103 protein-coding genes and 3 pseudogenes (1 of these 106 cut by a window edge) are annotated in these 113152 nt (G+C 73.3%); 39 read left to right on the forward strand and 67 right to left on the reverse strand.

Going from position 1 to position 113152, the window contains the following annotated elements; genetic code table 11:
* Nucleotides 1–464: 464 nt before the first annotated feature.
* From ACWEFJ_RS20090 to ACWEFJ_RS20100, 3 genes are all read right to left on the reverse strand, one after another.
* The gene (locus ACWEFJ_RS20090) at nucleotides 465–1094 is read right to left on the reverse strand and encodes a hypothetical protein (RefSeq protein ID WP_378096185.1); all 630 of its coding nucleotides are present in this window, start codon (nucleotides 1092–1094) and stop codon (nucleotides 465–467) included.
* Nucleotides 1091–2326, reverse strand: a complete 1236-nt coding sequence (hisS, locus tag ACWEFJ_RS20095) for a histidine--tRNA ligase (RefSeq protein ID WP_449714649.1) — start codon at nucleotides 2324–2326, stop codon at nucleotides 1091–1093. The genes ACWEFJ_RS20090 and hisS overlap by 4 nt, the downstream gene beginning before the upstream one ends.
* 105 nt (nucleotides 2327–2431) lie before the next feature.
* The gene (locus tag ACWEFJ_RS20100; RefSeq protein ID WP_449714650.1) at nucleotides 2432–3133 is read right to left on the reverse strand and encodes an MBL fold metallo-hydrolase; all 702 of its coding nucleotides are present in this window, start codon (nucleotides 3131–3133) and stop codon (nucleotides 2432–2434) included.
* Nucleotides 3134–3279: 146 nt separating this feature from the next.
* Between ACWEFJ_RS20100 and ACWEFJ_RS20105 the strand changes: the two genes are divergently transcribed.
* Nucleotides 3280–4143: a peptidylprolyl isomerase gene (locus ACWEFJ_RS20105; protein ID WP_378096194.1), complete on the forward strand. Its 864-nt coding sequence runs from the start codon at nucleotides 3280–3282 to the stop codon at nucleotides 4141–4143.
* Between the two features lie 343 nt (nucleotides 4144–4486).
* Here the strand turns inward: ACWEFJ_RS20105 and ACWEFJ_RS20110 are convergent, their stop codons facing one another.
* Nucleotides 4487–6787 (reverse strand): RelA/SpoT family protein, encoded by a 2301-nt coding sequence (locus tag ACWEFJ_RS20110; RefSeq protein ID WP_378096197.1) that lies wholly within the window; start codon nucleotides 6785–6787, stop codon nucleotides 4487–4489.
* Between the two features lie 445 nt (nucleotides 6788–7232).
* Here ACWEFJ_RS20110 and ACWEFJ_RS20115 point away from each other — a divergent pair, with 445 nt between their 5' ends.
* The gene (locus ACWEFJ_RS20115; protein ID WP_378096200.1) at nucleotides 7233–7820 is read left to right on the forward strand and encodes a TMEM165/GDT1 family protein; all 588 of its coding nucleotides are present in this window, start codon (nucleotides 7233–7235) and stop codon (nucleotides 7818–7820) included.
* An 85-nt stretch (nucleotides 7821–7905) separates the two neighbouring features.
* Here ACWEFJ_RS20115 and ACWEFJ_RS20120 read toward each other — a convergent pair whose 3' ends face one another.
* The 7 genes and pseudogenes from ACWEFJ_RS20120 to ruvC all read right to left on the reverse strand — a co-directional run.
* The gene (locus tag ACWEFJ_RS20120; RefSeq protein WP_449714651.1) at nucleotides 7906–8424 is read right to left on the reverse strand and encodes an adenine phosphoribosyltransferase; all 519 of its coding nucleotides are present in this window, start codon (nucleotides 8422–8424) and stop codon (nucleotides 7906–7908) included.
* Nucleotides 8421–9620: a protein translocase subunit SecF gene (gene secF, locus ACWEFJ_RS20125; RefSeq protein WP_449714652.1), complete on the reverse strand. Its 1200-nt coding sequence runs from the start codon at nucleotides 9618–9620 to the stop codon at nucleotides 8421–8423. The genes ACWEFJ_RS20120 and secF overlap by 4 nt, the downstream gene beginning before the upstream one ends.
* A gap of 1 nt (nucleotide 9621) precedes the next feature.
* Entirely contained in the window at nucleotides 9622–11454 is a 1833-nt protein-coding gene (secD, locus tag ACWEFJ_RS20130; RefSeq protein ID WP_378096209.1) for a protein translocase subunit SecD, read from the reverse strand.
* Nucleotides 11455–11594: 140 nt separating this feature from the next.
* Nucleotides 11595–11957 (reverse strand): preprotein translocase subunit YajC, encoded by a 363-nt coding sequence (gene yajC / locus ACWEFJ_RS20135; protein ID WP_378096212.1) that lies wholly within the window; start codon nucleotides 11955–11957, stop codon nucleotides 11595–11597.
* A gap of 98 nt (nucleotides 11958–12055) precedes the next feature.
* A complete protein-coding gene (gene ruvB, locus ACWEFJ_RS20140) occupies nucleotides 12056–13105 on the reverse strand; it encodes a Holliday junction branch migration DNA helicase RuvB (RefSeq protein ID WP_449714653.1) in 1050 nt (349 codons plus the stop codon).
* Complete coding sequence (gene ruvA, locus ACWEFJ_RS20145; RefSeq protein ID WP_378096219.1) at nucleotides 13102–13692, reverse strand: Holliday junction branch migration protein RuvA; 591 nt, start codon at nucleotides 13690–13692, stop codon at nucleotides 13102–13104. The genes ruvB and ruvA overlap by 4 nt, the downstream gene beginning before the upstream one ends.
* 509 nt (nucleotides 13693–14201) lie before the next feature.
* A pseudogene (gene ruvC, locus ACWEFJ_RS20150) lies at nucleotides 14202–14783 on the reverse strand (crossover junction endodeoxyribonuclease RuvC); the annotation flags it as partial.
* Between the two features lie 172 nt (nucleotides 14784–14955).
* On the opposite strand from ruvC, the gene ACWEFJ_RS20155 reads away from it, so the two are divergent.
* On the forward strand, nucleotides 14956–16479 hold the full coding sequence (locus tag ACWEFJ_RS20155) for a diguanylate cyclase domain-containing protein (RefSeq protein WP_378097201.1): 1524 nt from the start codon (nucleotides 14956–14958) through the stop codon (nucleotides 16477–16479).
* The gene (locus tag ACWEFJ_RS20160; RefSeq protein ID WP_378097198.1) at nucleotides 16476–16928 is read left to right on the forward strand and encodes a cupin domain-containing protein; all 453 of its coding nucleotides are present in this window, start codon (nucleotides 16476–16478) and stop codon (nucleotides 16926–16928) included. The genes ACWEFJ_RS20155 and ACWEFJ_RS20160 overlap by 4 nt, the downstream gene beginning before the upstream one ends.
* 161 nt (nucleotides 16929–17089) lie before the next feature.
* On the opposite strand, the gene ACWEFJ_RS20165 is transcribed toward ACWEFJ_RS20160, so the two are convergent.
* A complete protein-coding gene (locus tag ACWEFJ_RS20165) occupies nucleotides 17090–17593 on the reverse strand; it encodes a DinB family protein (protein ID WP_378097196.1) in 504 nt (167 codons plus the stop codon).
* A 115-nt stretch (nucleotides 17594–17708) separates the two neighbouring features.
* On the opposite strand from ACWEFJ_RS20165, the gene ACWEFJ_RS20170 reads away from it, so the two are divergent.
* Complete coding sequence (locus ACWEFJ_RS20170) at nucleotides 17709–18761, forward strand: ATP-dependent DNA ligase (RefSeq protein ID WP_449714654.1); 1053 nt, start codon at nucleotides 17709–17711, stop codon at nucleotides 18759–18761.
* A 362-nt stretch (nucleotides 18762–19123) separates the two neighbouring features.
* On the opposite strand, the gene ACWEFJ_RS20175 is transcribed toward ACWEFJ_RS20170, so the two are convergent.
* From ACWEFJ_RS20175 to ACWEFJ_RS20190, 4 genes are all read right to left on the reverse strand, one after another.
* On the reverse strand, nucleotides 19124–19726 hold the full coding sequence (locus ACWEFJ_RS20175) for a uracil-DNA glycosylase (RefSeq protein ID WP_449714655.1): 603 nt from the start codon (nucleotides 19724–19726) through the stop codon (nucleotides 19124–19126).
* 90 nt (nucleotides 19727–19816) lie between these two features.
* On the reverse strand, nucleotides 19817–20569 hold the full coding sequence (locus ACWEFJ_RS20180) for a DUF427 domain-containing protein (RefSeq protein WP_378097188.1): 753 nt from the start codon (nucleotides 20567–20569) through the stop codon (nucleotides 19817–19819).
* A gap of 210 nt (nucleotides 20570–20779) precedes the next feature.
* Entirely contained in the window at nucleotides 20780–21322 is a 543-nt protein-coding gene (locus ACWEFJ_RS20185) for a DUF305 domain-containing protein (RefSeq protein ID WP_449714656.1), read from the reverse strand.
* On the reverse strand, nucleotides 21319–22230 hold the full coding sequence (locus tag ACWEFJ_RS20190; RefSeq protein ID WP_449714657.1) for a DUF1996 domain-containing protein: 912 nt from the start codon (nucleotides 22228–22230) through the stop codon (nucleotides 21319–21321). The genes ACWEFJ_RS20185 and ACWEFJ_RS20190 overlap by 4 nt, the downstream gene beginning before the upstream one ends.
* 189 nt (nucleotides 22231–22419) lie before the next feature.
* Here ACWEFJ_RS20190 and ACWEFJ_RS20195 point away from each other — a divergent pair, with 189 nt between their 5' ends.
* Nucleotides 22420–24546, forward strand: a complete 2127-nt coding sequence (locus ACWEFJ_RS20195) for a discoidin domain-containing protein (RefSeq protein ID WP_449714658.1) — start codon at nucleotides 22420–22422, stop codon at nucleotides 24544–24546.
* Nucleotides 24547–24671: 125 nt separating this feature from the next.
* Here the strand turns inward: ACWEFJ_RS20195 and ACWEFJ_RS20200 are convergent, their stop codons facing one another.
* The 6 genes from ACWEFJ_RS20200 to ACWEFJ_RS20225 are packed head-to-tail and all read right to left on the reverse strand — an operon-like array spanning nucleotide 24672 to nucleotide 31825.
* Nucleotides 24672–26072 carry a GH1 family beta-glucosidase gene (locus ACWEFJ_RS20200; RefSeq protein ID WP_449714659.1) on the reverse strand — a complete coding sequence of 467 codons (1401 nt, stop codon included), beginning with the start codon at nucleotides 26070–26072 and terminating at the stop codon, nucleotides 24672–24674.
* Between the two features lie 41 nt (nucleotides 26073–26113).
* Nucleotides 26114–27124, reverse strand: coding sequence for an ABC transporter ATP-binding protein (locus ACWEFJ_RS20205; protein WP_378097508.1), 1011 nt, complete (start codon nucleotides 27122–27124; stop codon nucleotides 26114–26116).
* Nucleotides 27121–28107, reverse strand: a complete 987-nt coding sequence (locus tag ACWEFJ_RS20210; RefSeq protein WP_378097505.1) for an ABC transporter permease — start codon at nucleotides 28105–28107, stop codon at nucleotides 27121–27123. Before ACWEFJ_RS20210 ends, ACWEFJ_RS20205 begins: the two co-directional genes overlap by 4 nt.
* 3 nt (nucleotides 28108–28110) lie before the next feature.
* Nucleotides 28111–29091, reverse strand: a complete 981-nt coding sequence (locus tag ACWEFJ_RS20215) for an ABC transporter permease (RefSeq protein ID WP_449714660.1) — start codon at nucleotides 29089–29091, stop codon at nucleotides 28111–28113.
* Complete coding sequence (locus tag ACWEFJ_RS20220) at nucleotides 29088–30170, reverse strand: ABC transporter ATP-binding protein (protein ID WP_449714661.1); 1083 nt, start codon at nucleotides 30168–30170, stop codon at nucleotides 29088–29090. The genes ACWEFJ_RS20215 and ACWEFJ_RS20220 overlap by 4 nt, the downstream gene beginning before the upstream one ends.
* Nucleotides 30167–31825 (reverse strand): ABC transporter substrate-binding protein, encoded by a 1659-nt coding sequence (locus tag ACWEFJ_RS20225; RefSeq protein WP_378097496.1) that lies wholly within the window; start codon nucleotides 31823–31825, stop codon nucleotides 30167–30169. Before ACWEFJ_RS20225 ends, ACWEFJ_RS20220 begins: the two co-directional genes overlap by 4 nt.
* 188 nt (nucleotides 31826–32013) lie before the next feature.
* Here ACWEFJ_RS20225 and ACWEFJ_RS20230 point away from each other — a divergent pair, with 188 nt between their 5' ends.
* The 4 genes from ACWEFJ_RS20230 (at nucleotide 32014) to ACWEFJ_RS20245 (ending at nucleotide 39221) form a co-directional block, all read left to right on the forward strand.
* Nucleotides 32014–33240: an ROK family transcriptional regulator gene (locus tag ACWEFJ_RS20230; RefSeq protein WP_378097493.1), complete on the forward strand. Its 1227-nt coding sequence runs from the start codon at nucleotides 32014–32016 to the stop codon at nucleotides 33238–33240.
* Between the two features lie 226 nt (nucleotides 33241–33466).
* The gene (locus tag ACWEFJ_RS20235; RefSeq protein ID WP_449714662.1) at nucleotides 33467–35848 is read left to right on the forward strand and encodes a glycoside hydrolase family 3 C-terminal domain-containing protein; all 2382 of its coding nucleotides are present in this window, start codon (nucleotides 33467–33469) and stop codon (nucleotides 35846–35848) included.
* A gap of 4 nt (nucleotides 35849–35852) precedes the next feature.
* A complete protein-coding gene (locus ACWEFJ_RS20240) occupies nucleotides 35853–36896 on the forward strand; it encodes a LacI family DNA-binding transcriptional regulator (RefSeq protein ID WP_378088583.1) in 1044 nt (347 codons plus the stop codon).
* A 123-nt stretch (nucleotides 36897–37019) separates the two neighbouring features.
* Entirely contained in the window at nucleotides 37020–39221 is a 2202-nt protein-coding gene (locus ACWEFJ_RS20245) for a discoidin domain-containing protein (RefSeq protein WP_449714663.1), read from the forward strand.
* 158 nt (nucleotides 39222–39379) lie between these two features.
* On the opposite strand, the gene ACWEFJ_RS20250 is transcribed toward ACWEFJ_RS20245, so the two are convergent.
* The 3 genes from ACWEFJ_RS20250 to ACWEFJ_RS20260 all read right to left on the reverse strand — a co-directional run bounded on the left by ACWEFJ_RS20250 (nucleotide 39380) and on the right by ACWEFJ_RS20260 (nucleotide 42432).
* Nucleotides 39380–40240: a maleylpyruvate isomerase family mycothiol-dependent enzyme gene (locus ACWEFJ_RS20250; protein WP_378088587.1), complete on the reverse strand. Its 861-nt coding sequence runs from the start codon at nucleotides 40238–40240 to the stop codon at nucleotides 39380–39382.
* Nucleotides 40241–40322: 82 nt separating this feature from the next.
* The gene (locus tag ACWEFJ_RS20255) at nucleotides 40323–41207 is read right to left on the reverse strand and encodes a LysR family transcriptional regulator (protein ID WP_449714664.1); all 885 of its coding nucleotides are present in this window, start codon (nucleotides 41205–41207) and stop codon (nucleotides 40323–40325) included.
* Between the two features lie 64 nt (nucleotides 41208–41271).
* Complete coding sequence (locus ACWEFJ_RS20260; RefSeq protein ID WP_449714665.1) at nucleotides 41272–42432, reverse strand: DUF418 domain-containing protein; 1161 nt, start codon at nucleotides 42430–42432, stop codon at nucleotides 41272–41274.
* Between the two features lie 259 nt (nucleotides 42433–42691).
* On the opposite strand from ACWEFJ_RS20260, the gene urtA reads away from it, so the two are divergent.
* The 5 genes from urtA to urtE are packed head-to-tail and all read left to right on the forward strand — an operon-like array spanning nucleotide 42692 to nucleotide 47271.
* A complete protein-coding gene (gene urtA, locus ACWEFJ_RS20265) occupies nucleotides 42692–43909 on the forward strand; it encodes an urea ABC transporter substrate-binding protein (protein ID WP_449714666.1) in 1218 nt (405 codons plus the stop codon).
* Entirely contained in the window at nucleotides 43909–44784 is an 876-nt protein-coding gene (urtB, locus tag ACWEFJ_RS20270) for an urea ABC transporter permease subunit UrtB (protein WP_378088597.1), read from the forward strand. Before urtA ends, urtB begins: the two co-directional genes overlap by 1 nt.
* Complete coding sequence (gene urtC, locus ACWEFJ_RS20275) at nucleotides 44781–45830, forward strand: urea ABC transporter permease subunit UrtC (protein WP_449714667.1); 1050 nt, start codon at nucleotides 44781–44783, stop codon at nucleotides 45828–45830. Before urtB ends, urtC begins: the two co-directional genes overlap by 4 nt.
* Complete coding sequence (urtD, locus tag ACWEFJ_RS20280) at nucleotides 45827–46576, forward strand: urea ABC transporter ATP-binding protein UrtD (RefSeq protein WP_378088601.1); 750 nt, start codon at nucleotides 45827–45829, stop codon at nucleotides 46574–46576. The genes urtC and urtD overlap by 4 nt, the downstream gene beginning before the upstream one ends.
* Complete coding sequence (gene urtE, locus ACWEFJ_RS20285; protein WP_378088675.1) at nucleotides 46576–47271, forward strand: urea ABC transporter ATP-binding subunit UrtE; 696 nt, start codon at nucleotides 46576–46578, stop codon at nucleotides 47269–47271. Before urtD ends, urtE begins: the two co-directional genes overlap by 1 nt.
* A 6-nt stretch (nucleotides 47272–47277) precedes the next feature.
* Here urtE and ACWEFJ_RS20290 read toward each other — a convergent pair whose 3' ends face one another.
* The 6 genes and pseudogenes from ACWEFJ_RS20290 to ACWEFJ_RS20315 form a co-directional block, all read right to left on the reverse strand.
* Nucleotides 47278–48513, reverse strand: a complete 1236-nt coding sequence (locus ACWEFJ_RS20290) for a hypothetical protein (protein WP_449714668.1) — start codon at nucleotides 48511–48513, stop codon at nucleotides 47278–47280.
* Nucleotides 48510–49268: a bestrophin-like domain gene (locus tag ACWEFJ_RS20295; protein WP_449714669.1), complete on the reverse strand. Its 759-nt coding sequence runs from the start codon at nucleotides 49266–49268 to the stop codon at nucleotides 48510–48512. The genes ACWEFJ_RS20290 and ACWEFJ_RS20295 overlap by 4 nt, the downstream gene beginning before the upstream one ends.
* Before the next feature lie 306 nt (nucleotides 49269–49574).
* Nucleotides 49575–50873 (reverse strand): FAD-dependent oxidoreductase, encoded by a 1299-nt coding sequence (locus ACWEFJ_RS20300; protein ID WP_449714670.1) that lies wholly within the window; start codon nucleotides 50871–50873, stop codon nucleotides 49575–49577.
* A gap of 156 nt (nucleotides 50874–51029) precedes the next feature.
* Nucleotides 51030–51368, reverse strand: coding sequence for a proprotein convertase P-domain-containing protein (locus ACWEFJ_RS20305; protein WP_378088677.1), 339 nt, complete (start codon nucleotides 51366–51368; stop codon nucleotides 51030–51032).
* A 27-nt stretch (nucleotides 51369–51395) separates the two neighbouring features.
* Nucleotides 51396–52196, reverse strand: a pseudogene (locus tag ACWEFJ_RS20310) (S1 family peptidase); the annotation flags it as partial.
* A 190-nt stretch (nucleotides 52197–52386) separates the two neighbouring features.
* Entirely contained in the window at nucleotides 52387–53517 is a 1131-nt protein-coding gene (locus ACWEFJ_RS20315; RefSeq protein ID WP_449714671.1) for a hypothetical protein, read from the reverse strand.
* A 73-nt stretch (nucleotides 53518–53590) separates the two neighbouring features.
* Here ACWEFJ_RS20315 and ACWEFJ_RS20320 point away from each other — a divergent pair, with 73 nt between their 5' ends.
* Entirely contained in the window at nucleotides 53591–54160 is a 570-nt protein-coding gene (locus ACWEFJ_RS20320; protein WP_378088610.1) for a TetR/AcrR family transcriptional regulator, read from the forward strand.
* A 10-nt stretch (nucleotides 54161–54170) separates the two neighbouring features.
* Here the strand turns inward: ACWEFJ_RS20320 and ACWEFJ_RS20325 are convergent, their stop codons facing one another.
* The 11 genes from ACWEFJ_RS20325 to ACWEFJ_RS20375 form a co-directional block, all read right to left on the reverse strand.
* Entirely contained in the window at nucleotides 54171–54635 is a 465-nt protein-coding gene (locus ACWEFJ_RS20325; RefSeq protein WP_449714672.1) for a hypothetical protein, read from the reverse strand.
* Nucleotides 54636–54778: 143 nt separating this feature from the next.
* Nucleotides 54779–55711 carry a hypothetical protein gene (locus ACWEFJ_RS20330; protein WP_449714673.1) on the reverse strand — a complete coding sequence of 311 codons (933 nt, stop codon included), beginning with the start codon at nucleotides 55709–55711 and terminating at the stop codon, nucleotides 54779–54781.
* Complete coding sequence (locus tag ACWEFJ_RS20335) at nucleotides 55708–56256, reverse strand: hypothetical protein (protein WP_449714674.1); 549 nt, start codon at nucleotides 56254–56256, stop codon at nucleotides 55708–55710. The genes ACWEFJ_RS20330 and ACWEFJ_RS20335 overlap by 4 nt, the downstream gene beginning before the upstream one ends.
* 119 nt (nucleotides 56257–56375) lie before the next feature.
* On the reverse strand, nucleotides 56376–57839 hold the full coding sequence (locus ACWEFJ_RS20340) for a trypsin-like serine protease (RefSeq protein ID WP_449714675.1): 1464 nt from the start codon (nucleotides 57837–57839) through the stop codon (nucleotides 56376–56378).
* Between the two features lie 143 nt (nucleotides 57840–57982).
* Nucleotides 57983–58795 carry a nitroreductase/quinone reductase family protein gene (locus ACWEFJ_RS20345; RefSeq protein ID WP_449714676.1) on the reverse strand — a complete coding sequence of 271 codons (813 nt, stop codon included), beginning with the start codon at nucleotides 58793–58795 and terminating at the stop codon, nucleotides 57983–57985.
* A gap of 441 nt (nucleotides 58796–59236) precedes the next feature.
* A complete protein-coding gene (locus tag ACWEFJ_RS20350) occupies nucleotides 59237–60541 on the reverse strand; it encodes an ABC transporter permease (protein ID WP_378088679.1) in 1305 nt (434 codons plus the stop codon).
* Nucleotides 60541–61263 (reverse strand): ABC transporter ATP-binding protein, encoded by a 723-nt coding sequence (locus ACWEFJ_RS20355; RefSeq protein ID WP_378088621.1) that lies wholly within the window; start codon nucleotides 61261–61263, stop codon nucleotides 60541–60543. Before ACWEFJ_RS20355 ends, ACWEFJ_RS20350 begins: the two co-directional genes overlap by 1 nt.
* Entirely contained in the window at nucleotides 61260–62261 is a 1002-nt protein-coding gene (locus tag ACWEFJ_RS20360; RefSeq protein ID WP_378088623.1) for an efflux RND transporter periplasmic adaptor subunit, read from the reverse strand. The genes ACWEFJ_RS20355 and ACWEFJ_RS20360 overlap by 4 nt, the downstream gene beginning before the upstream one ends.
* A gap of 94 nt (nucleotides 62262–62355) precedes the next feature.
* A complete protein-coding gene (locus tag ACWEFJ_RS20365) occupies nucleotides 62356–63414 on the reverse strand; it encodes a GDSL-type esterase/lipase family protein (protein ID WP_449714677.1) in 1059 nt (352 codons plus the stop codon).
* A gap of 774 nt (nucleotides 63415–64188) precedes the next feature.
* Nucleotides 64189–64437 carry an RNA recognition motif domain-containing protein gene (locus ACWEFJ_RS20370; protein WP_449714678.1) on the reverse strand — a complete coding sequence of 83 codons (249 nt, stop codon included), beginning with the start codon at nucleotides 64435–64437 and terminating at the stop codon, nucleotides 64189–64191.
* Between the two features lie 358 nt (nucleotides 64438–64795).
* Complete coding sequence (locus ACWEFJ_RS20375) at nucleotides 64796–65749, reverse strand: cation diffusion facilitator family transporter (RefSeq protein WP_449714679.1); 954 nt, start codon at nucleotides 65747–65749, stop codon at nucleotides 64796–64798.
* 58 nt (nucleotides 65750–65807) lie between these two features.
* On the opposite strand from ACWEFJ_RS20375, the gene ACWEFJ_RS20380 reads away from it, so the two are divergent.
* The 3 genes from ACWEFJ_RS20380 (at nucleotide 65808) to ACWEFJ_RS20390 (ending at nucleotide 67642) form a co-directional block, all read left to right on the forward strand.
* Nucleotides 65808–66197 carry an ArsR/SmtB family transcription factor gene (locus tag ACWEFJ_RS20380; RefSeq protein ID WP_378088631.1) on the forward strand — a complete coding sequence of 130 codons (390 nt, stop codon included), beginning with the start codon at nucleotides 65808–65810 and terminating at the stop codon, nucleotides 66195–66197.
* A gap of 147 nt (nucleotides 66198–66344) precedes the next feature.
* On the forward strand, nucleotides 66345–66524 hold the full coding sequence (locus ACWEFJ_RS20385; RefSeq protein WP_053717557.1) for a hypothetical protein: 180 nt from the start codon (nucleotides 66345–66347) through the stop codon (nucleotides 66522–66524).
* A 113-nt stretch (nucleotides 66525–66637) separates the two neighbouring features.
* The gene (locus tag ACWEFJ_RS20390; RefSeq protein WP_449714680.1) at nucleotides 66638–67642 is read left to right on the forward strand and encodes a GNAT family N-acetyltransferase; all 1005 of its coding nucleotides are present in this window, start codon (nucleotides 66638–66640) and stop codon (nucleotides 67640–67642) included.
* 30 nt (nucleotides 67643–67672) lie between these two features.
* On the opposite strand, the gene ACWEFJ_RS20395 is transcribed toward ACWEFJ_RS20390, so the two are convergent.
* The 6 genes from ACWEFJ_RS20395 to ACWEFJ_RS20420 all read right to left on the reverse strand — a co-directional run bounded on the left by ACWEFJ_RS20395 (nucleotide 67673) and on the right by ACWEFJ_RS20420 (nucleotide 73119).
* Nucleotides 67673–68029: a DUF6292 family protein gene (locus tag ACWEFJ_RS20395; RefSeq protein WP_378088636.1), complete on the reverse strand. Its 357-nt coding sequence runs from the start codon at nucleotides 68027–68029 to the stop codon at nucleotides 67673–67675.
* A 98-nt stretch (nucleotides 68030–68127) separates the two neighbouring features.
* A complete protein-coding gene (locus ACWEFJ_RS20400) occupies nucleotides 68128–69735 on the reverse strand; it encodes a tannase/feruloyl esterase family alpha/beta hydrolase (RefSeq protein ID WP_449714681.1) in 1608 nt (535 codons plus the stop codon).
* 67 nt (nucleotides 69736–69802) lie between these two features.
* Entirely contained in the window at nucleotides 69803–70333 is a 531-nt protein-coding gene (locus ACWEFJ_RS20405; protein ID WP_449714682.1) for a hypothetical protein, read from the reverse strand.
* A 146-nt stretch (nucleotides 70334–70479) separates the two neighbouring features.
* Nucleotides 70480–71334 (reverse strand): NAD(P)-dependent oxidoreductase, encoded by an 855-nt coding sequence (locus ACWEFJ_RS20410; protein WP_378088642.1) that lies wholly within the window; start codon nucleotides 71332–71334, stop codon nucleotides 70480–70482.
* A gap of 34 nt (nucleotides 71335–71368) precedes the next feature.
* Nucleotides 71369–72859, reverse strand: coding sequence for an amidase (locus tag ACWEFJ_RS20415; RefSeq protein ID WP_449714683.1), 1491 nt, complete (start codon nucleotides 72857–72859; stop codon nucleotides 71369–71371).
* 101 nt (nucleotides 72860–72960) lie between these two features.
* Nucleotides 72961–73119 (reverse strand): hypothetical protein, encoded by a 159-nt coding sequence (locus ACWEFJ_RS20420; protein ID WP_378088644.1) that lies wholly within the window; start codon nucleotides 73117–73119, stop codon nucleotides 72961–72963.
* A gap of 17 nt (nucleotides 73120–73136) precedes the next feature.
* On the opposite strand from ACWEFJ_RS20420, the gene ACWEFJ_RS20425 reads away from it, so the two are divergent.
* Nucleotides 73137–73778, forward strand: coding sequence for a hypothetical protein (locus tag ACWEFJ_RS20425; RefSeq protein WP_449714684.1), 642 nt, complete (start codon nucleotides 73137–73139; stop codon nucleotides 73776–73778).
* A 41-nt stretch (nucleotides 73779–73819) separates the two neighbouring features.
* On the forward strand, nucleotides 73820–74752 hold the full coding sequence (locus ACWEFJ_RS20430) for a hypothetical protein (RefSeq protein ID WP_449714685.1): 933 nt from the start codon (nucleotides 73820–73822) through the stop codon (nucleotides 74750–74752).
* A gap of 89 nt (nucleotides 74753–74841) precedes the next feature.
* Here ACWEFJ_RS20430 and ACWEFJ_RS20435 read toward each other — a convergent pair.
* A pseudogene (locus tag ACWEFJ_RS20435) lies at nucleotides 74842–75497 on the reverse strand (ATP-binding cassette domain-containing protein).
* 171 nt (nucleotides 75498–75668) lie between these two features.
* Here ACWEFJ_RS20435 and ACWEFJ_RS20440 point away from each other — a divergent pair.
* On the forward strand, nucleotides 75669–76364 hold the full coding sequence (locus ACWEFJ_RS20440) for a MerR family transcriptional regulator (protein ID WP_449714686.1): 696 nt from the start codon (nucleotides 75669–75671) through the stop codon (nucleotides 76362–76364).
* On the opposite strand, the gene ACWEFJ_RS20445 is transcribed toward ACWEFJ_RS20440, so the two are convergent.
* From ACWEFJ_RS20445 to ACWEFJ_RS20455, 3 genes are read right to left on the reverse strand one after another with little or no spacing between them, the layout of a single operon-like run.
* Nucleotides 76340–76990 carry a response regulator gene (locus ACWEFJ_RS20445; RefSeq protein ID WP_378088655.1) on the reverse strand — a complete coding sequence of 217 codons (651 nt, stop codon included), beginning with the start codon at nucleotides 76988–76990 and terminating at the stop codon, nucleotides 76340–76342. The genes ACWEFJ_RS20440 and ACWEFJ_RS20445 overlap by 25 nt on opposite strands.
* Nucleotides 76987–78114 (reverse strand): sensor histidine kinase, encoded by a 1128-nt coding sequence (locus tag ACWEFJ_RS20450; protein WP_449714687.1) that lies wholly within the window; start codon nucleotides 78112–78114, stop codon nucleotides 76987–76989. Before ACWEFJ_RS20450 ends, ACWEFJ_RS20445 begins: the two co-directional genes overlap by 4 nt.
* Nucleotides 78115–78124: 10 nt before the next feature.
* The gene (locus tag ACWEFJ_RS20455; RefSeq protein WP_449714688.1) at nucleotides 78125–79549 is read right to left on the reverse strand and encodes a serine hydrolase domain-containing protein; all 1425 of its coding nucleotides are present in this window, start codon (nucleotides 79547–79549) and stop codon (nucleotides 78125–78127) included.
* A gap of 153 nt (nucleotides 79550–79702) precedes the next feature.
* On the opposite strand from ACWEFJ_RS20455, the gene ACWEFJ_RS20460 reads away from it, so the two are divergent.
* From ACWEFJ_RS20460 to ACWEFJ_RS20490, 7 genes are all read left to right on the forward strand, one after another.
* A complete protein-coding gene (locus ACWEFJ_RS20460; protein ID WP_378088661.1) occupies nucleotides 79703–80770 on the forward strand; it encodes a sensor histidine kinase in 1068 nt (355 codons plus the stop codon).
* The gene (locus ACWEFJ_RS20465; RefSeq protein WP_449714689.1) at nucleotides 80763–81857 is read left to right on the forward strand and encodes a hypothetical protein; all 1095 of its coding nucleotides are present in this window, start codon (nucleotides 80763–80765) and stop codon (nucleotides 81855–81857) included. Before ACWEFJ_RS20460 ends, ACWEFJ_RS20465 begins: the two co-directional genes overlap by 8 nt.
* Entirely contained in the window at nucleotides 81842–82492 is a 651-nt protein-coding gene (locus ACWEFJ_RS20470) for a response regulator (protein WP_378088665.1), read from the forward strand. Before ACWEFJ_RS20465 ends, ACWEFJ_RS20470 begins: the two co-directional genes overlap by 16 nt.
* 141 nt (nucleotides 82493–82633) lie before the next feature.
* The gene (locus tag ACWEFJ_RS20475) at nucleotides 82634–83995 is read left to right on the forward strand and encodes a glycoside hydrolase family 6 protein (RefSeq protein WP_449714690.1); all 1362 of its coding nucleotides are present in this window, start codon (nucleotides 82634–82636) and stop codon (nucleotides 83993–83995) included.
* A gap of 33 nt (nucleotides 83996–84028) precedes the next feature.
* Complete coding sequence (locus ACWEFJ_RS20480; protein WP_449714691.1) at nucleotides 84029–84517, forward strand: MarR family winged helix-turn-helix transcriptional regulator; 489 nt, start codon at nucleotides 84029–84031, stop codon at nucleotides 84515–84517.
* Nucleotides 84518–84590: 73 nt separating this feature from the next.
* Complete coding sequence (locus ACWEFJ_RS20485; protein WP_449714692.1) at nucleotides 84591–86012, forward strand: MFS transporter; 1422 nt, start codon at nucleotides 84591–84593, stop codon at nucleotides 86010–86012.
* A 191-nt stretch (nucleotides 86013–86203) separates the two neighbouring features.
* Complete coding sequence (locus tag ACWEFJ_RS20490) at nucleotides 86204–87406, forward strand: MFS transporter (RefSeq protein ID WP_449714693.1); 1203 nt, start codon at nucleotides 86204–86206, stop codon at nucleotides 87404–87406.
* Nucleotides 87407–87631: 225 nt separating this feature from the next.
* Here the strand turns inward: ACWEFJ_RS20490 and ACWEFJ_RS20495 are convergent, their stop codons facing one another.
* Entirely contained in the window at nucleotides 87632–88444 is an 813-nt protein-coding gene (locus ACWEFJ_RS20495) for an alpha/beta fold hydrolase (RefSeq protein ID WP_449714694.1), read from the reverse strand.
* A 73-nt stretch (nucleotides 88445–88517) separates the two neighbouring features.
* On the opposite strand from ACWEFJ_RS20495, the gene ACWEFJ_RS20500 reads away from it, so the two are divergent.
* The 4 genes from ACWEFJ_RS20500 (at nucleotide 88518) to ACWEFJ_RS20515 (ending at nucleotide 93000) form a co-directional block, all read left to right on the forward strand.
* Nucleotides 88518–89555 carry a sigma-70 family RNA polymerase sigma factor gene (locus tag ACWEFJ_RS20500; protein ID WP_449714695.1) on the forward strand — a complete coding sequence of 346 codons (1038 nt, stop codon included), beginning with the start codon at nucleotides 88518–88520 and terminating at the stop codon, nucleotides 89553–89555.
* Nucleotides 89556–89642: 87 nt separating this feature from the next.
* Nucleotides 89643–90095 carry a helix-turn-helix transcriptional regulator gene (locus tag ACWEFJ_RS20505; protein ID WP_378094877.1) on the forward strand — a complete coding sequence of 151 codons (453 nt, stop codon included), beginning with the start codon at nucleotides 89643–89645 and terminating at the stop codon, nucleotides 90093–90095.
* Nucleotides 90096–90100: 5 nt separating this feature from the next.
* On the forward strand, nucleotides 90101–90511 hold the full coding sequence (locus tag ACWEFJ_RS20510; protein ID WP_378094879.1) for a VOC family protein: 411 nt from the start codon (nucleotides 90101–90103) through the stop codon (nucleotides 90509–90511).
* 107 nt (nucleotides 90512–90618) lie between these two features.
* Nucleotides 90619–93000: an ATP-binding cassette domain-containing protein gene (locus ACWEFJ_RS20515; RefSeq protein WP_449714696.1), complete on the forward strand. Its 2382-nt coding sequence runs from the start codon at nucleotides 90619–90621 to the stop codon at nucleotides 92998–93000.
* A gap of 231 nt (nucleotides 93001–93231) precedes the next feature.
* Here the strand turns inward: ACWEFJ_RS20515 and arfA are convergent, their stop codons facing one another.
* Genes arfA through ACWEFJ_RS20535 form a run of 4 tightly spaced genes read right to left on the reverse strand, consistent with a single transcriptional unit; the run spans nucleotide 93232 to nucleotide 97910 of the window.
* Nucleotides 93232–94737 carry an arabinosylfuranosidase ArfA gene (gene arfA, locus ACWEFJ_RS20520; protein WP_449714697.1) on the reverse strand — a complete coding sequence of 502 codons (1506 nt, stop codon included), beginning with the start codon at nucleotides 94735–94737 and terminating at the stop codon, nucleotides 93232–93234.
* A 7-nt stretch (nucleotides 94738–94744) separates the two neighbouring features.
* Complete coding sequence (locus ACWEFJ_RS20525; protein WP_378094907.1) at nucleotides 94745–95551, reverse strand: carbohydrate ABC transporter permease; 807 nt, start codon at nucleotides 95549–95551, stop codon at nucleotides 94745–94747.
* Nucleotides 95552–95580: 29 nt separating this feature from the next.
* Complete coding sequence (locus ACWEFJ_RS20530; protein ID WP_449714698.1) at nucleotides 95581–96543, reverse strand: carbohydrate ABC transporter permease; 963 nt, start codon at nucleotides 96541–96543, stop codon at nucleotides 95581–95583.
* Between the two features lie 53 nt (nucleotides 96544–96596).
* Entirely contained in the window at nucleotides 96597–97910 is a 1314-nt protein-coding gene (locus ACWEFJ_RS20535; RefSeq protein ID WP_449714699.1) for an ABC transporter substrate-binding protein, read from the reverse strand.
* Between the two features lie 383 nt (nucleotides 97911–98293).
* On the opposite strand from ACWEFJ_RS20535, the gene ACWEFJ_RS20540 reads away from it, so the two are divergent.
* A complete protein-coding gene (locus ACWEFJ_RS20540) occupies nucleotides 98294–99322 on the forward strand; it encodes a LacI family DNA-binding transcriptional regulator (RefSeq protein WP_378094889.1) in 1029 nt (342 codons plus the stop codon).
* A gap of 18 nt (nucleotides 99323–99340) precedes the next feature.
* On the opposite strand, the gene ACWEFJ_RS20545 is transcribed toward ACWEFJ_RS20540, so the two are convergent.
* Complete coding sequence (locus ACWEFJ_RS20545; RefSeq protein WP_449714700.1) at nucleotides 99341–99715, reverse strand: hypothetical protein; 375 nt, start codon at nucleotides 99713–99715, stop codon at nucleotides 99341–99343.
* A gap of 80 nt (nucleotides 99716–99795) precedes the next feature.
* On the opposite strand from ACWEFJ_RS20545, the gene ACWEFJ_RS20550 reads away from it, so the two are divergent.
* The 4 genes from ACWEFJ_RS20550 to ACWEFJ_RS20565 all read left to right on the forward strand — a co-directional run bounded on the left by ACWEFJ_RS20550 (nucleotide 99796) and on the right by ACWEFJ_RS20565 (nucleotide 103817).
* On the forward strand, nucleotides 99796–100125 hold the full coding sequence (locus tag ACWEFJ_RS20550; RefSeq protein WP_449714701.1) for a hypothetical protein: 330 nt from the start codon (nucleotides 99796–99798) through the stop codon (nucleotides 100123–100125).
* 356 nt (nucleotides 100126–100481) lie between these two features.
* The gene (locus tag ACWEFJ_RS20555; RefSeq protein ID WP_449714702.1) at nucleotides 100482–101648 is read left to right on the forward strand and encodes a glycosyltransferase; all 1167 of its coding nucleotides are present in this window, start codon (nucleotides 100482–100484) and stop codon (nucleotides 101646–101648) included.
* 8 nt (nucleotides 101649–101656) lie between these two features.
* The gene (locus tag ACWEFJ_RS20560) at nucleotides 101657–102028 is read left to right on the forward strand and encodes an RNA-binding S4 domain-containing protein (protein ID WP_449714703.1); all 372 of its coding nucleotides are present in this window, start codon (nucleotides 101657–101659) and stop codon (nucleotides 102026–102028) included.
* A 517-nt stretch (nucleotides 102029–102545) separates the two neighbouring features.
* On the forward strand, nucleotides 102546–103817 hold the full coding sequence (locus tag ACWEFJ_RS20565; RefSeq protein ID WP_449714704.1) for an acyl-CoA dehydrogenase family protein: 1272 nt from the start codon (nucleotides 102546–102548) through the stop codon (nucleotides 103815–103817).
* A gap of 157 nt (nucleotides 103818–103974) precedes the next feature.
* On the opposite strand, the gene ACWEFJ_RS20570 is transcribed toward ACWEFJ_RS20565, so the two are convergent.
* A complete protein-coding gene (locus tag ACWEFJ_RS20570; RefSeq protein WP_449714705.1) occupies nucleotides 103975–104919 on the reverse strand; it encodes an EamA family transporter in 945 nt (314 codons plus the stop codon).
* Nucleotides 104920–104958: 39 nt separating this feature from the next.
* Here ACWEFJ_RS20570 and ACWEFJ_RS20575 point away from each other — a divergent pair, with 39 nt between their 5' ends.
* Complete coding sequence (locus ACWEFJ_RS20575) at nucleotides 104959–105489, forward strand: CGNR zinc finger domain-containing protein (RefSeq protein ID WP_378094903.1); 531 nt, start codon at nucleotides 104959–104961, stop codon at nucleotides 105487–105489.
* 13 nt (nucleotides 105490–105502) lie between these two features.
* On the opposite strand, the gene ACWEFJ_RS20580 is transcribed toward ACWEFJ_RS20575, so the two are convergent.
* From ACWEFJ_RS20580 to ACWEFJ_RS20615, 8 genes are all read right to left on the reverse strand, one after another.
* Nucleotides 105503–106372: an SDR family oxidoreductase gene (locus ACWEFJ_RS20580; RefSeq protein ID WP_449714706.1), complete on the reverse strand. Its 870-nt coding sequence runs from the start codon at nucleotides 106370–106372 to the stop codon at nucleotides 105503–105505.
* Nucleotides 106373–106661: 289 nt separating this feature from the next.
* A complete protein-coding gene (locus ACWEFJ_RS20585) occupies nucleotides 106662–107879 on the reverse strand; it encodes a hypothetical protein (RefSeq protein ID WP_449714707.1) in 1218 nt (405 codons plus the stop codon).
* Nucleotides 107880–107896: 17 nt separating this feature from the next.
* Entirely contained in the window at nucleotides 107897–108403 is a 507-nt protein-coding gene (locus ACWEFJ_RS20590) for a SigE family RNA polymerase sigma factor (protein WP_449714708.1), read from the reverse strand.
* Between the two features lie 150 nt (nucleotides 108404–108553).
* The gene (locus ACWEFJ_RS20595; RefSeq protein WP_378090612.1) at nucleotides 108554–109660 is read right to left on the reverse strand and encodes an ABC transporter permease; all 1107 of its coding nucleotides are present in this window, start codon (nucleotides 109658–109660) and stop codon (nucleotides 108554–108556) included.
* Nucleotides 109660–110544: an ABC transporter ATP-binding protein gene (locus tag ACWEFJ_RS20600; RefSeq protein WP_378090610.1), complete on the reverse strand. Its 885-nt coding sequence runs from the start codon at nucleotides 110542–110544 to the stop codon at nucleotides 109660–109662. Before ACWEFJ_RS20600 ends, ACWEFJ_RS20595 begins: the two co-directional genes overlap by 1 nt.
* Before the next feature lie 201 nt (nucleotides 110545–110745).
* Nucleotides 110746–111417, reverse strand: coding sequence for a response regulator (locus tag ACWEFJ_RS20605; RefSeq protein ID WP_378090608.1), 672 nt, complete (start codon nucleotides 111415–111417; stop codon nucleotides 110746–110748).
* Entirely contained in the window at nucleotides 111414–112712 is a 1299-nt protein-coding gene (locus ACWEFJ_RS20610; protein WP_449714709.1) for a sensor histidine kinase, read from the reverse strand. The genes ACWEFJ_RS20605 and ACWEFJ_RS20610 overlap by 4 nt, the downstream gene beginning before the upstream one ends.
* 45 nt (nucleotides 112713–112757) lie before the next feature.
* Nucleotides 112758–113152, reverse strand: partial view of a class I SAM-dependent methyltransferase gene (locus tag ACWEFJ_RS20615; RefSeq protein WP_449714710.1) — the 3' portion only. Its footprint extends 388 nt past the window's final position; the window shows 395 of its 783 coding nt (coding positions 389–783); its start codon lies off the right edge, out of view; the stop codon is at nucleotides 112758–112760.

Raw genomic sequence — 113152 nt, forward strand, 5'->3', positions numbered from 1 at the left:
CGTGTCATCCCGCCGACCTGGCGCAGCCCTACCGCGCGTGTCAAGGGGGCACTCCCGGCCCTACCGCACCTGACGCTGGAACGGCCCCCTTGACGCGTGCGGTAGCCCTTGTGGAGGTCGGCGGGATGACACGAAACCCGACCAACAACGCAACCGGGGCTTCACCACCCACCCCCGTCATCCTGCTGATCTGCCCGTCCGGCGAGGACGCTTTTAATCTTTTGCCCTCCACGCCCGCCCCTGAACGTTGAATTCGGGGTACCCGAACGTAGGACTCACGCGCTCTGAACGTACGACTCACGCGTCCCGAACGTAGGACTCTCGCGCTCTGAACGTACGACTCACGCGTTCTGAACGTAGGACACACCCGACGCGAACGTACGACTCACGCGTTCTGAACGTAGGACACGCGCGTTCTCAACGTAGGACACGCGCGACGCGAACGTAGGGCACGCGCGAGGTGGTCAGGCTTCGTCGAGGGTCGAGACGAAGCGGGAGATGGCCTCCGGGGTCAGCTTCTGGGCCAGCCGCCCGGCCGGCGCCATGGACCCGAGCCGGTACAGCGGCCGGTCGGCCGCCGCCAACCCCCGCGCCTCTGCCCGCAACTGCGCCACCAACAGCTCCGAGAACACCAACCCCGGCGCGTCCCCACGTCCGGCCAGCACGTCGGCCAGCTTGCGCAACGGCAGCACGCCCTGCTCCCGGCCACCCGTCCCCGCGTAGATGGCCAACGCGAGGTTGATCGCCTTCCCCCCGCCGCGCACGAACAGACCGACGGTCCGCGTCCCGCGCACGTCCGTCACCAGCAGGTCCAACTGGTCGGCCGCGCGCAGGTCCACCGACCGCGTCCCGAACGCCCGGACGGACAGCACGTGCCCGTCCAACCACACCCGCCGCCGCGCCTCCGACCACGCCAGCAGCAACAACGGCACCGCGAACACCGCCGCCGCCACCAACCCGGCCGTCCGGCCCGCGAGCAGCCCCAACAGCCCGCCGAACGCCGCCGCGACGATCAACGCGCCGATCGCGACCGTCCGCGCGCGCTTGCGCACCGCCTTCGGGTCGAGCAGGTCAAGGGGGATCCGCTCGCTCACCGGCCCAACGCCTCCAGCACCGAGGTCACCACGTCGTCCAGCGGCACCTCGCGCTGGTCGCCCGACGACAGCTCCTTCACCTGCACGACCCCGGCCTCGATGTCGCGCTCGCCCAGGACCAGGGCGAACCGCGCGCCCGACCGGTCGGCGCCCTTCATCGCGCCCTTGAGGCCCTTGCCGCCGTACGACAGGTCGAACCGCACCCCGGCCGCCCGCAGCGGCGCGGACAACGCGACCAGCCGCGACTTCGCCGCCTCGCCCAGCGGCACGCCGTACACGTCGCACCGCGCCGCGTCACCCGGCGACACGCCCTCGACCTGGCACGCGAGCAGCGCCCGGTCCACGCCGAGGCCGAACCCGACCCCCGACAGGGGCTGCCCGCCGAGCTGCTCCATCAGCCCGTCGTAACGCCCGCCGCCGCCGATGCCGGACTGCGCGCCCAACCCGTCGTGCACGAACTCGAACGTCGTCTTCGTGTAGTAGTCGAGCCCGCGCACCATCCGCGGGTTCTCCACGAACTTCACGCCCAGGTCGTTCAGGTAGCCCTTGACCTGCTCGTAGTGCGCCAGCGACTCGGCGGACAGGTTGTCCACCATCAGCGGCGCGTCGGCGACCAGCTCCCGCACCTCGGGCCGCTTGTCGTCCAGCACGCGCAGCGGGTTCAGCTCCGCCCGCCGCCGCGTCTCGGCGTCCAGCGGCAACCCGGCCAGGAACGCTTGCAGCTTCTCCCGGTACTGCGGGCGGCACGTCGAGTCGCCCAGCGAGGTCAGCTCCAGCCGGAACCCGGTGAGCCCGAGCGCCCGGAACCCGGCGTCGGCGATCGCGATGACCTCGGCGTCCAGCGCCGGGTCGTCCACGCCGACCGCCTCCACCCCGACCTGGTGGAACTGCCGGTAGCGCCCGGCCTGGGGCTGCTCGGCGCGGAAGAACTGGCCCGCGTACGCGAGCTTGACCGGCAGCTGGCCGCGGTCGAGGCCGTGCTCGATGACGGCGCGCATCACGCCCGCCGTGCCCTCGGGCCGCAGCGTGATGGACCGGCCGCCGCGGTCGGTGAACGTGTACATCTCCTTGCTGACCACGTCCGTCGACTCGCCGACGCCGCGCGCGAACAACGCGGTGTCCTCGAAGACGGGCAGCTCGATGTACCCGTAGCCCGCCCGGCGGGCGGACTCCACGAGGGTGTCCCGGACCGCGAGGAACGAGGCGGAGGTCGGCGGGAAGTAGTCGGGCACGCCCTTGGGAGCCTGGAACGGGGTGCCGGAGGACGGGCTGCAGGCAGACGGGCTGCCGGCAGACGAGGTGCCGGAAGAAGGAGCGGAAGGCGTGGTCACTGTTCTCTACAGTCCTCGGTGCGGTGCGGCCGGCGCGTCCGGTGAGCCCAGCTCCAGCAGGAACGGGTTGCTCACGCGCTCACGGCCGATGGTCGTCGTGGGCCCGTGGCCGGGCAGCACCACCGTGTCGTCGGCCAACGTCAGCACCTTCGTGCGCAGCGACGTCAGCATGGCGCGGTGGTTGCCGCCCGGCAGGTCGGTGCGCCCGATGGAGCCGGCGAAGAGGGTGTCCCCGGACAGCACGAGCCGCCCGCCCTCCTCCGTCCCGGCGCGGAACATCACCGACCCGCCGGTATGGCCCGGTGTGTGGTCGACGGTCAGCCGCAGGCCGGCCAGGTCGAGGTCGACGCCGTCGGCCAGCTCGCGCACCTCCCGCGGCTCCCTCATCTCCAGGTTGCCGCCGAAGAAGGCCCGCGACTCGGCGCTGATGCCCTTGAGCGGGTCGGCCAGCATCTCCCGGTCGTCGGGGTGGATCCACGCCGGGATGTCGTTGCCGTCGCACACCGGCGCGACGGAGAACGTGTGGTCGAAGTGCCCGTGGGTCAGCAGCACGGCGACCGGGGAGAGCCGGTGCTCGCGCAGCGCGTCGGCGATCGGCTCGGCCGCGTCCTGGCCGGGGTCGACCACGACGCACGGCCCGCCCGCGCCCGTGGCCAGGACGAAGCAGTTGGCCTGGAGGGCGCCGGTCGGGAACCCGATCACCAGCACGGGATCACCTCTCGAACGGCAACGGATCGACAACGGATCCCTGTGGACCCCGGTCAGCAGCCTATCCGGCATACACCAGTCACATGCGCGCCCCCTAGACTGCTGACCGATCGTCGCCGTCGACGTTGAGATCAGGGAGGTTGCAGGTGCCGACCAACGTGCAGCGCCGCGAGCAGGCCAAGCGGAAGCTGGAACGCCAGCTCGTCCGCAGGGCGGAGCGCGCGAAGCGGCGCCGGATCATCGCCGTGGTCGCGACGGCGGTCACCGTCGTCGTCGTGGCGGGCGGCGTGTACTTCCTGGCCACGGCCGACTTCGGCAGCACCGGTGACGACGCGGCGGGGGCCAGCTCGACCACCCCGGCCCCGATCCAGATCCCGACCGAGGTCAAGGCGCTGCCGACGCGGCCGACGCCGATCGCGGACCCGGCGACCTGCGAGTACCGGCCGTCGAAGGAGCCCGCGTCGAAGGAGGGCACGAAGGCCCCCGAGGGCAGCGCCCCGGCGACCGGCACCGCGACCGCCACCATCAAGGCCAACATCGGCGAGCTGAAGCTGACCCTGGACCGCGCGCTCGCGCCGTGCGCCGTGAACAGCTTCATCAACCTGGCGAAGCAGGGCTACTACGACGGCAGCACCTGCCACCGGATCGGCACCGAGGGCCTGCAGATGCTGCAGTGCGGCGACCCGACCGGCACCGGCACCGGCGGCCCCGGCTACACGTTCGACAACGAGACGTGGCCCGAGCTGACCTACGGCCGCGGCTACCTGGCCATGGCGAACGCCGGTCTCGACCAGGAGACCCAGAAGGGCACCAACGGCAGCCAGTTCTTCATCGTCTACGGCGACGCGCAGCTCTCCCCGGACTACACGGTCTTCGGCAGCATCGACGAGGCCGGGCTGAAGCTGATCGACGACGTGGCGCGCGCCGGCCACGACGGCTCGTTCGACCCGTCGCCCGGTGGCGGCAAGCCGAACAAGGAAGTCAAGTTCGAGTCGGTGACGGTGGCCTGACCGACTCCCCTGACCGGAAGGACGCGCAGGGGCCCGGCTCTCGACGGAGCCGGGCCCCTGCGTCTTCCCCGTCGGCCCGGACGAGGCCGACAGCCGGATGGTCGCACCCGCCGATGACGTTTCGCTGACGCGGACGGTCCTCGCGGCAGCCCGCGAACCCACCGGCGCTCTATCGAGGAACGACAATTTCCACGCGATACTCGATACCTACTTCCCAGGCGATACCCGATACCTACCGAGCACCGCGGGAACCGCAGCGCCGAACACCGACCAACACCCACGCCGCCACGCCACGGCCCACGACGTCAACGCCACGGCGGTCCGACGCCCATGACGCCACCGCTCACGACGCCGACGTCACCCGGTACACGTCGTACACGCCCTCGACGCTGCGGACCGCCTTCAACACGTGCCCGAGGTGCTTCGGGTCGCCCATCTCGAACGAGAACCGGCTCACCGCGACCCGGTCCCGCGACGTCGTCACCGACGCCGACAGGATGTTGACCTTCTCGTCGGCCAGCACCTTCGTCACGTCCGACAGCAGCCGGTGCCGGTCCAGCGCCTCGACCTGGATCGCCACCAGGAACACCGACGAGGACGACGGGGCCCACTCCACGTCCAGCAACCGCTCGGGCGTCTTGAGCAGCTCGTCGGCGTTGGTGCAGTCGGTCCGGTGCACCGACACCCCGCCGCCCCGCGTCACGAAGCCGAGGATGTCGTCACCGGGCACCGGCGTGCAGCAGCGCGCCAGCTTGACCCACACGTCCGCCGCGTCCTTGACGATGACGCCCGCGTCGCCGGTGACGCGACGCCGCGTCACGGTCGACGGCGTGGACCGCTCCGCCAGCTCGTCCTCGGCGTGCTCCACGCCGCCGAGCTGCGCGACCAGCCGCTGCACCACGTGCCGGGCGGAGGTGTGCCCCTCGCCCACGGCCGCGTACAGCGCCGACACGTCCGGGTAGTGCAGCTCCTTCGACAGCGCGCCCATCGAGTCGGCCGACACCAGCCGCTGCAGCGGGAGCCCGACCCGCCGCACCTCCTTGGCGATGGCCTCCTTGCCGACCTCGATGGCCTCTTCCTTGCGCTCCTTCGCGAACCACTGCTTGATCTTCGCCTTGGCGCGCGGCGAGGCGGCGAACGACAGCCAGTCGCGGGACGGGCCCGCGCCCTCGGCCTTCGAGGTGAAGATCTCGACGACCTCGCCGTTCTCGAGCTTGCGCTCCAGCGCGACGAGCCGGCCGTTGACCCGGGCCCCGATGCACCGGTGCCCGACCTCGGTGTGCACGGCGTAGGCGAAGTCCACCGGCGTGGACCCGGTCGGCAGCGTCACCACGTCGCCCTTGGGCGTGAAGACGAAGATCTCCCGCGCGGCCAGGTCGAACCGCAGCGACTCCAGGAACTCGCCGGGGTCGGCGGCCTCCCGCTGCCAGTCGAGGAGCTGCCGCATCCAGGCCATCTCGTCGACCTCGACGCCCTTCCCGCTGTGCGTGCCCCGCGTCTCCTTGTACCGCCAGTGCGCCGCGATGCCGTACTCGGCGGTCCGGTGCATGTCGTACGTGCGGATCTGCACTTCCAGCGGCTTGCCGTCCGGGCCGATGACCGTGGTGTGCAGCGACTGGTAGACCCCGAACCGGGGCTGGGCGATGTAGTCCTTGAACCGGCCGGGCATGGGCTGCCACAGCGCGTGCACCACGCCCATGGCCGCGTAGCAGTCGCGCACCTCGTCCACCTGGATGCGCACGCCGACCAGGTCGTGGATGTCGTCGAAGTCCCGGCCGCGGACGATCATCTTCTGGTGGATCGAGTAGTAGTGCTTGGGCCTGCCCTCGACCTTGGCCGTGATCCGGGCCGCCTCGAGCTGCTGGTACAGCTCCTTGATGACCCCGCCCAGGTAGGTGTCCCGGGACGGCGCGCGGTTCGCGACCAGGCGCACGATCTCGTCGTACTTCTTCGGCTGGAGGATGGCGAACGCCAGGTCCTCCAGCTCCCACTTCACCGTCGCCATGCCGAGCCGGTGCGCGAGCGGGGCCAGGACCTCCAGCGTCTCACGGGCCTTGCGGGCCTGCTTCTCCGGCGGCAGGAACCGCATGGTGCGCATGTTGTGCAGCCGGTCGGCCAGCTTGATGACCAGCACCCGGGGGTCCTTGGCCATGGCGATGACCATCTTGCGGATGGTCTCGGCCTCGGCCGCCGCGCCCAGCTTGACCTTGTCGAGCTTGGTGACGCCGTCCACCAGCAGCGCGACCTCGGTGCCGAAGTCGACCCGGAGCTGGTCCAGCGAGTAGTCGGTGTCCTCCACCGTGTCGTGCAGCAGGGCCGCGACCAGCGTGGTCGTGTCCATGCCCAGCTCGGCGAGGATCGTCGCCACCGCGAGCGGGTGCGTGATGTAGGGGTCGCCGGACTTGCGCCGCTGCGGCCGGTGCTTCTCCTCCGCCACGTCGTAGGCGTGCTGGAGCAGCGCCAGGTCGGCCTTGGGGTGCAGGTCGCGGTGGACCGCCGCCAGCGGCTCCAACACCTGCTTGACCGGCGCGGCGCGCTGGGCCGTGATCCTCCTGGCGAGCCGGGCGCGGACGCGCCTGGTCGCCGACGGCGGCCGCGCGGGCACGGGCTGCGTCGTCTGCGCTGGTTCGGTGTCCTGGCTCAACCACGCTCCTCGGGTCTAGGAACCGAGGATAACTCCGTTGGGTGGTCCGCCTCGCCGACGAGCCGACGAGCGGTGCGGTTCACACGACGAGCAGCACCGGCCGTTCGGTCCGACCAGTCGCCCGGCGAGCACGTCCGACCAGCCCGAACCCGTCCGGAACCGCGGCCACGCGCGCTCCTCGGCCACGCCCGCGCGCCGCGGTGGCGACGAACACACCCGGTTGGGTCAACGGCCCCCGACCGGCTAGTATTCCGTGCGTAACGCGAAGGGGAGTAGCCCCCAACGTCCCGGTCGACACACTGATCCGCTCGCGGATCCGGTCGGACGGCCTCGCCTCGGCGGGGCGGGCGAGACCTTCGATCCAGGCACAGCACAGTGCCGGGTCGAGGTCGCCCGCAGTTCGCGCCCACGGTCCGGCGCGCGGAGCACAAGGACCGGTTTCGAGATGGACGCAGTCCTGGTCGGCACACTGGTGTCGTTCTGGGTGATCTTCGTGGCCGAGCTGGGCGACAAGTCGCAGCTCATGGCCCTGACCTTCGCCACCCGCTTCAAGGTGTGGCCGGTGCTGCTGGGCATCACCCTGGCCACCGCGCTGGTGCACCTGGCCTCGGTGGCCATCGGCGCGGGGTTGGGCGCGGCCCTGCCCACCGGGTGGATCAACCTGATCGCGGCGCTCGCGTTCATCGGCTTCGGCTTCTGGACCCTGCGCGGCGACACGCTCACCGACGAGGAGAAGGCCAAGGCCCAACGCGTCACCCGGTCGGCGGTGATCGCGGTCGGCACGGCGTTCTTCCTGGCCGAACTGGGTGACAAGACCATGCTGGCCACCATCACGCTGGCCACCGACCACGGCTGGTTCGGCGTGTGGGTCGGCTCGACCCTGGGCATGGTCGCCGCCGACGCCCTGGCGATCGTGATCGGCCGCGCCCTGGGCCGCAACCTGCCGGAGAAGGCCATCCGCTACGGCGCGGCGGCCCTGTTCTTCCTGTTCGGCATCTGGCTGGCGATCGACGCCGTGCGCGAGCTGGTCTGACACCGGTGCGCGGGGCTCCGACCGAGCCCCGCGCACCGCCGGCAGTCACCACCCGATGCGGGCGAACCTCCGAGAACGGCCGCCCTCAGACCGTGAGCAGCGCGTTGACCTCGTGCCCCGCGAGCCGGCTGCGCCCGCCGAGCCCCGGGATCTCCAGCACCACCGACACCCCGGTGACCACGCCGCCGGCGCGTTCCACCAGCTCGCACGCGGCCGCGGCGGTGCCGCCGGTCGCCAGCACGTCGTCCACCACGACCACGTGCTGACCGGGCGTGATGGACTCGGCGGGCAGTTCGAGCGTGGCCGTCCCGTACTCCAGGTCGTACGACACCCGGTGCGCGACGGCGGGCAGCTTGCCCGGCTTGCGCAGCGGCACGACGCCGTAGTGCCAGCCGTACCCGAGGGCCGCGCCCAGCAGGAAGCCGCGCGACTCGATCGCCGCCACCACCTGCGTGTCGGGGCGGATCTTGTCCTGGAGGGCGTCGACCACGGCGCGCAACGCGTCCGGGTCCGCCAAGACCGGCGTGAGGTCCCGGAACACCACCCCCGGCAGGGGGAAGTCCGGGACCTCACGCAGCAGCCCTAGGGCGCGGTCCAGCTTCAACGGTGCTTCTTGCCCGTCGGACGACGACGGGCGTCGGCGGCCTTGCCGGTCCGCGAGGGCACGCCCGCCGCGGCCGCCATGGCCTTCTCCTTGCGCAGTTCGGCCTGCAGCGACTCGTCGTCGGTCGACTCCACGATGTCGCCGCCGCCCTCGACCTGACCGGCCGCGACCTCGCCGGCCGCCGCCTTGCGGGCCAGGTTCTCCCGGCGCGCGTGCACGCGCGCGGCCTGCGCCTTGTAGCGGGGGTCGCGCATCTTCAGGTCGACCGCCACCGGGGTGGCGATGTAGATCGACGACAGCGCGCCGATCGCGATACCGGTCAGCTGCACGAGCGCCAGGTCCTGGAGCGTGCCCACGCCGAGCAGGCCCACGCCGATCGCCAGCAGGCCCAGCACCGGCAGCAGCGCGATCAACGACGTGTTGATCGACCGCATCAGGGTCTGGTTCACGGCCAGGTTCGCGGCCTCGCCGTAGGTGCGGCGGGTCAGGCCGAGCAGGCCGCGGGTGTTCTCCCGGACCTTGTCGAACACGACCACCGTGTCGTACAGCGAGAAGCCGAGGATGGTGAGCAGGCCGATGACCGTCGCCGGCGAGACCTCGAAGCCGACCAGCGAGTACACGCCGGCCGTGATCAGCACGTCGTGGAGCACCGCGACGAGCGCGGCGATCGCCATCGACAGCTCGAAGTACAGCGCCAGGAAGATCATCACGGCGACGAAGAACACCAGGAGCGCGATCAACGCCTGGCTGGTGATCTCACCACCCCAGGACGCCGAGACCGCGCTGTCGCTGATGGCGTCGACGCCGCCCTCGGGCTTGAGGTCGTCGTTCAGCGCGGTCTTGAGCTTGGCGACCTCCTCGGCGTTCAGCGTCTCCGACCGGATCTGGATGGTCGCCGACGCGCCGGTGCCCACGGACTGCACCGCGGCGGGCTCGTGGCCGATGGCCCGCTCGTAGGAGTCCCGGACCGGCTCGACGCCGATGATGCCCGCCGAGCTGGCCGCCGGGAGCTGGATCCGCGTGCCGCCGGTGAAGTCGATGCCCAGGTTGAAGCCCCGGAACACGATCGACCCGATGCAGATCAGCAGGATCAGGCCGAACACCACGTACCAGCGCTTGCGCTTGCCGACGATGTCGAACGCGCCGTTGCCGACGTAGAGCCGATGGAAAACGTTGCCCTTCTTCGCCTCGGCCACGTCAGACCTCCTTCACAGCGGTGCTCTTCGCACCCGACAGCGCGCGGTCGTCGACCGCCGCCTGGATGGCGCCGCCGAGACCCGAGAGCTTCGGGTTCGACAGGGTCTTCGACTTGGAGACCATGGCGACCAGCGGGTGCGTGACGAGGAAGACCACGACCAGGTCGAGCACGGTGGACATGCCGAGGGTGAAGGCGAAGCCCTTCACCTGGCCGACGGCGATCACGTACAGGATGGCCGAGGCGAGGAAGCTGACCGCGTCCGCGGACAGGATCGTGCGCCGCGACCGGACCCAGGCGCGCGGCACCGCGGACCGGAAGGACCGGCCCTCGCGCACTTCGTCTTTCAGGCGTTCGAAGAACACCACGAACGAGTCCGCCGTGATACCGATCGACACGATGAAGCCGGCGATGCCCGCGAGGTCGAGGGTGAACCCGATCCAGCGGCCCAGCAGCACCAGCACCGCGTAGACGACGACACCCGACAGGATCAGCGACAGGATCGTCAGCACGCCGAGCAGGCGGTAGTAGAACAGGCAGTAGAGGAACACCAGCGCGAGGCCGATGCCGCCGGCGATGAGGCCCGCGCGCAGCGACGCGAGGCCCAGCGTGGCGGACACGGTCTCGGCCTCGGACGCCTCGAACGACAGCGGCAGCGAGCCGTACTTGAGCACGTTCGCGAGGCTGTTGGCCTCGGCCTGGGTGAACCGGCCGCTGATCTGCGTCGACCCGCCCAGGATGGGCTCGTTGATGTTCGGCGCGGACACGACCTGGCTGTCCAGCACGACCGCGACCTGCTGCGAGACGTTGGCCGAGGTGAACTTGCCCCACTTGGCGCCGCCCTCGCCCTTGAAGGTCAGGTCGACCACGAAGCCCGCGCCCTGCGGGTCGGTGCCGGACACCGCGTTGTCGATGTCCTCACCGGTCAGGCGCGAGTACAGGGTGAAGTCGTCGTCCTTGACGCTGCCGTCGTTCGGCGGGGTCACGGGGGCCAGGACGTACTTCTCGGTGAGGTCCTGGTTGCAGGTCAGCAGCGGCAGCGCCGGGTCGTCGTTGCCGATCAGCGGGTCCTTGGTCGGGCAGGTGAAGGCGGCCAGCGCCTGGGACACGGTCTGCGCGTCCAGCGTGGTCAGCTGCGGGTCCTGCCGGCAGGTGCGGGACTCCTCGATGGCCTTGGTCGGGTCCTCGGAGTACTGGCCCTGGAACACCGCGCGGCAGTCGACCTGCGGCTCGGCCGGCGGCGCGGACGGGTCGGCGGGCGGCGTCGTGGTCGCGGCCGGCGGGGTCGTGGTCTCCTGCAGGCCCTCGACCGCCGGGGCCGGGCGGCCCTGGGCGGTGGTGGTCGGCGCGCCGGAGCCCGCGGTCTCGGTCGGCGCGGCCGAGCCGGTCGTGGTCGGCGCGGCCGAGCCCGACGTGGACGGCGGCGCGCTCGACTCGGAGGCGGGCGGCGTGTTCGGCACCGGCGAGCCGATGACCTTGCGGAAGTTCAGCTTCGCCGTCTGACCGAGCCGCTTCGCGCCCTCGCTGTCCGAGCCGGGCACCGTGATCACCAGGTTGGTACCGTCGCGGATGACCTCGGGACCGGCGACGCCCAGGCCGTTGACCCGCGTCTCGATGAGCGCGCGGGCCTGGTTGAGCGACTCCTCCGACGGCGTTTTCCCATCAGGAGCCCGGGCGGTCAACGTGACACGCGTGCCACCCTGGAGGTCGATACCGAGCTTGGGTGTCGCCTTGCCGTTCCCGGTGAAGAACACCAGGGAGTACAGCGCGACCACGATGAGGACAAATGCGCCCAGGTACTTCGCGGGGCGGATTTGCCCGGCCGGAGGTGCCACGGTCCGTCCGTCTCCTGATAGTTGACAAGGTCAGCGAAGCCGGAGCGTACCCCTGATGATGTGAGCTGCGCGTCACTGCCTGGAGTCGGCACGTTGACAGTTGCCGGCTCCAGGCCCGGGGGTCCGCTCGTTACTGCGGGTTACTTCTTGCTCTCCTGCTGTGCGTGCTGGACCTCCGGGGTCTCGTCGGCGACGTCGTCGTCCACGTCGTCCACGACCGCGTCGGTCTCGGTGTCCACCGCGACCTTCTCGCGGATCGCCTGGCGCAGCCACGTGGTGACCACGCCGTCCGCGATCTCGAGGTCGATGGTGTTGTCTTCGTCGTTCACGCCGGCCACCGTCGCGAACAGCCCGGAGGTGGTCATGACCCGGTCACCCGGCTCCAGGGAGTTCAGCAGCGCCTGCTGTTCGGCGACGGCCCGCTTCTGCTTGCGGGCGCTGAGGAACAGCGGCACCGCGAGCAGCACGAGCAGCAGCGGGAACATCAAGGAGGACAGGTCCATCATTCTCCGATCAACCGGACGGTCGGAACGCGGTCAGCGCCCGGTACGTCCGGATTTCTGGGGTGCCGCTGCCGATTGTGCCAGGTCAGTAATCCCGATCACCCGGTGGCGTCGTCGAACAGGGATCGCGTCGCCTCGCCCGGCGCCTGCGGGGGCGGCTGGAGGCCGAGGTGCAGCCACGCGGCGGCGGTCGCGACCCGGCCGCGCGGCGTGCGCGCCAGCATCCCGGCGCGCACGAGGTAGGGCTCGCAGACCTCCTCCACCGTGGTCGGCTCCTCACCCACCGCGACGGCGAGGGTGGAGACGCCGACGGGCCCGCCGCCGAACGAACGGACCAGCGCGCCCAGGACCGCCCGGTCCAACCGGTCCAGGCCCAGTTCGTCCACGTCGTAGACCGTCAGGGCGTCCCGGGCGACCTCCAGCGTCACCGCGCCGTCCGCGCGCACCTCTGCGTAGTCCCGAACCCGGCGGAGCAGGCGGTTCGCGATGCGGGGCGTGCCGCGGGAGCGGCCGGCGATCTCCCGGCCGCCGTCCTCGCGCAGGTCGACGCCGAGGATCTTGGCCGACCGCCGGATGATCAGCTCCAGCTCGTCGGGGCTGTAGAACTCCATGTGCCCGGTGAAGCCGAACCGGTCGCGCAGCGGGCCGGTGAGCGCGCCGGACCGGGTGGTCGCGCCGACCAGGGTGAACGGGGCGATGTCGAGCGGGATGCTGGTCGCGCCGGGGCCCTTGCCGACGACCACGTCGACCCGGAAGTCCTCCATCGCGAGGTACAGCATCTCCTCGGCCGGGCGGGCCATGCGGTGGATCTCGTCGATGAACAGCACGTCGCCCTCGACCAGGTTCGACAGCATCGCGGCGAGGTCGCCGGCGCGTTCGAGGGCGGGGCCGGAGGTGATGCGCAGGGACGCGCCCAGCTCGGCGGCGATGATCATGGCGAGGCTGGTCTTGCCCAGGCCGGGCGGCCCGGACAGCAGCACGTGGTCCGGCGGCGTGCCGCGCTGCATCGCGCCGCGCAGGACCAGTTCCAGCTGCTCGCGGACCTTGGGCTGGCCGACGAACTCGTCCAGGTCCTTCGGCCGCAGCGTCGACTCGACGTCCCGCTCGGTCGGGTCGGGCAGCGGGTTGAGGGTGTCGTCGTGGTTCATCGCTTGCGGCCCAGGGCGGCCAGGGAGCGGCGGAGGACCTCGGACGTGCCGAGCGCGCCGTCGGCGGCCAGCACCGCGTCCACGGCCTGCTCGGCCTGCTTGGCGGGGAAGCCGAGGCCCAGCAGCGCCTCGGTGACCTGGGTGCGGACCTGGCCGGTGTCGCCGGAGGCGGTCGGGGCGGGCGCGAGGTGGCCGACCTTGTCGCGCAGCTCGATGATGAGCCGTTCGGCCCCCTTGCGCCCGATGCCGGGGACCTGGGTGAGCACGGTGATGTTGCCCTCGGCGAGGGCGGCGCGCAGCTTGTCCGGTTCGAGCACGGCCAGGGTGGCGAGCGCGAGCCGCGGCCCGATCCCGGAGACGGTCTGGAGCAGGCCGAACAGCTCGCGGGCCTCGGCGTCGGCGAAGCCGAAGAGGGTCAGCGAGTCCTCGCGGACCACCAGGGAGGTGGCCAGCTGGGTCTCCTCGCCGCGGCGGAGCGTGGCCAGCGTGGCGGGGGTCGCCTGCACCGCGTAGCCGACGCCGCCGACCTCGACGACGACGTGGTCGAGCCCGATGGACAGCACCTGCCCGCGCAGTGACGAGATCACTTGCCCCTACCTCCGGTCTTCGCACCCTGCTCCGCGCCGCCCGCATCCGCCGCCGCGACCGGCCCCGATCCTGCCCGCCCCGCCCCGCCCCCGGCCGCGGGGGTCCCACCCGACCGGCCCGCGACGGGTCCGCCGCCGCCCGAGCCGCCGTCCGCCGGCCCGGCCGACCCGATCACCGCCGTCCCGCCGCCGCCCGTCCCGCCGGCGTCCGAGCCGCCGGCGTCCGAGCCGCCGGCGTCCGAGGCGGCTCCGGCCGGGCCCACCGGTGCCGACTCGCTCGCGGGCCGTCCGGCGCGGCGCTTCGCCGCGCCGCGGTCGGCCGCGGTGGCGGCGCGGGCGGTCGCGGCGGTGGGGGCGGTCGCGGCGGTGGGGGCGGTCGCGGCGGTGGGAGCGGTCGCGGCGGCGCGGGTCGCGGCGGTAGGGGCGGTAGGGGCGGTCGCGGCGGCGCGGGTCGCTGCGGCGGGGGCCGGCGTGGCGGTGCGGGTGGGGGTGGGGGTGGTCGTGGTGGGGCGTGGGGTGCGGGTGGCCGATGCCCGTGCGCCGGCCTGGGCGAGGCGGGCGCGGTGGGTGCGGGCCAGTTCGGCGGCTCGAGCCTGGGCCTCCTCCAGGCGCGAGCGCATCGGCGCGCGCCACAGGTGGCAGATGGCCAGGGCCAGGGCGTCCGCCGCGTCGGCGGGCTTCGGCGCGGTCTTCAGGCCGAGCAGCTTGGTCACCATGGCGGTGACCTGGGCCTTGTCCGCACGTCCCGAGCCGGTGACGGCGGCCTTCACCTCGCTCGGCGTGTGGAACACGACCGGCAGGCCCCGGCGCGCGGCCGACAGCGCGACCACGCCGCCCGCCTGCGCGGTGCCCATCGCGGTCCGGACGTTGTGCTGGCTGAACACCCGTTCGATCGCCACCACCTGCGGCTCGTAGCGGTCCAGCCAGCGCTCCACCTCGTCGGACAGCTGGAGCAGCCGCACGGCCAGGTCCGCGTCGGCCGGCGTGCGCACCACGTCCACGGCCACCGGCCGCACGGTGCGGCCCGCGCCGCCGTCGACCACGCCGAACCCGCACCGGGTCAACCCGGGGTCGACCCCGAACACGCGCACACTGGCCCCTTCACCCGCCGACGAACACCAGTTCGAAACCTTAGTGGTCACCTCCGCCGCGGGCCGTCGTGACACGCGCGGGGCGCGCCGACACCCCCGATCGACACAGTGTCACGAGGTCACTACAGTGACTCGGTCAACTGATCGGCTCCAGTGGCGTGAGCGGGGTGCCATGTCCCTGAGGCGGTTCGGCGTCGTCTCCGGTGCCGTCTGCGCCCTGGTCGTGGGCCTCGTCTGGCTCGTCGTCTCCGGTGTGCTCGACCGGCCCGCGTCGGTGGCCGTGGACAAGTTCACCCAGTTGCTCGCCTCGTCCGCCGCGATGGTGTCCTACTGGCGGGCGGCGCAGCGGCGGCAGGGGACGGCGCGACGGTGGCGGCTGTGGATGGCCGCGTCGATGGCGAGCCTGGTCGTCGGCCTGGCCGCGTGGATCTGGGGCCAGGTGTTCCTCGGGGTGTCGCTGCCCTCGTCCACGCTGGCGCAGCTCGCGTTCATGCTGGTGCCGGCGCTGGGGCTGTGCGCGATCCTGGTTCTCGCGCACGGCGGACCGGGCACGCTGCCCGGCCACCGCAACAGGCTCGTGGTGGTGCTCGACTGCCTGATCGTGGTCGGCTCGCTGTTCGTGCTGACGTGGGTCTCGGCGCTGGAGTCGATGGTCCGCGCGTGGGCCACGTCCGGGCCCGGGTTCGCGTCCGTGGTGGCGCACCCGGCGGCCTACCTGGTGCTGGTGGTCGTGCTGCTGGTGTCGTCGTGGACGCACCGGTCGGTGCGGCAGCTCCCGGTGCTGTTCATCGCGCTGGCGGCGCTGGCCCAGTCGGCGTCGGGCTGGATCTTCGCGTACCTGGTGAGCCAGGGCGCGACCGCGATCCCGACGGCCGCCGACATCGGGTTCATGGTGTGCCCGGCGCTGTTCCTCCTCGGCGCGATCGCGCCGGCCGACACCGCCCCGGAACGGGTCGGCTCCACCCGGCTGCGCGCGGGCGAGCTGCTGCACCTGCTGGTGCCGTACCTGCCGATGCTGGTCACGGGCCTGTTCATCGTGGTCGGCACGGCGACCGGCGTGCGGCTGAACCCGGTGGAGATCTACGTCGGGCTCGGCGTGGTGCTGCTGGTGATCGCGCGGCAGCTCATCACGCTGATCGACAACGTCAAGCTGCTGGAGCAGTTGCGGGAGAGCCGCGAGCGGCTGCGGCACCAGGCGTACCACGACCCGCTGACCGGGGTGGCGAACCGGGTGCTGTTCCGGGAGCGGCTGGAGGCGGCGCTGGCCGGGCCGTCGCCGCTGGTGCTGCTGTTCATCGACGTGGACGGCTTCAAGGACGTCAACGACAACTACGGCCACGCCGAGGGCGACGCGGTGCTGCGGGTCGTGGCGTCGCGGCTCCAGTCGTGCGTGCGGCCGCAGGACGTGGTGGCCCGGCTGGGCGGCGACGAGTTCGGGGTGCTGGTCGACGGCTACCCGCACCCGCCGGAGGAGATCGGGCGGCGCGTGCTGGCCGCGCTGGACGGGCCCCACCGGACCGCGAACGGATCCCACCTGATCCGCGCGTCGATCGGGATCTCGCACCGCCCGGGGTTCGACCCGTCGCTGACCGCCGACGACCTGCTCGGCACGGCGGACGCCGCGATGTACACGGCGAAGCGGCTGGGCAAGGGCATGGTCGTGGTGCACGAGCCGGTGGAGGCGGAGCTGCCGTGACGGTGGGCGCGGACGATGTCATCGCGGCGCTGGGCCTGGCCGAGCTGCCGGTGGAGGGCGGCTGGTTCGGGCAGTCGTGGCGCTCCCCCGAGGTGTCCGCGATCTACTACCTGCTGCGGGAGGGCGAGTTCTCCGCGCTGCACCGGCTGGACCACGTGGAGATCTACGCCCACCACCGCGGCGCGCCGCTGCGGATGCTCCTGCTGCACCCGGACGGCGCGGTGACCACGCCCGTGCTCGGGCCGGACCTGGCCGCCGGGCAGCGGCCGCAGGTCGTCGTGCCCGCCGGGGTGTGGCAGGGCAGCGAGCCGGACGGCGGGTGGTCGCTGGTCGGCACGGTGGTGGTGCCGCCCTACACCGACGACGTGGTCGCCTTCGGCGAGGCGGACACCCTGGTCCCCCGCTACCCCTCGCACGCCGATGCCGTGCGCCGGCTCTGCCGGCGTTAGCGCGCGACCGTCAGACCGTCGTCTCCCTCCGCCGACGTGGCGCGCCGGCTCCGGCACCGGCCGCCAGCCCGTCGTCTCCCCGCCCGCCGACGTGGCGCGCCGGCTCCGGCACCGGCCGCCAGCCCGTCGTCTTCCCACCCGCCGACGTGGTGCGCCGGCCGTCAGCCCATCGTCTTCTGGCCGTCGATCGTCTCGCGGATGATGTCGGCGTGCCCCGCGTGCTGCGAGGTCTCGGCGATCAGGTGCAGCACCACGCGGCGGACGGTCCAGGACACGCCCGGCTCGAACCACGGCGCGACCGGCAGCGGGTGGGCGGTGTCCAGGTCGAGCCCGCGCAGCAGCCGCTCGGTCTTCGCCGCGGTCTCCTCGTAGTCGGCCAGCAGGCCGTCCAGGGTCTCGTCGGGGAGCATGCGGAAGCCGTTCTCCCAGTCCTGGGGCTCGCTCTCCATCAGCTCCGCGCCGCCGACGGCGAACCGCATCCAGCCCTCCTCCACGGCCCGGACGTGCTTGATCAGCCCGCCGAGGGACAGCCGGCTCGCGGTCGGGGTGAGCCGCGCCTGCTCGTCGTCGAGCCCGCGCACGGTGAAGCGGAGGAACCCGCGGTGCCTGTCCAGGGTCGACAGCAGGTCGGTCAGCTCGGTCGTGGCGGTGGTCGTGGCGTTCATGGTGGTCCTGCCTCCCGTTTCGGCGATGACCTCACGCTAGGCCCCCATGCGGTCAACTACTGTCCTCAATTCGCTTCCACGGTGAAATCCGCCGCCGCGACCTACGCTCGGCGGCGTGGACCTCCCGGTGATGCCGCCCGTGCGGCCGATGCTCGCCAAGGCCGTGCACTCGGTGCCGCGCGAGCCGGGGCTCGTCTACGAGCCGAAGTGGGACGGGTTCCGGTGCCTGGTGTTCCGCGACGGCGACGAGCTGGAGCTGGGCTCGCGCAACGACCGGCCGCTGACCAGGTACTTCCCCGAGGTGGTCGAGCTGCTGCGGTCCGGGCTGCCGCCGCGGTGCGTGGTCGACGGCGAAATCGTCATCGTCACCCCGGACGGGCTGAGCTTCGACCTGCTCCAGCTCCGGCTGCACCCGGCCGCGTCCCGGGTCCGCAGGCTGGCCGCGGACACGCCCGCCGCGTTCGTCGCGTTCGACCTGCTCGCGCTGGCGGACCGCGACCTGACGGCCACGCCGTTCGGCGAGCGGCGGCGGCTGCTGGAAGGCGTGCTGCGGGACGTGCCGGGCCTGTACCTGACACCCGCGACGGACGACCCGGACCAGGCCCAGGACTGGTTCACCCGGTTCGAGGGCGCGGGGTTCGACGGGGTCGTGGCCAAGCGCACGGACCTGCCGTACGAGCAGGACAAGCGGGTGATGTGGAAGGTCAAGCACGAGCGCACGGCCGACTGCGTGGTGGCCGGGTTCCGGCCGCACAAGGACGGCGAGGGCGTCGGCTCGCTGCTGCTCGGGCTGTTCGACGACGCGGGCGTGCTGCACCACGTCGGCGTGGCCAGCAGCTTCACCGCCGCGCGCCGCCGGGAGCTGCTGGACGAGCTGGCCCCGTACCGCGAGGGCGCGCGGGCGGACCACCCGTGGGCGGAGTGGGCCGGGCTGGACGCGACCACGCCGGGCGCGCAGAGCCGGTGGAACCCGGCGAAGACCCTGTCGTGGGAGCCCCTGCGGCCGGAGCTGGTGGCGGAGGTGCGGTACGAGCACCTGCAGGCCCGGCGGTTCCGGCACACGAGCAGGCTGGTCCGCTTCCGCCCGGACCGCACGCCCGAGTCGTGCACGTACGCGCAGCTCGAAGAGGTCCCGCCGGCGGAGCTGCTGGAGCTGTTCGGCGGGTAGGCCGTGCTCTCGGCCGTGCTGGTCGGTGCGCGGCTCGGGGACGGCTCAGTTCAGGATGCGAGCCCGCACCCAGCCGCTCCGCCCAGCCCAAGCCAAGCCAAGCCAAGCCACGCCACGTTACGCCGCGCCGCCCCGCGCCACGCAACGCCGCGCCGCCTCGCGCAACGTCGCCCCGCCCCGCCCCGCGCAACGCCGCGCCCCGCCCCGCGCAACACCGCCCCGCCCCGCGCAACGCCACGCAACGCAACGCCACGCCGCCCGGCACCGACGCGAGCGCGCCCAGCACTGCCGAAGCGAGCCCTCGCGTCATCACAGGCGCGGGCCGGCCGCGGCTGATCCGGCCGCGCCCCTCCCGGTCGAGGTCAGCCGGCGGCTTCGGCGGCCTGGCGGAAGGCGGTCACCAGTTGGGGCCAGCGGGAGGCACGGTCGCGGTTGATCGACAGCGGCGACGGGTGGGGGGCGTTGATCACCTTCAGCTTGTGGCCGCGGCCCGACAGGTTCCACCCCGTGCCCGCGGGCCTGCCGAGCACCACGACCACCTTCAGCGCGGTCAGCATCCGCAGCAGCTCCACCAGGTACGGCACCGCCGCCCGCAGCTCCGCCGGGCTCGGCTCGCGGTTGGCCAGGTGCCACGGCACCACGTTCCAGTTCAGGCACACCTTCCGCGACAGGCCGGCCTCCGCCATCGCGGTGAACAGGTTCGCCGCCGTGGGGTCGTCGTTGTCCAGCGAGTTGAGCCCCGAGCCCGCCGACGCGGGCCCCGGCGACTCCAGCAGCAGGAGCACCTTCGAGTCCACGCCGCCGCTCGCCGGGTCGAACAGCGGCACGTCGACCTTGCGCTCGGTGGCGATGCGCTGGGCGAACTCCGTCAACTTCGCCAGGTGGGGCGCTTTGAGCAGAGCCATCTTCCGAGCGACGACCACGGGGTTGCGGTGGGCCCTCGGGGTGGAGGGGAAGACGTTCATGGTTCGCAAGCGTCCCCGGAGTGATCAGGCCCGACCATCCGCCGTACGGGCGGCGCGTGCGGCCGGGTCGTCGCACCGCGTGCGCCCCGGCTAGCGGACGTGCCGGCGGGGCTGCTCCTCCAGCACGCCGTCGACGTAGGTGTCGACCTTCTCGTTGTAGAACGCGACCAGGCCGGCGATCCGCCCGCTCTCGGGCAGCGGGGTGCGGTAGCCCCAGACCACGTTCTCGTGCGTCCGGTCGCCGACCACCACCGACCAGTACTCGGCGGTGCCCTTGTACGGGCAGCTCGTGCGCAGGTCGGTGGGCCGCAGCAGGTCCAGCCGGACGTCGGTCATCGGCAGGTAGTAGCGGGCCGGGAGGCCGGTCTCGAAGAGGATCACCGGGCGGTGCGAGTTCGCCACCTCGACGCCGTCCACCTCGACCCGGATGTGCCGGCTGCTCGGCAACGCGTCGACGCGGGTGTACGGGTCGCGCGGGTGGACGTAGACCGGCTCGTCCTCCTCGAACCACTCGTCCATCGCGTCCCAGTCCAGCCGGACCAGGTCGCGCAGCGGCTCCAGCGGCGAGTCCGGGTAGCGCAGCCCCGCGCCCGCCGCGGTGGCGGCGGACGTCTTCACGTCGAACAGCTCGCCGTCGCCCCGGCTCGGCGAGCGCCTCACCTCGCCGGTGGGCACCAGGGTCGCCCGGACGTCCTCCGCCGGGAAGTAGTACGTGGGGTAGTACGGCTTCTCCCACACCAGCGCCGGCCGCGTGGTGTCCACGACCAGCTCGCCCGCCAGGTAGGCCCGGACCCGCTTGGTCCCGGTCTCCACCCGCACCCGTCCGCGCTCCGCAGCACTCATGGTTCCGACGCTACGCCGGAGCCGACCGGCCGCGACGACACCGCACTTCTCGGATGTTGCCCAACGCCGGGAGCACGGCCCGACCGGCACGACGGATCGACGCCGGTGGGGCCGGGCCGCGGCCCTGTGCCACCCGGCCACCGATCGCGCCAACCGGTCGGGCACCGCTTCCCCGCACGCGCGATTTCCCGGCCGCCCACGCCGACCCGGTCAGGGCGACACCTCCTCCAGACGCGCGAGCTGCCCGGCCCGCGCCGCCGCGATCGACGCGGCCAGCTCCCGCGTCTCCGGGTCGGCCCCGCTCTCCTGCTCGCCCCTCGCCAGCGACGCCGACTGGTCCAGGTGCTCGCGCAGCTTCGCGGGCAGCCCGGACGGGTCCATCCGCAGCCCCGCCAGGTCGGCCTCGGACACCAGGCCGGGCATCTGGTGGCCGGCGTGCACGTTGTCCTCCGGCAGCCCCGCCCGTTCCCGCAACCGCTTGAGCCGCCCCAACTCCGCCCGGTGCGACGCGTCCAGCTCCGCCGCGAACGCGGCCAGCGGGGGCGGCGCGAGGGCGAGCGCGGGCAGGAGCTGCTCGTTCATCGGGATCATGAGCTGGATCCACGCGGAGTCGGTGGGGTTGAACGGCGAGGCCGACGCCGAGGACGGCGGCGCGGCCGGCGGCGGCACGGTGGCGCACGCGGCCAGGAGCGCGAGCAGGGCCGCGCCCCAGAGCGCCCGCAGGCGCCCCGGGGTGGTTCGGAGCCCGGTCACCGCGGCAGCCGGTAGTCCGGCCCGAGGGCGGCGCCCCGGTGCGGCTTGTACTGGTCGTACCCGCGCGGGTCGCACTGGAGACCGCCGTTGACGCAGTGGCTGACCAACGCCTGCAACGTCGGCCCGTCCCACGCGTTCATGAAGTCGTAGTGCCAGGTGTACCCGCGCCCGCTGGACAGCCGCACGCGGGACATGTCGCCCGAGACCGGGAACGCCATCTTGAACTCCAGCATCGGCACGGGCACCGGGTGCGTGGCCGGGCAGACCAGCGTGGCCCGGTCCGGGTAGGCCATGTGGGACTTGTGGTCCGGCGAGTCGAGGTCGCGGCCGTTCCAGCAGCTCGGGGCCTGGTAGCGGACGTTGAGCTGGCTGCCGGGCGGGCACCACGCCGGGAAGTCCCAGTTGTGGGCGCTGTCGCCGCACTCCCAGCCCTCGACCGCGCCGGGCGCGGTGCGGAACTGCTCCTGCGTCGCCGTGGGGCTGCCCACCACGAACCGGATCCCGGCCGGGAACGACCGGACCTCCTGGTACCGCAGGATGCCCGACTTGTAGTAGATCACCTGCGGGAAGTTCGGCACGACGAGCTGGTCGCCGTTGTAGAGCGACGGGAACCAGTACGCCGACTTGTCGTCGGGCGTCCGGCAGTTCGTCTGCCCCGCCTTCAGCGAGTCGGTGGTGCTGCCCGCGTTGGTGGAGCCGTTGCCCAGGAACGTGTGCATGTGGGACGCGCCGGGCAGCCCGGGGAAGACGATCGGGTCGTCGGGGCGGTGGACGGTGGGCGAGCAGTTGGCCTGGAACTCGTGGTGCGTGACCAGGTCGTCGGCCCGGGCCGGTGGGGCGGCGGCCAGGACGGCCGCGAGGAGGCCGGCCGCGGTGGTCGCGACCAGCGAGCGGAGTGTTCGGGACATCGTTGTCCTCCTGCCGACGTGCGGGACGTGGCGGCTGGGAGAGCGCTCTCCCAGTTGAGGTTGCCGGTCGGCCGTCGCGGTGTCAAGAGTCATGCTCATTGACAGTCGCGCCGTCCGTTCGCAACACTGCGAGCCGGGTTGAGAGAGCGCTCTCCCGCACCTCGACCCGACAATCCGGCAGGAGACGCCATGTACCGCCTCCGATCCGCCAGCACGGCGCTCGTGGGGTTCGCGCTGCTCGTGGGACTCGCAGTGGTCCCCGGCACGGCGAGCGCCGCACCCGTGCTGCTCTCCCAGGGCAAGCCGGCCACGGCGTCCTCGACCGAGGGCGCGGGCACCCCCGCGTCGGCGGCCGTGGACGGCGACGCCGGCACCCGGTGGGCCAGCGCGTGGAGCGACCCGCAGTGGCTGCGGGTGGACCTCGGCGCCACCTCGGCGCTCAGCCGCGTCGAGCTGGACTGGGAAGCCGCCTACGCCACCTCGTTCCAGCTCCAGGTCTCCGCCGACGGCAACGCCTGGACCACCGTCCACACCACCACCTCCGGCACGGGCGGGAGGCAGGGCTTCGACGTCACCGGCTCCGGCCGCTACGTGCGCGTGTACGGCACCCAGCGCGCCAACGGCTACGGCTACTCGCTGTGGGAGTTCCGCGTCTACGGCACCCAGGGCACGAACCCCCAGCCCGGCACGGGCGTGCGCGTCACCGGCTCGCAGGGCAACTGGCAGCTCACCGTGGACGGTCAGCCGTGGACGGTGAAGGGCCTGACCTGGGGTCCGCCCGCGGCCGACGCCGCCCGGTACATGCCGGAGCTGAAGTCCATGGGCGTCAACACGTTGCGCACGTGGGGCACGGACGCCTCGACGCGGCCCCTGCTCGACGCCGCCGCGGCCAACGGCATCAGGGTGATGAACGGCTTCTGGTTGCAGCCCGGCGGCGGCCCCGGCTCCGGCGGCTGCGTCAACTACGTCACCGACACCACCTACAAGAACGACATGCTGAACACGATCCGGCAGTGGGTGACCGCCTACAAGGACCACCCCGGCGTGCTGATGTGGAACGTGGGCAACGAGTCCATCCTGGGCCTGCAGAACTGCTACTCCGGCGCGGAGCTGGAGAACCAGCGCGTCGCGTACGCGAAGTACGTCAACGAGGCGGCCCGCGCCATCCACGCCATCGACGCCAACCACCCGGTCACCAACACCGACGCGTGGACCGGGGCGTGGGTCTACCTCAAGGCGCACGCGCCCGACCTCGACCTGTACTCGGTGAACTCCTACGGCAACGTGTGCCAGGTCCGGCAGGACTGGATCAACGGCGGCCACACCAAGCCGTACCTGCTCACCGAGGCCGGGCCCGCGGGTGAGTGGGAGGTGCCCAACGACGTCAACGGCGTGCCGAGCGAGCCCACGGACGTGCAGAAGCGGGACGGCTACACGCGGGCGTGGAACTGCATCACCGGGCACCCCGGGGTGTCGTTCGGCGGCACGCTGTTCCACTACGGCACGGAGTACGACTTCGGCGCGGTGTGGTTCAACCTGACCCCGGCGGGCAAGAAGCGGCTGTCGTTCTACGCGGTGCAGCGGGCGTTCGGCGGCGCGACGCCCGCCAACACCCCGCCCGTGATCACCGCGATGAACCTGCCCACCAGCGTCCCGGCGGGCGCGCGGCTGGACGTCGACGTGGCCGCGAGCGACCCGAACGGCGACCCGATCACCTGGTCGGCCGCGTTCAACAGCAAGTACATCGACAACAGCGGGGCCCTGGCCGGCACGCCCGTGCAGGTCAACGGCAACCGGCTCACGCTCACCGCGCCCGACCGGCTCGGGGTGTGGAAGGTGTACGTGATGGCCGAGGACGGCCGCGGCAACATCGGCATCGAGACGAGGTCGGTGCGGGTCGTCGCGCCGCAGCCGGCGGGCGTGGACGTGGCGCGGGGCAAGCCGACCACGGCGTCGTCCCACCAGCAGGTGGGCGACGGCGCGCCGTTCCCGCCGGCCAACGCCACCGACGGCAACGCGGCCACCCGCTGGGCGAGCGACTGGTCCGACCCGCAGTGGGTGCGGGTGGACCTCGGCGCGGTGACCACGTTCCAGCACGTGCAGCTGGTGTGGGAGGGCGCGTACGGCCGGGCGTACGAGATCCAGGTGTCCGACGACGGCAACACCTGGCGCGCGGTGTACGGCACCACGACCGGCAACGGCGGCGTCGACTCGATCGACGTCACGGCCACCGGCCGGTACGTGCGGCTGCACGCCACGCAGCGCGGCACCGGCTGGGGCTACTCGCTGTACGAGTTCGGCGTCTACCGGCGCTGACCGCCAGGACGGCCGGTGGGTCGGGGCGCTCCCCGGCCCACCGGCCTCGTGCGCGTCGAGGTGGTGCGCGCGCACGGAGGAGGGGCGTCCCGCGTCACGACCGCAGGACGCCCCTCCCGACGCGGTCAGCTGCCCCGGACGCGCCGGATCGTGTCCCGATACCACAGCGCGCTGCTCTTCGGGGTGCGGACCTGCGTGTCGTAGTCCACGTGCACCAGGCCGAACCGCTTGTCGTAGCCGTAGGACCACTCGAAGTTGTCCATCAGCGACCACGCGAAGTAGCCGCGGACGTCCGCGCCGGCCGTGCGGGCCTTGGCGACCGCCGCGATGTGCGCGTCGAGGTACGCGGTGCGGTCGTCGTCCCGGACGAACCCGGTCTCGTCGGCGTGGTCGTCGAACGCCGCGCCGTTCTCGGTGATGACCATGGGCACGCCCGGGTACTCCTCGCCGATCTGGACGAGCAGGTTGGTGAAGCCCTCGGGCACGATCTCCCAGTCCATCGCGGTGACCGGGCGGCCGTAGCGCACCTCCCGGCACACCGGCACGCCGTCGGCGTCCGCGGTGTTGCCGTCCTCGTCCACGCCGGAGAACTTCGAGCTGGAGTAGTAGTTCACGCCCAGCACGTCGATGGGCTGGTTGATGATCTCCAGGTCGCCGGGCTCCCGGGGGATCTCCACCCCGCGGGCGGCCAGGTCGTCCACCACGTCGGCCGGGTAGTGGCCGCGCACGAGCGGGTCGAGGTAGATGCGGCGGGACAGGCCGTCGGCGCGGCGGGCCGCGTCGCGGTCGGCGTCGCTGTCGGTGGCCGGGCTCGCGTGGCTCATGTTGAGCGTGATGCCGAACTCCATCGGCTCGGTGGCCGCCTCGCGCATCCGCCGGGTGGCGAGGCCGTGGCCGAGCAGCAGGTGGTGCACGGCGTGGATGGCCGCCTCGAAGTCCTGCCTGCCGGGGGCCTGGCGGCCCTCGTAGTAGCCGAGCATCGCCGAGCACCACGGCTCGTTGAGCGTGGTCCAGTGCCGCACCCGGTCGGACAGGGCGTCGAACACCAGCATCGAGTAGTCGGCGAACCGGTGCGCGGTGTCGCGGACCGGCCAGCCGCCCGCGTCCTCCAGCTCCTGCGGCAGGTCCCAGTGGTAGAGCGTGACCCACGGGGTGATGCCGCGGCCCAGCAGCTCGTCCACCAGGCGGTCGTAGAACGCCATGCCGGGCGCGTTGACCGGGCCCTTGCCGCCGGGCTGCACGCGCGGCCAGGCCACGGAGAACCGGTAGGTGTCCACGCCGAGCGAGCCGATCAGCGCGACGTCCTCGGGCATCCGGTGGTAGTGGTCGCACGCGACGTCGCCGTTGTCGCCGTTGTGCACCATGCCGGGCGTCCGGCAGTAGGTGTCCCAGATGGACGGTCCGCGACCGTCCTCGTCGTGCGCCCCCTCGATCTGGTACGCGGAGGTCGCCACGCCCCAGCGGAACGAGGCGGGCAGGGTGTCGATCGCGGGGTCGAGCCCGACGGTCGGCGCCGTGGTGTCCATTGATCTCCTCTGGAGGTCGGATCCCGTTGTCGTGAACGGGGTCAGAGCCCGTTGTCGGGCACGGGGTGCAGCCAGCAGGCCACGGTGCGGTCGCCGGGACCCGCCTTCGGGGCGGGCACGCCGAGCACCGGGACCTCCACACCGCAGCGCTCCATCGCGTGCGGACAACGTGGGTGGAAGGAACAGCCCGAGGGCATCGACCGCAGGTCGGGCGGCGAGCCGGGGATGCCGGTCAGCTCGCGCTTCGGCCCGCGCAGCGCCGGGAACGAGTTGAGCAGGCCGTGGCTGTAGGGGTGCAGCGGGTCGCGGTAGAGGTCGGCCGAGGCGGCCTCCTCCACGATCCGCCCGCCGTACATGATCGCGATCCGGTCGGAGAACTCGACCAGGAGCGACAGGTCGTGGGTGATGAACACGACCGAGAACCCGAGCCGTTCGCGCAGCTCGACGAGCTGGCGCAGGATCTGCCGCTGCACCACCACGTCCAGCGCGGTGGTCGGCTCGTCCATGATGACGACCTTCGGCTCCAGCGCCAGCGCCATGCCGATCATCACGCGCTGCCGCATGCCGCCGGAGAGCTGGTGCGGGTAGCTGTCGAGCCGGTCGGCGGAGATGCCGACCAGCCGCAGCAGCTCGCGGGCGCGCTCCAGGCGGGAGGCTCCGGTGCCGTCCGGGTCGTGCGCCTTGATCACGTCGGTGAGCTGGGTGGAGATCCGGTGCACCGGGTTCAGCGAGTTCATCGCGCCCTGGAACACGATCGCGGTCTCCGCCCACCGGAACGCGCGCAGCGCCCGGTGGTCCATCCGCAGCACGTCCACCGGGTCGCCGCCGTCGGGGTGGTACAGCACCTCGCCGCCGGTGATCACGCCCGGCGGCGGGAGGAGCCTGGTCAGGCCGTAGGCCAGGGTGGACTTGCCGCTGCCGCTCTCGCCCGCGAGGCCGAGCACCTCGCCCCGGTGCAGGGTGAGGTCGACGTCGCGGATCGCGTGCACGGCGTCGTCGCCCAGGCCGTAGTCCACGTTGAGGCCGCGGATCTCCAGCACCGCGTCGGTCACGACGTCTCCCTTCGCTCCGGCCGGGCGCCGAGCACCGGCGTGAAGCCGACCCGCATCCGCACCGTCTGCCCGTCGGCGGTCTTGACGTTGGTCTTGCCGCCGCCGCGCAGCCGCGGGCTGACGAACTCGTCGATGCCGAAGTTCACCAGCGACAGCGCGGTGCCCAGCAGCGCGATGGCCAGGCCCGCGGGCACGAACCACCACCACGCGCCCTGCGCGAGGGCCTGCTGGCTCTGCGCCCAGTACAGGACGGTGCCCCAGTTCCAGTCGCCGCCCGCGCCGACGCCGATGAACGCCAGCGTGATCTCCAGGGTCACCGCGAAGATGACCGTGCCGACGAAGCCCGAGGCGATGACCGCGGTGAGGTTGGGCAGGATCTCGAACAGGATGATCCGCCACGTCTTCTCGCCGGTCGCCCGCGCGGCCTCCACGTAGTCGCGGCCGCGCAGCGAGAGCGTTTGCGCCCGGAGCACGCGTGCGCCCCAGGCCCACGACGTGAAGCCGATGACCAGCGCGATCGTGAAGGTGCCGGTCTCCGGCAACGTCGAGGTGATGATGATCATCAGCGGCAGCGCGGGGAGCACCAGGAACACGTTGGACAGCGCGGACAGCAGCTCGCTGCCCGCGCCTGCCAGGTAGCCGGAGGTGACGCCGACGAGGACCGACAGCACGGTCGCCACGAGGCCCGCGACGAACCCGACCACGATGACGCTGCGCGTGCCCACCACGACCTGGCTGAAGATGTCCTGGCCGAGGTGCGTGGTGCCGAACCAGTGCGCCGCCGACGGCGGCTGGAGCAGGTCGTTGCTGCGCCCGGACGGGTCGTAGGGCGCGATCCACGGCCCGACGATCGCGACCAGCGCGAAGAAGCCCAGGATCACCAGGCCGGTGGTGGCCTTGGGGTTGGCCACGAACCGCAGCCTGCGGCGCTTGGCGGGCGCCTCGACGGGCGACGCCGCCGCGGTGGTTGGTACGACGGTCACTGCTCAGCCCTCCCGTCGGGTGCGCGGGTCGAGCGCGAGGTAGGCCACGTCGGCGAGGAAGTTCGCCAGCAGCACGGACAGCGTGATGATGAGGAAGATGCCCTGCATGAGCGGGTAGTCCTTGGCGCCGACCGCCTGGAACAGCTGCAGGCCCAGGCCGGGGTAGGAGAACACGATCTCCACCAGCAGCGTGCCGCCGACGATGAAGCCGAGCGACAGCGCGAACCCGGAGACGTTGGGCAGCAGCGCGTTGCGGGCGGCGTAGGACACCATCACGCGCCGGTCGGACAGGCCCTTGGCGTGCGCGACGGTCACGTAGTCCTCGGAGGCCACCGTGACCATCATGTTGCGCATGGACAGGACCCAGCCCGCCATGGACGAGACCAGGATGGTGAACGCGGGCAGGATGCCGTGCCGCAGCACGCTGCCGATGAACTCCAGGTCGGGGTTGGGCACCAGGCCGCCGTCGTAGGCGCCGGAGGCCGGGAAGAAGCTGTCCGGGCCGGTCAGCAGCGCGATGGCGATGAGCCCGAGCCAGAAGTACGGGATCGACGACACGAACGTGGTCACCGGGATCAGCGCGTCGGCCCACGAGCCGCGCCGCCAGCCGATGCCCGTGCCCAGCGCGGTGCCGATGAGGAAGCCGAGCACGGTGGTGATGCCGACCAGGCCCAGCGTCCACGGCAGGCCGTCGCCGATGACCTGCGACACCGGCGACGGGAAGTAGGTGAACGACAGGCCCAGGTCGCCGCGCAGCAGCTGCCCCAGGTAGGTGAAGTACTGCTCGACCAGGCCCGCGTCCTTGTCCAGGCCGAACAGCACGTACAGCGACTGCACCGCGTCGCTGGTCATCTGGCCGCGCGACCGGGTGATCAACGCCTGCACCGGGTCGCCGGGGATCGCGCGCGGGATGAAGAAGTTGATCGTGATCGCGGCCCACGCGGTGAACAGGTAGAACGCGATCCGCTTGAGGAGGTAGCTCACGGCGCCTCCCGGGTGGCGCGCAGCTCGGCCTTGTCCTCGTCGGTCAGGTCGGCGCCGTAGAGCCAGCACGCGGCGAAGTGGCCGTCGCCGTCGCCGATGGCGAACCGCGGCGGCACCTGCTCGGCGCACACCTTCATCGCGTGCGGGCAGCGCGGGTTGAACCGGCAGCCGGCCGGCGGGGCGATCAGCGACGGCGGCTCGCCCGTGCCGCCGTCCTTCTCCTGCGCGGCGGGCCGGTCGGGGTCCGGCGCGGAGTCGATCAGCAGCTGCGTGTACGGGTGCGCGGGCCGCTGGGTCACGGTCTCGCTGTCCCCGCCCTCGACCACGCGCCCCGCGTACATGACGAACGTCTCGTCGGCGAAGTAGCGGGCCGACGCGATGTCGTGGGTGATGTAGAGGATCGCGAGGTGCAGGCGCTCCTTCAGGTCGCGCAGCAGGTTCAGCACGCCGAGCCGGATGGACACGTCCAGCATGGACACCGGCTCGTCGGCCAGCAGCACCTCGGGGTCGGCGCCGAGGGCGCGGGCGATGGCCACGCGCTGGCGCTGGCCGCCGGACAGCTCGTGCGGGAACTTGTCCACGTACCGCTCGGGCGGGGTGAGCTGCACCCGGGTGAGCAGGGCGGCCAGCGCCTCCTCCAGCTCCCCCGGCGTGCTGCCCGCGTTGCCGTGGATCTTCAACGCGCGGGTCAGGTGGTAGCGCACCGTGTGCACGGGGTTCAGCGAGGCGAAGGGGTCCTGGAAGATCATCTGGACCCGCTTGCTGTACGCCCGGAAGCGCTTGCCGCCCTTGGTCCGCACCGGCTCGCCGTGCAGCCGGATCGCGCCCGAGGTCTGGGGGTAGAGCTGCGCCAGCAACCGGGCCACCGTCGACTTGCCCGAGCCGGACTCGCCGACCAGCGCGGTGACCCGGCCGCGGTGCAGCCGGAGCGTGACGTCCTCGACGGCCCGCACCGCGCGGGTCGTCCGGGACAGCAGCTCGCGCCCGCGCTTGCGGACCGGGAAGTGCTTGGTCAGGCCATCGGCCTCCAGGACCACTTCCGTGGTCCCGGAGGCCGACGCCGCGGTGCTCGTCGTCATGCGGCCGGCTTCAGCTGCATCACGACGTCGAGCGCGTTCTCCAGGGTGGGCTGGAGCGGCGCGTACGGGTTGGACTGGTCCGGCCAGCCGACCCAGTTCTTGGTGCTGTACTGGCCGCCCGCGTTGGCCGCGGAGGTGATGGCGACCGGCATGTCCCGCACGTGGATCTCCTGGAGCTTGTGCAGGGCCGCGGTCCGGGCGGCGTCGTCGGCGGCGTTGGCGTACTCGTTGAGCAGCGCGGTCGCCTCGGGGTTCTCGTAGCGGCCGTAGTTGCCGTTGATGCCGCCCTCGCCGATCGGCTTGAACAGCGCGCCGTCCATGATGTTCTGGTAGATGTCGTACGGCGTCGGGCCGTTGTTGGTCCAGTGCAGCGCGGCCTGGAAGTCACCGGTGTCCAGCGCCTTGGTCCAGGTGTCGGCGTTGGGCAGGTCGACCGTGGCCTCGATGCCGATCTTGGACACGTTGTCCTTGATGATCTCCAGGTTCGTCACGTAGTCCGACCAGCCCGAGGGCACGGTCATCTTCAGCGTGACGGGCTGGCCCGACGGGTCCTTCAGCTTGTCGCCGTCGAAGGTGAAGCCGTTGTCGGTCAGCTCCTTCTTCGCGGCCTCGACGTCGACCGTGACGATCTTGTCCTTGAACTGCGGCGCGATGTAGGGGTCGCCGGCGGGCGTCGGGATGCCGGTGATGTTGTCGACCTTCGGGTAGAAGTACCCGGCCTCGCCCTGGGTGAAGATGTCGTCGCGGTTGATCACCATGTTGACCGCGCGGCGCAGGGCCGGGTTGTCCCACGGCTTGACCTTGGTGTTGAACCACAGGCCGTGGATGCCGAGCACCGGCGGGAAGTAGAGCTTGTAGTGCTCGGGGTCCTTGGAGGTGTAGACGGCCTCGTAGTTCGGGATGAACACGAAGCTCCACTCGGACGCGCCGGTCGCCAGGGCGGTGGTCTGCGCGTTGTTGTCGCTGTAGGAGGTGTAGCGGACCTCCTTGACCTTCGGCAGCTCCTGCCAGTACGAGTCGCGCACGGTCAGCGTGACGGTCTGCGAGGTGAAGGTCTTCAGCGTGTACGGGCCGCTGCCGACCGGGGTCTTGACCGGGTCGGTGTTCGGGTCCGCGACGGTCGACCAGATGTGCTTGGGCACGATGAGCTGTTCGAGGATCTTCTTCTGGTTGACGAACTGCGACCTCGGGAAGCCGACGTCGACCTTGTTGCCGGAGGAGGAGATCACGTCGTACGGCACGGACTCGACGTTCAGGCCGGGGTTCTTCTTCAGCAGCTCGAAGGTGAACGCCACGTCCTCGGCGGTCAGCGGCTTGCCGTCCGACCACGTCGCGCCGTCGCGGATGGTCAGGCTCAGCTTGCTGTAGTTGTCCGACCACTCCCACTCGGTCGCGAGCCACGGCTTGGGCTTCGCCGTGGGGTCGGTCTCGTTCACCATCGCCAGCGGCTCGAAGATCAGTCGGCGGTAGCCGAGCGAGCTGGCCGCGGACGTGTTGAGGAACGGGTTGTTGTTCTCGGTCTGCGGGCCGTTCGGCATGCCCACGTTGAGCACGCCTTCGTTCGTGCTGTTCGCACCGGGGTTCGAGGTGGAACAGGCGGCCGAGAACAGCAGTGCTGCCGCGACGGCGAGTGCGGACGTTCGCCTGAGTCGCATGGGTTCTCCTTGTCGGGCGGGGGAAGGGCGAGCGCTCTCGATAGTGCGGGCCGCGGGTGCCATCGCGGCTGGGACGCCCGGGGCGTCCTCGTGTCGTTGCAGACTCAACCCCGGTGAGCCAAGTCACGTCAATAACGAACACGTTACAAACTTAGTCTAATTTTAAGTCGCAAACTAAGGTCCGTGCCGTGGCCCCGAAGCGCACCACCGTCCGCGACCTGCGTCGGCAGAACCGCTCGACGCTGCTGTCGACGCTGTTCTTCGACGGGCCTTTGAGCAGGTACGAGCTGTCCCGGCTGTCCGGGCTGTCGGCCGCGACGGTGTCGAACGTGACCGGGGAGCTGGTCGACGACGGGCTCGTGGTGGAGGCCGGGTCGGTCGACTCGGACGGCGGGCGGCCGCGCGTGCTGCTGCGCGTCAACCCGGCGTTCGGGCACGTGGTGGGCGTGGACGTCGGCGAGACGGGGATCAAGGTCGAGCTGTTCGACCTGTCGCTGGCCCAGCTCGCCGCGCTCGACCACGCCATGTCGCCGTCCTCCCCCGCCGCGGTCGCGTCGCTGATCGCCTCGTCGGTCCGGGACGTGGTGGCGGCGGCGGGCGTCCCGGCCTCGACCGTGCTCGGCGTCGGGATCGGCGTGCCCGGGACCGTGGAGCAGGGCGCGACGGCGGTCGTGCACGCGCCCACCATCGGCTGGGACGGCGTGCGGCTGGAGGAGCTGGTGGCGGCGGCGTCGGAGTCCGCGTGGCCGCTGTACGTGGAGAACGGGGCCAAGACGCAGGGCCAGGCCGAGATGTGGTTCGGCGCGGGGCGCGGCGCGCGGCACGTGGTGATAGCCCTCATCGGGTCGGGCGTCGGCGCGGCGGTCGTGACGGACGGCGGCGTGTACCGGGGCGCGACCAGCTCGGCGGGCGAGTGGGGGCACACGACGATCGTGTACGGCGGTCGGCCGTGCCGGTGCGGCGCGCTGGGGTGCCTGGAGGCGTACGTGGGGGCCGAGGGCATCCTCGACCGGTACCGCAAGGCGCGCGGGCGCGAGCTGCCGGCCGGGGACGAGCAGGCCACCGTGGCGGCGTTGATCGACACCGCGTCCCGGTCGAAGACCGCGGCGCGCGTGCTGGAGGAGACCGCCGGTTACCTGGGCGCGGGCATCGCGAACCTCGTCAACCTGTTCAACCCGGAGCGGATCGTGCTGGGCGGGTGGGCCGGGCTGGCGCTCGGCGCGCACCAGCTCGACCGGATCGTGGCCGCCACCCGGGCGCACGCGCTGCGGCACCCGTACGAGCAGATCTCGATCGAGCTGGGCCGCCTGGGCCCGGACGCCGTCGCCGTGGGCGCGGCCACCCTCCCCGTCGCCGCCCTCCTCGACCGCGCCGCCGACCCGCGCAAACCGACCACCCGCGCCGACATCGCCTGACCCGAACGTTCAACACGCCCGACCCGGACGTAGGACACGCGCGTTCCGAACGTAGGACACGCGCGAGAGTCCAACGTTCCCGTCGCGCGTGTCCTACGTCCGGAACAGGCGTGTCCTGCGTTCGGAACACCCGAGTTGAACGCTCGGGACGGGTGACGGTGGTTGACACGGTGGGCGGTTGGCCTGAGGCTGGGCGGGAGAGCGCTCTCCGGAACTGGGGGTTGTGGTGGTCGAGCCGGACGTGGGGCAGTTGGTCGGCAAGTTGGACGTGGCGCGCAAGGTTCGGCTGCTCACCGGCGCGACGGGGTGGCGCACGCACGACGAGCCGGACGTCGGCCTGCGGTCGATCGTGGTGTCGGACGGCCCGATCGGCGTGCGCGGCCAGGGGTGGGACGAGCGCAGCACGTCCCTCGCGCTGCCCTCCCCCACCGCGCTGGCCGCCACGTGGGACGTCGACCTGGTGCGCCGCCTCGGCGTGCTGCTGGCCGCCGAGGCCCGCCGCAAGGGCGTGGACGTGCTGCTCGCCCCCACGCTGAACCTGCACCGCTCGCCGTTCGGCGGCCGGCACTTCGAGTGCTTCTCCGAGGACCCGGTGCTGACCGCCCGCATCGGCGCGGCCTACGTCGCCGGCGTGCAGAGCGGCGGCGTCGCGGCCACGGCCAAGCACTACGTGGCCAACGACTCCGAGACCGAGCGCATGACCCTGGACGCGGAGGTGGACGAACGCACCCTCCACGAGGTCTACCTGGTCCCGTTCGAGGCCGCCGTCGAGGCCGGGGTCTGGGTGGTGATGTCGGCCTACAACGGCGTCAACGGCACCACCATGTCGGAGAGCCCCCTGCTGGACGAGCCGCTGAAGGGCTCCTGGGGCTTCGACGGCCTGGTCGTGTCCGACTGGGGCGCGGTCCGCTCCACCGCGGCCTCCGCCAACGCCGCCCAGGACCTCGCCATGCCCGGCCCGCACAGCCCGTGGAACGACCTGGCCGCCGCCGTCGAACGCGGCGAGGTGCCGGAGAGCGCGCTCGACCGCAAGGTCGAACGGCTCCTCCGACTGGCCGCCCGGGTCGGCGCGCTGAACGGCGCGACGCCCGTCGAGCCCGAGGTCGCCGCGCCGCACGAGCTGCTGCGCGAAGCCGTCGCGGCGAGCACCGTGCTGCTGCGCAACGACGGCGCCCTTCCGCTGTCCCCCGGCGCGAAGGTCGCCGTCCTCGGGCCGAACGCCGCCACCGCCCGCATCCAGGGCGGTGGCAGCGCGGGCGTCTACCCCGAGTCCGTCGTGTCCTTCCTGGACGGCCTGCGCGAGGTCGCCGACGTCCGGCACGCGCCGGGCGTCCGGCTGGGCGACCGGCCCGAACCCCTCACCACCGCCAACACCCGCCACCCCGGCAACGGCGAGCCCGGCGTGCTGGTCCGCCTCCTGGACGCCGACGGCGCGGAGCTGTCCGCCGAGCACCGCCTCCTCGGCCGCGTGCTGGAGGTGCCGCTGGTCGAGGGCGCGCACGCGATCGAGGTGAGCGGGCGGCTCGCGGTGGACGCGACCGGCGACTGGCGGATCTCCGTGGCCGGGTTCGGCCGCCTCACCCTCGACGTGGCCGGCGAGCGGCTGATCGACGAGGACGTCCCGCTCGACACCGACGACCCCGCCGTCATCCACCTCACCCCGCCCTACCGGCACGCCATCGCGCACCTCGAAGCCGGCACGGCGGTGGACCTCGTGGCCCGGCGCGAGCTGCGCGAGCACACCGGCACGGCGACCGTCCTCGCCGCCGACCCGCCCCGCCTGGGCGAGGCCGACGAGCTGGCGCTGGCCGTCGGGCTGGCCCGCACGAGCGACGTCGCGGTGGTGGTCGTCGGCACCACCGACGAGATCGAGAGCGAGGGCTTCGACCGCACGTCCCTGGCCCTGCCGGGACGCCAGGACGAGCTGGTGCGCGCGGTCCGGGCGGTGAACGAGCGGACGGTCGTCGTGGTCAACTCCGGCGGCCCGGTCGAGCTGCCGTGGCGCGACGAGGTGGCCGCGGTGCTGCTGACCTGGTTTCCCGGCCAGGAGGCCGGGCACGGGCTGGCCGACGTGCTGACCGGCGCCCGGGAGCCGGGCGGGCGGCTGCCGACGACGTGGGCCGCGGACCAGCGCGACCTGCCCGTGTCGAACGTCGTGCCCGACGGCGGGGTCCTGCGCTACGACGAGGGCCTGCACGTCGGCTACCGCGCGTGGCACCGGTCGCAGGCCCGGCCGGCCTACTGGTTCGGGCACGGCCTCGGCTACACGACGTGGGCCTACGAGGAGGCCACCGCGACGGCGACCGGCGTCCGGGTCCGGGTCCGCAACACCGGCGACCGGGCCGGGCGCGAGGTCGTGCAGGTCTACGTGACGCGGCCGGACAGCGCGGTCGAGCGGCCCGAGCGCTGGCTGGGCGGCTGGGCCGCGGTCTCCGCCGGGCCCGGCGAGGCGGTCGAGGTGGACGTCGAGGTGCCCGAGCGGGCCTACCGGCACTGGACCGCCGACGGCTGGCAGGTCGAGCCGGGCGCGTTCACGCTGCTGGTCGGGCGGTCCGCCGGCGACACGCCGCTCAGCCTCGGAGAGCGCTCTCCGCACGTGGCAGAATGACCGCATGAGCAGACCGCCGACGACCCCGCCGACGTTGGAGGACGTGGCGCGGGTCGCCGGCGTGTCCCGCGCGACCGTCTCCCGGGTCATCAACGGCACGCGCAACGTCGACCGCCGGATCCAGGAGGTCGTGCGGGCGGCCATCGACCAGACCGGGTACGCGCCCAACCGGGCGGCCCGGTCGCTGGTGACCAAGCGGGCCGGCACGATCGCGCTCGTGGTGTCCGGCGCGGGCGACCCGGGCGAGGAGGACGCGTTCGCGGCCCGGGTGTTCTCCGACCCGTTCTTCGGGCGGGTGGCCAGCGGGGTGCTCGGCTTCCTGCGCACGCGCGGCGTGCACCCGGTGCTGATGGTGGCCGACACGGAACCGGCCCGCGAGGACGTGCTGGCGTTCCTGCGGCAGGGCAGCGCGGACGGCGCGCTGCTGGTCTCCACGCACGCCGAGGACCCGCTGCCCGCCCGGCTGGTGGAGGCGCGGCTGCCCGCCGTGCTGTTCGCGCGGCCCGCCCGGCCCGTGCCGATCAGCTACGTCGACCTCGACCACCAGGCCGGGGCGAGGCTCGCCGCCGACCACCTGGTGCGCCGCGGCTGCGCGCAGGTCGCGACGATCACCGGCCCGCTGGACGTGCCCGCGTCGCAGGACCGGCTGACCGGGTTCCGCGACGCCCTGGCCCGGCACGGGTTCCCGTACGTGCCGATCGCCGAGGGCGGGTTCACCTCGGCCAGCGGCGAGGCGGCCATGGAGCGGCTGCTGGCCGAGCACCCCGGGATCGACGGCGTGTTCGCCGCCAACGACCTGATGGCCCAGGGCGCGTTGCTGGTGCTGCAGAAGCACGGGCGGCGGGTGCCGGAGGACGTGGCGCTGGTGGGCTTCGACGACAGCGGCCCCGCGCTGTCCTGCCGGCCCCGGCTGACCACCGTGCGGCAGCCGGTGGAGGACATGGCGGCCGGGATGTCCCGGTTGCTGCTGGACCACGTCGAGGAACCGGGACTGCGCCCCAGGTCCGTCATCTTCGAGCCCTCGCTGGTCGTGCGGGACTCCGCCTGAACCGTCGTTGACGTCCTCGCAACATCGGCGTTACGCTCCGAGAGAGCGCTCTCTCAGCGCCTCCGGTGCCACGGAGGCACAGCTCCGGGCCATCTCGTGCCCCTTACCTCGTCAGGTAGGACCATGAGCTCTCCCCGTTCCCTGTCACGGGTCCTGACCGCCGCGCTGGCACTCGGCGTCGCCGCGGTGCTCAGCCCCGTGATCACCCAGTCCGCGCAGGCCGCCGAGTGCGGCACGACCAACGCCGCGCTGAACCGGCCGGTGACCGCCTCGTCCGTCGAGAACGGCGGGACCCCTGCCACCGCCGCGGTCGACGGCAACACCGGCACCCGCTGGTCCAGCGCGTTCGCCGACCCGCAGTGGCTCCAGGTGGACCTCGGCTCCACGCAGCAGGTGTGCCGCGTGACGCTGACCTGGGAGGCCGCGTACGGCCGCGCGTTCCAGGTGCAGCTGTCGGACAACGCGTCCACTTGGAACACCGTCTACTCCACCACCACCGGCACGGGCGGCGTGCAGACGCTGACCGTGGCGGGCTCCGGCCGCTACCTCCGGGTCTACGGCACGGCGCGCGCCACCGGTTACGGCTATTCGTTGTGGGAGCTGGCCGTCAACACCGAGACCACGGGCGGGGTCGTCATCCCGCCGACCGACCCGCGCAACCCGGACTTCGGTCCCAACGTGCTGATCTACGGCCCCGGCTACGACCGGGCCGCGATGCAGGCCCGGTTGGACCAGATCGCCGTCCAGATGAAGACCAACCAGTTCGGCCCCGAGCGGTACGCGATCCTCTACAAGCCGGGCGTGTACGACGCCGACGTCAACCTCCGCTTCTACACCCAGGTGGCGGGCCTCGGCCTGCGGCCGGACGACGTGCGGCTCAACGGCCACGTGCGCGTCGAGGCGGACTGGTTGCAGCAGGGCGACAACCCGAACAACCTCGGCAACGCGACGCAGAACTTCTGGCGGCAGGCCGAGAACCTGTTCGTCAACCTGCCCGCCGGGCAGATCGAGCGGTGGGCCGTGTCGCAGGCCGCGTCGTACCGGCGCATGCACCTGTCCGGCCAGGTCCAGCTGTGGAACGGCGGCGACGGCTGGGCGTCCGGCGGCCTCATCGTGGACAGCAAGATCGACGGCGTCACGGTGTCCGGCTCGCAGCAGCAGTTCCTGACCCGCAACAGCAACCTCGCGGGCGGCTGGAACGGCTCGGTGTGGAACATGGTGTTCGTCGGCTCGCCCGGCTCGCCGCCGCAGCACTTCCCGAACCCGTCGCACACCACCGTCGACACCACGCCGATCGTGCGCGAGAAGCCGTTCCTGTACTTCGAGAACGGCGAGTACAAGGTGTTCGTCCCGGCGCTGCGCACCAACTCGCGCGGCACGAGCTGGGAGGCCGGCGCGCCCGCCGGCCAGTCGATCTCGCTGGCGGACTTCTTCATCGTCAAGCCGGGCACCCCGGTGGCGACGACCAACGCGGCGCTGGCGCAGGGCAAGCACCTGCTGCTGACGCCGGGTGTGCACCGCCTCAGCGACACCATCAACGTCACCCGGCCGAACACCGTGGTGCTGGGCCTGGGCCTGGCGACCCTGTCGCCCGACACCGGCAAGGCCGCGATGGCGGTGTCCGATGTGGACGGCGTGAAGCTGGCCGGCTTCCTGGTGGACGCGGGCGTGCAGAACTCGCCGGTGCTCCTCCAGGTCGGCCCGACGAACTCCTCGGCCTCGCACGCGTCGAACCCGACCTCGCTGCACGACGTGTACCTGCGCGTCGGCGGTTCCCAGGCGGGCAAGGCGACGGTGTCGTTGGAGATCAACAGTGACCACGTGATCGTGGACCACACGTGGGTCTGGCGGGCCGACCACGGCGCGGGCGTCGGCTGGAACGTCAACACCGGGCGCAACGGCGTCGTCGTCAACGGCGACAACGTCACGGCGTACGGGTTGTTCGTCGAGCACTACCAGCAGTACAACGTGCTGTGGAACGGCAACGGCGGCCGGACGTACTTCTTCCAGAACGAGCTGCCGTACGACCCGCCGAACCAGGCGGCGTGGATGAACGGCTCCCAGCTCGGCTGGGCCGGGTACAAGGTGGCCGACCACGTCACCACGCACGACGGCTGGGGCATGGGCGTGTACTCGTTCAACCAGGCCGACCCGAGCATCCACACGGCCAACGGCTTCGAGGTGCCCAACCGGTCGGGCGTGCGGCTGCGCGACCTGGTGACGGTGTCGCTGGGCGGTGTCGGCACGATCGACAACGTCGTGAACGGCATCGGCGGGCCGGCGAACATGGCCACGCAGCAGCGGTACGTCGTCAACTACCCGTGACGACCGACGCGTGACGACCGCCCCGCCGGTGTTCCGGCGGGGCGGTCGTGCGTCCCGCGGCGGGCGCGCGCCCGTCACAGGTCCGGCACGGACCACTCGGCGCACTCCGCCAAGGACCCCTAGGGCAACGACCGCATCCGGCGGGTCCGACCGCTCCCCTAGCGCGCCGACGCCGGCACGGCGTTCGTCGGCATCCGCACGACGCGGAGGAAGGCGGGCAGCAGCCACGGCCGCCGCCCGCCGACCCGCAGCTTCCCCGTCAACGCCGCACGCGCCCGGCTCACCCGGCCGAACAGCACGAGGTGCAGCACGGCCGGGTCGAAGCGCACCCGCACGTCCACCGGCCCGCCGGGCTCCCCGACCGCCACCCGGCCCCGGTGCAGCACGAGCGTCACGGGCGTGGTGTGGCGGGAGCGGAACGCGACCGCGATGCGGCGGTCGCGGGCCGGTTCGCCGTCGAGCAGGCGGCCGACGTCGTGGCGGATCATGCCGACGATGAACAGGTCGAAGAACAGCGCGGCCTCGTGCGACGGGATGGCCCACGGCGCGCCGACCGCGCGGGCGATGTCCCGGCCGTGGACGAGCAGCTCGTTGACGAGGTGGGCGAGCACGCCCGCGACCGGCACGCGGGATCCGCCGAGCCACGGCACGGTCGAGTCCGGGTCGGCCCGCGCGGTCAGCTCCAGGATCGACCGGGCCAGCGACCGCAGGGCCGCCGCCAGGGCGGCCGGGTCGCGCTCGGTGAAGCGGCGCAGCGCCAGGTCGTTCAGGTGGGCGACGGTGTCCACGGTGACGGCGGGGATCCGCGCGGCGAGGACGGGGTCGGTCACGCCGCCGCCGGGCGCGAGCAGCGTGGTGTAGATCGAGGCGATGGCGGTGACGTGCGCGGCCGTGTCGGCGACCGTCCAGTCGGGGGTGGCGGCCGCGTCCGGGTCGGCCGCGAGGACGAGGTCGGCGAACCGCCCGGTCACGTCGGGCAGCACGGCGCGGACGGCGGACCACTGGTCGGACACGTCCACCCCCGGTCGTTCGCGCGACGGTGATCGGACCGTAGCAGCGCGGACGGCGCGTCGGTTTCTCCTCGACTGCGCTGTTCGCCCCTCACCGCAGCGCGGTCGCCACGAACTCGCGCACCGCCGAGCCGGTGTCGCCCGGCACCCACGCGACCGCGATGCGCAGCGGCTCGACGTCGGTCACCGGGCGCCACACCAGGTCCGGGTGGGCGTAGTACCCGGCCATCGACTCCGGCCCGAGGCACACCGCCGCGCCGGACGCGACGTGCTCCAGCATCTCCTCCACGTTGTCGTTCTCCGGGCCCCACACGGGTTCCGCGCCGTCCGGCCGGGGGTTGACCGCCCACCAGTCCACCCACTCCTTCGGCGCCTTGCGGGTCCACATCAGCGGCTCGTCGCGCAGGTCGGCGATGCCCACGGACCCGCGCCCGGCCAGCGGGTGGTCGCGGGCCAGGGCGACGTACCGGGGCTCGGTGGCCACCACCCGGAACCGCAGGCCGTCGGTGTCGGCGGGCAGCCAGACGAACGCCACGTCCACCAGCCCCTGCCGCAGCGCGTCCGGCTCGCCGCCCCAGTCGCACCGCTTCGGCTCGACCACCACGTCCGGCCGCCGCGCGGCGAACGCCGACCGCACCCGCCGCGCCACCTCGCCGCCGCCGGACGCCACGAACCCGACCCGCAGCACGTTCGACTCGGCCGCCGCCATCGACCGCGCCACCCGCACCGCGTCCCGCCAGCCGAACAGCGCCTCGCGCGCCCGCGGCAGCAGCTCGCCGCCCGCCGCGGTCAACCGGACCTCCCGGCCGGTCCGCACGAACAGCTCGACCCCCAGGTCCGCCTCCAGCTGCCGGATCTGCCTGCTCAACGCCGGCTGGGAGACGTACAGGTCCCGCGCCGCCCCGGTGAAGCTCAACCGCTCGGCCACCGCCACGAAGTAGCGCAGGACCCTCGTGTCCACGTCCGGAGGACTCATGCCGCGCAGCGTATTCGCCGGTGCGGGCCCGTTCCGGTGATCCCGACCCGGTCCACCGCCCCGGCTAGGCCGCGACCGCGTGCTGACGCTGCGGCGCGCGGTAGGCCCGGTCCCACACCGCTTCCACCGGCCCGCGCGGGAACCGGCGCATCCACCACGACGCGCCCGCCGGCAGCAGGCCGGAGACCAGCAGCCACACGCCCGCGGTGAACCACGGGCCGAGGTGGCCCCACCGCTGCGCCAGGCCGAGGCCCCACTGGTAGCAGAGCACGGACGCCAGGACGTTCTGCCCGATGTAGCAGCTCAACGCCGACCGGCCGACCGCGGTCAGGCCGCGGCGCAGCGGGCCCGCCTCGGCGCGCATCGCGTTGACCAGCAGGGTGATCCCGCCGAGCAGCCCGAACGCGACCAGCGGCGCGCACACGTACCGGTCGACGGCGAACCACGCCGGGCCGGCGAGCGTGGTGGCGACGTTCAGCGGCACGCCGAGCCCGAGCCCCCAGGCCACCAGCCGGCGCTGGAGCCGCGCGCCGCGCGGCGAGTCCTCCAGCGCGCCCGCCCGGAACAGCCGCGCGCCGGCCAGGAACAGCAGGGTGCTCAGGGGCAGCACGAGGAAACCCTCGGCGCGGAACACCGCGAAGTGCTCGACCCGGGCCTGGACCCCCGCCCACCAGCTGTCGCCGGCCGGCGCGAGCCCCGGGTCGCCGGCCGGCGCGAGCCCCGGGTCGCCGACCGCCGTGCCGCCGGTGAGCAGCAGCGCCGCGGTGATCAGGCCGACGACCGCCAGGTTCAGCGCGCCGGCGGCGGCCATCCAGGCGAGCTGGACCCGCGGGCCGCGCCCCACCAGGTAGGCCACCAGCACCGAGACGACCGCGTAGAACATCAGCACGTCGAACTCGAACACCAGCGCGTAGTGCAGCAGGCCCTCGAACAGCAGCAGCGCCGAGCGCCACAGGTACCAACCGGGCCACGGCCGGCCCCGCCGTTCGGCCGACCGGTGCTGGATCGCCAGGCCGATCCCGAACATGATCGAGAGCAGGCCGAGGAACTTGCCGTTGCTGATCATCTGGAGCAGCGCGGTGGCCGTGTCGCCCGAGCCCGCGCCGAAGTCCGCCAGGAAGCCCGCGGCCCCGCGCGGGTGGGTGAAGACCCACACGTTCGTCCCGAACGTGCCCAGGATCGCCACGCCGCGCAGCACGTCCAGCGCCGCTATTCGTCCGCTCATCCCTACCTCCCCCGTCTCCGTACCCGGTCGAAGGTAGGGCGAAAGGTCTTTCCCGATCGTCGGCCGAAGGTTCCCGGAAATGTCGCACCTTCGGACGATGGCGACGGCCGAACGGATGACACGACGACTGCGGCTGGTGAACGCGGAAGGTCACAAGTCCATACCGTGCGGATTTGGCCACACGAACGTAACCTCACGCGCCCGGCACGCAACACGCGGTTCATAGCTTCTCGGTTCACCTGCCCGAAAGGAGCTGCCGGTGCGTCCCAGAACCCTCAGCCGCGGCCTGATCGCCCTCCTGCTGCCCGCCCTGCTCGCGACGGCCTGCGTCGACGAGCCCGGCGGCGGCGCGGGGGCCTCCGGTGACGAGATCAAGGTCGGCGTCCTGCACTCGTTGAGCGGCACCATGGCCATCAGCGAGGTGACCGTGCGCGACGCGGAGCTGCTGGCCATCGAGGAGATCAACGCCAAGGGCGGCGTGCTCGGCAAGAAGGTCGTGCCGGTGGTCGAGGACGGCGCGTCGGACTGGCCCACGTTCGCGGAGAAGGCGCAGAAACTCATCTCGCAGGACAAGGTGGCCGCCGTGTTCGGCGGGTGGACCTCCGCGAGCCGCAAGGCGATGCTGCCGGTGTTCGAGCGGAACAAGGCCCTGCTGTGGTACCCGGTGCAGTACGAGGGGCTGGAGAGCTCGCCGTACATCTTCTACACCGGCGCGACCACGAACCAGCAGATCGTGCCCGCGCTGGACTACCTGGCCGGGCAGGGCACGAAGCGGATGTTCCTGGTGGGCAGCGACTACGTCTTCCCGCGCACCGCCAACAAGATCATCAAGGCGTACGCGGCGGCCAAGGGCATCGAGGTGCTCGGCGAGGAGTACACGCCGCTGGGCCACACCGAGTACAGCACGCTGGTCAACAAGATCGCCGACGCGAAGCCGGACGCGGTGTTCAACACCCTCAACGGCGACAGCAACGTGGCGTTCTTCAAGCAGTTGCGCGGTTCCGGCATCACGCCGCAGGACACGCCGGTGGTCTCGGTCAGCGTGGCCGAGGAGGAGGTCAAGGGCATCGGGCCGGAGAACGTGGCCGGGCACCTGGTGGCGTGGAACTACTACCAGACCACCACGACCGCCGCGAACGACGCGTTCGTCAAGGCGTTCCGGGCGAAGTACGGCGCGGACAAGGTGACGTCCGACCCGATGGAGGCGGGCTACAACGCGGTGCACCTGTGGGCGGAGGCGGTGAAGAAGGCCGGCACGACCGAGGTCGAGGCGGTGCGCAAGGCGGCGGGCGGCATCACGATCGAGGCGCCCGAGGGCACGACCACCATCGACGGCGAGAACCAGCACGTCGCCAAGACGGCGCGGATCGGCGTGGTGCAGGCCGACGGCCAGATCAAGGAGGTGTGGTCCTCCCCCGGGCCGATCAAGCCGGACCCGTACCTGAAGGGCTACGACTGGGCGGGCGGCCTCGGCTGATGGGCGCGCTGGCGAACCAACTGCCGATCGGGCTGAGCATCGCGGCCGTGCTGCTGCTCATCGCCCTCGGGCTGACGTTCACGTTCGGCCAGATGGGCGTGATCAACATGGCGCACGGCGAGTTCATCATGGCGGGCGCCTACACCGCGTACCTGTTGCAGGGCCTGACGAGCCAGTCGTTCCTCCTCGCGCTGCCCGTCGCGTTCGCCGTGGCCGGGCTGATGGGGCTGCTGCTGGAGTGGTCGCTGATCCGCCGGTTCTACGGCCGGCCGCTGGACACCCTGCTGCTGACGTGGGGCGTGAGCCTGGTGCTGCAACAGCTCGCGCGTGACGTCTTCGGCGCGCCGAACGTGCAGGTGACCGCGCCGGGCTGGCTGGTGGGCGGGGTGGACGTGCTCGGCGTCCGCCTGCCCTACAACCGGGTGTTCATCATCGTGCTGGCCGCGCTGTGCGTGGTCGCGGTGTGGCTGTACCTGACCCGGTCGCCCGCGGGCCGCCGGATGCGCGCGGTGGTGCAGAACCGGGAGCTGGCCGCCTACAGCGGCATCGCCACGGGCCGGGTCGACCGGTTCACGTTCCTGCTCGGGTCGGGCCTGGCCGGGGTGGCGGGCGTCGCGCTGACGCTCGTCGGCCCGGTCGGGCCGAGCCTGGGCACGTTCTACATCGTGGACGCGTTCCTGGTCGTGGTCGCGGGCGGGCTCGGCCAGCTGCGCGGCGCGGTGCTCGCGGCGGTCGCGCTCGGGTTCCTCAACGGCTACCTGGAGTTCTGGACCGACGCGAGCCTGGCCAAGGTGCTGGTGTTCGTGGCGATCATCGCGTTCCTCCAGGTCCGGCCGCAGGGCATGTTCGTGCTGAAGGGGAGGGCGCTGGTATGACGTGGGGTCGCGTGTCCCTCGTGGCGTGCGTCGTGCTGCTGGCGGTCGCGCCGCTCGCGCTCTCGCCGTTCCGGCTGGGGCTGCTGGCGAAGTACCTGTGCTTCGCGATCGTCGCCGTGGGCATCGCGCTGGCCTGGGGCCAGGGCGGGATGCTGACGCTCGGCCAGGGCGTGTTCTTCGGCCTCGGCGGCTACGCGATGGCCATGTACCTCAAGCTCGCGGAGGCCGGTCCGGGCGGGCTGCCGGACTTCATGGTGTGGAGCGGGGTCGAGGAGCTGCCCGCGCTGTGGCGGCCGTTCGCCAACCCGGTGTTCGCGCTGGCCGCGGTGGTGCTGCTGCCCGGCCTGGTGGCGTTCCTGCTGGGGCTGCTGGTGTTCCGGCAGCGGGTGCGCGGCGCGTACTTCGCGATCCTGTCCCAGGCGCTCGCGGCGGCGTTCGTGATCCTGCTGGTGGGTCAGCAGGGGCTGACCGGCGGCACCAACGGGATGACCAACTTCACCGGGTTCCTCGGCCTCGACCTCACCGACCCGAACGGCCGGCGCGCCGTGTACGCGATCACGGCGGTGGTGCTGGGACTGGTGTTCCTGGCGGCGAGGCTGCTGGTGCGCAGCCGGTTCGGCCGGCTGCTGGTGGCGGTGCGCGACGGCGAGGACCGGGTGCGGTTCCTCGGCTACGACCCGGCCCTGGTCAAGACGATCACGTTCACCGTGTCGGCGGTGATGGCGGGTCTGGCGGGCGCGTTGTTCGTGCCGGTGGTGGGCATCATCTCGCCCGCCCTGCTCGGCATCGTGCCGTCGCTGGAGCTGCTCGTCGGCGTCGCGGTGGGCGGCCGGTTCGTGCTGGCGGGCGCGATCGCCGGCGCGATCGCGGTCAACTACGCCAAGACCCTGTTCAGCGAGGACTTCGCGGAGGGCTGGCTGTACCTGCAGGGCGGGCTGTTCGTGCTGGTGCTGGTGTTCGCGCCGAAGGGCCTGGCGGGTCTGGTCGAGTCCGCGCGCGACCGGCTCGCGGACCGGCGGCGACGACCGGTGGAGGTGACGGCGTGAGCGCGTTGCTGGAGGTGCGCGGGCTGCGCGTGGTGTTCGACGGCTTCGCCGCGATCGACGGGCTCGACCTGACCGTCGAGGAGGGCGAGCTGCGGTTCCTGATCGGGCCGAACGGCGCGGGCAAGACGACGCTGATCGACGTGGTGACCGGGCTGACCCGACCGCAGTCGGGCAGCGTCGCGTTCGGCGGCCGGGAGCTGGTCGGCAGGCGGGAGCACCACATCGTGCGGCTGGGCGTCGGCCGCACGTTCCAGACCGCCACCGTGTTCGAGGAGCTGACCGTGGTGGAGAACCTGGACCTCGCGGACGGGTTCCGGCTGCCGCTGCGCAAGCTCCTGCGCCGGCGGCGCGGCGTGTCCGACGCGGTGGCCTCGGCGCTGGAGGCGGCCGGGCTGACCGCGCTGGCCGACCGGCCGGCCGGGGTGCTCTCGCACGGGCAGCGGCAGTGGTTGGAGATCGGGATGCTGCTCGTGCAGCAGCCGAAGCTGCTGCTGCTGGACGAGCCGGTGGCGGGCATGAGCCGGGCGGAGCGCGAGCGGACCGGCGAGCTGCTGCACCGGATCGCGTCCACGCACACGGTCGTCGTGGTGGAGCACGACATGGAGTTCCTGCGCCGGTACGCGCGCAAGGTCACCGTGCTGCACCAGGGCCGCGTGCTGCGGGAGGGCTCGGTGGCGGAGGTGCAGGAGGACCCGCGGGTCCGCGAGGTGTACCTGGGTCGGGCCAAGGGGGAGGCGGTGACGTGATGCTGTCGGTGTCCGGGGTGGACGCCGCCTACGGGCGGGCGCGGGTGCTGTTCGGCGTGGGGCTGGAGGTGCCCGCCGGGTCGTTGGTGTGCGTGATGGGCCGCAACGGGGTCGGCAAGACGACGTTGCTCAAGACGGTCATGGGCACGCTCACGCCCACGGCGGGCCGCATCGCCTTCGACGGGCGGGACGTCACGCGGCTGCCCACGCACCAGCGGGTGCGGGCCGGCATGGCGTACGTGCCGCAGGGCCACGTGTCCTTCCCCCAGCTCACCACCTGGGAGAACCTGCGCGTCACGCTGGAGGCCACCGGGCACCGCGACCCGGCGGCGGTGGACGAGGCGCTGGACGTGTTCCCCGCGCTGCGGCACCTGCTGCGGCGGCCCGCCGGGTTCCTGTCCGGCGGTCAGCGCCAGCAGCTCGCCATCGCGCGGGCGCTGATCACCCGGCCCCGGCTGCTGGTGCTCGACGAGCCGACCGAGGGCGTCCAGCCGTCGGTGATCGACGAGATCGAGGTCGCGATCGAGCGCCTGCACCGCGAGGCCGGGCTCACCGTGCTGCTGGTCGAGCAGTACCTGGACTTCGCGCTGCGGCTGGCCGACAGCTTCGTGGTCATGGACGCGGGCGAGGTCGTGCACGCCGGTCCGGCCGAGGAGCTGCGCGACGAGGAGGTGCGCCGGATGCTGGCGGTCTGACCGGCCCTACCGCCGCCGCGCCGCGGCCTGGCGGGCGAGCGCGCCCGCGCCCACGATCAGCAGCAGCGCCACCAGGCCCCACCGGCGCTGGTCGCGCACGTTGTTGTTGGTCGGCGAGATGGTCTGCACCTCGCGCTCGGGCACGGCCAGCTCCCGCGGCGCGGGCGGCTCCGCCGGCGGTGGCAGCTCCGGTGGAGGGGGCGGCGGTGGCGGTGGCGGAGGCGGTGGCGGCGACGCCGGCGGTGGTTGTTCCGGCGGGAACGTCGGCTCCGGCACGAACGGCTCGGGCTCCGGTGTGGTCGGCCTGGTGGTGGTCGTCGTCAGCCGGGGCGGCTCGGGTGTCGTGGTGGTCGTGGTCGTCGTCGGCGGCACGGTGGTCGTCGTCGTGGTCGGCGGCACCGTGGTCGTGGTCTTCGTGGTCGTCGGCGGCGTGGTGGTCGTGGTCGGCTGGGTGGTGGTGGTCGTGGTCGTCGTGGTGGTCGTCGGCGGCGTGGTCGTGGTGGTCGGCTTCGGCGGCTCCACCTCGGTCAGGCAGCCCGAGGCGTCGATGGTGTGCAACGCCTGCCGCACCGAAATCTTCGTGACCACGCCGCTGCCGTCCAGCGCCACCCGCCACAGCGTGCTGTGGCCGTCGTCGTTGTTGTTCGTGGCGTAGAGCGCGCCGTCCGGCCCGAGCGTCACCGCGCCGTAGCTGCTGCCGCCGGGCAGCCGCCCGGCCCCCGGCACCTCGCTCGTCCGGCCGGTGCGCGGGTCAATGGCGACCACCACGGCGCGGTGGTGCTGCGCCGCGACGCCGTAGAGCCGACCGTCGGCCGGGTTGACGTCGAAGTCGTCGACGGTCACGCCCTCCCACTGCCACAACCACGCCTGGTGCACGACCTGCCCGTAGGTCGGGCTGTCGGGGTCGATGTCGACCGAGTTCAGCCACGGGCCGGCGCGCACCACCAGCCGCTCGTCCACCACCGCGCCCGCGGTCGCGTCGCGCAGGAGGTTCGAGGGCGGTGTCGGCTCGCCGACCACCCGGCCGTCGCGGTCCAGGGCGACGAGCCCGCCGCGCTGGTCCACGCCGTACACGAGGTCCTGCCGGGCGGAGAACCCGATGGCGTTCACCCGCACGTCGAGCGCGCCGAGCGAGGTCGTCTCCCCGGACGGCAACTGCACCCGGAAGACGGTCGAGGGGCCGTGGGCCCCCGCCTCGACCTGGATGACGGTGCACACGACCTGCGCGAACGCCTCGATCATCCGAACCGCTCCACGGCGGCCTCGAAGGCGTCGGGCGTCACCCCTGCGCCACCGCCGAACGGGTTCTGCAACTGGTAGGTCGCGTACAGCAGCAGCGTGATGGTCGCGGCCAGCGTGGCCACGATGAGCACGTGCGTGCGGATGCGCGGCCCGCCGAACAGCAGCGGCAGCATGATGGTCAACACGCTGCCCGCCACCAGCACCAGCCACACCACCGAGCTGACCCCGCCGCCCGCCGCGTCCAGCCGCTCCTGCCTGGCCTGGTAGACCTGCCAGAGCTGGTTCGCGGCCTCGGTCTTGCGGTCGACCTGCCACTCGTCGTCCGTGGGCGCCTCGGCCACGACCCGGCGGAGCTGGTCGAGCTGCGACCAGCCGGCCGACTGGAAGTCGCGGCCCTCCACCATGCCCGGCCACTCGTCGTTGATGACGGACTCGGCGTACTGCCGGGACAGCTCCCGCACCCGCGCGCCGGTCTCCTCGGACAGGGCGTCGCTCGCCCAGGTGGCGGCCACGAGCCCGTCCGCCTCCCGGTACGCGGCCTGGTCCGCCTGGCTGACCCCGTCGAACAGGGCGATGAGGACGAACGCCACCAGGACCGCGTGCAGCCCGGCCACGATGGTGAACACCTGCCCCGCGGCCTCGTTGTTGGCCGAACGGCCCTCCAGCTCGCCGTACCTGCGGATCAGGTAAGCGAGGACGGCGGCCACCACGGCCGCGCCGGCGACCCACAGCAGACCTGTGAGATAAACGCTCATCAACGCCCTTTCGTCACTTGCGTGAATTCCACAGATCCGCCGATTTCACTCCTAGGGAAGCTAGTGAGCGACTCGATCCGGTGAGAAGGACGTTCATCCGAGTGCCATGGAATACCAGACTGTCAGGTGATAAGGACGCGCCGATGCACCGCGCGGCGGCCGAGCAGCCCGCTGGAATGCGGGGAGATCCATCCCATCGAGCTAATGAGTTAGACCGATGGAGTTATTTTCGCTGTGACGTACCGTCGCCAATAATCCGGAATCGGCGTTCACGCTGCGGACACCCCGCGCCCCGACCGCCCGGGGTCAGGGTCGGCGCGGGCCGCCGAGCACGACACGGGCCAGCACGTCGGGGCGCAGGATCGACGTCGGCGGCTGGAGGAGGCCGATCGTGCGGATGAACGCGGTGGCGGCCGCGGGGTCGTGCGTGGCGACGCGTTGCAGCCGGGCGACGTAGCGGTTCAACGCCCTGGTGGACCACGAGCGGTGGCCGGGGATCTCCGGCAGCGCCAGGTCGCCGAGCGCGTTCAGCCGCCACACCGGGTCGATGATCCGCGCGGCGGCGCGGAAGAACCGCGGCGCGAGGTCGTCCGGCCCGTCCCGCAGGCACTTCCGCAGCGCCTCGGCCTCCAGGGCGGCGACCGTCATGCCCTGGCCGTAGATCGGGTTGAAGCTGCACAGGGCGTCCCCGAAGACCAGCAGGCCGCGCGGGAACCGGCGCAGCCGCTCGTAGCGGCGGCGCAGGCTGGCCGGGAAGCGGTGGGTGCGGATGGCGGTCAGCGGCTCGGCGGCGGCCACCGCGTCCTGCACGTCCGGCGGCGCGGACCGCTTGAGGAACGCGAGGAACCCCGCCTCGTCGGTGGGCGGGTGGTCGCCCGCCATGCCCACCTGGGTGACCATCCAGCGGCCGTGCTCCTGCGCGGCGAACGCGAACCCGGTCGTCCGGCCGGGCACGGGTCCGACGAGCGTGAGCCGGTCCGGGAACGGCGCGGCCGGGCGGACCAGCCGGCTCGCGTAGACCATGTTGACGTCGATCCGGTCCTCCGCCGGGGTGGGCAGGCCCAGCGACGCGAGCCACGACCGCGCCCGGCCGGACCGGCCCATCGCGTCGATCACGAGGTCTGCCGGCAGCACCTCCTCCGCGCCGTCGCGGGACACCCTCGCCCCGGTCACGCGATCGCCCTCGACCACCGGGCCGACCACGTCGCAGCCGGGCACGAGCCGCACGCCCGGCAACTCCGCGACCCGGGCGCGCACCGCGCCCTCCAGCATGGGCCGGGTCGTCTGGACGTCGGACGCGCCGGTGTCGGTGCGCGCCAGGGTGTGGCCGGCGAGCACGAACCGCGCGTCCAGGGTGAAGCCGACCGGGACCGCGCCCGCCGCCACCAGGTCCGCGGTCAGGCCGGGGAACATCTCGTCGAGCGCCTGCTTGCCGCGCAGCAGGATGGTGTGGAAGTGCCTGCCCTGCGGCACGCCCCGCCGGTGCTCCCCGTCCCCGGTCAGCGGATCGCGGTCCACGACCGTGATCCGGTCGTAGGAGCCGACCAGCGCCCGCGCGGCCAGCAGGCCGCCCATGCTCGCGCCCAACACCACCGCATGCGTCATCCGGCGACTGTGGCAGTTCCGGGCCGCCGCGCGCTTATCCGGGCATGCGGTTCTGCCTGTCGGGTGATCCCGCCCCGCGGGCCGGGCGGTTCGGTCGGGGTTCCGACCGGCCCCGCCTCGGGTGCGGGCAGGGCCGGTCGGGTTCGGCCGGGTTCGTCAGAAGGTGAGCCGCCAGGCGTCCACGTACCCGGTGTCCTGGCGGTAGACGTCCTGGACCTTGAGCCGCCAGGTGCCGTTGGCCGGTTCGGACGACGCGTTCACCGTGTAGGTGGCGACCACGTCGGGCGCGCTGGAGCTGCTCGCGCTCTTGAGCCGGTAGGTGGAGCCGTCCGGCGCGACCAGGTCGATCACCACGTCGCCGCTCCAGCTGTGCCTGATCTCCACGCCGACCTTCAGGGTGGACGGCGCGTTGCCCGCGACGCCGCTGACCGTGACGTCGCTGTAGACGGCCGCGCCCGCGTCCGGGATGGCCACGTCGGCGAGGTTCTCGAACACCTTGCCGGGCGGCTGCGGCGTGCCGCCGAGGTCGGCCGCGGCCTGCGCGATGGCCTCGGCGAACGTGCTGACCTCGGTGTAGACGCCGGGGTTGTCCGGCCGCGCGCAGCCGTTGCCGTGGCTGACGATGCCGACCTGCACCCACGCGCCGTTGTCGTCGCGCCGGAACATGGGGCCGCCGGAGTCGCCCTGGCAGGTGTCGACGCCGCCGCCGAGCTTGCCCGCGCACAGCTCGGCCGCCGGGATCAGGTCGGCGTAGTACGGGTCGGAGTTCTTGCACGTGGTGTCGTCGATGTAGTCGACGTTCGCCTTGAGCAGGTAGCGGGACTGGCCGCCGTTCTCCCGGGTGGCGCCCCACCCGGCCACCGTGAACACGCCGGTGTTGTAGGCGGGGGTGGTCGCGATCGGCAGCAGGGCCGCGCCGGTGATCGGGCCGGCCAGCTTGACGATCGCCCAGTCGCCGCCGGTGGACGTCGGGTAGGTGGGCGAGCGGTGCACGTAGGTGGACGTGCGGGTGACGCGCGAGGCGTCCTGGAGGTCCACCACGCCGTAGGTGGCGGTGATGGAGGTGTTGTTGCCGGTGCGGCTGACGCAGTGCGCCGCGGTCAGCACCAGTTGTTCGGTCAGCATCGAGCCGCCGCAGCCCATGGACAGGCGGACCATCCACGGGAACTCGCCCTTGGCGGCCTGGGCGCCGCCGACGACCATCGGCGTCGGGTCGCCCGCGTCCGGTGGCGGTGGGGCGGCGGTCGCCTGGCCCGCGAAGGCGGCCAGGACGGCGACGATGCCCGCGCCGAGGGCGAGCGTCTTCCTCACGGTGTCGCGCACGGTCTGTCCTTCCCGCGCCCGGCCGGGGTCGTGCTCGCAGGGGTGGCCGGACGTCGAGATCGCAGGGAACTACCCAGCCGCCCCCTCTGCCGGCGACTCATCGTGCGTGGCGGAAGGCTTGCTCACAATCCGACGATCGACGGGAGTTCCTCCGCCGGCGGCCATCGCTGCGGGAACGCGGTGCGGGGGGTCACCCGATGGTCGACGCGACGACGGTCGGGGCGGCCGCGCCGAGGAAGAAGACGCCCTTGTAGCCCGGGGTCTCGAAGCCGGCGCTCGGGTTGCGGCGCAGGGTGGACGTCTCCACCGCCAGCGTGCCGGTGCGGTCGTTGCTGACGAAGAAGATCGCGCCGCCGCCCTCGTTGGCCTTGTTGTCCTCCACGACGCTGCCCGCGAGGCGGACCGTGAACGTGTTGCCGTCCGCGTGGATCGCGCCGCCGCTGCCGCCGCCCGGCGTGCCGGGGCGGGCGGGGTTGGCGCCGTGGCCGACGGCGGAGTTGTTGCGCAGCACGCTGTTCAGCACGACCCACGACACGCCGAGGCCGCTCAACGCGCCGCCGTTGGCGCACCGGCCGCCGTCGAACGTGCTGCCCACCACGTGCACCGGCAGGCCCTGCGACCGGCCGACCACGCGCAGCGCAGCGCCGCCCAGGTCCGGCCCCGTCGCGCCGCACTCGTTGCGCAGGAACGTCGAGTTGACCACCTTCACCCGCCCGCCGCGCACGAACACCGCGCCACCGCCTTCGGCGGCGCCGGCCGCGTTGCCGTCCACCAGCGCCAGGTTCTGGATCGTGAGCCGGGGGTGGTCCTGGTCCTGGCAGTGGGACGTGGTGATGCCCAGCGCCTCGTCGCACGTGTTCTGGTACAGGATGCGCCGCTGCCCCGCGCCGCTGAGCGTGACCAGTCCCCCGCCGTCCAGCACGACGTCCGGCGCGGCGTCGTTGCGGACCTGCGCGGTCACGGTCATCGTGATCGTGACCGGGTCCGGGCCGCAGTCGAACGTGATGACGCCGCCGGCCGCGACCGCCGAGACCACCGCCTGGGAGGTGCAGCCCGCCGGCGTCCCGTCGCCGATGACGCGGGTCGGGCGGGACGTGTCGACGGCGGCGGCCTCGGGCGGCACCGGCGCGCCGCCGTCCGGGTTGCCCGCCGGCGGGGGTGTGAAGCGGCTCGTCGTCGTGGTGGTCGTGGTGGTCGTCGTGGTGGTGGTCGTCGTCGTTGTCGTTGTGGTGCCCGTCGTCGTGGTGGGCGGCGGGGCGGCGGTCGGGGACGACGTGCACCCGGCCAACACCAGCAGGACCACCAACGCACGACGCGGCATGCGGGCGACCTTAACGTGCGACGGCGGGCCGGCCGACTTGACTTCCCCAGGTGTGAGTGGTTGATTACACCTCATGCCTGCCGCGAGCGCTCGCCGACTGTCGACCGCCGAGGAGCGCCGCGAGACGGTCCTGCGCACCGCGCTCGGCGCGTTCGCCGCCCGCGGCTACTACGGCACCACCACCGGCGAGGTCGCGAAGTCCGCCGGCATCTCCCAGGCGTACGTCTACCGGCTGTTCCCCGACAAGGAAGCGCTCTTCCTGTCCGTGGTGGAGCACTGCTTCGCGCGGATCAGGGAAAGCCTCGCCGACGGGGTCGCCGCGGCCGAGGGCAGCACGCCGGAAGCCGTCCTGCACGCGATGGGCGACGCCTACGCCCGCCTGATCGCCGAGGAGAACACGCTGCTGCTGGTCCAGATGCACGCCCAGTGCGCGGCGATCTCCGAACCGGCCGTGCGCGAGGTCGTCCGGCGGGGGGTGGCGCGGATGGTCGAGTACGTGCGCGCCCTGTCCGGCGGCGGCGAGGAGCAGGTGCAGGAGTTCTTCGCCCGGGGCATGCTGTGCCACCTCGTCATGGCGGTGGACGCCGACGGCGTCGACGCGCCCTGGGCCAAGACGCTGGCCCAGGGCATCCGCCACTACTGATCCCCGGTGCTCAGACCCCGGCCGGGCACGGCGACGGGAGGGCGGCGGCCGCGGCGGAGGCCGGTTCGGTGACGGGTGGGCCGTAGGAGGCGGGCCGCGTCCCGCCGCAGGAGTTGACCCAGTGCACGCCCTGGTACTCGTACGTGAAGAACAGGTACTCGGTCCCGACGGCCAGGCTCGGCAGCCCGCACGCGGCCACCTGGTCGTAGGTCCGCACCTCGACCGCGTCGGCGACCTGCCCCTTGTACTCGACGCCGACCCGCACCGCGTAGCGGTACCGGTACTGCTGGGGCTCGTGCACCTTCGCGGTCACCAGGCCGGTGAACACGTAGGCGGCCCGCGCGTAGCGCTGCGGTTCCTGCTCGCCCGGCACGCACTGGCAGGCACTGGCCGAACCGACGGTCACGGCGGTCAGCAGCCCGGCCACCAGCGCCAGCACACCGGCCGCGCGGGTCAGGTGACGCAGGAGCACCATGGGACACCTCCGGAGGTGGAGCGGACATCCGTCACGGCGGTGTCCTCCACGGTAGCCGCCGGGGAACGCCGCCGACCACGGCCGCGCGCAGGCCGCCTGCTCCGTCGAACAGCCCAGCACCCGGTGGCGGAACAGCGGACGCGTCACGTGCCGGACGCGGGCCGGCGGTACCGGTGCGTGACGTCCTCGCCCTCGGGCAACACGGCGGCGAGGTCGACCCGCACCCGCCGGGGCACGACCTCGGTGCCCGTGCCGAACGTGACCGGCATCGGGGCGCCCGGGGCGGCGAGGTCGTTGCGATGGCGTCGTTTCAGCGCGTTCTCCGCGGCGACGACCGCCTCGTGCCGGGCCGCGAGGACGTGGACGGCCGACGCGCCGGCCCGCAGGTGCGCCCGCACCCGACGGTCGTCGCCGCGGCCGAACTTGTGCACCCGCCCGAAGCGGACCAGGTAGAGCAGAGCCGGGTCGTCGCGTCGGGCCCGGTGCGTGCGCGAGCCGGGTTCGGGCGGGCAGGCGGCGCACTCGGTGCGCCCCTTGCGGAGCAGGCCGATCGTGCCGCACGCCTCGTGGCGGCCCCACGTGCCCATGGAGGTGGAGCGGGTGCGGACGCCGAGCCACGGCAGCCCCCACACGTCGCCCGCGAGCAGCGTCCACCCCGGCCGCCGGTGGGCGTCCAGCTCGTTCGCCAGTGCCGTGGCGGCCACGAACTCCGCCGCCCCGCGCACCGGAACCGGACGCCGGGCGTCGAGGTCGAGGAACTGGCGGATCCGCCCGGTGTGCCCGCCGGCGCGCAGCAGGTCGGCGGCCAGGCCGAACACGGGCAGGTCGGGCGCGCTGCGCTCGTCCAGGCAGACGTGGCAGCGGACGTGCCACCCCGGCCGGAACGCCCGTTCGGCGCCGCAGCGCAGGCACCGGTGGAACTCGATCGCGGGCAGGGCGAGGAGGAGTTCCATCGAGCCGGTGGCGATCCGCGCGCACGGCGGGCAGTGGGTGAACCACGCGACCGCGACGCCCTTGCCCGGCACGGGATCGCCGCAGTTGACGCACGTCCGCACGACCGGCCGCCCCGCCGTCACGCGTACCCGTCGAAGGGCTCGAACACCCGGTCCCGCGCGGCGAGGTCCCAGCCCAGGACGTTGCGGTCGCTGCGGCTCGTGGCCAGCTCGCGCACCACCGCCGTCATCGACCGCCTCGTCCGCGTCCAGCCCGCGACCGGGTTGCCGCTCAGCCGCACGACGTGCCACCGGTCGGGATCGGGCGTCCACGGCAGCCACCCGAGCAGGCCGCCCGCGGTGTCGTCGGCGAACGGGACCACGCCGCCCGGTTCGGGGAACGGCGGGTAGGAGTCGAACTCGTCGCGGTGCCGCCCCACGACCTCCCGGGCCCGCTCGAAGTCCTGCACGACCCGCGTCAGCGACGTGCGGCTCTGGACCGGGTTGAAGATCCGCAGGACGTCCCGCACCAGCCCCGAGGGGAACCGGGCCATGAACCGCTTGTAGTCGGCGGGCAGCGGCGTCCGCAGCCGGCGCTCCACCTCCTCCCAGCCCACCCTCGGCGTGACGGAACCGGACCACCCCAGGGCGGACGCGGTCTCGTCCACCAGGTCGCGCACGGCGCTCATCGGAACACCGACCCCCCTTCGATGATCACCGACGCTACCGCGAACCCGGCCCGCCACCACGGGTTTCGGCCGAACCCGTGCTCCCCACCGGGATGATGGGGGCACGGGTTCGGCGTCGGTCAGCCGTTCGGCGTGGTGATCACCGAGAACGTCGACCCCTGGCTCGCCAGGCGGGCGCTCAGGTCGGTCAGGATCGTGTCGATCGGCACGTAGTTGTTCAGCTCACCGGCGTAGCAGGCGCCCGACCGGGACTGCTGGCTGCCCTCCAGGATGCCCAGCGCGGTGTGGTCGACCTGGCTGAACAGCGGACCGCCGCTGTCACCGGCGCGGGCGCAGATGTCGGTGTTGATGCCGACGTCCGTCGACAGCACGCGACCGCAGCGGGTGCCGACGAGGTAGCCCTCGCCCGCGCCGCTGTCCACCGAGTCCGGGTAGTTCACGGCGCTGGAGCCGGAGCCCGACGCGCACACCACCCAGCCCGCCTTCACCTCGGCGAGGCCGTGCACGCCGGTGATCAGCTCGTCCACCGACGTGGCCTGCTGGCCGCACGGGGTGTCGGCGTTGCTGTCCGCGCCGCCGTTGCGGCAGTACTTCAGGACGCGGTTGCGGTTCGTGTGGCTCTCCAGCCACGTGTTCGCCGCCGCCGCGTCCACGTAGGGCAGGGCCGCGTAGTCGTACGGGTAGGAGTTCTTCTCGATGCCGTGCTGCTGCAGCACCGGGGTGCCGTTGTGCTCGGTCGGCGTGTTGTTGGTCTTCGTGGCCATGCAGTGCCCCGCGGTCAGCACCCACGCCTTGCCCGGGTGGCCGCCGCCGGTCGACCGCAGGTTGAAGCCGGCCGTGCAGCCGCCCCAGGTGCCGTTGTCCCGCTTCATGTCCAGCCGCAGGCCGCCCCGCATCGGGCCGTGGTTGGTGCAGTAGAGCGGGTGGCAGAAGCCCCAGTCCACGTTCGGCGTGGACAGCGGCTCCGGCCGGGGCAGCACGGCGGTCCGCACCGCGACGCCGGTCTCGGCGGCGAGCGCGCGGCGGACCGCCTCGCCCTCCTGCGCCCGGGCCACGGACAGCTTCTCCTGCGCCACCCACGGGCGCTCCCACACCACGACCTCGTTGTCGCGCTCGTTGACCGCGGGCAGGTACACCGCGTCGGAGCCCGCGCCCACCCCGGCCGCGATCCGCTCCTTGGCCGCGGTCAGGTCGGCCAACGAGTGCCGCACGGCCTGCGTGCGGACGTGCGCCCGGTCGGGCAGGTCCTCGAGGTGCCGCCGGGCCGCGGCCGGGTCGGTCATGGCCACGACCAGCACGCCGGCCGTCTGGTCGAGCCACATGCCGCCGTACTCGGCGGGGTTCTCCTTGCGCAGCACGCCGTCCAGGCGCACGGCCTCCTGCTGCAGTTCGAGCCGGCGCAGCGCCTCCCGCTCGCCGACGCCGTAGCTCTCGACCAGGTACCGCACGGATTCGGCCACGGCGGCCGGGTCCAGCGTCGTGCGCGCCACCGGCGCGGCGGAGGCTCCCCCGGTCGTGCCCAACGCGGTCGCCGCGACGACCAGCGAGGCGAACAGGGCCCCCAAGCCCTTGGCTCTACCCACGACATCTCCTTGTCAGGTGGATGGGAAACATGAGCATTCAACAGGTCGTGAACGACTCACGGTGCGGAATGCCCGCCGGGCGGGACACGGTCGAGTAGTCCTACTCACCTCTTCCATGCCGCGGACCGGGCGTTCGGTTGTCCTCAGGCGTCCAAGAAGGGGATCAACTGCTCCTCCTCGGCGGACAGGTGCGCCTCCAGCTCGTCGATCAGCTCGTCCACGTCCGCGCGCAACGTCCCCGCGTCACCGCGGTCGAGGGTCTGCCGGAGGCGGTCCAGCAGGGCGGCGATGCGCTCGTGCTCCTCGCCGAGCCGGTCCAGCGTCGGCGCGAGGTCCGGGAACCGCTCGCGCAGCGCGGGGAACGTGCCCGTGTCCTCGGCGGTGTGGTGGAACCGCAACCCCTGGCACGCGGTCAGGCAGTTCACCTTGAGCTGCGCGCCCAGCACGGGCCCGGCCGCGGCGACCTCCCGGCGGATGATGGCCAGCTCGCGGCGGAACGCGTCGTGCACGAGCTTGAGCGCCGCGCCCCAGCCGGACGCGTTCGGCGGGCCGCCCGAGACCTGCTTCAGCGCCACGACGGGGATCCGCCGGGTCGTCCTGGCCTGGTAGGCGGCCCACCCCGGATCGGACTCGACCGCCCGCGCCCACAGCTCCTCGCGTTCCGCCCCGGTCAGCACGGTGGCCTCCGCCTCGTACGTGAAGACGCCGTCCTCCACGGTCACCAGCGGGGTGGCGACGAGGTTGTGGAACCAGTCCGGGTGGCGGGGCGCGCCCGCCGCGGACGCGATCACGACGATCCGGTCGCCGTCGGGCAGGTAGGCCACGGGGTTGGTGTGCCGGGCGCCGGTGCGCGCGCCGGTGGTCGTGAGCAGGATGAGCCTGCCTCCTTCGAAGGGGCCGCCGACGCGGCCCGCGTTGGCGCGGAACTCCTCGATCACCTGTCGGTTGAAATCCATCTGCGGTTCGACTCCTGATTCCGGGCAAGACTGATTCTGGGCACGACCGGACGACCACGGGTGAAATGCGCCGTGGTTTTCGGTGGAGGTTTTGTGAAGACGCGCGGGCACGGCGGTCCGCACGGGGACCGCGACACGCGCGGCGCGGCGTCGAAGCGCCCGGGTGTGGGTGGTGCCCGGGGTCGGGTGCGTCGCGCCTACGTGCGCGGAAACCCGGGGATCCCCGGTGTGCGGCGGCGGGCCCCTGGCCCACCCGGCGGTCAAATCCCGGCCGGGTGACTCTCTCGCTCGTGGCCCAAGGCCGACCCGGCAGTCACGGGCGCGACTTTATCCGGTGAATGCGCGGTCGGGCAACTCCGCATTTCGCGCGGTGGTCGGCCGTGCGCAATTCCGGTGGTTCGGTCGCGGGGACCGCCGCGGCACGGCGGTCCCCGGTCGGGCTCAGGCGCGCATGACCGTGGCGATGGGGATGCGCGCCGCCCGCAACGCCGGCACCAGGCCGCCGAGGACGCCCGCCACCAGGCCCGCGATCACCCCGGCCACGCCGGCCTGCCACGGGAACGCCGTGCCCTCCAACGACGGGAACCGCGACCCGAACAGCTCCAGCGCCACCTTCAGCCCCACCGCGCCCGCGCCGATCGCGAGCGCCGCCGTCAGCAGGCCGGTGAGCAGCGTCTCGGCCAGCACGATGCCCGCCAGCAGCATCCGCGGCGTGCCGACGGCCCGGCGCAGCGCGAACTCCTCGACCCGCTCGCCCACGGTGGCCAGGCCGACGTTGAGGATGCCCGCCACGCCGATCAGCAGCACCAGCGCCGCCATGCCGAGGAAGATCCAGCGCATCAGCGCCAGCTCCGTGGACATCCGCTTCAGCGTCTCCACGGTGTTGACGTGGATGGTGTCCGCGGCGGCGCCCGCCGCGACCAGCCGGGCGCGCAGGACGTGCTCGACCTCGTCCGCCGTCGGCGACATCAGCACCTGCAGGCCGGGGCCGTTGCGCCCGCCGGCCATGCTCGTCACCGGCAGCCAGTTCAGCAGCTCGTCGGCGCGGACGTAGGCCGCCGGCTGGTAGCCGCCGTCGTTCACCACGCCGATGATCCGCGGCGTGGGGTTGGACGTCGCGCCGTCGACCCGCATCTCGGCGGGCACGTGGTAGCGGGTGAACGCCTTCGCCGCCTCCTCGTTGAGCACGATCCCCGGCGCCAGCGACGGCGCGCCGCCGAAGTCGAGCCACCGCCCCTGCACCGGGCGGTACGGCCGGAACTGCCGGATGTCGCCGGTCAGCCCGACGAGCTGCAACTCCACCGCCTGGCCCGCCGGGGCGCCCGCGTCGCCGTCGGACACGGGGTAGCAGCCGGACTCGTCGCACCGCATCTGCGGCCCGCCGTAGCCGGGCTGGTCGATCGGGCCGCCGCCCTCGTTGATCGGCTTCACGCCGGGTTCGCCGATGACCGCCCGCGTGGTGGTCATGGCGACCGCGTCGGTGCGGCCCTCCAGCACCTCCAGCGCCACCGGCACGTTCCGGCCCTCCGGCGCGAGGTAGATCTGCCGGGTGCCGTCCTTGCCCTGGTACATCTCGACGTCGGCGAGCATGGCCCGGTTCGCGATCTCCGCGCCGGCCTGCACCACGACCACGGCGAGCACGCCGAGGAACAGGCTGACCATCGACAGGAACGTGCGCAGCTTGCGGGCCCGGATGCCCTGGCCGCCGATGATCAGCGACGACCGGAGCCTGCCCGACAGCCTCATCACGCGACCACCCGCTGACCGGCCGGGCGCAGCAGGCCGTCGGACAGGTGCAGCACCCGTCCCATCTTCGCCGCGTGGTCGTGGTCGTGGGTCACCAGCACCAGCCCGCAGCCCTGCTCGGTGGCCTGGCGCAGCACCTCGACGACCAGGTTGCCGGTGTCGGTGTCCAGCGCTCCGGTCGGCTCGTCGGCCAGCAGCACGCGCGGCTCGCGCACCAGCGCGCGGGCGATCGCGACGCGTTGCTGCTCGCCGCCGGACAGCCGGGGCGGCTTGTGCTTGGCCAGGTGGCCGATGCCCACCCGCTCCAACGCCGCGAGCACCTTCGCCTTGCGCTTGCGCCGGGGCAGCCAGCCCTGGCCGTTGACCAGCGCCATGGCCACGTTCTGCGCCGCCGTCAGGTGCTTGAGCAGGAAGAAGCGCTGGAACACGAACCCGAACTCGGCGCTGCGCAGCGCGGCGGCCTTGCGCTCGGGGATCCGGGTGATGTCCCGGTCGCCGAGCAGGTACCGGCCGCCGTCGGGCCGGTCGAACAGGCCGATCAGGCTGAGCAGCGTGCTCTTGCCCGAGCCGGAGCGACCGAGGATGGCGACGCTGTCGCCCGGGTGCACGGTCAGGTCCACGCCCGCGAGGATGGTGCGCGGCTCGTCCTGCCCCTTGAGGGTCTTGGTGACGCCGGTGAGCTGGATCAACGGCGTCGGCGGGGGGAGGGGCTGGGTGGTCACTTGCGCCCCGCCTCGGCCTCGCCCGGTCCCGCGGGCTCGCCGGGCGGCAGGTTCGGGCCCGGCACGGCGAGCGTCTCGTCACCCGTCAGGCCGGACTTGATCTCGACCACCTTGCCGTCGGTGAGGCCCAGCTCGACGTCGGTGGTCTGCTTGGTCCCGTCCGGACCGACCACGTCGACCTTGCCCTTGCCCTGGCCGCCCGCGACCGCCTCGACCGGCACGACCAGCGCGTCCTGGGCGGAGGCGGTGACCAGCTCCAGGGTGGCGGCGGCGCCGTTGATCAGCTTCACGTCGGCGGGCGCGGTGCACACCAGGCGCAGGCCGGTCGGCTCGGAGGGCTGCTGCGGTGTTTGCGGCTGCTGCGGCACGGGCGCGTTCGTGGCCCCGGCCCGGGCGTCGTCGTCCGGGTCCGGCTGCACGGGCGGCGGAGGCGCGGGGACGGTCCCGGCCGGCAGCGCGGCGATCGTGCCGAGCAGGGCGCACGGGAACGGGCCGGGGCCGTTCTTGATCTGCGCCTGCACCGTGCCCTGCGCGGCGTCGGAGATCCGGTACGCCTGCTCGCCGTCGATCTCGGCGACGATGCCGTAGCCCGCGTACTTCGCCGACGCGATCGGCATGCCCGCGGTGACCGTGGCGCGGTCGTCGACCAGGCGTCCGCCGAACGTGGCGCCGGCCGGGACCTCGACGTTGTTCGGCTTGCCGTCCTGCCAGACCGTCGCGAACCGGGTCGGTCGGGTCGGCGTGGCGGTCGGCTCCGGCACGGTCAGGTACCGCACCTGGCCCGCGACCGGCGACACGATCCCGAACAGCGGGTTCATCGTGACCTTGCCGGTGAGGCTGACCTTGTTGGTCAGGTCCTGCCGGGTCGGCTTGGCCGTGGTCTGGACGGTGCCGCGCGGCGCCAGCTCCGGGTTGAGCGGCTCGGCGCCGTTCGACGTGCACGCGGCCGCGGTCAACACCACCGCGGCCAGTCCGCACGCGCGGACGAGGGCGTTCATGGACACCGATCCCCCCACTGCGAATCCCGTTCGGTTTCGCCAATTTACCCATAGGACGCGAACGGGGTGATCGGGGTTGCCCGGCCGGGCGATCTCAGGGCACGGCGTGCAGGTTGCCGTCCGCGCCGGCCAGGCACCGCGCCGCCCCCGCGCCGCCGGTGACGAACTCGGTGACGCAGCGGCCGAGCTGGGCGTGCGCGGCGGCGTTCGGGTGGAACGACTGCTGGGCCAGGTGGAGGCCGATCGCGTCCAGGCCGCCCGTCACCAACGCGTACGGGTCGACCGTCAGCCGCCGCTGCCACTCGCCCGCCGGGTTGTCGCCCTTGCTGCACGCCTCGCGGTTCTCCGTGGCGCGGGAGAAGTCGAGGAACTTCACGCCCGCCCGCGTCGCCACGCCGCGCAGCGCCTCGGAGAGCTGGGGCACCGCGACCGTGCGGCCGTACGCGGCGTCGGCCAGGCGGAGCGGGCAGCCCTGGGGGCCGTGCAGCAGGCGGTCCATCTTCTCGGTCACGGGCGAGGCGTAGGACGTGAGGACCAGGTCGTAGGCGGAGGGCGCGTAGCCGGCCTGGGTCATCGCGCTGCGGACGTCGCGGAGGGCGGTCTCCACCTTCGGGGCCATGCCGGCCAGGCGGGCGGGCCACTCGCGTTCCAGCGCGGAGCGGCAACTCGGGCCGAACGGGTTCACCCACGCGGCGACGCAGTCGACCATCGTGTCGGCGAACCGGACGTCGTCGTTCGCGCCGACCTGGACGAGGACCGCGGTGACGCGGTACTGGCGGGCGATGTCGATCAGGCGGCGGGCCTGGGAGCCCTCGGTGTAGTGCGTGGTGTCGGCGAGGGAGACGTTCGCCGAGTCCGCGCCGGAGCAGGCGAGGTTGAAGGTGCGGTCGGCGAGCTGGGTGCGGTGCACCATGGCCTGGGTGGAGCGGTGGCACCAGTTGCCGTTCTCGCCTTCGGTGCCGGGTTCGTAGGACCCCGCGCCTTCGCCGGACATCGCGCTGTCGCCCAACGAGACCACCGCGGTCTGCCGATCGTCCGCCGCGCCGGTTGCCGCCGGCGCCGCACCGCCCGTCGGGGTGGCACCGGCCGTCGGGGTGGCGAGGACCGTCGCCCCGGCGAGCAGGAGCACACCAACCACCGCACCGACCCTCATCCGCGCCTCCTCGGCGTCCTGGGCTGATCGTGCTCCGTCCGGCGGGACGTGCTCCGACCGTAGGGCGCGGGTGGCGCTGCGACAACGTCCGATCGGCTGGTTCCTCCGCGCCTTCGGGTGCCCGCAGGACGTGATGGTCTACTGTGGACCGGGGGGCGGCGGTCGACTGTGGCCGGGGTGGCCGTGATCGTCCGTGGCCGGGGTCGCCGAAGATCACCCGAACGAGCGAACCGATCGTGAATGGAAAATTCGCCGGAACTTCCGGCCGGCGGTTTTCGTTGCCGGGAAAGAAGGAGGCGGCAAGGCGCGGCGGGCGTGGGCTGCGTCGGGGTGGGCGAGATTGGGAGTGGAAGTGGGCGAGGTTGGGATGGGCGAGGCTCCCCGCAAGACAGCGGTTGGCAAGCCGCAAGACAGCGGTCGGCTGGCAAGACAGCGGTCGGCCGAGATCAGCACCCTGATCCGCGTGGCCCCGTGCGGCGTCGATCGGGAACCCGATCCGCGTGCGGGAACCTGATCCACGTGGCGTCGATCAAGGACCTGACCCCGCGCGGAGCGGACGTGGCGTCGATCGCGACGTGGCGTCGATCGCGCCGGCGGCGGCTGGACCCAGTCGCAAGGCTGCTGCTCGTGCCCACCCACCGGGCAGCGGCGAGCCGCCCGTCGGTCGCTCGACTTCGCGCGAAGCCTCGCCGACCCTCGACTTCGCGCCGACCCTCGACTTCACGCTGAGCCTCGTCGACCGGAGCCTCGCCGACCGGTTGGCCGACCCGCTCCTCACTGTTTGGCGGCCGGCGTCACCCCGATGCGGCTGCTGTCGAGCATGCTGCCGTTGAACGTGGAGATGGCGAACTGCGCTTCCGCCGCCGTGCTCATCGTGACGTTGCCGTACCTCCGCGAGACACCCGCGCTGTCCGTGGCGATGGTGCAGTCCGTCACCTGACCGCAGCTGCTGAACGTGTTCCTCAAGGTGTCGACGGTCGTGTTCACGCTCAGGTTGCTCACGTACAACTTCGTGCCGGCCACCCGCGCACCTCCCCGGTAGGTTGCCTTGGCCGCGACCGCCGGTCGTGCCGGCTGCCGGAGCCCGCCACACCACTGTCCCGGCGGCGCGCGGAGTGGTGCAACGGTGTTCACTGGGATGGGCGCGGAAGGCGGCGGCACCCGCCTGGCCGCGAGCCGCGCCCGACCATGTCAGTCCACTGAGGACGGTTCGCCCGGCGCCCGACCGGCCGATCGTGCGCGATGCCCGATCGGCATGCCGTGCGGCACGGACCCGGCTTGGGTGGGCTCGGGCCGGTGCAAGGACCCACCGGGTGGCGGGGTGCGGGGTGGGATGGGCACGTCGGGGTCGGGTCGGGCGAGGGCAGGGTTAGGGGGTGGGTCAGGCCGGGGTGGGGGCGGGCTCGGTGTGGACGGTGACGGAGGCCAGGCGGGGGACGGCGCGCAGCAGGTGGCGTTCGACGTCGTGCGCGATGCGGTGCCCCTGCTCGACGCTCAGCGCCGCGTCCACCGCGATCGCCAGCTCGGCCCGCAGCACGTGGCCGGTCCAGCGCATTCGCACCCGGTCGGCCCGCACGACGCCCGCGACCTGGGCGGCGGCTTGTTCGGCCAGGTCGACGGAGGCCGGGTCGACCGCGTCGAGCAGGCGGCCGAACACCTCGGCCGCCGCGTCGCGCAGGACGAACAGGATGGCGACGGTCATGCCCAGGCCGACCAACGGGTCGGCGGCGGGGAAGCCCAGGGCGACGCCCACGCCGCCCAGGACGACCGCCAGTGACGTGAAGCCGTCCGTGCGGGCGTGCAGGCCGTCGGCGACGAGGGCGGCCGATCCGATTTCGCGGCCCACGCGCATGCGGTAGCGGGCGACCAGTTCGTTGCCCACGAAGCCGATCGCGCCGGCCGACGCGACGAGCCACAGGTGGCGCACCGGTTGGGGGTCGAGCAGGCCGCGCACCGACTCGTACCCCGCGTAGACCGCAGAGGCGGCGATCACCAGCACGATCACGACGCCGGCCAGGTCCTCCGCCCGCCCCAGCCCGTAGGTGAACCGGCGGGACGCGGCGCGGCGGCCCAGCACGAACGCGATGGCCAGGGGGACCGAGGTCAGGGCGTCGGCGAAGTTGTGCACGGTGTCGCCCAGCAGGGCGACCGAACCGGTGATCAGCACCAGCGCGGCCTGGGCGACGGCCGTCGCGAGCAGGGCGACGAACGACACGACGAGTGCCCGCACCCCGCGGCGGCTGGTCTCCAGCGCGGTGTCGATGCGGTCGGCCGCGCGATGTCCGTGCCCATGGCCGTGACCATGCCCGTGCCCGTGCCCGCCTGCTTTGCTCATCACGGCTGTCACCATACCTGCGCAGTCACGCAGATACGCAACCAAGTAGGCTGAACCCATGCACACCGCGCTGCCGGACTTCGACATGCCCAACGACGAGCAGGTCCACCTGGCGGCCGAGTCGTTCCGCCTCCTGGCCGACCCGACCCGGATCAAGGTCCTCTGGGCCCTGCTCCAGGGCGAGTCCTCCGTCGCCTGCCTCGCCGAACTGGCGGGCGCGGCGCCGACCGCGGTCAGCCAGCACCTGGCCAAGCTCCGCCTCGCCGGTCTGGTGAAGGGCCGCCGCGAGGGCACGTTCGTCTACTACTCCGCGGCCAACGACCACGTCCGGTCCCTGCTCGCCCAAGCGCTCTTCCACGCCGACCACGTCGACCGCGACCTCCCGCCGGCGGAGGACGCCGAGCAGGAGGTCGCGCACCACAGGCGCCAGGCGAACCGGAGGCGTTGACCCGCCGCGAGGGGATCGCGGCCGTTTCACCCTTACGTCGCAACGATTTTGGCATATCAGTGCAGCTCAACGGGTATCCGAAGCTCCCCACCGGTTCGACGAGGAGCAGGATCATGGGCATCACCACCCTTGGCCACGGGAGGCGTGATGGCGCAGTCGCGTGACCTGATCGACATCCGCAGCGGAGACCTCTTCCACCAGCCCGTCCCCTACGGCCTGGTGTACCCGACGTGCACCGCGGACGGCGAAGCGCCGCCCAGCCAACGCGGCCGCACGTGGGAACACCTCACCGCGTCCGGCCGCGTGCTGCAACCGGTCTCCCGGTGAAGCGCGGCAGCAGTCCCCCGACGGGGCCGCAGGCGACCGCCTGCGGCCCCGTTCCCGTCACGCGCACCGCGCTCGGCCGATAACGTCACGCCCCGGAGCGAAGGGGGCGCGACGTGATCCTCGAACCGTTCGACCCGTGGCGGGCCGACGAGGCGGACCTGGCGGGATACCACCGGGTCATGCGGGACAGCCTGGCGGTGGACGAGCCGGGCGAACCGGCGCCGACGTTCGAGGACGTGGTGGCACGGTTGCGCAACCCGTTCCCCGGTGTCGGCCCGGCGGGTTTCTGGGTGGTGCGCGACGGCGGTCGGATCGTCGCGTACGCGTACGCGCGGTTCCCCGAGGACGAGAACAGCCACATCGCGGTGGCGACGGTGGTCGTGCACCCGGAGTCACGTCGTCGGGGCGTCGCCACGCGGGCGCTCCGCGCGCTGCTGCCGGAACTGCGGCGGCGCGGGCGCACGGTGATCGAGGACTGGCGGCTCGTGGAGGGCGCGGTGAGCGCCGAGTGGGCCCGCCGGCTGGGCTTCAGGACCGTGCGCGCGGTCGTCTCGATGTCGATGGAGGTCGCCGACGCGGACCGGTCGCGGTGGCCGGTCGGCCTGCCGCCGGGCTACCGGGTCGTCCGGTGGTCGAACGAGACGCCCGAGGAGGTCGTCGCGTCCTACGCCGCCGCGCGCAGCGCGATCCACGACGCCCCGATGGGCACGACCGAGTTCGTCAATCCACAGTGGACTGTCGAGCGGATCCGGCGGAGCGAGGCGGGGTTCCGGGACGACGGGGTCGAGCAGCGGGTGGTGGCGGCCGTGCACGAGGCCACCGGCGAGGTCGTGGGGCTGACCGAGGTGGTGGTGTTGCCGCGCGACCCGGGCACGGCGCACCAGGGCGACACGGCGGTGCTCGCCGCGCACCGGGGTCGCGGACTGGGCCTGGGGTTGAAGGGCGTGATGGCGCACTGGCTGGTGGAGGACCACCCGGCCCTGGAGCGGACGCGCAGCTTCACGCACGTGGACAACGAGCACATGATCCGGGTCAACCACCGGCTCGGCATGGTCACGGAGCGCACCGAGTTGGTGGTCGCGCACGACATCGACGCCCTCATCGCCAGGATGGGATGACCGACGCGGTCAGCCGGACGGGGCGCGGGGTCAGCCGGCGGCGAGGAGCCGGTGGTCGTCGTGCACGAGGCCGAGGCCGTCCACCCACCGCGCCACGGCGGCCGGGTCGGGGCGGACCGGGCCGCGCAGCCGGGCCAGCACGAACGGCGGTTCGGCGCTGTCGCTCTCCACGGCGAGCGACCAGCCGCGGGCCTCGTCCCACAGCAGGGCCACGTCGCGGTCGGCGAACCCGGGCAGGTGGCCGTCGAGCGCGAGGTACGCGCCGAGCCCGCTGCCGTGGTTCTGCAGGCAGGAGGACTCGCCGCTGAGGCCGAGGGCGCGGGTCACCCGCGAGACGTAGGACAGCACCGCGCGCACCGCGTTGTCGTCATCGAACTCCCAGTCCACCTCGCACCACCGTCCGCCCCCGTAGTTGTCGTGACCTGGGGGTAACCCGATCGCGTGATTTCGAAACCCGAACGTTCGGATTGTTGGATCCGCGCAGGTCAGGGCGCTACCGGGCCGGGTTCGCGGTGCAGGGTGACGCCGAGCCAGTCGACCGAGTCCCGGGTCGGCCCGGCGGGTGGGGCGGCGACGAAGTTGGCCGCGTCGTCGACGCTGCCGGTCCCGTCGTAACGGGCGGTCAGCGGGTACGGGAACACCGGCCGGGTGCGGACCACGCGTCCCCCGGCGTCGCGGCCGGTGGCGATGATCCGGTCGGGTGCGACGCCGTCCTCGACCCACGCGAGGAGGTCGCGGATCGGGTCGACGCCGGTGAGCCGGTCCCCTCCGCCGCAGTGGTGCAGGCCCGGGACCATGAACACCCGCGCCCAGGAGCGGAGGTCGCGGTCGCGTCGTCCCAGCCGTTCGTAGTAGTCCAGCAGGGCGCGCGGCGGGACGCCCTCGTCGGCCCAGCCGTGCCAGAGGAGCAGCTTGCCGCCCGCGTCCCGGAACTCGTCCAGGTCGAGGCTCATGGCGTTGCCGCGCACGCCCTCGACGTTGACGCGGGCGAACTCCTCGGCGGTGAGCCCGACGTCGGCCAGCGACGAGCCGGGCTCGCCGATCGGGTAGGCGAGGTTGGCCAGGTAGTGGTCGGCGAGCAGCGCGGACACGGAGTCGTGGGCGGTGGGCGCGATCCAGCTCCGCCAGCCCAGCTCGGAGCCGCGTTCCTGGCCGGCCGGGTAGAGCCGGCGGCCGGCGGGGTCGCGGGGTCCGGCGTAGAGGCGGCGCACGACGTCGAGCTGCGCAGGGGTGAGGCAGTCCTCGACGCCGGGCGCGCAGCGCAGCGGTTCGGGGTCGTAGTCGCACCGGCGCGGGTCCTCGATGAGGCCGTCCACCAGGCCGTCGATGCGGTCGCAGTGCCGCACGACGGCGGCGTGCAGCAGCGGGAGCCGGTCGGCGGTGAGCACGGGCCGGCCGTCCGCGCCGAGGTTGGTGCGGGCGAGCCACGCCTGGTAGAGCACGAGCGGGCTGTGGTAGTTGGCGGGCGCGCCCGCGATGACGCCGTCGAAGTCGTGCGGGTACCGCTGGGCCAGCAGCAGCCCTTCGCGGCCGCCGTTGGAGCAGCCCGTGAAGTAGGAGAACGCGGGCGGCTCGCCGTAGAACGCCTCGATGACGCGCTTGGCGGCCAGGGAGACCACGTGCGGCGCGCGGAACGCGAAGTCGTCGCGGGCGGCCTGGTCGTCGGCGGCCCACCGGGTGTCGGCCGACCGCACCGCGCCGCGCCCGACGTGCCCGTCGTCGGTGGTGGCGACCGCGAGGCCGCCGATCTCCGGGCCGCAGTCGGGGAACCCGGGCGTGGTCAGCTCGCCGCAGAACCCGCCGCAGCCGTACTGGAGGTAGCGGCCGGTGTAGGTGGTGGTGGGCAGCTTGAGGTGGAACCGGACCGCCGGCTCGACGTACCCGAGCACGGCGCAGTGCGCGCGTTCGACGCCGTCGGGCACCGGCTCGGCCTGCGTGACGTGCGCGCGGGTGCCGGGCAGCTCGTAGCGGCCCACCAGGTCCGAGCACTCGGCCACGGGCCGGTTCGGTCCACCCTCCTCGGCCGGCGAGGCGGCGATGATCGCGGCCAGCAGGGCGGCGACCAGCCCGAGGGCCACAACCCACCGGAACACGCGCACCTCCTCCGCGCCCATTCTGCCGATCCGGGTCGGGCGGTCGGGGCCGCGGGGTGGTGTCGGGTCAGGGACGCGGTGTGCGGACGGCGACTGCGGCGAGGTCGTCCAGGTACCCGGCGGTGAACCCGCCGGCGACGTTCTCCGCCTCGGCGATCACCACGGTGGCGCCGTCGACCAGGTCGGAGTCGTAGTTGTGGGCGGTGAACGGCACGTCGGCGATCCGCAGCAGCGAGCCGGGCAGCGGGGTGATGTCGCCGGTGCCGTGGATGTCCTCGACCCGTTTGAACTCGCGCGCCCGGTCGCGGTCGGCGAACTCGACCCAGGCGAGGAACACGACGGCCGTGCTGCCCCGGTCGTCGGTGACGGTGAGGAGCATCCGGTCGAGCGCGACGCACGGCGCGGCCTTCAGCAGCTCCTGCACCCGGCCGAACGAGTGGGACACGCACTCGGCGTCCTCCCGGGTCGCCCGGTCGACCACCCGCAGGCCCTCGTCGCGCCACAGCTCGTCCGGGTCCGCGGGCGCGGCCAGGCCGCCCGCGCCGAAGGCCACCACGCCGGCCACGGCGGCGGCCGCGATCACCCCGCCCGCTCCCACGCGTCGCCACCTCCACCGCCGAACCCGTACCGGTCACCCACTGGTACCCGGTTCGACGGTAACTCCCACCCGGGGAAGCGGACAGGGTTCGGCGCGGCACCGGGACGACGGGTGATCGCCGGAACGGGCGGCGACCCGGGGCCGGGCTACGAGCGGAAGGCCGTGACGACCGCCGCCATGTCCACGCCGCCGCCGACCCGTTCCGCGGCCTCCCGGTACTGCCCGTTCAGCACGCGCATCAGCCGGTCGTCGGTGCCCGCCTCGGCCATCGCCGCGACGATCAGCTCGCTGTCCTTGACCGCGCCGTCCAGCCCGAACGACGGCGGGAACTCGCCGTCGATCATGGACCGCCCCTTGACCTGCGCGTACGTGCTGTCGACCGGGCCGCCGGCGATGGCCTCCAGGAACGCGTCCGGGTCCAGGCCCAGGCCGCGGGCCAGGGCCACGGCCTGCGCGGTCGCGGCGGTGATCGACAGCACCCACGAGTTCGCCGCCAGCTTGAGCCGCTGGCCGTCGCCGGGCCGCTCCCCCGCCCACACGGTGCGGATGGCGAGGGCGTCGAACACCGGCGTGACGAACTCGCGCAGCTCGACCGGCCCGGCCGCCAGGACCGTGAGCCTGCCCTGCTCGGCCGGCGCGCGGGTGCCGAGGACGGGCGCGTCGACGTACGGCACGCCGTGCGTGGCGGCCAGCTCGGCCAGGTGGCCGGTGCCCTCCAGCCCGACCGTGCCGCACTGCGCCCACACCGCGCCGTCCTCGACCGACGGCAGCGCCTCGGCCATCACCCCGGCGGTGGAGTCGGCGTCGAACAGCATCGTGATGACGACGTCCGCGCCGACGACGGCGCTCTTGGGGTCCTCGGCGACCACCGCGCCCTCGTCGGCGAGCGGGCGCGCCTTGGCGACGCTGCGGTTCCACACCACGACGTCCAGCTTGGCCCGCAGCAGGCTCCGCGCCATGCCGGCGCCCATCAGACCCGTTCCCAACACCACCACGCGCATGGGCTCAAGATTCCACCACGGGCGGCGGACCGCATCACGAAGGCAGGTAGCGCGGCGCCCGGCGGGCGTCGGCGGCGCGCTCGAACGCGGCGGCGACGCGCAGCACCTCGGCGTCCCGCCCGTGGCCCGCCATGAACGACACGCCGATCGGCAGCGGCCCGGCGAACCCGGCCGGGACGGTGGCGTTCGGGTAGCCGGCCACGGCGGCGGGGGTCGAGGAGCCGAGCAGGTAGTCGTCGCCGTCGCCGTAGTCGGTCCGCCACGCCGGGCCGTTGGTCGGGGCCATGACGACGTCGAGCCGGTGGGTCGCGAGCACCTCGTCGATCGACCGGCGGGCCAGGTCGGTGGCGGTGCGGCGCTGTTCCCGGTAGGCGGGGTCGGTGAGCGGCGGCGCCTGCTCGGCCTCGAGGAGGATCTCCTGGCCGAACCGGCTCAGCTCGACCGGGTCGGCCTCGTTGAACGAGATCAGCTCGGTGATCGTCCGGGGCGCGCCGGGCCGGGTCCGCAGGTACCGCTCCAGGTCGTGCTTGAACTCGGCGACCAGCGCCGGGAACTCGGCCGCCTCCACCCGGGCCTGGTAGGGCAGCTCCACGTCGACCACGGTCGCGCCGGACCGCCGCAGCACCTCGACCGCGGACTCCACGACCCGGTCCACGTCGGCGTCGAGGCCCGCCTTGCGCCACACGCCGATCCGCTTGCCGCGCACGGACGCGGTGTCGAGGCCCGCGGCGTGGTCCGCGCCCCCGCCCTCCAGCGCGGACATCAGGATCGCGGCGTCCACCACGTGCCGCGCCATCGGGCCCGCGGTGTCCTGCCGGGACGAGATCGGCACGATCCCGTCGCCGCCGACCCGGCCGAGGGTGGGCTTGAGGCCGACCACGCCGTTCTGCCCGGCGGGGCACACGATCGACCCGTCGGTCTCGGTGCCGACGGCGACCTGCGCCAAGGACGCCGCCACCGCCGCGCCCGAGCCGGACGACGAGCCGCACGGGTTGCGGTCGAGCACGTGCGGGTTGTGGGTCTGCCCGCCCACCGCCGACCAGCCGGAGGTGGAGGACGTGGAGCGGAAGTTGGCCCACTCCGACAGGTTCGTCTTGCCGAGCAGCACCGCGCCGGCGGCACGCAGGCGGCGCACCAGCGCGGCGTCGTCGCGGGGCGGCACGAGCAGGGCGCGCGATCCCGCCGTGGCGCCCATGGTCCGGGTGTCGATGTTGTCCTTGAGCAGCACCGGGATGCCCTCCATCAGCCCTTTCGCCCGGCCTTGCCGACGCCGCCGGTCGCTCTCCTCGGCCTGGGCGAGCGCGTCGGGGTTCACCGCGACCACGGACCGGACCAGCGGGTCCACGGTCCGGATGCGGTGCAGGTAGGCGCGGGTCAGGTCCACCGCGGTGAGCGTGCCGTCGGCCAGCCGGCGCTGGAGCTGCGGGATGGTGGCCGCGTCGAGGTCGCCGACCGGTCGGGAGCGGGCGTGGGCCGGCGGTGCGACGACGAGCACGCACAGCAGGGCCGTGAGCAGGGTGCGCATGGGCTCACCACAGTCGCGCGCCGGGTCGTGGTCAACCCGCCGTTGGTCGGCCGCGTCGACTCGTACCGGGTCGGGCGATCCCCGTTCGGGGTCCGGTCGGCTCACCCGTCGGCGGACGCCTGCCGGACCCGGGCGTGCAGCCGTTCGCGGATCTCGTCGGGGGTGTAGGCGCGGCGCTTGCGCTCCGCGCGGGCGATCACCACGCCGGTCGCGGCGACGCCCGCGACACCGGCCAGACCGAGGAGCTTCCACCAGCGCACGTGCCTAGGCTACCGGGATGGCGGGAACGAAGATCGGTCTGGACGAGGCGGTCGAACTCACCCGAACCGGCGACGTGTGGCTGTTCCGCGGCCAGTCGGTGGCCGACCGCGCGATCCGGGTCACCACGAACAGCCCGGTCAACCACGTGGGCATGACCATCGCGGTGGAGGACCTGCCGCCGCTGATGTGGCACGCCGAGCTGGGCCGCTCCCTGCCGGACGTGTGGACCGGCACGCACCACCGGGGCGTGCAGCTGCACGACCTGCGGGACGCGGTGCTGGTGTGGGCGCGCCGGTACGGGCAGCGGGCGTGGCTGCGGCAGCTCGACCGGCCGACCACCCGGGAGGAGGACGACGCCGCGCTCCGGGCGGTGGCGCGGCTGAACGGCACCCCGTTCCCGTCCACGGCGCGGCTCGCCACGAGGTGGCTGCGCGGCCGGCTGCCGACCCCGCGCAAGACCTCGGACGCCGCGCTGGAGACCGCGTACTGCGCGGAGGTCGTCGCGGTGACCTACGAGGCGATGGGTCTGCTGCCCGCCGGCCGCCGGGCGAACTGGTACGACCCGGGCCGGTTCTGGAGCGGCGACGAGCTGGACCTGCTGGGCGGGGCCCGGCTGGGCGAGGAGATCGCGGTGGAGATCCCGGCCGGGATCACGTGAACCGGCCGTGCCGGGCGCGGGACCGCCCTACCATGCGAGCGGTGATCACCCGTTCAGGTTTGGCGCTGGTGGCGGTCCTGCTGGCCGGTTGCGCGCCCGCGGCGGACGTGCCCGAGCCGCGGCCGGGGACCGGGCTCCTGGGCGCGCTCGCGCTCGTGCGGGCCACCGACGAGTCGGCCGTGCTGGTCGAGTACGGCGACGTGGCGGCGGTGCGGGCGCTGCTGGCCCGGGACGCCGACCGCTTCGGCGCGTTGCGCGGCTACGGCTACTCGGGCCTGGCCGGGCACGGGCACGTGCTGCCCGACCTCGTCGGGTTCGACCCGGCGCAGGCGGCCACGGCGTTGCGGGTCGGGCAACCGCCGGCGTGGGCCGCCGTGCTGCGGATGGACGTCGACGTGGCCGCCGTGGACGGCAAGCTCGCCGCGCTCGGGGGCCGCCGCGCCGACTCGGGCACCTGGATCACCGCGGCGGACGACGAGCTGGACCCGACCGGCCCGCTCGCGGAGGCCGGGATCGTGACCGGGTTCCAGCGGGTGCGGGTGGAGGCGGGCTCGGTGAGCCACGCGCCCAACGCCGAGTCGCTGGCCTGGGTCACCGAGCCGCCGGACGGGAAGTCCCTGGCGGCGGACCCGATGGTCGGCGAGCTGGCCCGCTGCCTGGGCGAGGTGTCGGCGGCGTTGATCGGCCGGCCGAGGAGCGGGCTGCCGCTGGCGGCGGGCGTGCGCACGACCCCGGACGGCGGGACCACCGAGGTCGTGTGCGTGCCCGACGAGAACCCCAACGCGCTCATGGACCTGGTGCGCACCAACCTGGAGACCGCGCCCTGGTCCGGGCTGCTGCCCGGGGCGTCGGTCGAGCGGCCCGACGACCAGACCGGCCTGGTGCGGGTGCTCGCGCCGACCCCGCCGGACGCCCGCGCGGGCCGGGTGCTGACGGCGTTCCAGCGGGGCGAGCTGCCCGGTCTGGCCGGCTGACGGCGTTCCGGCGCGGCGAACCGCCCGACCTGATCTGCCGACGGTGTTCCAGCGGGGCGAATTGCCCGACCTGGCCGCTGACGGCCGGTTCAGTCGAGCCGCTGCGCCGCCCGCGCGCGACGGGCCGCGACCGCCGACCCCGACTCGCGCCGCGCCATGCGGCGCAGCACCGCCGGCGCGACCAGGAACCCCGCCACGGCCCACGCGCCCAGCACCAGCGCCGTCTCCGCGTGCCGCCACGACCCGGCGACCTCGGCCGCGGCCACCGCGTCAGGAACGCGCGCCGCGGGGTCGAAGCCCACCGTCGGCTCGTCCAGGAACAGCAGGTCCGGGTGCCCGACCAGGCCGACCGCGACGTCCACCCGACGCCGCTGCCCGCCGGACAGCGTCCCGAGCCGCGCGAGGGCCCGGTCGGCGAGGCCGATCAGCTCGTCGGGGTCGAACACCCGCTCCCGGTAGGGGCGGTGGAGCAGGCCAGGTAGGACAGCAGCTCGCGGGCCCGCCACCGGCCGTGGTCGCGCCACGACTGCAGCACCACGCCGAGCCTGGCCCGCCACGCCTCGTCACCGCGGTCCGGGCCGACGCCGAGGACCCGCACGTCGCCCGCCGAACGCCGGCGGAAGTCCTCCAGGACCTCGACGGTGGTGGTCTTGCCCGCGCCGTTGGGGCCGAGCAGCGCCACCACCTCGCCGGGTCCGACGGTCAGGTCCACCCCTCGGAGCACGTCGGTGGGGCCGTACCGCATGCGCAGGCCGCGCACGTGCACCGCGAGCGGTTCCCGCTGGTTGTCACCGGTTTCATGGCTTCAACCGTATCGTTGAAGTTCTTGGTTGAAGGTTGTGCCGACCGACCGCAGGCCAGGTCCGTGGAGGTTCCGGGTAACCTTCAAACACCCGGTGAACGTGGAGGCTTCGCGGTGGGACTTCGCCCGGTCGACCTGGCCCGCGCGGCGGGCATCTCGGCCCAGCAGGTGCGCAACTACCTCGACGCCGGGGTGCTGCCGCCGGCCGAGCGGTCCCCGGCCGGGTACCGGCGGTTCGACGAGCGGCACCGGCAGGCGTTGACGACCTACCGCGCGCTCGGCCGCGGCTACGGGTGGGACGCCGCCAAGGCGATCATGCGCGCCGTCCACGCCCGGTCGCCGGACGTGGCGCTGGCGCGGGTGGACGCCGAGCACGCCGCCGCGCACGAGCAGCGGCTGGCGCTGCGGGCGACGGCCGAGGCGTTGGAGGCGGTGGCCGGGCACCCGCCGGACACCGTGCCGCGCGCCGGGCTGCGGGTCGGCGAGCTGGCGGCCCGGCTGGGCGTGCGGCCGTCCGCGCTGCGGGTGTGGGAGGCGGCGGGGCTGCTGCTGCCCGGCCGCGACACCGACGGGTACCGCCGGTTCGGCCCGACCGACGTGCGGGACGCGCGCCTGGTCGCCATGCTGCGGCAGAGCCGCTACCCGCTGCCGTCGATCAAGCCGATCATGGACGAGTTCCGCAGCTCGGGCGGCGCGGAGGCGTTGCGCGCGGCCGTCGCCGCGCGCGAGGCCGACCTGGGCCGGCGGGCGAGGGCGATGCTGGAAGCCGCCGCCGCCCTGCACGGCTACCTGGTCAGCCCGGCCTCGTAGGCGACGATCGCGGCCTGGACCCGGTTGGCCACGCCGAGCCGCTGGAGGATCGCGCTCACGTGCGCCTTCACCGTGCCCTCGACCAGGTCGAGCCGGCGGGCGACCTCCTGGTTGGACAGCCCCTCCCCCACCAGCGCCAGCACGTCCCGCTCCCGGCCGGTCAGCGCGGCGACCCGCCGGCGGGCGTCGTCGCGGCGGGTGTGCCGCCCGTCGCGCAGGCCGGCCACGACGCGGTGGGCGATCCTCGGCGACAGGTAGGCCGCGCCGTCGGCGACCGCGCGGACGCCGATCAGCAGCTCGCGGGGGTCGGCGGCCTTGAGCAGGAAGCCGTCGGCCCCCTCGCCCAGCGCCCGTGCCACGTGCTCGTCCTCGTCGAACGTCGTCAGCACGAGCACCGCGGTCCCCGGCGCGACGCGGCGCAGCTCCGTCGCGGCGGCCAGGCCGTCCAGGCGGGGCATCCGGATGTCGAGGAGCACGACGTCCGGCCGGTGGACCAGCGCCAGCTCGACCGCCTCGCGCCCGTCGGCGGCCTCGGCGACCACTTCGATGCCCGGGTCGGTGCGCAGGATCGCCTTCACGCCGGCGCGGACCATCGCCTCGTCGTCGGCCAGCAGCACGCGGATCACGCGCCACCCCGCTCCGGGATGCGCGCCGTCACGGTGAACCGGCCGCCCGCCGCGCCCGCCGTCACCGTGCCGCCGAGCAACCGCACCCGTTCCGCCAACCCCGCCAACCCGCTGCCACCCGACACCGCCTCACCGGTCCGCCCCGCCGCCTCGCCGCCCGGCACCACCGCGTCGTCCTGCCCGACCGACCCCGCGGCCGGCCCCGCCACGACGACCTGACCTGCCGCGCCGTCCTGCCCCGCCACGACGACCTGCCCGGCCGCGCCGACCTGTCCGGCCGACGCGCCGCCGGTCGCCACCGCCCCGCCGACCGGGTTCGTCACGGTGACCAGCACCCCGTCCCGCTCCCGCCGCACCTCCGCCGTGACGGGCGCGCCGGGCGCGTGGCGGGCCGCGTTGGTCAGCGCCTCCTGCACCACCCGGTGCACCGCCCGGTCCACCAGCGGCGACAGCGGGGCGCTGTCGCCGGTCCTCGTGAGCACCACGGGCAGGCCCGCGCCGGCCGCCCGCGCCACCAGCGCCTCCACCGCCTCGTCCGGCGGGTCGAGCGGTGGAGCGCCCTCGCGCAGCACGCCGACGGTGTGCCGCAGCCGGTCCGTGGCGGTCACCGCGGACTCGCGCAGGCCGGCCGCGGCCAGGCGGGTCGGCTCCGACTCCGCGGTCAGCTCCAGCGCACCGGCGCGCAGCGCGATCAACGCCAGCTCGTGCCCGAGCGAGTCGTGCATGTCCGCCGCGATCCGGGCCCGCTCCCGCAGCCGGGCCTGCTCGGCGACCAGCTCCCGGGTCCGCTCCAACCGCGCGATCCGCTCCCGCGCCGCCTCGACCAGCTCGGCCTGCTGCCGCCGGAACCGGCCCGCGAGCCACGGCAGCGCCACCGACAGGCCCAGGCTCGCCAACGCCCCCACGCCCTCCCACAGCCGCACCGCGCCGAGGACGACCCCGACCGCCGCGACCGCGCCCAGCACCACCCCGCCCCGCCGCACGGGCAGGTGGCGGCCGTGCAGGTAGACCAGCACGGCCAGCACCGGGTACAGCACCTGCCGCCACGCCGGCAACGCGTCCGTGGCCACCCCGTTCGCCAGCCCCGCCAGCGCGAGCACCGCGAGGACCGCGCCGTTCCGCATGGCCACGACCCTAGTCCTCAGTGGACCGCAGTCGGAGCAGGCGGGCGACCGCGACCGCCGCCCCGGCCAGGGCCACCACGACGATCGTGATCGTCAAAGGCACGGCGAAGTAGGTGAGCTGCGCCCACGTGACCGCCCGGCCGTTCATCAGGACCGACACCAGGTCCGGGTAGGCGGCCAGGACCGCCGCCGGCGCCAGCAGGGGCACGAACCGCGCGACCACCCGCCACGCGGGCGTGCCCCGGCGGCGCCGCGCCCACCGGCCCGACCGCCGCACGCCGAGCACCGCGAGCCCGAGGGCCGCCGCCGCGACCAGGCCGAGCACCAGCTCGAACGCCTGCCGCCCGCCGCCGACCGGGTCCGGCTCCCGGCCCCGGGCCAGGGCGATCAGGCCGTGCAGGACGTCGTAGGTGTCGTCCTGCAACGACGCGTTGTTCGCCAGCACGGCGAACCCCTGCCCGGTGTCGGGCAGCACCGCCTGCACGGCCGAGTAGGTGAACAGGTTGCCGGGGTGCACCAGCTCCGCCACGCCGTCCGGGCCCACCCCGGGGATCCAGCCCATGGCGTAGTCGTCCACAGTGGACGACGTGTGCATGGCCCGCAGCCCCTCGGGGGACACCAGCTGCTCGCCGTGCCCGGCCTGGCTGATCAGCCACCGGCCCAGGTCGGCGGCCGTGGTGACGACCCCGCCCGCGCCGCTGGAGTCCAGGAAGCCGGGCAGCTCGGGCCGGCTCACCCAGACCCCGAACACGGAGTTGAACCCGTCGGCCGGCCGCACGTCCCCGGCCGTCACCGTGCTGCGGGTCATGCCCAGCGGCCCGAACACCCGCTCGTCCAGGTAGTCGGCGAACGTCCGGCCGCTCGCCACCTCCACCAGGCGGGCGGCCAGGTCGTAGTTCACGTTGCAGTACTCGTAGCGGGCGCCGGGGTCGGCCGCGAGCGACCCCTCGGCGAGCTTGCCCGCGTAGTCGGCCAGGGAGGTCGCGGTCTCCAGCCCCGTCACGTCGATCGTGGTGTCGGAGAAGCCCGACGTCTGGTTGAGCAGGTGCCGGACCGTCACCCCGGCGAAGCGCGGGTCGGCCATCGTGAAGCCGGGGAGCTGGTCGGCCACCGGCTCGTCCAGCGCGATCCGACCGTCCTCCACCAGCGTCATCACGGCCATGGCGGTGAACGACTTGCTGACCGACGCGATCCGCATCGGCGTGTCGGCGGTCACCGGCGCGCCCGCGGAGTCCTCGCCGTACCCGGCGGCGTGCACCACGCGGTCGCCTTCGGTCACCACCACGGACACGCCCGGCATGCCGGTGTCGTGCAGCACCCGGGCCATGTAGTCGTCGATGGAGCCCGGCGACGGCGCGGCGTGCGCGGCCGGGACCGGTGTCGGGGTCAGCAGGGCCGCGGCGGCGACCAGGGCCGTGATCAGGGCGTTCCTCATGCGGCAAAGCTAGGGACGGCCGCCCTGCGCGGGCATCGGACCACGGGCCCGGACGACCCCTGACGAAAGTCGGGGGTGCCTGGGAACGCTCTCGGTCGGGGCGGGCCGCCGTCGCCCTCCGTTCACCCGACCCGGTGCGGTTAGGGTCGCGGCATGCCGGGGCAGGTCGAGTCCGAACTCCTCGCCGCCGTCGCGCGGTTCGCCGGACCGGTCCGCGGCGTCGGCGTCACGTTGATCAGCGCCTTCGGCGTGCTGTCCGTGCCGACCGAGGCCCTGCCGCTCGGGCTGGGGCTGTTCGGGCTGGTGCTGGTCGGCGCGGTGGCGGACTTCAGCTCGCCGAAGCCCGCGCTCGTGCTGGCGGTGGCCCGGGTGGTGGCGCTGTGCGCGGCGCACGACCAGATCGGCGGCACGGGCCAGTGGACGCTCAACGTGCTGACCACGACCGCGATCACGCTCCACTGGGAGTGGTCGCCGAAGGTCGCCGTGCCGACGACGGCCGCGCTGCTGGTGGTGCACGTCACCGCGGTGGGGTGGGACGGCGCGGCCGTGCTGCGGGTGGTGGTGGAGTGCACGTTGGCACGTGCGGCGTACCTCCTGCTGCGCCGCTCCTCGCGCCGGGTGGACGAGCTGCGCGTCCGGCGCGCGGCGTCGGAACGCGCCGAGGCGGTCGCGCTGGAACGGCGGCGGCGGGAACGCGAGTACCTCGCGCTGCTGCACGACACGGCGTCGGCGACCTTCCTGATGGTGGCGGTGCACGGTCGGGAGGCCGACCCGGCCGAGGTGGCCGGGTACGCGCGCCGCGACCTGGACCTGCTGACCGGCACCTCCGGCGTGCCGCGGGACAGCGCGGTGGACGTGGGCTCCTCGCTGCGGGCGGTCGTGGAGCGCAGCCCCCTGGCCGTGGACGCCCGGTGGGAGCCCGCCGAGGTGCCCGCCTCGGTCGCGTTGGCGCTGGTGCGGGCGGTGCGGGAGGCGTTGGCCAACGTCGAGCGGCACGCGGGCACCGGCGCGGCGCAGCTGCGGGTGCGGGCGTCGGACGGCGGCGGCGTCGTGGTGGAGGTGACCGACGCGGGCCCCGGGTTCGACGTCGGGGCGGTGTCCGGGCACCGGCGCGGGCTGCGCGGGTCGGTGGTCGAGCGGATGGCGGCGGCGGGCGGCCGGGCCGAGGTGACGTCCCGGCCGGGCCGGACGACGGTGCGGCTGGCGTGGCCGCATGGCTGAGCCGCGCGGGACCGACGGCTCCGAGGTCGAGCGGCACGTGTTCGCCACGCTGCGGCTGGTGCTGCTCGGCGTCACGGCCGTGGTGCAGGCGAGCCTGGGCGTCGGGCCGCTGCTCGGGCACCCGCACCCGGCCGCGCGGGTCGCGTTCGCGGTGCCGCTGCTGGTCGTGCTGCTGTGCGGGGTGTGGGTGGTGCGGCGCCGGCCGCTGCCCGTGCCCGTGGCGGTGGGCGGCGCGGTGGCGGTGCTGGCGGCGTCCGCGGTGGCCACCGCGGTGCTGCCGCCGCAGGCGCACTTCGGCCCGGCGCACTGGTCGTACGGCCTCGTCGGGTGGCACCTGCTGCTGTTGCTGCTGGACCGCGTCCCGGCGCTGCTCGCCGCGCAGGGCGCGCACCTCCTGCTCAGCGTGGGCCAATGGCTGCTCGCCGGCGCCCCGGACCGGGCGGAGATCGGCAACGCGGGCGTGGTCGTGCTCAGCGTGACCAGCTTCCAGGCGGGCGTCCTGGTCATGTCCCGGTTCATGCTGCGCACCGCCCGGCAGGCCGCCGAGGTCGCCGCCGAGCGGGAGCGCGCCGCGACCCGCGCCGCCCTGGCCGAGCAGTGGGGGCAGGACCTGCGCACCGGGTTCGCGGGCCAGCTCGGCACGACCCTACCGCTGCTCGCGGACCTCGCCGACGGCGTGCTCGACCCGCAGGACGAGGGCACGCGGCGGCGGTGCGCGCTCGCGGCCACCCAGCTGCGCCGGCTGTTCGCGGAGAACGACGACGTGCCGGACCCGCTGGTGCACGAGGTCACGGCGTGCGTGCACGTCGCCGAACGGCGCGGCGTGGACGTGTCGCTGGCGGTCAGCGGCGCGCCCGTGCCGGTGCCGACCGACGTGCGGCGGGAGCTGACCGGGCCGGTGGCGGAGGCGTTGTCGGCGGCCCGCGCGCGGGCCAGGGTGAGCCTGCTGCGCACCGCGGACGAGGTGCGGGTGGCGGTCGTCGCGGATGCCGGGGTGGAGGTGGGAACCGCGACGGGTCGGGTCGAGGTCGAATGCGGCACGTACGGTCGGCACACGCGGATGGAGGCCAGATGGCGGACGAGCTGAGTGCGGTGGTGGTGGACGATCACCCGGCGGTGCGCGCGGGTGTCGCCTACTGGCTGGCCTCCGGTTCGCCGCCGATCCGGGTCGTGGCGAGCGGCGACGACGTGCGGGCGGCGTGGCTGGGCGCGGGCGCGGAGGCCGACGTGGTGATCCTCGACCTGCACCTGGGCGGACCGACACCGGTGCTCGGCGACCTGCGCCGGCTGGTCGAGGCGGGGCGGCGCGTCGTCGTGTACTCGATGCGCGCCGACGACGACATCGCGTTGCAGTGCCTGGAACTGGGCGCGTTGTGCTACCTGACCAAGGCCGAGGGCGAGGAGCACCTGGTGCAGGCGACCCGTGCGGCGGCGGAGGGCAAGCCGTACACGCCGCCGTCGCTGGCGGGGGCGTTGGCGGGCGACCGGTCCGACCACCGGCCCGCGCTGTCGGCGCGGGAGGTGGAGGTGCTGGTCGAGTGGTTCCAGTCCGAGTCGAAGCCGTTCGTGGCGCAGCGGTTGGGCATCTCGCTGAGCACGGTGAACTCGCACCTGGAGCGCATCCGGGTGAAGTACGCGCTGATCGGGCGGGAGGCGCCGACGAAGGCGGCGCTGGTCGCGCGGGCGATCCAGGACGGCCTGATCGGCGTGGACGAGCTGTGACGGCCGACTTCGGGGCGTTCCGCTCGGGTTCGACCCGAACCACCCCGTGACCGCGACGGTCCGGAGGTGATCACGGCGGCGCGGTACGGTGGCGGGACACCGCCTCCCGCACATCGTTGTGATCACCGGAGGTAGCAGTTCATGAGGTTTCCCTTACGCGTCGGCTCCCTGTCGACGGCGGTCGCGATCGCCCTGGGCCTCGCGGTCGCCGGACCGGCCGGCGCGAGCCCGGTCACCCCGCAGTGGTCCCCCCGCGTCGACAACCCGTACGTCGGCGCGCGTGCCTACGTGAACCCCGAGTGGTCGGCGCGAGCCGCCGCCGAGCCGGGCGGCGCGGCCGTCGCCGGGCAGCCGACCGGCGTGTGGCTCACGAGCGTCGCCTCGATCGCGGGCGCGAACGGCCGCATGGGGCTGCGCGCCCACCTGGACGAGGCCCTGCGCCAGGGCGCCGACCTGGTCCAGCTCGTGCTGTGGAACCTGCCCGGCCGCGACTGCGGCTGGTTGTCCACCAACGGCGAGCTGGGCGTCGGCGAACTGTCACGCTACCAGCGCGAGTTCATCGACCCGATCGCCCGCGTCCTGGCCGACCCGGCGTACGCGCGGCTGCGCATCGTCACCGTCGTGGAGCCGAACTCGTTGCCGTTCCTGGTGACGCACGTGCTGCCCCGCCCGGACTCCACCCCGGCGTGCGAGCAGGTCAAGGCGGCCGGCTCCTACACCGAGGGCATCGGGTACGCGCTGGCGCGGCTGGGCGCGATCCGCAACGTCTACAACTACCTCGACATCGGCCACCACGGCAGCATCGGCTGGGACGACAACCGGCTGCCGACCCTGCGCCTGCTGGCGAAGGCCGCGACCTCGGCCGGCAGCAGGCTGACCGACGTGCACGGCTTCATCGCCAACACGGCCGACTACTCCGCGCTGCGCGAGGAGTTCATCGTCAAGACGGTGATCGCCGGGCAGCACATCCGGCAGACCCGGTGGGTCGACTGGAACCCGTTCCTCGACGAGCTGTCCTTCGCCGGGCACTTCCGGGCCGAGGCGGTCGCGGCCGGGTTCCCGTCCGGCGTCGGCGTGCTGATCGACACGTCCCGCAACGGCTGGGGCGGCCCGAACCGGCCGACCGCGCCCGGTCCGGAGACGAACGTGGAGACCTACGTCGAAACCGGCCGGATCGACCGCCGGGCGCGGATCTACAACTGGTGCAACCAGGTCGGCACGGGTCTGGGCGAGCGGCCGGTCGCCGCGCCGGCGCAGGGCGTGGACGCCTACGTGTGGATGAAGCCGCCGGGCGAGTCGGACGGCGCGAGCGTCCCGCTGCCGATCGGCGACGAGAACTTCAACCGGATGTGCGACCCGACCTACGACGGCCGGCCGACGTCCACGTTCGACCCGACCGGGGCATGGTCGGACGCGCCGCCGGCCGGGGCCTGGCACTCCGCCCAGTTCCGGGAGCTGCTGCGCAACGCCCACCCGCCGGTGAACCAGGTCTTCAGCGGATAATCCGCTTCCGTCCGGATCGTTAGACTGGGGGCCATGCCCGCCATGGCCCCCACCCGCACCGAGTCCGACCTGTCCTTCCTCCTGGACCACACCGGTCACGTGCTGCGGACCCGGATGGCGGCCGCGCTGGCCGAGATCGGCCTGACCGCGCGGATGCACTGCGTGCTCGTGCACGCCCTGGAGGAGGAGCGCACCCAGATCCAGTTGGCCGAGCTGGGCGACATGGACAAGACCACCATGGTCGTCACCGTGGACGCGCTGGAGAAGGCGGGCCTGGCCGAGCGGCGGCCGTCGGGCACCGACCGCCGCGCGCGGATCATCGCCGTGACCGAGAAGGGCGCGGAGCTGGCCCGGCAGAGCCAGGCCATCGTCGACGGCGTCCACCGGGCGGCCCTGGAGTCCCTGCCCGCGCAAGCCCGCGAAGGGCTCCTGCACGCGTTGAACCTGCTGGTCAGCGGGCATTTGTCGACGCCGGTCGCGGCGCCGCAGACGGCCCGGCGGGCCCGCGAGACCACCCGGTAGACCCGAAGAAGATTGTCTGTAACGAAACTATCCACTACGGTCCCTCCTGTTGCCACCGGAACAGGAGAGCCCCATGTCGTCCCCGCTCGCCACCCCGCTCGAAGCGCGCCCCGACCGCCGCCGGGCCGCGCTGGTCGTGCTGTCCGCCGCGATGTTGATGACGGTCCTCGACGGCAGCATCGTCACCGTCGCCATGCCGGCCATCCAGCGTGACCTGGGGTTCTCCCCCGCCGACCTGAGCTGGACGGTCAACGCCTACCTCATCGCGTTCGGCGGCCTGCTGCTGCTCGCCGGCCGGCTCGGCGACCTGGTCGGCCGCAAGGCGATGTTCCTGGCCGGGAACACCGTGTTCACCGCCGCGTCGCTGCTGGCGGGCGCGGCCGGCACGCCCGGCCTGCTGATCGCCGCCCGGTTCCTGCAGGGCGCGGGCAGCGCGATGGCGTCGGCGGTCGTGCTCGGCATCCTCGTCACCCTGTTCACCGACCCGGCGGAACGCGCCAGGGCGATCGGCGTGTTCAGCTTCACCGGCGCGGCGGGCGCGTCCCTGGGCCAGGTGCTCGGCGGCGTGCTGACCGACGCGCTGAGCTGGCACTGGATCTTCTTCATCAACCTGCCGATCGGCGCGGCCACCGTGCTGCTGGCGGTCCGGGTGCTGCCGACCGACCGGGGCGCGGGCCTGGCCGCCGGCGCGGACGTGCTCGGCGCGGCGCTCGTGACCGGCGGGCTCATGCTCGGCATCTACACCGTGGTCGGGATCGAGCGGCACGGCTGGACGTCCGCGCACACGCTCGGCCTGGGCGCGGTGTCGGTCGCGTTGCTGGCCGCCTTCACCGTGCGCCAGGCGAAAGCGCGGACACCGCTGATGCCGCTGCGGGTCCTGCGCTCGCGCACCGTGGTGGGCGCGAACCTGGTGCAGGCGCTGACGCTGTCGGCGATGTTCGCGTTCCAGGTCGTCGTCGCGCTGTTCATGCAGCGGGTGCTGGCCTACAGCGCCCTGGCCACCGGTCTCGCGATGCTGCCGGCGGCGGTCTCCATCGGCGCGGTGTCGCTGTTCGCCTCGGCCCGGTTGAACACCCGCTTCGGCGAGCGCGCCGTGCTGCTGGTCGGGTTGGCGCTGCTGGCCGGCGCGATGCTGAAGCTCGTCGCGGTCCCCGTGGACGCCGACTACGCGACCGACCTGCTGCCGGTCATGCTGCTGATCGCGGGCGGCGGGCTCGTGCTGCCCGCGCTGGCCTCGTTGGGCATGGCCGACGCGAAGCCGGACGACGCCGGCCTGGTATCGGGGCTGTTCAACACCACCCAGCAGGTCGGCATGGCGGTGGGCGTCGCGGTGCTGTCCACGCTGGCCGCCGCGCGGACCGGGGAGGAGCTGGCCGCGGGCGTGCCGGAGCCCGCGGCGCTGACCGCCGGGTACCACGTGGCCTTCACCGTCGCCGCGGTCCTGCTCGGCGCGGCGTTCCTGGCGGCGCTGACCGTGCTGCGCAAGCGCCGCTGACCCGCGTCCGCCGGTTCGGAGCGCGGGGCCGTTGCCGTGGTCCCCACGCCCGCGCCGTGTGAGCAGACGCACGCGGCGCGGGCGTCGGACGTGCGGGACGAGGCGGGTAAAATCGTTTCAGTAGCTAAGGAAGTCGGGTAGGCACACGTCGCGCGGTCACTGTCGACACGGGACACTGACAGGAGCGACGCATGACAGCGACCGTCGAGTCCACTGTGACCCGTCGGAGTGGCCGGGGCGGCGGCGCCGCGATGATCGCGCTGGCGCTGGGCGGCTTCGGGATCGGCACCACCGAGTTCGCCACCATGGGGCTGCTGCCGCAGATGGCGGCCACGTTCGACATCTCCATCCCCACCGCGGGCCACGCGATCAGCCTCTACGCGCTCGGCGTGGTGGTCGGCGCGCCGCTCATCGCCGGGCTGGCCGCGAAGCTGCCGCGCAAGGGCCTGCTCATCGGCCTCACCCTCGCGCTCGCGCTCGGCAACGGGCTGTCCGCGCTCGCCCCGAACGCCACCCTGCTCATGACGTCGCGCTTCGTGGCCGGGCTGCCGCACGGCGCGTTCTTCGGCATCGCCGCCGTGGTCGCCGCCACGCTCGTGCCGCCGGAGCGGCGCGGCACGGCGGTCGCCCGGATCATGGTCGGGCTCACCGTCGCCAACCTGGTCGGCGTGCCGGTCGCCACCGCCGCCGGCCAGCAGATCGGGTGGCGGGTGGCGTACCTCGCGGTGGCCGTGATCGAGGTCGTGACGGCGCTGGCCGTGGCCCGGTGGCTACCCCGCGTGCCGGCCGCGCGGGACGCGAGCGTCGCCGCCGAGCTGAGCGCGTTCCGCCGGCCGCAGGTGTGGTTCGCGCTGCTCACGGGCATGATCGGGTTCGGCGGCATGTTCGCCGTCTACTCCTACATCTCGCCGATCACGACCGAGGTCACCGGGTTGTCCGCGTCGGCCGTGCCGTGGGTGCTCGCGGTGTTCGGGCTCGGCATGACCATCGGCGCGACGGTCGGCGGCCGGTTCGTGGACCGGTCCGTGATGGGCACGGTGTTCGGGGCGATGATCGCGGTGACGGTCGTGCTGGTCGCGTTCGCGCTGACCGCCACCTCGGCCGTGATGGCGTTCGGCACGGTGTTCCTGCTCGGGCTCGTGTCGCAGGTGCTGGCCTCGGCGCTCCAGGTGCGCCTGATGGACGCCTCGCCCGACGCGCCGTCGCTGGCGTCCTCGTCCAACCACTCGGCGTTGAACATCGCCAACGGCGCGGGCGCGTGGCTGGGCGGCCTGGCGATCGGCGCGGGCTGGGGCTTCACCTCGACCGCGTGGGTCGGGGTCGCCCTGAGCCTGGCGGGCCTGGCGGTCGCCGCCCTCTCGGTCCTCCTCGACCGCCGCCACATCCCCACCTGACCCCCACCCCCGCGTGAGTCCAACCCCCACGTCACGTGAGTCGAACACTCAGGTCGCGTGAGTCCAACGTTCGCGTCGCGTGAGTCCAACGTTCGCGCACCCCGAGTTCAACACTCGGCCGACCGCCCGGTATGCCGAGTGTTGAACTCATGGGGCCTGAGTGTTCGACACTCGGGGCCTGGGTGTTCGACTCACGCGGGGTGAACGTTGGACTCTCGTGAGGGGTCAGGGCAGCAGCTCGCGCAGGCGGGCGGCGAAGCGGGCCGGGTCGTCCACGAAGCCGATGTGACCGCCGGGGAACCGGGTCGGCTCGACGCCGAGGCCTTCCGCGAGCGCGAGCGACGTGCGCTCGCACAGCTCACCGCCCGAGTCCTCGCCGATGCCGACCACGACGCGGGTCGGCACGGAACGCAGCAGGTCGAGGTCCGGCACCCACCGGACGGTCGGCCGCAGCATGTGCTCGTACTGGAACCGCTCGTCGGCGAGGTCCTGCGGTGGGCGCTCGCCGCCGAACACCTGCTCCACCACCTCGTCGGGCATGTGGATGTTGGCGATGGCCATGAACTGCCGCCACGCGCCCACGGGGTCGCCGGCCAGGTAGGTGGCGACCATCTCGTCGGTCCGCCGGAGCAGGTCCTCCCGGTCCGGCACGAGCTGGTCCAGCGGCGGCTCGTGCGCGATCACGGTGTGCGCGAGGTCCGGGCGCGCCTGCGCGAGCGCCAGCACGCTCACCGCGCCGCCGCTGGAGCCGAGGACGACGGCGGGCCCCGCGTCCACGTGCGCGATGAGCCGGGCCAGGTCGTCGGCACGCAGCTCGGGCGTGGCGTCGCGGTCCGGGTCGTCCACCTTGCTGCGGTTGATGCCCCGCGGGTCGGTGGTGAGCACGGTGTGGTCCGCGGCGAGCAGGTCGGCCAGCCGCTCGAACGGCCGGGCGTCCATCGGCGCGCCCACGAGCACCACCAGCGGTCCGCGGCCGCGGACCTCGTAGTGCAACAGCGCGTCGGGCACGCGCAGGGTCTCGGTGGTGGTGTGGGTCATCGTGTCCTCCCGGGACGGTTCCGGAGTGCTCGTTCGCCGGTAGGACTCCCGGGGTGGGGCAGAATCGTCGGTCGTGAGCGAAGTTCTTCCGGCGGGTTCCCCGGCGGCGGCCGAGGAGGCGGACCTGGCGCGCGCCCGCGACGGCGACGGTGCCGCCTTCACGCGCCTCGTGCAACCGCTGCGCCGGGAGCTGCACGCCCACTGCTACCGCATGCTCGGCTCCGTCCACGACGCGGACGACGCCCTCCAGGACGCGCTGCTCCGCGCGTGGCGCGGCCTGGGCCGCTTCGAGGGGCGGGGTTCGCTGCGCTCGTGGCTCTACAAGGTCGCCACGCACGCGTGCCTGGACGCGGTCGAGAGCCGGGGGCGGCGGGCGCTGCCGGTGGACCTCGGGCCGTCCAGCGAACGGGCCGTGCTGGACGACGTGCCGCCGGCCGACGTCGCGTGGCTGGGGCCGTACCCGGACGCGGGCCTCGGCGACGACGGGACGGCCGGGCGCTACGCGCAGCGGGAGGCCGTGGAGCTGGCGTTCGTCGCCGCGCTCCAGCACCTGCCCGGCAACCAGCGCGCGGCGTTGCTGCTGTTCGAGGTGCTGGGGTTCGCGGTGGCCGAGATCGCGGCCCTGATGGACACCTCGACCACCTCGGTGAACTCCGCGCTGGCCCGGGCGCGCCGGGTCGTCGCCGAGAAGGTGCCGCAGCGGTCCCAGCAGCAGGCGTTGCGCCTGGTCGGGGACGCGCGGCTGCGGCAGGTCGTGGCCGCCTACGCCGGCGCGCTGGAACGCGGCGACGCCGACGCGATGGTCGCGCTGCTGACCGAGGACGTCACCTGGTCGATGCCGCCGATGTCGCACTGGTACCGCGGCATCGAGGCGGTCACCGACTTCGTCGTGCGGGTGCCGATGACGAGCTGCCCGCCGTGGCGGCACCGGGAGACGAGCGCGAACGGCCAGCCCGCCGTCGCCTGCTACCTGTGGGACGAGCGCGCGGGCGCGCACCTGCCGTGGGCGATCAACGTGCTGACGCTGCGCGACGGGCTGATCGCCGAGGTGACGTCGTTCGTCGGCGCGGAGCACTTCCCGCCGTTCGGGCTGCCCGCGTCACTGCCCTGACCGGTCCCGGGCGTCGCGGTCCGTGACGGGCGTCCGGCGCGTCCGTTCCGGCTGCTCCTCACCCGGTCGTGTGGCACTATCGCGCACGTGACCAGCTCCTCCACCGCCGCCACGCACCACCTGCGCGACCTGGCCCTGCTGCGGCGCGTGCGCGACCGGATCGACCGCGAGTTCGCCCAGCCGCTGGACGTGGAGGCCCTCGCCCGGGGCGTGAACGTGTCGGCCGGGCACCTCAGCCGGCAGTTCCGGCGTGCCTACGGGGAGTCACCGTACTCGTACCTCATGACGCGGCGCATCGAGCGGGCGATGGCCCTGCTGCGGCGCGGCGACCTCAGCGTCACCGAGGTCTGCTTCACCGTGGGCTGCTCGTCGCTCGGCACGTTCAGCACCCGGTTCACGGAGCTGGTGGGCATGTCGCCCAGCGCGTACCGGCGCGAGGCGGCGGCCGAGGTGGCGGGGATGCCGGCGTGCGTCGCCAAGCAGGTCACCCGACCGGTCAGGAATCGAGAAGCGCCGGCCCGGGGCCCGAACCTAGCGTGATCGCCATGGACATCACCATTCACCAGACCTTCCTCCCCCAGGACGACCCGGAGGCCGCCCTGGGCTTCTACCGCGACCTCCTCGGCTTCGAGGTGCGCAACGACGTCGGCTACGAGGGCATGCGCTGGATCACCATCGGCCCGGTCGGCCAGCCCGACACGTCCGTCGTGCTGCACCCGCCGGCCGCCGACCCGGGCGTCACCGAGGACGAGCGCCGCACGATCGTGGAGATGATGGCCAAGGGCACCTACGCCGCCATCAACCTGGCCACCAAGGACCTCGACGGCACGTTCGACGCGCTCCAGGGCGGGGGCGCGGAGGTCGTGCAGGAGCCGACCGAGCACCCGTACGGCGTGCGGGACTGCGCGTTCCGCGACCCGGCGGGCAACCTGGTCCGCATCCAGCAGCTGCGCTGAACCGTCCACAGCGGAACGCCCACCCCGCCGCCGGCCCGGGGTGGGCGCTCGTCCCCCGACCACCACACCGCACGCGCCCCGCACAACCGGATGGAGACACGATCAGCATGGCCACGAGGAAGACCGCGCCGTCGTCCGAGCCGCACCTCGCCGACCGCCACGACCTCATCCGCGTGCAGGGCGCGCGCGTGAACAACCTCAAGGACGTCAGCGTCGAGATCCCGAAGCGGCGGCTGACGGTGTTCACCGGCGTGTCCGGCTCGGGCAAGAGCTCGCTGGTGTTCGGCACGATCGCCGCCGAGTCGCAGCGGATGATCAACGAGACGTACAGCGCGTTCGTGCAGGGGTTCATGCCGTCGTTGGCGCGGCCCGAGGTGGACGTGCTCGAAGGGCTGACCACGGCGATCATCGTGGACCAGGAGCGGTTGGGCGCGAACCCTCGGTCGACGGTCGGCACCGTGACCGACACGAACGCGATGCTGCGCATCCTGTTCAGCAGGCTCGGCACGCCGCACATCGGCCCGCCGAACGCGTACTCGTTCAACGTGCCGTCGGTGAGGGCCAGCGGCGCGATCACGGTCGAGCGCGGCGGCAAGACCAAGGCCGAGAAGGCGACGTTCACCCGGCTCGGCGGCATGTGCCCGCGGTGCGAGGGCATGGGGTCGGTCAACGACATCGACCTCGCCGCGCTGTACGACGACACCAAGTCGCTCAACGAGGGCGCGCTGACCATCCCCGGCTACAGCATGGACGGCTGGTACGGCCGGATCTTCCGCGGCTGCGGGTTCTTCGACCCGGACAAGCCGATCCGCAAGTACACCAAGCGGGAGCTGCACGACCTGCTCTACAAGGAGCCGACGAAGATCAAGGTCGAGGGCATCAACCTGACCTACTCGGGGCTGATCCCGTCCATCCAGAAGTCCTACCTGTCCAAGGACGTCGACTCGCTCCAGCCGCACATCCGGGCGTTCGTGGAGCGGGCGGTGACGTTCACGACCTGCCCGGACTGCGGCGGCACGCGGCTGGCCAAGGAGGCGTTGTCGTCCAGGATCAAGGGCCTGAACATCGCCGACGTGTGCGCGATGCAGATCAGCGACCTGGCGCAGTGGGTCCGGGAGCTGGACGAGCCGTCGGTGGCGCCGCTGTTGGCGAACCTGGGGCGAACGCTGGACTCCTTCGTGGACATCGGCCTGGGCTACCTGTCGCTCGACCGGCCGTCCGGCACGCTGTCCGGCGGCGAGGCGCAGCGCACCAAGCTGATCCGCCACCTCGGGTCGTCGCTCACCGACGTGACGTACGTGTTCGACGAGCCCACCATCGGCCTGCACCCGCACGACATCGACCGGATGAACGCGTTGCTGCTGCAGTTGCGGGACAAGGGCAACACCGTGCTGGTGGTCGAGCACAAGCCCGAGGTGATCGCGATCGCCGACCACGTCGTGGACCTCGGCCCGGCGGCGGGCACGGGCGGCGGCGAGGTCGTGTTCGAGGGCACGGTCGAGGGGCTGCGCGCGGCCGACACCCTCACCGGGCGGCACCTGGACGACCGGGCGTCGCTGAAGCCGGCGGTGCGCGAGCGGTCGGGCGTGCTGGAGGTGCGCGGGGCGGCCACGCACAACCTGCGGGACGTCGACGTGGACATCCCGCTGGGGGTGCTGTGCGTGGTGACCGGCGTGGCGGGGTCCGGCAAGAGCTCGCTGATCCACGGGTCGGTCGCCGGGCGTGACGGCGTGGTGGTCATCGACCAGGGCGCGATCCGGGGGTCGCGGCGCAGCAACCCGGCGACGTACACCGGGCTGCTCGACCCGATCCGCAAGGCGTTCGCCAAGGCCAACGGCGTGAAGCCCGCGTTGTTCAGCTCGAACTCCGAGGGCGCGTGCCCGACGTGCAACGGCGCGGGGGTGATCTACACCGAGCTGGGCGTGATGGCGACCGTCGAGTCCACGTGCGAGGACTGCGAGGGCAAGCGGTTCCAGGCGTCGGTGCTGGAGTACACGTTGGGCGGGCGGGACATCGCCGAGGTGCTGGCGATGTCCGTGGTGGAGGCGGAGGCGTTCTTCGGCGAGGGCGAGGCGCGCACGCCGGCCGCGCACAAGGTCCTCGACCGGCTCGCCGACGTCGGCCTGGGGTACCTGACGCTGGGGCAGCCGCTGACCACGTTGTCCGGCGGTGAGCGGCAGCGGCTCAAGCTGGCCGCGCAGATGGCGGAGAAGGGCGACGTCTACATCCTGGACGAGCCGACCACCGGTCTGCACCTCGCCGACGTGGAGCAGCTGCTGGGGCTGCTCGACCGGCTGGTCGACTCGGGCAAGTCCGTCATCGTGATCGAGCACCACCAGGCCGTGATGGCGCATGCGGACTGGATCATCGACCTGGGCCCGGGCGCGGGCCACGACGGCGGCCGGATCGTGTTCGAGGGCACCCCGGCCGACCTGGTCGCCGCCCGCTCCACCCTGACCGGCGACCACCTGGCCGCCTACGTCGCCTGACCCCACCGCGCGTGTCCTACCTCCAGAACACGCGTGTCCTACCTCCAGAACGCGTGAGTCCTACGTTCAGAACGCGCGTGTCCTACGTTCAGAACGCGTGAGTCCTACGTTCAGGACCCCTGAATTCAACGCTCGGACCACGTGCCGGGGCCGAGGTGGCCGGTCCTGAGCGTTGAATTCGGGGTACCTGAGCGTTGGACTCACGCGACGTGAAGGTAGGACACGCGTGGGTTAGGGGTGGTTGGTCAGGCGGATGGCGGTCCAGGAGACCGGGGGCAGGACAGTGTGCAGGTCGCCGTCGGTGACGGTGACGTCGTGCGGCTTCGGCACGACGCGGTCCGGGTCGGTCTCGGTGTTGGTCGCCGAACCGTCCGGGTCGTGCACGGCCCACGCCTCGGCCACCCGCACGTCGCCGAACGCGGCCAGGCCGACGCGCAGGTCCACCGGCTCGGTCCGGTGCCGGTTCACCACGAACAGCACCGTGTCGCCGGACTCCGCGTCGTGCGTGGCCACCGCGTCCACCACGGGCACGTCGCCGAAGCGCTTGGTCGGGAAGGTCGGCGAGGACGTCTCCACCCGCAGCACCTGCCCCCGCGCCAGCCGCGACGTCAACGCGAACGGGTGGAACGTCGTCTGCCGCCACGCCGGCCCGCCCGGCTCGCTGCGGATCGGCGCGATCACGTTCACCAGCTGCGCCTGGCACGCCACCGCCACCCGGTCGCTGTGCCGCAGCAACGAGATCAGCAGGTTCCCGACCACCACGGCGTCGGTGACGTCGTACTGGTCCTCGATGACCCGCGGCGCGACCTCCCACTCGGTGCGCGGCGCGTCCTGGAACCGCTTCATGTACCAGACGTTCCACTCGTCGAACGAGAGCGTGATCTTCTTGCTGCTCTTGAGCCGCGCGCCGACCGCGTCCGCCGTGGCCACGACGCTGTCGATGAAGTGGTCCATGTCCACGGCCGAGGCGAGGAAGCTGTCCACGTCCCCGTCCAGCACCTCGTAGTACGCGTGCAGCGAGATGTGGTCCACCTCGTCGTAGGTCAGCTCCAGCACGGTGGACTCCCACTCGCCGAACGTCGGCATGGAGGAGCCGGAGCTGCCGCACGCGACCAGTTCCAGGTCCGGCTCGGCCTGCCGCAGCGCGCGGGCGGTCTCGGCGGCCAGCCGGCCGTACTCGTGCGCGGTCTTGTGGCCGAGCTGCCACGGCCCGTCCAGCTCGTTGCCCAGGCACCACAGCTTCACGCCGTAGGGCCGTTCCGCCCCGTTCGCGCGGCGCAGCTCCGACAGGTGCGTGCCGCCCTCGTGGTTCATGTACTCGTGCACGTCCAGCGCCTCGGCGACCCCGCGCGTACCGAGGTTCACCGCGTACATCACCTCGACGTCGGCCTTGCGCGCCCAGCGGGCGAACTCGTCGATGCCGACCTCGTTGGTCTCCAGGCTGTGCCACGCCAGCTCCCGGCGCACGGGGCGCTGCTCGACCGGGCCGATGCCGTCCTCCCAGCGGTAGCCGGACACGAAGTTCCCGCCGGGGTAGCGCACCAGCGAGACGCCCAGTTCACGGGTCAGGGCCAGCACGTCGCCGCGGAACCCGTCCTCGTCGGCGGTCGGGTGGCCGGGTTCGTAGATGCCGGTGTAGACGCAGCGGCCCATGTGCTCCACGAACGACCCGAAGAGCCGGCGGCGCACCGGCGCGATGACGTAGTCGGGGCTGAGGGCGAGAGAGGCGTTGAGCACGACACTCCTACTTCAGGGCGCCCGCGGCCGCACCGCTGCGCCAGAAGCGCTGCAGCAGGACGAAGGCGACGATGAGCGGGACGATGGCCAGCAGCGAGCCGGTCACCACGAGGTTGAACAGCATCCGGGTGCCGGCCTCCTGCTGCGCGGTGTTGAACCAGGTGGTCAACCCCACGGTGAGCGGGTAGAGGTCGGCGTCGCTGAGCATCACCAGGGGCAGGAAGTAGTTGTTCCAGGTGGCGACCAGCGTGAACAGGAAGACGGTGACGATCGCCGGGCGCATCATCGGCACCGCGATCTGCCAGAAGATGCGCAGCTCGCCCGCCCGGTCGATGCGGGCCGCGTCGATCAGCTCCACCGGCACGCTCTCGGCCACGTACACGCGCACCAGGTACGCGCCGAACGGGCTGAGCAGCGACGGCAGGATGACCGCCCACACCGTGTCGACCAGCTCCACCTCCGACAGGATCAGGTACGTCGGCAGTACCAGCGCGGTGGCCGGCACCATGATCATGCCCAGCAGCGCCGTCTCGAACAACCGCTTGCCCGGGAAGTGGAACCGCGCCAGGCCGTACCCCGCGGCGGCGGCCAGGGCCGTCGCGCCGACCGCGCTCAGGCCCGAGTACAGCGCCGTGTTGACCAGCCACTTGCCGTAGGCCCCGTCGTCCTCGCGGAACAGCTGCCCGATGTTGTCGAAGAGGCTGAACCCGGCGAACCACAGCGCCGGGCTGTCGAGCAGGTCGGGCTGGCTCTTGGTGGCCGCGACGACCACCCACAGCAGCGGCACGGCGAAGTAGAGGATGCCCGCGCCCATCAGCAGGTGCGGGAGCCGGGTCTTGGCCTTCACGCGCGGGCACCCCGCCTCCGGTTGTTGACGAACACGAACGCGTAGGCCACCACGAACACCAGGAAGCCCAGCGCGAACGAGATCGCGGCCGAGTAGTGGAAGTCCGAGTAGGCGAACGCCTGGTTGTAGGCGTAGAGGTTCGGCGTGTAGCCGGCCGAGATCTGCGGCGCGAACCGGGCCATGATCTGCGGTTCGGTGAAGAACTGCATGGTGCCGATCACGGTGAAGATCGCGGCCAGCGAGATCGCCTGCCTGATCGCGGGCACCTTGACCCGCAGCGCGACCTGCACCGGCGTCGCGCCGTCGATGACCGCGGCCTCGTGCAGCTCCCTCGGCACGCCCTGCAACGCCGAGTACAGGATGATCATGTTGTACCCGGTCCACGCCCACGTCACGATGTTGCCCAGCGACACCAGCAGCAGCGAGACGCCGAAGAAGTCGATCGGCTCGCCCCCGACCAGCGTCGGCAGGTCCGCGAACGGGCCGAACGTGCGGCTGTAGAGGAAGCCCCACATGAGCGCGCCGACCACGGCCGGCACCGCGTAGGGCATGAACGCGATGAGCCGGAACGCCAGGGCGAACCTGGTCGTCACGGCGTCGAGCGCGAGCGCGCCGGCCAGCGCCAGGCCGAGCATGACGGGGATCTGCACGAGTCCGAACAGGACGACCCGGAGCAGCCCGTCGAGCAGGACCGGGTCGGTGAACGCGCGCACGTAGTTGGCGAGACCGCTGAACCGCGTGCCGAGGGCGAGGCTCTTGGTGGACAGGCTGAGCCAGAACGCGTACCCCAGCGGCACGACCAGGAACGCGACCACGACGAGGAAGAACGGCAGCACGAACAACGCGCCCGCCACCGGGTGCGCGGTGACCCGGCGCGACCGCCGCCGCGCGCGGGACTCGACCGGTGCGGCCGGCGGCTCGTCGGCCGCCGGCGCCGTGATCGGCAGGGACCGGGTCACGGTGGACCTCCTCCACTGGACCTCGTGGCCCGCCGCGGCGGGCCGGGCGGGCGCTACCGGCTGACCTTGAAGCCCTGCTTCTCGGCGTACGCGACGACGTTCTTCTGCGTCTCCTCCAGCACGCTGCTCCACGGCCGGCCGCCGGACAACGCCTCCGCGCTGCGGTCGGTCAGCTCGCCGTAGACGAAGTCCTGGAACGGGGTGAACTGGAAGTCGCCGAGCTTCTCCGACACCGGCACGAAGATCTCGTTCACCTTCTGGCCGGCGAAGAAGTCGTACGCCTTGCCGGTGAACGCCGGGTCCGCCGCGACGTCCTTCACCAGCGGGTAGAGGAACGCCTTGTCCAGGCCGATCTCCCAGGCCGCGGCGGACTTCCCGAACAGCTCCCGGGCCACCGTGGTCGCCGCCTCAGGGTTCTTGGCCTGCTTGGTCACGGTGAACGTGGAGCCGCCCCAGTCGCCCTGCTCGTCCGCGCCCGCGGTCCACTGCGGCATGGGCGCGACGGCCCACTTGCCGGCGGTGTTCTTCAGCGAGCCCGCCAGGTAGCCGGGCGTCCACCCGGCCGCGGCCCACGTCCAGTACTTGCCCGAGTCCAGCGCGGCGGAGGCGTCGGCGGTGAAGAACGGGTCCTTGGCCATGAGCCCCCGGTCGACCAGGTCGCCGAGCAGGTCGATCACGCGCTCGCACTCCGGCGCGGTCAGGTTGATCCTCACCTGGTCCCGGGCGGTGGTGTGGGAGTAGCCGTACGGGCGGCACCCCGACTGCCACATCAGGCCGTTGAGCCAGCCGCCGTCGCTGCCGAAGCTCGCGATGTGCGCGCCGGGGTCGACGGCCTTGATCCGCGCGGCCGCGTCGGCGTACTCCGCCCAGGTGGTCGGCACCGGGATGCCGTGCTGCTCGAACAGGTCCTTGCGGTACATCAACGCCATCGGGCCGCCGTCGACCGGGATCGCGTAGACCTTGTCGCCGTCGGTGGCCTGCTTCCACGCCCACTCGGCGTAGAGGTCCTCGTCCTCGTTGGCCCCGTGCTCCCCCATGTCGATCAGGGCGTCGAGGATGACGAACGTGGGGATCTGCTGGAACTCCACCATCGCCACGTCCGGCGCGCCCTTGCCGGCGGTGATGGCGGTCTTGAGCTTGGCGTAGTGGTCCGCCCCGGTGCCGGCGTTGGTCCACTCGACCTTGATGTCCGGGTGGGAGGCGTTGAACGCCTCGACCACCCCCTTGAACTCCGGGTACCAGGCCCAGACGGACACCGTGACCGGTCCGTCGCCGTCGCCGCTCGCCCCGCCGCACGCCGCCGCGGCGAGCAGGCCGCAGACGGCGAGCCCTCCTCGGAGTTTCGCCAACCAGGTGGTGCCGGACATGAGTGCGCCTTTCCGTCGCCGCATGCGCCCGAGGGCATGCGCGACCGCGATCACGGTGCGTGAACGAGACGGACGGGTGGTGGCGACCCCGCGAGGCGCGGTGCGGGCGCCCTGGAGGTCGGGTCCGGGTGTCGCACCACGGCCCGGCGGGTCCTGGGGTCCCGACCGCGTCTGCCACCGTGGCACCGGGTCTTGCTGCGCTGCAAAGCACTATGGACGGCGTTTTGCCGCGCTGCAAGACTCCATCTGAAGTTAATCCAAATGAGATTGGGGTGGTCTCCGCGGCCCGTTCGGTCGGCCTTGTCGCGGCAGGGGTCGGCGTGCACACTCCCTTGCAGCGCTGTAGCGGTGGGGCCGCCGCGCCGGTCCGACGGAGGAGAACGATGCGCGACGCCACGCTGCGTGACGTAGCCGAGCTGGCGGGCGTGTCCGCGCGGACGGTCTCGAACGTGGTGAACGGCTACGCGCGGGTCACCGAGCGGACCCGGGAGAAGGTCGAGCGGGCGATCAAGGAGCTGGGCTACCGGCCCAACGTGCTGGCGCGCAACCTGGCCAACGGCCGGTCCGGGCAGATCGCCGTGGTCGTGCCCTACCTGGACACCCCGTACTTCGCGGAGCTGTTGCAGGCCATCATCCCCAGGGCGCGGGAACGCGGCTACAACGTCCTGATCGACCAGACCGACGGCGACCCGGCGCACGAGCGGGAGCTGATCCGGCGGGGCGGGCGCGCCCTGCTGTTCGACGGCATGATCTTCAGCCCGCTCGGCCTCGCGCAGCAGGACCTGGACGACGGCGACCCGACGCTGCCGCTGGTGGTCCTCGGCGAGCGCTCCTCCAACGGGGCGTTCGACCACGTCGGCATCGACGACGTGGCGGCGTCGCGGGAGGCCACCGCGCACCTCCTGGGCCTGGGCAGGCGGCGGGTCGCGGCCATCGGCGACCAGCCGTACCCGACCGGGGAGGCCGCCCAGCTGCGCACCCTCGGCTACCGGCAGGCCCACGCCGAGGCCGGGCTGCCCGTGGACGAGTCGCTGATCATCCGCAGGCCGAGGTTCAACCGGGCCGACGGCTCGGCCGCGATGCGCGTGCTGCTCGACCGGGCGGACCCGCCGGACGCCGTGTTCTGCTACAGCGACCTGGTCGCGCTCGGCGCGCTGCACGAGGTGCTGGCCCGCGGGCTGCGCGTGCCGGAGGACATCGCGCTGATCGGCTACGACGACATCGAGGACGGCCGCTACTCCACCCCGACGATCAGCACGATCTCGCCGGACAAGGAGGCCATCGCCACGACCGCGGTGGAACGGGTGCTCGCGCGCATCGGCAGCGCCGAACCGCTGCCCGGCATCGAGGTCCGCGCCACGCACCGGCTCGTCGCGCGGCAGAGCACCCTCGGGCGGGCCGCCTCGCGGTGACCCGCGCCGGCCCGCGCCTCAGCGCCGGTTGGGCCTCGGCAGCAGGAGGTGCACGGCGAACGCGGCCAGGGTCGTGAGCACCACCTGGTACAGCAGCGACAACCGCAGGTCGCCGCCGACGGTGAACACGGCCTCCAACCCGGTCGTGACCACGCCCGCCAGGGAGAGCAGGCCGGTCACGTGCCAGCCGAAGAAGCCCGCCGACCAGGCGACCAGCGGCCACCGGCTGCGATCGGGGCGGCGCAGGACCAGGAAGGCGGAGAACGCGGCGGCGGCGTTGAACAGCACGCCCACCGCCCACAGTTCGGCCGGTCCGCCGGAGAGCAGCGTGGCAAGCGTTTGCACCACGATCAGCACGACGACCGACCAGCACCCGACCCGTGTCCTGTCCACGGGGCGGATGCTAGGACAACGGGGTCCGGGCCGGTCCGGCGACCGCGTTTGCCCCCGGACCGGCCGGGTAGCCGCCGGACATGAGCAACGACCTCCCGATCCCGGACTACGACCAGTTGTCCCTGGGTGACCTGCGGCATCGCATCCGCTCCCTCGACCGGGACGAGCTGAGCCGGGTCCTGGACCACGAACGGGACCACGGCGACCGGGTGCCGGTCGTGCAGGTGCTGACCGCGCGACTGGCCGAACTGGACGAAGGTGCCGAGCCCTCCGGCGGCGACCAGCGCAACGCGCCCGGGGCGAGGTCCACCTCGCACACGCCGCCCGTGTCGCCCGCCCACTCGCCGGACGACAACACGCCGTTGCGGCACGGCGTGGCCGGCCAGACGCCCTCGCGCGGCCGCTCCTGAGCGGTCGGCTCCCGGGGCCGCGCGGTCCCGGGCCGCCCCGGGCAACCACGCGCGGCTCCCGGCGCTCCACGTGGTTCCCGGCGACGAAGGCGCGGGTTCGGGCGGCTGTCCGCGGCCCGGCACGGCACCGGGTAGCGAGGTGCGGCTCGGCGCGACACCGGTGCGCCCGCGCGACCCCGGTGCGGCTCGGCATGGCACCGGGCGGCTCGGTTCGCTCGGCGCGGCTCGGCACGGCACCGGGCGGCCTGGTGCGGCCCGGCGCAGCTCGGTGCGGCTCGGCGCGTGAACGGGGTGCGGGTCGGCGGGAGCGGTAATTGGGTCGTGGTCGCGTGGTGGGGTCGCTCTAGAGTGGCTCGGTGCGCGTCCTGTTCACGTTCATCGGCGGGGTCGGTCACTTCGAGCCCATGGTGCCCCTCGCGTCGGCCGTGGCGGCCGCGGGGCACACGGTCGCGGTCGCGGCCGGACCGGCGCGGCGGGAGGCGGTCGAAGGAGCCGGGTTCACCGCGCTGGCCGTCGGCGAGGCCGGGCCGGAGCCGGTCGAGCGCCTGCCGCTGGCCGTGCCCGACCGGGAGCGCGACGACCGCGAGTTGCGCGAGGGGTTCGTGCGGCGTGGCGCGGCCGAGCGCGTGCCGCTCTACCTGGACCTGTTCGACCGGTGGCGGCCCGATGTCGTGGTGTGCGAGGAACTCGACTTCGGCAGCGTGCTCGCCGCCGAGAAGCTCGGCGTGCCGTGGGCGAACTTCCAGGTCATCGCGTCGGGCTCGTTCGTGCGGCCGGCGGTGATCGGCGAACCGCTCGCCGAGCTGCGCGCCGCCCACGGCCTGCCGCCGGACCCCGGGCTGGTCCTGCGCCACCGGCACGTGCTGTTCTCGCCGTTCCCGCCGAGCTTCCGCGACCCGGCGTTCCCGTTGCCGGGCACCGCGTTCCCGATCCGGCCGCCCGCCGGCCCGCCGGTCCCGTCCGCCACGCCCACCGTCTACTTCACGCTGGGCACGGTGTTCAACACCGAGTCCGGCGACCTGTTCGCCCGCGTCCTGGCCGGGTTGGCGCAGCTGCCGGTGGACGTGGTCGCCACCGTGGGGCGGCACGTCGACCCGGCCGAGTTCGGCCCGCAGCGGCCGGGCGTGCGCATAGCCCGGTTCCTGCCGCAGGCCGACGTGCTGCCGCGCTGCGACCTCGTCGTCTCGCACGGCGGCTCGGGCAGCGTCACCGGCGCGCTCGCGCACGGCCTGCCCACCGTGGTGCTGCCGATGGGCGCGGACCAGCCGCAGAACGCCGAGCAGTGCGTGCGGCTCGGCGTCGGGCGGAGCCTGGACCCGGTCGCCGCCGGCCCGGACGACGTGCGCGACGCGGTGGCCGCGGTGCTGGCGGACCCCGGCTACCGGCGGGCGGCGCGGCGGGTCCGCGCCGAGGTGCTCGACCTGCCGGAACCCGCCCAGGGGGTGCCGGTCCTGGAGCGCCTCGCCGAGCACGGTCGACCGCCGTCGGGGGCCGGTGCGCGGACGGCCGCCGACAGGTCATGATGTACGGCGTGGAGTCCACCCGGGTGGACCGCTGGCTGTGGGCGGTCCGGTTGACCAAGACGCGTTCCGACGCCGCCGCGGCGTGTCGGGGCGGGCACGTGCGGGTCAACGACAAGCCGGCCAAGCCCGCGACGTCCGTGACGCCGGGCGACGAAGTGCGGGCACGGGTGGGTGACAGGACCCGGATCGTGGAGGTCGTCCGGGTGATCCAGAAACGCGTCGGCGCGACGGATGCGGTGGGCTGCTTCATCGACCGCACCCCGCCGCCCCCGCCGCCGACCGAGGCCCCGGCGCCGGTCGCGCGCCGCGAGCGCGGCGCCGGCCGCCCCACCAAACGCGACCGCCGCGTCCTCGACCGGTTCCGCAGCGGTCGGCTCTGACCCCCGGCCGGACGACGATCCCACCCGGCCGAAAATTCGGACACAATGCCCGTACCGCCATTCGGGCGCAGTGGGTTTTTGCGAGCAACCTTCATAATGGGACCGAATGACGGAATGCGGTTCACCCGTTAACGGCGACTGTTCGCCAAAACCGCGAGCGAACTTCTTTCGTCACTTTCAGTCACCACAATGGATGACCCGAAGATCCGCTCTCCATTACCGCCGCACCACAAGTTCGCAGCTCTACGTACCAGCGGAAGCCCAGCTGTGACCAGGAGTAATGCGACGGTAACACTGTCTCGATCACCGCACGTGTCGATCAAGCGCGCCCTACCGCGACCGTTTTCCCACCTCCGCCCCATCGCCTCGGCGGGAGTCCGAAGCGACCTGGCACACCGGTGTTGCCGACGTTCCCCACCGCGGGTGTGATGGTCCGCGAATTCGTACCGGGCACACCGCACAACGGGGGAGTCGTGCTGCCCGGAAACGGCCGGAAATCAACCTTGGGGGAAATCACGTGAGTCTCACGACCAGCTACTTCACCACCCCGCAGCACGAGCGGCTGCGGGCGGAGGTGCGGGCGTTCGCGGAGGCGGAGGTCGCGCCCGCGGTGGCCGACATGGAGGAGTCCAAGGCCGTCCACCACGAGCTGTCCCGGCTGATCGCCCGCCAGGGCTGGATCGGCGTCACCGTCGATCCCCGGTACGGGGGCATGGGCCTCGGCCACCTGGCCAAGACCATCATCATCGAGGAGCTGTCCCGCGTCAGCGGCGCGATGGGTGCCATGGTGCAGGCGTCCCAGCTCGGCGTGGCGAAGATCGTCCACTTCGGCGACGAGCGCCAGAAGCAGCGGTGGTTGCCCGAGGTCGCCGACGGCTCCTGCCTGCCCACCATCGCGGTCACCGAGCCCGAGGCCGGCGGGCACGTGCTCGGCATGGCCGCGACCGCCGAACGGGTCGGCGACGAGTACGTCCTCAACGGCCGCAAGGTGTTCGTGGGCAACAGCCACGTCGGCGACCTGCACGGCGTGGTGGTCCGCACCGGGCCGGGCTCGCGCGGGCTGTCCGCGTTCCTGGTCGAGGCGACCGCGCCCGGCTTCTCGCTCGCGCCGCACCGCCCGGCCCTGGGCCTGCACGGCTTCAGCTTCGGCGAGCTGATCTTCGACGACTGCCGCGTGCCGGCCGGGAACCTGCTCGGCGCGGAGGGCGACGGCCTGGCCGTCGCCTACTCGTCCAGCGTGCTGTACGGCCGGCCGAACCTGACCGCCGTGTCGCTCGGCATCCACGCCGCGATCGTGGCGCAGGCGGTCCGCTTCGCGAGCACCCACCGGCGGTACGGCAAGCCGCTGGCCGACCTGCCCACCGTGAAGCAGAAGCTGGGCCAGATGCAGTCCCAGCTCATGACCGCGCGGCTGGCCGCCTACCACGCCGCGCACCTGCTCGACCAGGGCCTGCCGTGCGACGCGGAGCTGATCAGCGCCAAGCTGCTCAACGTGGAGTCCTCTTTGGACTCCGCACGGACCGCGATGGAGATCCACGCGGCGTACGGGCTCGACCCGGACCGGACGGTCGAACGCCTCCTGCGCGACGCCCACCACATCTACTCCCCCGCGGGCACGTCGGACATCCAGCGCCTGCGGCTCGCCGAGGTCGCGCTCGGCACCTACCGGGACCAGTGGTCGGTCCGGCTGGCGGACAAGCTCCGGGCGAGCAGCGTCGCGCTCGACCGGGTGACGCTGGTCGCGGGCGAGCCGGCGGCCCTCAAGGAGCCCGCGGTCGCCTCCTCCTGAGGACGGGCGGAGGGGTGTCCCGCCCGGGACACCCGCCGCGGGTCACCGCCGGGCTCCACCGCGCGGTCCACCGGGCGTCATTGCCGGGATTCACCCGGCTTCGCCGCGCGGTCCACCGGGCTTCGCCGCGCGGTCCACCGGGCTTCACCGCCGCTGATCACCGAGCTTCGCCGCGCGGTTCGCCGAGCTTCACCGCCACCACGCCGCCGAGGATCAACGCGCCGCCCACGAGCCGCACCCCGCCCGGGGCCTCGCCGAGCAGCAGCCACGCGAACAGCAGCGCGCTCACGACCTCGGTCAACGCCACGAACGACGCCAGCCGCGACCCGAGCCGCCGGACCGCGGCGATGCCCGCGACGTAGGCCAGCGCGGCCGTCACCACGCCCAGCGCGAGCACCGGCGACCACCACGGCACGGTGAACCCGTCGAACGCGACCGGCCGCGCCGACACCGCGAACGGCACGATCCCGACCGCGCCCGCCACCAGCAACGCGACACCGCCCAGCAGCAACCCGCCGGCGGCCAGCACGGTGCCGGGCAGCCCGTCGTCGTCCCGCGCCGACAGGACGAAGTACACCGCCGCGCCCACCATCGCGCCCAACGCCCACAGCACGCCCACGACGTCGGCCCGCGCACCGGACACCAGGTCGAGCACGAGCGTCAACCCCAGCAGGCCGAGCACCGCGCCCACCACGGTCAGCCGGGTGGGCCGCTGGCCGCGGCGCAGCCACAGCCAGGCGACCACGGCGACCGGCGCGGTGTACTCGACCAGCAGCGCGACGCCGACCTCCATGCGCGCGACGGCGTTGAAGAACGCCAGCTGGCACCCGGCGACCGCGGCGAGGCCGTAGGCGGTGATCAGCGGCGCGGTGCGGCGCAGCAGGCCCCACCGGCCGCGCAGCTGGAAGGCCGCCACGGGCGCGAGCACGACGCCCGCCAGCAGCACCCGCACCGCCACCGCGGCCGCCGAGGACCAGCCCGCGTCCATCAGCCCGCTCGCCAGCGGCCCGGACAACCCGAACGACGACGCCGACAGCACCGCGAAGCCCAACCCGGACCGCAGCCGCCCGCCCACCCGCGTGTCATGTGTCATCGTCGCCATGACCCATGACGCTATGGACCGCGGCGGTAATCTGTCAACATGGTTTTCACCCATGACACGACCGCGTCGCTGGTCGCCGCGGTCGCCTTGGTGAACTCGGCCGAGGAGCCGGACACGATGACCCGCCCGGCCCAGCTCGACGCGTTCTTCGCCGAGCACGGCTACACCGGCTCCCGCACCCGCGACGCGGCCGAGCTGGAGGCCGTCCGCGCGCTGCGCGCCCCGCTCCGCCGCCTGCTGACCAGCGACCGCGACACCGCCGTGCGCCTGGTCAACGACATCCTGGCCCGGCACCACGTCGTGCCCCAGCTCGTCCGGCACGACGACCAGGACTACCACCTGCACGCCACCGACCCGTCCACGCCGCTCGCCGACCGGATCGAGGTGGAGACGGCCATGGCGATGGTCGACGTGATCCGCGCCGACGAGCTGAGCCGGCTGTCGGTCTGCGCCGACGACACGTGCGGCGGGCTGGTGCTCGACCTGTCCCGCAACCGCTCTCGCCGCTACTGCAGCACCGCGTGCGGCAACCGGATCGCGGTCGCCGCCTACCGCGCCCGCAAGGGCTGAGCCGGGCGCGCGATCACGCGCCGGGCGACCGGCCCCGGGAGCCCGCCCCGACGAGCCGCGCGAGCGACGTCGCGGGGTGCCCGGTCAGGTCGGGCACCGCAGGGTCGACGTGGGCCAGCTCGCCGTTCGCGATGGCGGTGTAGGTCGAGACCCAGGCGTCGACCTGCCAGTCGGGCGCGCCGTAGCGGGCGCGCGAGCGGTACGCCTCGGCCACGGTCTCCGGGTGGTAGGTGATCGTCCGCCCGGTCGCGGCGGACAGCACGGCGGCGACCTCGTGCAGGGTCAGCGCCTCCGGACCGGTCAGGTCGTAGGTGCGGCCGGCGTGCGCGTCCGGGTCGGTCAGGACGGCCGTGGCGGCGTCGGCGATGTCGTCCTGCGCCACGGCGGCCACCCGACCGTCGCCGGCGGGGCCGCGCAGCACGTCGTCCTCGCCCACCATGGCGGGCAGGAAGTCGGCGTAGAGGTTGTCGCGCAGGAAGGTGAACCGCAGGCCACTGGCCCGGATGTGCTGCTCGGTGGCCCAGTGGTCGCGCGCGAGCGTGAACGTGGCGTCCGGCGCGGCGCCGGCGAACGAGACGTAGACGAGGTGCCCGACCCCGGCGTCCGCCGCCGCGTCCACGAACGCGCGGTGCTGGTCGACGCGGTCCACCGACTCCGACGCCGAGACCATGAGGACGGTCGGGACGCCGTCGAGGGCGCGGCGGACGGCGTCGCGGTCGGCGAACGCGGCCTGCGCCGTGGTGGCCCCCGGGAGCCGGGGCGCGCGGGAGGGGTCGCGGACGACGAGCACCTGGGCGTGGCCCGCGTCGGCGAGGCGGCGGGCGACGCGTCCGCCGAGGTGCCCGGTCGCGCCGGTGACCGCGAGCGGCGTGCTGGTCGACATGCCCGGCAGTCTCCCACCCCGCCACGACCCGGCGCGCGTTCGCCACCCTTCCGGGGAATGCGCCGGAACCGGGCGGTGCGGACGCGGGATCCCCCCTGTCCCGCGTCCGCACCGCCCGGTCACCCGCACCGGACCCGCCACGCCGATCGACCACACCGATCAGCCCGCCGGTCGGCGGCACCGGATCGGCCACGCCGGGTGGTCCGCAGGCGGTCGGCCACGCCGGGCGAACCACGCCGGGCGAACCACGCCGGGCGAACCACGCCGGGCGGCCGCGGGTCGGCCGCCGTCACCAGTGCAGGTCGGGCAGTTCCGCGATCCGGATCAGGTCCGCCTCCCCCAACGGCGGGGTCGGGCGGGTCGGGGTGCCGGACTCGCTGCCGTCCCCGGCGACGGCGGCGTTGGAGGTGTGGACGGTGAGCCGACTGCCGTCCGCCGCCCGCGCGTGCAGCGCGAGCCGGGTCAGGCCGCCGTCCGTCCCGGTCGTCAGCGCCGCCCGCCGACCGCCGGCCAGGTCCACCAGGCGGCACGTGGTCCCGGCGGGGCAACTCACCTCGCCCTCCCCGGGCTTCTCCACGGTCACCATGAGCCAGCCCCGGCCGGCCGCGTCGGACAGGTTGGCGAACGCGCGGTAGCCGCCCTGGCGGACGCGGAACCGCAGGGGCTCGTCGCCCGCGGCCACGGGCTCGGCCGCCAACCCGGCGGGCAGCGCGCCCGCCAGCACCGGGTCCAGCTCGGCCGCGCGGCGGTCGGACGGGTCGGCGGGCACCGGCCGCCCCTGCCACCGCACCCGCAGCTGCGGCGCGGCGGCGAGGGCGACGAGCTGGTCGTCGGTCAGCACCCTCGTCGTGGAGCCCGTCCCGCCGGTCTCCATGACGTGGACGAACGTGCCGTCGGCCCGCCACACGTCCGCGCTGACCAGGACCGCCTCCGTGCCCGGCTCGACGGTGACCCGCGCCGTCGAGCCGTCCGGCAGCGTCCGGGTCGAGCACCGCGTCCCCTCGTCGAAGAACACGCACTCGCCGGCCGGCTGACCGCCGAGCGCGCGGACGTACACGACGACCGTCCGGTCGCCGAGCCGGAAGTCGCCGCCCCAGCTCTCCGCGACCACGCACAACGTCAACGGGGTCGCCTCCACCCCGGGCGGCAGCGGCAGCGGCGACTGCCGGACCGCGTCGGTGAGCCGGCCCGACTCGGCCAGCTCCTCCGGGGTGGCCGTGCCGCGCGGCTGGTCGGCGAAACCGCCGGTCATCGCGGGCACCACGCAGCCCGGCGAGGCGGTGGCGGTCGTCGTGGGCGCGGGCGACAGCACCCCCGCGGGCGGGGCCGGCTCGCGCGTGGACCCGCCGGTCACGACCGCGGTCGTGGCGACCGCCGCGACGATCCCGGCCGCCGTCGCCGACAGCGCCCCGAGCCGCCGCCGGGCCCGCCGCCTGCGCCCGTCCGCCACGACGCGCTCGAACTCCAGGCCCAACCCCGGCTCGTCGGCCAGCGCAGTCCGGATCATGTCCCGCACCTCGTCGCTCACGAGCCCTCCCACAGCACGGTCGGCCTGGTCGCCAGCGCGCGCCGCAACGCGCTCAGGCCCTTGGACACCTGGCTCTTCACCGTTCCCTCGCTGCACCCGAGCGCCGCCGCCGTCTCCGCGACCGGCAGGTCCTCCCAGTACCGCAGCACGACGGCGGCCCGCTGCCGCGGCGGCAGCGACGCCAACGCGCGCCGCACGTCCATGGCCTCCTCGACCCCCGTCGACGTGCGGGCGACCTCCGGCACGGCCTCGACCACCGTCTCCGGCCGCCGGCCCCGCCACCGGGACTCGTCGATGACGGCCCGCACCAGCACCTTGCGCACGTACGCGTCGACCCGTCCGTCCCGGTCCAGGCGTCCCCAGTGCACGTACACCTTGGCCAGCGCGACCTGCGCGAGGTCCTCGGCCCGGTGCCAGTCACCGCACAGCAAGTAGGCGGTCCGCCGCACGACGGCCGCCCGTGCCTCGAAGTAGGCCCGGAACTCGCGGTCCCGATCGGGCACGTGACACCTCCTCCACTCGGTCACCCCCTATACGGCGACCGGGGACGGCCCGTTGCCCGTAACTTTGCGTGACGGGCGCACACGACGGGACGTCCCGGCGGGGCGTGAGCCGCCCGGCCGGGACGTCCGAGGTGAGCGCGGCGAACCCCCCTACTGCTCCCGCGCCCACGCCTTGGCCAGCGCCAGCTTGCCGCCGGTGTGCAGCAGCGACCCGGAGTACACCCGGCTCGCCAGCAGCACGATCAGCACGACGCTCGCGGCCAGCAGGCCCAGCGCCAGCAGCGGCTCCCACACCGCCGCCTCCCCGGTGAACAGCCGCACCGGCATCGCGATGGCCGACGAGAACGGCACGAACGACAGCACCGTGAGCACGGTGACGTTGTCGGAGAAGAACATCACGCCGAAGTACGGGCCCATCACCAGGATCATCACCAGGCTCATGCTCGACCCCAGGTCCTCCTGCCTGCTGACCAGCGACCCGGCGACCGCCCACATGGCGGCCAGCAGCACGAACCCCAGCACCAGGAACGGCACGAACCAGCCCAGCGCGGGCGCGATCAACGACAGCAGCTCCGAGTGCCCGCCCAGCCGCAGCGCGATGGGCGCGGCCACCGCGATCACCACCACCTGGCCGATCGTCAGCAGCGAGTGCCCCACGATCTTGCCCGCCAGCAGCGCCCGCACCGGCACCGTCGCCACCAGGATCTCCACGATGCGGGTCTGCTTCTCGGTCACCGTGCTCTGCGCGATCGCCACCCCGCTCATCCCGAACATCAGGAACACCAGCGAGAACACCATGATCGCGAGCTGCCGCTGGCCCTGGCCCACCTCGGCCGGGTCGAGCAGGTCCACCGGCGGCGCGGTGCTCAGCGAGGCGAGCACGTCGGTCGGCGCGTCGGACAGCGCCAGCACGCGCACGCCCGTGGCGGACTCCCCCGTGGTGTCGGGCACGACCGCCGCCTCGACCTCCTCCGAGCGGATGAGCGCCTCGGCGGCGGCCACGTCGGCGACCTCGCGCACCTCCAGCCCGCTGTCGGTCAGCACCCCGGCGGCGTCGCCGACCGCGGCGACCTTGGTCTCACCGCCGCCGAGCACCGTCGGCAGGATGGAGATCGCGAACAGGCCGACCACGATGACCGCGAGGCCGATCCAGAAACCCTTGGCCCGCAGGAACGTCTTCATCTCCCGCTCGGCGACCAGCCGGGTGGCCGCCGCGAAACCGCGGGACCCGCCGCCCTGCTCCGTCACGCCGGTCATCAGATCGCCTCCTTGAAGATCTCGTCGAGCGTCGGCACGACGGGGGTGAAGCTGCGCACGGAGCCGCGGCGCAGGGCGGCTTCGAGGACCACCTGGTCCGCGCCCGGGTCGCCGTCCGGTTCGAACACCACGCGGGGACCGTCGACGTCGACCACCCGCACGCCCGGCACGTCCCGCACCCACCCGGCGTCGGAGGCCACGACCAGCTCGAACCGCGCGGTGCCGTACCGGGCGCGCAGCTCGTCGCGGGCGCCGCCGACCGCGATCCGGCCGCCGGAGATGATCACGACGTCGTCGCACAGCCGCTCCACCACGGAGAGCTGGTGGCTGGAGAACAGCACGGGCACGCCGTTGGCGGCCCGCTCGCGCAGCACGCCGAGCACCGTCTCGACCGCGATCGGGTCCAGGCCGGAGAACGGCTCGTCCAGGATCAGCATGACGGGGTCGTGCACCAGGGCGGCGGCGACCTGAGCGCGCTGCTGGTTGCCCAGCGACAGCTCCTCCAGCTTGTCCTTGGCCCGGTGGCCCAGTTCGAGCTGGTCCAGCAGGCGCTCGGTGTTGCGCCGCGCCGTGTCCCGGTCCAGGCCGTGCAGCTGGCCGAGCCAGCTGATCTGCTCGGCGACGCCCATCTTCGGGTACAGGCCGCGCTCCTCGGGCATGTACCCGAACCGCTGCCGCACCGCGCCGGTCACCGGCGAGCCCTGCCAGGCGACCGTGCCCGCGTGCGCGGCGAGGACGCCGAGGACGATGCGCATGGTGGTGGTCTTGCCCGACCCGTTCGCGCCCAGGAACCCGGTCATGCGACCGGGGCGGACCTCGAAGGACACGCCGTCCAGGACCTGGTGGTCGCCGAAACTCCGGCTGACCGACGTCACTGTCAACATGCCCGCAACGCTAGGCGGCGGACGTGGGCGGAACGTCCGGCTGGAGATCGACTGCCGGGGTCATCCTCGCGGAGGACACGTGCACGGTCGATCACGCCGGGTGGCCGCCGAGCCGGGAACGCGCCGGGACGGACGAGGAGCCCGCACCGCCGGAAGCGAGGCCCGGGCGCTCACGGGACCGGCCGGCCCGACGCCCTCCGCTCAGGTCCGGCCCGGTTCCACGATCCCCTGCTCGTAGGCGAACACGACGGCGTGCGTGCGGTCGCGCAGGCCGAGCTTGGCCAGGATGCGCGACACGTGCGTCTTCACCGTCGTCTCGCCCAGGTACAGCGCCGCCGCGATCTCCGCGTTGCTCGCCCCGCGCGCCAGGTGCACCAGCACCTCGAACTCCCGGTCGGTCAGCTCCGACGGCCGGCGCGAGGGGGTGGCCGGGCCCGGCGCGGCGAACCGGGCGATCACCCGGCGCGTCACCTCCGGCGACAGCAGGGCGTCGCCCCGCGCCACCACCCGCACCGAGTCGACCAGGTCCTCCGGCGAGGCGTTCTTGAGCAGGAACCCGCTCGCGCCCGCCCGCAACGCCTCGAACAGGTAGTCCTCGCGGTCGAACGTGGTCAGGATGACGACCTTGATCGGGTGGCCCGCGCCGTCCGGCCCGAGGATGCGCCGGGTCGCCTCCAGCCCGTCGATGCCGGGCATCTGCACGTCCATCAGCACCACGTCCGGCTGCAACCGGCCGACGACGTCCACCGCCTCGACGCCGTCCCGCGCCTCGCCCACGACCTCGATGTCGTCCTCGGTGCCGAGGATCACCCGGAAGCCCGCCCGGACCAGGTCCTGGTCGTCGGCGAGCACCACGCGCAACGGAGTCGTCATGCGGGGAACCTCGCACGGACCCGGTAGCCCGCGTCACGGCGGGGTCCGGTCTCCAGCTCCCCGCCGTGCACCGCGACCCGCTCCCGCATCCCGACCAGGCCGAACCCGGCCCTGGCCGCCCCGCTGCCCCGGCCCCGGCCGTCGTCGGCGATCTCGACCTCCAGGCTGTTCTCCAGGAACCGCACCCGCACGTCGGCCTTGCGCGCGTCGGCGTGCTTCACCACGTTCGTCAACGACTCCTGCACGATCCGGTACACCGACAGCGCCACGCCCTCCGGCACCGGCCGCGGGTCGCCGTACACGCCGTGCACCACCTCCAGCCCGGCGGACCGGGCCTGCTCGGCCAGCTCCGGGAGCTGGTCCAGCCCCGGCGACGACGTCTCGCCCGCCGCCTCGGCGACCGCCTCGTCCGGGTCGGCCCGCAGCACGCCCAGCAGGCCGCGCAGCTCGCCGATGGCGGTGCGCGCGGTGTCCTCGACGGTCCGCAACGCGTCGCGGGCCAGCTCCGGGTCGCGGTCGAGCACCCGGCGGGCCGCGCCCGCCTGCACGCCCATCACCGACACGTGGTGCGCCACGACGTCGTGCAGGTCGCGGGCGATGCGCACGCGTTCGGCGACGATCGCGCCCCGGGTGTTCTGCTCCTGCGAGCGGCGCAGCTCCTCCGCCCGGTGCTCCAGCTCGGCCTGCCGGCGGGCCGACACCCACGCCATGTCGCCGAAGAAGTACGCGGCGAGGAAGAACAGCAGGTTGAACCCGATGCCGTAGAGGACCGACGCGAGCACGGGGTCGAGCGGGCCGGAGGCGCGGGCGAACTCGGGCGCGGGCTCGACCAGGAACCGCACCAGCCCGAACCCGAGCCAGGCGAACATCCCGACGACGACCGCGATCCGCGCCCACCGCGCCCTGGTCCGGTCGCGCCCCCACGCGCCCGCGCTGAACATCGCCAGGAACAACGCGACCGACGGCACGAGGTTGTCCCCGACCCGCCGTGACTGCGCCACGATGAACAGCACCGCGACGACGAGCAGCACCACCAGCGGGAACCGCCGCCGCGCCACCAGCGGCGCGGTCAGCACCGCACCCCAGGCGAACTGCTCGACCAGCGGCGGCCCGCCGTCCCACGGGCTCGCGCCCATGCTGCTGATCAGCACCGTCACCACGACGGTGCACGCCATCGCCGCCAGCGCGAGCCAGACGTCGTGCCGCTGCTGCGCCGGGGTGGGGCCGGGACGCCGCCACCGGGCCCAGTCCGGCTCGGCCCCGCGGCCGTCCTCGCGCGACCGTTCGTCCGTCATGCCCAGAACGTAACCCGAGCGCCGGCCGTCCCGGGACGCGGCCGCTCAGCGGGACCGGACCGCGGTGACCACGACGGTGGTGTAGGCCATCACGAAGCTGCCGCCCACCGCGTCGACGGCCGCGCCGATGCCGGTCAGCACCTCGTCCGCCCTCTCCGGCGGGATCAGGGCGTGCGCGCCCGAGGTCGGCGCCTGGTCCACCCACTCGTCCCGGGTGTAGGTCCGCTCCCAGTCGAACCGCTGCTCGCCGGGTTCGCCGAACGCCCCCGACCGCCGGATGCCGTCGACCGCCGCGGTGGTGAACGGCGAGGGGCCGCCGGCGGGGCGCGTCAGCGGCGAGCCCGGCAGCACCCGCCGGTAGACCTCGGCGAAGGCCGCCGCCAGGTCGGCGGGCGGCCGGGCGACGTTCCAGAACACGGCCAGCACGCCACCGGGCCGCA

The organism is Actinosynnema sp. NPDC004786 (assembly GCF_053601135.1).

What these genes read in the sequence shown, in the direction of transcription:
- ACWEFJ_RS20115 (WP_378096200.1), top strand. Translation starts at nt 7,233, where the DNA reads ATGGACGCAGTCCTGGTCGGCACACTGGTGTCGTTCTGGGTGATCTTC.
- yajC (WP_378096212.1), bottom strand. Translation starts at nt 11,957, where the DNA reads ATGGACCTGTCCTCCTTGATGTTCCCGCTGCTGCTCGTGCTGCTCGCG.
- ruvB (WP_449714653.1), bottom strand. Translation starts at nt 13,105, where the DNA reads ATGAACCACGACGACACCCTCAACCCGCTGCCCGACCCGACCGAGCGG.
- ACWEFJ_RS20155 (WP_378097201.1), top strand. Translation starts at nt 14,956, where the DNA reads ATGTCCCTGAGGCGGTTCGGCGTCGTCTCCGGTGCCGTCTGCGCCCTG.
- ACWEFJ_RS20165 (WP_378097196.1), bottom strand. Translation starts at nt 17,593, where the DNA reads ATGAACGCCACGACCACCGCCACGACCGAGCTGACCGACCTGCTGTCG.
- ACWEFJ_RS20175 (WP_449714655.1), bottom strand. Translation starts at nt 19,726, where the DNA reads ATGAACGTCTTCCCCTCCACCCCGAGGGCCCACCGCAACCCCGTGGTC.
- ACWEFJ_RS20180 (WP_378097188.1), bottom strand. Translation starts at nt 20,569, where the DNA reads ATGAGTGCTGCGGAGCGCGGACGGGTGCGGGTGGAGACCGGGACCAAG.
- ACWEFJ_RS20190 (WP_449714657.1), bottom strand. Translation starts at nt 22,230, where the DNA reads ATGTCCCGAACACTCCGCTCGCTGGTCGCGACCACCGCGGCCGGCCTC.
- ACWEFJ_RS20195 (WP_449714658.1), top strand. Translation starts at nt 22,420, where the DNA reads ATGTACCGCCTCCGATCCGCCAGCACGGCGCTCGTGGGGTTCGCGCTG.
- ACWEFJ_RS20200 (WP_449714659.1), bottom strand. Translation starts at nt 26,072, where the DNA reads ATGGACACCACGGCGCCGACCGTCGGGCTCGACCCCGCGATCGACACC.
- ACWEFJ_RS20220 (WP_449714661.1), bottom strand. Translation starts at nt 30,170, where the DNA reads ATGACGACGAGCACCGCGGCGTCGGCCTCCGGGACCACGGAAGTGGTC.
- ACWEFJ_RS20225 (WP_378097496.1), bottom strand. Translation starts at nt 31,825, where the DNA reads ATGCGACTCAGGCGAACGTCCGCACTCGCCGTCGCGGCAGCACTGCTG.
- ACWEFJ_RS20240 (WP_378088583.1), top strand. Translation starts at nt 35,853, where the DNA reads ATGAGCAGACCGCCGACGACCCCGCCGACGTTGGAGGACGTGGCGCGG.
- ACWEFJ_RS20245 (WP_449714663.1), top strand. Translation starts at nt 37,020, where the DNA reads ATGAGCTCTCCCCGTTCCCTGTCACGGGTCCTGACCGCCGCGCTGGCA.
- ACWEFJ_RS20255 (WP_449714664.1), bottom strand. Translation starts at nt 41,207, where the DNA reads ATGAGTCCTCCGGACGTGGACACGAGGGTCCTGCGCTACTTCGTGGCG.
- ACWEFJ_RS20260 (WP_449714665.1), bottom strand. Translation starts at nt 42,432, where the DNA reads ATGAGCGGACGAATAGCGGCGCTGGACGTGCTGCGCGGCGTGGCGATC.
- urtB (WP_378088597.1), top strand. Translation starts at nt 43,909, where the DNA reads ATGGGCGCGCTGGCGAACCAACTGCCGATCGGGCTGAGCATCGCGGCC.
- urtC (WP_449714667.1), top strand. Translation starts at nt 44,781, where the DNA reads ATGACGTGGGGTCGCGTGTCCCTCGTGGCGTGCGTCGTGCTGCTGGCG.
- urtE (WP_378088675.1), top strand. Translation starts at nt 46,576, where the DNA reads ATGCTGTCGGTGTCCGGGGTGGACGCCGCCTACGGGCGGGCGCGGGTG.
- ACWEFJ_RS20290 (WP_449714668.1), bottom strand. Translation starts at nt 48,513, where the DNA reads ATGATCGAGGCGTTCGCGCAGGTCGTGTGCACCGTCATCCAGGTCGAG.
- ACWEFJ_RS20295 (WP_449714669.1), bottom strand. Translation starts at nt 49,268, where the DNA reads ATGAGCGTTTATCTCACAGGTCTGCTGTGGGTCGCCGGCGCGGCCGTG.
- ACWEFJ_RS20300 (WP_449714670.1), bottom strand. Translation starts at nt 50,873, where the DNA reads ATGACGCATGCGGTGGTGTTGGGCGCGAGCATGGGCGGCCTGCTGGCC.
- ACWEFJ_RS20315 (WP_449714671.1), bottom strand. Translation starts at nt 53,517, where the DNA reads ATGCCGCGTCGTGCGTTGGTGGTCCTGCTGGTGTTGGCCGGGTGCACG.
- ACWEFJ_RS20320 (WP_378088610.1), top strand. Translation starts at nt 53,591, where the DNA reads ATGCCTGCCGCGAGCGCTCGCCGACTGTCGACCGCCGAGGAGCGCCGC.
- ACWEFJ_RS20325 (WP_449714672.1), bottom strand. Translation starts at nt 54,635, where the DNA reads ATGGTGCTCCTGCGTCACCTGACCCGCGCGGCCGGTGTGCTGGCGCTG.
- ACWEFJ_RS20335 (WP_449714674.1), bottom strand. Translation starts at nt 56,256, where the DNA reads ATGAGCGCCGTGCGCGACCTGGTGGACGAGACCGCGTCCGCCCTGGGG.
- ACWEFJ_RS20345 (WP_449714676.1), bottom strand. Translation starts at nt 58,795, where the DNA reads ATGGATTTCAACCGACAGGTGATCGAGGAGTTCCGCGCCAACGCGGGC.
- ACWEFJ_RS20350 (WP_378088679.1), bottom strand. Translation starts at nt 60,541, where the DNA reads ATGAGGCTGTCGGGCAGGCTCCGGTCGTCGCTGATCATCGGCGGCCAG.
- ACWEFJ_RS20360 (WP_378088623.1), bottom strand. Translation starts at nt 62,261, where the DNA reads ATGAACGCCCTCGTCCGCGCGTGCGGACTGGCCGCGGTGGTGTTGACC.
- ACWEFJ_RS20365 (WP_449714677.1), bottom strand. Translation starts at nt 63,414, where the DNA reads ATGAGGGTCGGTGCGGTGGTTGGTGTGCTCCTGCTCGCCGGGGCGACG.
- ACWEFJ_RS20375 (WP_449714679.1), bottom strand. Translation starts at nt 65,749, where the DNA reads ATGAGCAAAGCAGGCGGGCACGGGCACGGGCATGGTCACGGCCATGGG.
- ACWEFJ_RS20380 (WP_378088631.1), top strand. Translation starts at nt 65,808, where the DNA reads ATGCACACCGCGCTGCCGGACTTCGACATGCCCAACGACGAGCAGGTC.
- ACWEFJ_RS20385 (WP_053717557.1), top strand. Translation starts at nt 66,345, where the DNA reads ATGGCGCAGTCGCGTGACCTGATCGACATCCGCAGCGGAGACCTCTTC.
- ACWEFJ_RS20410 (WP_378088642.1), bottom strand. Translation starts at nt 71,334, where the DNA reads ATGCGCGTGGTGGTGTTGGGAACGGGTCTGATGGGCGCCGGCATGGCG.
- ACWEFJ_RS20415 (WP_449714683.1), bottom strand. Translation starts at nt 72,859, where the DNA reads ATGCGCACCCTGCTCACGGCCCTGCTGTGCGTGCTCGTCGTCGCACCG.
- ACWEFJ_RS20425 (WP_449714684.1), top strand. Translation starts at nt 73,137, where the DNA reads ATGGCGGGAACGAAGATCGGTCTGGACGAGGCGGTCGAACTCACCCGA.
- ACWEFJ_RS20450 (WP_449714687.1), bottom strand. Translation starts at nt 78,114, where the DNA reads ATGCGGAACGGCGCGGTCCTCGCGGTGCTCGCGCTGGCGGGGCTGGCG.
- ACWEFJ_RS20455 (WP_449714688.1), bottom strand. Translation starts at nt 79,549, where the DNA reads ATGAGGAACGCCCTGATCACGGCCCTGGTCGCCGCCGCGGCCCTGCTG.
- ACWEFJ_RS20460 (WP_378088661.1), top strand. Translation starts at nt 79,703, where the DNA reads ATGCCGGGGCAGGTCGAGTCCGAACTCCTCGCCGCCGTCGCGCGGTTC.
- ACWEFJ_RS20465 (WP_449714689.1), top strand. Translation starts at nt 80,763, where the DNA reads ATGGCTGAGCCGCGCGGGACCGACGGCTCCGAGGTCGAGCGGCACGTG.
- ACWEFJ_RS20470 (WP_378088665.1), top strand. Translation starts at nt 81,842, where the DNA reads ATGGCGGACGAGCTGAGTGCGGTGGTGGTGGACGATCACCCGGCGGTG.
- ACWEFJ_RS20475 (WP_449714690.1), top strand. Translation starts at nt 82,634, where the DNA reads ATGAGGTTTCCCTTACGCGTCGGCTCCCTGTCGACGGCGGTCGCGATC.
- ACWEFJ_RS20480 (WP_449714691.1), top strand. Translation starts at nt 84,029, where the DNA reads ATGCCCGCCATGGCCCCCACCCGCACCGAGTCCGACCTGTCCTTCCTC.
- ACWEFJ_RS20485 (WP_449714692.1), top strand. Translation starts at nt 84,591, where the DNA reads ATGTCGTCCCCGCTCGCCACCCCGCTCGAAGCGCGCCCCGACCGCCGC.
- ACWEFJ_RS20490 (WP_449714693.1), top strand. Translation starts at nt 86,204, where the DNA reads ATGACAGCGACCGTCGAGTCCACTGTGACCCGTCGGAGTGGCCGGGGC.
- ACWEFJ_RS20495 (WP_449714694.1), bottom strand. Translation starts at nt 88,444, where the DNA reads ATGACCCACACCACCACCGAGACCCTGCGCGTGCCCGACGCGCTGTTG.
- ACWEFJ_RS20510 (WP_378094879.1), top strand. Translation starts at nt 90,101, where the DNA reads ATGGACATCACCATTCACCAGACCTTCCTCCCCCAGGACGACCCGGAG.
- ACWEFJ_RS20515 (WP_449714696.1), top strand. Translation starts at nt 90,619, where the DNA reads ATGGCCACGAGGAAGACCGCGCCGTCGTCCGAGCCGCACCTCGCCGAC.
- ACWEFJ_RS20525 (WP_378094907.1), bottom strand. Translation starts at nt 95,551, where the DNA reads ATGGGCGCGGGCATCCTCTACTTCGCCGTGCCGCTGCTGTGGGTGGTC.
- ACWEFJ_RS20535 (WP_449714699.1), bottom strand. Translation starts at nt 97,910, where the DNA reads ATGTCCGGCACCACCTGGTTGGCGAAACTCCGAGGAGGGCTCGCCGTC.
- ACWEFJ_RS20540 (WP_378094889.1), top strand. Translation starts at nt 98,294, where the DNA reads ATGCGCGACGCCACGCTGCGTGACGTAGCCGAGCTGGCGGGCGTGTCC.
- ACWEFJ_RS20550 (WP_449714701.1), top strand. Translation starts at nt 99,796, where the DNA reads ATGAGCAACGACCTCCCGATCCCGGACTACGACCAGTTGTCCCTGGGT.
- ACWEFJ_RS20570 (WP_449714705.1), bottom strand. Translation starts at nt 104,919, where the DNA reads ATGGCGACGATGACACATGACACGCGGGTGGGCGGGCGGCTGCGGTCC.
- ACWEFJ_RS20575 (WP_378094903.1), top strand. Translation starts at nt 104,959, where the DNA reads ATGGTTTTCACCCATGACACGACCGCGTCGCTGGTCGCCGCGGTCGCC.
- ACWEFJ_RS20580 (WP_449714706.1), bottom strand. Translation starts at nt 106,372, where the DNA reads ATGTCGACCAGCACGCCGCTCGCGGTCACCGGCGCGACCGGGCACCTC.
- ACWEFJ_RS20585 (WP_449714707.1), bottom strand. Translation starts at nt 107,879, where the DNA reads ATGATCCGGACTGCGCTGGCCGACGAGCCGGGGTTGGGCCTGGAGTTC.
- ACWEFJ_RS20595 (WP_378090612.1), bottom strand. Translation starts at nt 109,660, where the DNA reads ATGACCGGCGTGACGGAGCAGGGCGGCGGGTCCCGCGGTTTCGCGGCG.
- ACWEFJ_RS20600 (WP_378090610.1), bottom strand. Translation starts at nt 110,544, where the DNA reads ATGTTGACAGTGACGTCGGTCAGCCGGAGTTTCGGCGACCACCAGGTC.
- ACWEFJ_RS20605 (WP_378090608.1), bottom strand. Translation starts at nt 111,417, where the DNA reads ATGACGACTCCGTTGCGCGTGGTGCTCGCCGACGACCAGGACCTGGTC.
- ACWEFJ_RS20610 (WP_449714709.1), bottom strand. Translation starts at nt 112,712, where the DNA reads ATGACGGACGAACGGTCGCGCGAGGACGGCCGCGGGGCCGAGCCGGAC.